Origin of the sequence: Telluribacter roseus, assembly GCF_017355915.2 — a bacterium.
Taxonomy (GTDB): Bacteria; Bacteroidota; Bacteroidia; order Cytophagales; family Spirosomataceae; genus Telluribacter.
This window is the reverse complement of record NZ_JAFEUV020000016.1, coordinates 1-115343: the sequence shown is the minus strand read 5'-3', so window position 1 is coordinate 115343 and position 115343 is coordinate 1. Positions and strand designations below refer to the sequence as shown.

At 50.6% G+C, this 115343-nt stretch carries 99 protein-coding genes (1 of these 99 running past the window's edge); 56 read left to right on the top strand and 43 right to left on the bottom strand.

Translation table 11 applies throughout. The annotated features are described in order from the left end of the window. A protein-coding gene (locus tag JTN23_RS22370; protein WP_247237298.1) for a PAS domain-containing sensor histidine kinase crosses the window boundary here: on the bottom strand, positions 1–1467 show its 5' portion. It extends 822 nt beyond the left edge of the window; only the first 1467 of its 2289 coding nucleotides appear in the window; its start codon is at positions 1465–1467; its stop codon lies off the left edge, out of view. Positions 1468–1738: 271 nt separating this feature from the next. On the opposite strand from JTN23_RS22370, the gene arr reads away from it, so the two are divergent. After that, positions 1739–2152 (top strand): NAD(+)--rifampin ADP-ribosyltransferase, encoded by a 414-nt coding sequence (gene arr, locus JTN23_RS22365; RefSeq protein ID WP_247237297.1) that lies wholly within the window; start codon positions 1739–1741, stop codon positions 2150–2152. Between the two features lie 69 nt (positions 2153–2221). Further along, positions 2222–2998, top strand: coding sequence for a phytanoyl-CoA dioxygenase family protein (locus JTN23_RS22360; protein WP_247237296.1), 777 nt, complete (start codon positions 2222–2224; stop codon positions 2996–2998). Positions 2999–3161: 163 nt separating this feature from the next. Here the strand turns inward: JTN23_RS22360 and JTN23_RS22355 are convergent, their stop codons facing one another. The 4 genes from JTN23_RS22355 to JTN23_RS22340 form a co-directional block, all read right to left on the bottom strand. After that, positions 3162–3545, bottom strand: a complete 384-nt coding sequence (locus JTN23_RS22355; RefSeq protein ID WP_247237295.1) for a hypothetical protein — start codon at positions 3543–3545, stop codon at positions 3162–3164. A 212-nt stretch (positions 3546–3757) separates the two neighbouring features. Further along, entirely contained in the window at positions 3758–4345 is a 588-nt protein-coding gene (locus JTN23_RS22350) for a hypothetical protein (RefSeq protein WP_247237294.1), read from the bottom strand. 87 nt (positions 4346–4432) lie between these two features. After that, on the bottom strand, positions 4433–5002 hold the full coding sequence (locus tag JTN23_RS22345; RefSeq protein WP_247237293.1) for a Crp/Fnr family transcriptional regulator: 570 nt from the start codon (positions 5000–5002) through the stop codon (positions 4433–4435). A 675-nt stretch (positions 5003–5677) separates the two neighbouring features. Then, a complete protein-coding gene (locus JTN23_RS22340) occupies positions 5678–6355 on the bottom strand; it encodes a hypothetical protein (RefSeq protein ID WP_247237292.1) in 678 nt (225 codons plus the stop codon). A gap of 146 nt (positions 6356–6501) precedes the next feature. Between JTN23_RS22340 and JTN23_RS22335 the strand changes: the two genes are divergently transcribed. Next, positions 6502–7485, top strand: coding sequence for a Gfo/Idh/MocA family protein (locus tag JTN23_RS22335; protein WP_247237291.1), 984 nt, complete (start codon positions 6502–6504; stop codon positions 7483–7485). A gap of 101 nt (positions 7486–7586) precedes the next feature. On the opposite strand, the gene JTN23_RS22330 is transcribed toward JTN23_RS22335, so the two are convergent. Next, positions 7587–8735 carry a hypothetical protein gene (locus JTN23_RS22330; protein WP_247237290.1) on the bottom strand — a complete coding sequence of 383 codons (1149 nt, stop codon included), beginning with the start codon at positions 8733–8735 and terminating at the stop codon, positions 7587–7589. A 134-nt stretch (positions 8736–8869) separates the two neighbouring features. Here JTN23_RS22330 and JTN23_RS22325 point away from each other — a divergent pair, with 134 nt between their 5' ends. After that, the gene (locus tag JTN23_RS22325; RefSeq protein ID WP_310586743.1) at positions 8870–9058 is read left to right on the top strand and encodes a M13-type metalloendopeptidase; all 189 of its coding nucleotides are present in this window, start codon (positions 8870–8872) and stop codon (positions 9056–9058) included. 47 nt (positions 9059–9105) lie between these two features. After that, positions 9106–9987 carry a ZIP family metal transporter gene (locus JTN23_RS22320; protein WP_310586742.1) on the top strand — a complete coding sequence of 294 codons (882 nt, stop codon included), beginning with the start codon at positions 9106–9108 and terminating at the stop codon, positions 9985–9987. Positions 9988–10230: 243 nt separating this feature from the next. On the opposite strand, the gene JTN23_RS22315 is transcribed toward JTN23_RS22320, so the two are convergent. Further along, positions 10231–11313 (bottom strand): hypothetical protein, encoded by a 1083-nt coding sequence (locus JTN23_RS22315; RefSeq protein ID WP_247237289.1) that lies wholly within the window; start codon positions 11311–11313, stop codon positions 10231–10233. Positions 11314–11422: 109 nt separating this feature from the next. Further along, a complete protein-coding gene (gene recG, locus JTN23_RS22310; protein ID WP_247237288.1) occupies positions 11423–13525 on the bottom strand; it encodes an ATP-dependent DNA helicase RecG in 2103 nt (700 codons plus the stop codon). 213 nt (positions 13526–13738) lie between these two features. Here recG and JTN23_RS22305 point away from each other — a divergent pair, with 213 nt between their 5' ends. Then, positions 13739–14251, top strand: a complete 513-nt coding sequence (locus tag JTN23_RS22305) for a DUF2911 domain-containing protein (protein WP_247237287.1) — start codon at positions 13739–13741, stop codon at positions 14249–14251. A gap of 77 nt (positions 14252–14328) precedes the next feature. Here JTN23_RS22305 and JTN23_RS22300 read toward each other — a convergent pair whose 3' ends face one another. From JTN23_RS22300 to JTN23_RS22280, 5 genes are all read right to left on the bottom strand, one after another. Then, positions 14329–14805: a hypothetical protein gene (locus tag JTN23_RS22300; RefSeq protein ID WP_247237286.1), complete on the bottom strand. Its 477-nt coding sequence runs from the start codon at positions 14803–14805 to the stop codon at positions 14329–14331. Positions 14806–14833: 28 nt separating this feature from the next. After that, a complete protein-coding gene (locus JTN23_RS22295; protein WP_247237285.1) occupies positions 14834–15214 on the bottom strand; it encodes a diacylglycerol kinase family protein in 381 nt (126 codons plus the stop codon). Positions 15215–15284: 70 nt separating this feature from the next. After that, positions 15285–16190 carry an SMP-30/gluconolactonase/LRE family protein gene (locus JTN23_RS22290; RefSeq protein ID WP_247237284.1) on the bottom strand — a complete coding sequence of 302 codons (906 nt, stop codon included), beginning with the start codon at positions 16188–16190 and terminating at the stop codon, positions 15285–15287. A 159-nt stretch (positions 16191–16349) separates the two neighbouring features. After that, on the bottom strand, positions 16350–17072 hold the full coding sequence (locus JTN23_RS22285) for a thioredoxin family protein (RefSeq protein ID WP_247237283.1): 723 nt from the start codon (positions 17070–17072) through the stop codon (positions 16350–16352). A 13-nt stretch (positions 17073–17085) separates the two neighbouring features. Next, positions 17086–17604 (bottom strand): TlpA disulfide reductase family protein, encoded by a 519-nt coding sequence (locus tag JTN23_RS22280; protein WP_247237282.1) that lies wholly within the window; start codon positions 17602–17604, stop codon positions 17086–17088. A gap of 236 nt (positions 17605–17840) precedes the next feature. Between JTN23_RS22280 and rplU the strand changes: the two genes are divergently transcribed. The 3 genes from rplU (at position 17841) to JTN23_RS22265 (ending at position 19342) form a co-directional block, all read left to right on the top strand. After that, positions 17841–18155, top strand: coding sequence for a 50S ribosomal protein L21 (gene rplU, locus JTN23_RS22275; RefSeq protein WP_247237281.1), 315 nt, complete (start codon positions 17841–17843; stop codon positions 18153–18155). Between the two features lie 99 nt (positions 18156–18254). Then, entirely contained in the window at positions 18255–18536 is a 282-nt protein-coding gene (rpmA, locus tag JTN23_RS22270) for a 50S ribosomal protein L27 (RefSeq protein ID WP_247237280.1), read from the top strand. A gap of 209 nt (positions 18537–18745) precedes the next feature. Beyond that, positions 18746–19342 carry a NifU family protein gene (locus JTN23_RS22265; protein WP_247237279.1) on the top strand — a complete coding sequence of 199 codons (597 nt, stop codon included), beginning with the start codon at positions 18746–18748 and terminating at the stop codon, positions 19340–19342. 93 nt (positions 19343–19435) lie between these two features. On the opposite strand, the gene JTN23_RS22260 is transcribed toward JTN23_RS22265, so the two are convergent. The 3 genes from JTN23_RS22260 to JTN23_RS22250 form a co-directional block, all read right to left on the bottom strand. Next, positions 19436–21838, bottom strand: a complete 2403-nt coding sequence (locus JTN23_RS22260) for a T9SS type B sorting domain-containing protein (RefSeq protein ID WP_247237278.1) — start codon at positions 21836–21838, stop codon at positions 19436–19438. Positions 21839–22336: 498 nt separating this feature from the next. Next, positions 22337–23731 carry a TIGR00341 family protein gene (locus JTN23_RS22255; protein WP_247237277.1) on the bottom strand — a complete coding sequence of 465 codons (1395 nt, stop codon included), beginning with the start codon at positions 23729–23731 and terminating at the stop codon, positions 22337–22339. A 307-nt stretch (positions 23732–24038) separates the two neighbouring features. Beyond that, complete coding sequence (locus tag JTN23_RS22250; protein ID WP_247237276.1) at positions 24039–24764, bottom strand: hypothetical protein; 726 nt, start codon at positions 24762–24764, stop codon at positions 24039–24041. Positions 24765–24834: 70 nt separating this feature from the next. Between JTN23_RS22250 and JTN23_RS22245 the strand changes: the two genes are divergently transcribed. The 6 genes from JTN23_RS22245 to JTN23_RS22220 all read left to right on the top strand — a co-directional run bounded on the left by JTN23_RS22245 (position 24835) and on the right by JTN23_RS22220 (position 30817). Then, positions 24835–25908, top strand: coding sequence for a hypothetical protein (locus JTN23_RS22245; protein WP_247237275.1), 1074 nt, complete (start codon positions 24835–24837; stop codon positions 25906–25908). A gap of 136 nt (positions 25909–26044) precedes the next feature. Next, positions 26045–27604 carry a TolB family protein gene (locus JTN23_RS22240; RefSeq protein WP_247237274.1) on the top strand — a complete coding sequence of 520 codons (1560 nt, stop codon included), beginning with the start codon at positions 26045–26047 and terminating at the stop codon, positions 27602–27604. Positions 27605–27632: 28 nt separating this feature from the next. After that, the gene (locus JTN23_RS22235) at positions 27633–28526 is read left to right on the top strand and encodes a sugar phosphate isomerase/epimerase family protein (protein WP_247237273.1); all 894 of its coding nucleotides are present in this window, start codon (positions 27633–27635) and stop codon (positions 28524–28526) included. A 169-nt stretch (positions 28527–28695) separates the two neighbouring features. Next, a complete protein-coding gene (mazG, locus tag JTN23_RS22230) occupies positions 28696–29511 on the top strand; it encodes a nucleoside triphosphate pyrophosphohydrolase (RefSeq protein ID WP_247237272.1) in 816 nt (271 codons plus the stop codon). 3 nt (positions 29512–29514) lie between these two features. After that, positions 29515–30177, top strand: a complete 663-nt coding sequence (locus tag JTN23_RS22225) for a thiamine diphosphokinase (RefSeq protein ID WP_247237271.1) — start codon at positions 29515–29517, stop codon at positions 30175–30177. Positions 30178–30226: 49 nt separating this feature from the next. Beyond that, entirely contained in the window at positions 30227–30817 is a 591-nt protein-coding gene (locus JTN23_RS22220) for a Uma2 family endonuclease (RefSeq protein WP_247237270.1), read from the top strand. A gap of 105 nt (positions 30818–30922) precedes the next feature. Here the strand turns inward: JTN23_RS22220 and JTN23_RS22215 are convergent, their stop codons facing one another. Genes JTN23_RS22215 through JTN23_RS22205 form a run of 3 tightly spaced genes read right to left on the bottom strand, consistent with a single transcriptional unit; the run spans position 30923 to position 36581 of the window. Further along, complete coding sequence (locus JTN23_RS22215; RefSeq protein ID WP_247237269.1) at positions 30923–32104, bottom strand: hypothetical protein; 1182 nt, start codon at positions 32102–32104, stop codon at positions 30923–30925. A gap of 3 nt (positions 32105–32107) precedes the next feature. Next, a complete protein-coding gene (porU2, locus tag JTN23_RS22210) occupies positions 32108–36040 on the bottom strand; it encodes a putative type IX secretion system sortase PorU2 (RefSeq protein WP_247237268.1) in 3933 nt (1310 codons plus the stop codon). A gap of 31 nt (positions 36041–36071) precedes the next feature. After that, the gene (locus JTN23_RS22205) at positions 36072–36581 is read right to left on the bottom strand and encodes a dihydrofolate reductase (RefSeq protein ID WP_247237267.1); all 510 of its coding nucleotides are present in this window, start codon (positions 36579–36581) and stop codon (positions 36072–36074) included. A 264-nt stretch (positions 36582–36845) separates the two neighbouring features. On the opposite strand from JTN23_RS22205, the gene JTN23_RS22200 reads away from it, so the two are divergent. The 3 genes from JTN23_RS22200 to JTN23_RS22190 all read left to right on the top strand — a co-directional run bounded on the left by JTN23_RS22200 (position 36846) and on the right by JTN23_RS22190 (position 40537). Continuing rightward, positions 36846–37211 (top strand): PadR family transcriptional regulator, encoded by a 366-nt coding sequence (locus JTN23_RS22200; protein ID WP_247237266.1) that lies wholly within the window; start codon positions 36846–36848, stop codon positions 37209–37211. Positions 37212–37247: 36 nt separating this feature from the next. Then, positions 37248–39779, top strand: a complete 2532-nt coding sequence (locus JTN23_RS22195) for a PspC domain-containing protein (protein WP_247237265.1) — start codon at positions 37248–37250, stop codon at positions 39777–39779. A 68-nt stretch (positions 39780–39847) separates the two neighbouring features. After that, on the top strand, positions 39848–40537 hold the full coding sequence (locus JTN23_RS22190; RefSeq protein ID WP_247237264.1) for a head GIN domain-containing protein: 690 nt from the start codon (positions 39848–39850) through the stop codon (positions 40535–40537). A 74-nt stretch (positions 40538–40611) separates the two neighbouring features. Here JTN23_RS22190 and JTN23_RS22185 read toward each other — a convergent pair whose 3' ends face one another. Beyond that, complete coding sequence (locus JTN23_RS22185) at positions 40612–41157, bottom strand: RNA polymerase sigma factor (RefSeq protein ID WP_247237263.1); 546 nt, start codon at positions 41155–41157, stop codon at positions 40612–40614. 258 nt (positions 41158–41415) lie between these two features. After that, a complete protein-coding gene (locus JTN23_RS22180) occupies positions 41416–41628 on the bottom strand; it encodes a hypervirulence associated TUDOR domain-containing protein (RefSeq protein ID WP_247237262.1) in 213 nt (70 codons plus the stop codon). Between the two features lie 280 nt (positions 41629–41908). Here JTN23_RS22180 and JTN23_RS22175 point away from each other — a divergent pair, with 280 nt between their 5' ends. After that, positions 41909–42427: an acyl-CoA thioesterase gene (locus JTN23_RS22175; protein ID WP_247237261.1), complete on the top strand. Its 519-nt coding sequence runs from the start codon at positions 41909–41911 to the stop codon at positions 42425–42427. Between the two features lie 4 nt (positions 42428–42431). Here JTN23_RS22175 and JTN23_RS22170 read toward each other — a convergent pair whose 3' ends face one another. Continuing rightward, a complete protein-coding gene (locus JTN23_RS22170) occupies positions 42432–43043 on the bottom strand; it encodes a TIGR04282 family arsenosugar biosynthesis glycosyltransferase (RefSeq protein WP_247237260.1) in 612 nt (203 codons plus the stop codon). 185 nt (positions 43044–43228) lie between these two features. On the opposite strand from JTN23_RS22170, the gene JTN23_RS22165 reads away from it, so the two are divergent. The 4 genes from JTN23_RS22165 (at position 43229) to JTN23_RS22150 (ending at position 46769) form a co-directional block, all read left to right on the top strand. Beyond that, positions 43229–43597 carry a RidA family protein gene (locus tag JTN23_RS22165; protein WP_207504681.1) on the top strand — a complete coding sequence of 123 codons (369 nt, stop codon included), beginning with the start codon at positions 43229–43231 and terminating at the stop codon, positions 43595–43597. 154 nt (positions 43598–43751) lie between these two features. After that, positions 43752–45287 carry a glutamate--tRNA ligase gene (gene gltX, locus JTN23_RS22160; RefSeq protein WP_247237259.1) on the top strand — a complete coding sequence of 512 codons (1536 nt, stop codon included), beginning with the start codon at positions 43752–43754 and terminating at the stop codon, positions 45285–45287. A 216-nt stretch (positions 45288–45503) separates the two neighbouring features. Further along, positions 45504–45884: a hypothetical protein gene (locus JTN23_RS22155; protein WP_247237258.1), complete on the top strand. Its 381-nt coding sequence runs from the start codon at positions 45504–45506 to the stop codon at positions 45882–45884. A gap of 69 nt (positions 45885–45953) precedes the next feature. Then, entirely contained in the window at positions 45954–46769 is an 816-nt protein-coding gene (locus tag JTN23_RS22150) for a hypothetical protein (RefSeq protein WP_247237257.1), read from the top strand. Between the two features lie 452 nt (positions 46770–47221). Here JTN23_RS22150 and JTN23_RS22145 read toward each other — a convergent pair whose 3' ends face one another. Further along, positions 47222–47614: a hypothetical protein gene (locus tag JTN23_RS22145; RefSeq protein WP_247237256.1), complete on the bottom strand. Its 393-nt coding sequence runs from the start codon at positions 47612–47614 to the stop codon at positions 47222–47224. Positions 47615–48221: 607 nt separating this feature from the next. Here JTN23_RS22145 and JTN23_RS22140 point away from each other — a divergent pair. Further along, the gene (locus JTN23_RS22140; protein ID WP_247237255.1) at positions 48222–48470 is read left to right on the top strand and encodes a hypothetical protein; all 249 of its coding nucleotides are present in this window, start codon (positions 48222–48224) and stop codon (positions 48468–48470) included. Positions 48471–48522: 52 nt separating this feature from the next. Beyond that, positions 48523–49302 carry a TIGR00266 family protein gene (locus JTN23_RS22135; RefSeq protein ID WP_247237254.1) on the top strand — a complete coding sequence of 260 codons (780 nt, stop codon included), beginning with the start codon at positions 48523–48525 and terminating at the stop codon, positions 49300–49302. Between the two features lie 74 nt (positions 49303–49376). Here JTN23_RS22135 and JTN23_RS22130 read toward each other — a convergent pair whose 3' ends face one another. Further along, positions 49377–50894 (bottom strand): RagB/SusD family nutrient uptake outer membrane protein, encoded by a 1518-nt coding sequence (locus JTN23_RS22130; protein ID WP_247237253.1) that lies wholly within the window; start codon positions 50892–50894, stop codon positions 49377–49379. Positions 50895–50942: 48 nt separating this feature from the next. Beyond that, positions 50943–54098, bottom strand: coding sequence for a SusC/RagA family TonB-linked outer membrane protein (locus JTN23_RS22125; protein WP_247237252.1), 3156 nt, complete (start codon positions 54096–54098; stop codon positions 50943–50945). Between the two features lie 487 nt (positions 54099–54585). Here JTN23_RS22125 and JTN23_RS22120 point away from each other — a divergent pair, with 487 nt between their 5' ends. Then, positions 54586–55356, top strand: a complete 771-nt coding sequence (locus JTN23_RS22120) for a DUF547 domain-containing protein (protein WP_247237251.1) — start codon at positions 54586–54588, stop codon at positions 55354–55356. 37 nt (positions 55357–55393) lie between these two features. Here JTN23_RS22120 and JTN23_RS22115 read toward each other — a convergent pair whose 3' ends face one another. Continuing rightward, positions 55394–56266 (bottom strand): AraC family transcriptional regulator, encoded by an 873-nt coding sequence (locus JTN23_RS22115; protein ID WP_247237250.1) that lies wholly within the window; start codon positions 56264–56266, stop codon positions 55394–55396. Positions 56267–56575: 309 nt separating this feature from the next. Between JTN23_RS22115 and JTN23_RS22110 the strand changes: the two genes are divergently transcribed. From JTN23_RS22110 to JTN23_RS22090, 5 genes are all read left to right on the top strand, one after another. Further along, on the top strand, positions 56576–57430 hold the full coding sequence (locus JTN23_RS22110; protein ID WP_247237249.1) for a sugar phosphate isomerase/epimerase family protein: 855 nt from the start codon (positions 56576–56578) through the stop codon (positions 57428–57430). A gap of 155 nt (positions 57431–57585) precedes the next feature. Next, a complete protein-coding gene (locus JTN23_RS22105) occupies positions 57586–58707 on the top strand; it encodes a Gfo/Idh/MocA family protein (protein ID WP_247237248.1) in 1122 nt (373 codons plus the stop codon). A gap of 358 nt (positions 58708–59065) precedes the next feature. Next, entirely contained in the window at positions 59066–62839 is a 3774-nt protein-coding gene (locus tag JTN23_RS22100) for a PVC-type heme-binding CxxCH protein (RefSeq protein ID WP_247237247.1), read from the top strand. 98 nt (positions 62840–62937) lie between these two features. Further along, entirely contained in the window at positions 62938–63918 is a 981-nt protein-coding gene (locus tag JTN23_RS22095; protein WP_247237246.1) for an arabinan endo-1,5-alpha-L-arabinosidase, read from the top strand. 498 nt (positions 63919–64416) lie between these two features. Next, positions 64417–64842: a response regulator gene (locus tag JTN23_RS22090; protein ID WP_247237245.1), complete on the top strand. Its 426-nt coding sequence runs from the start codon at positions 64417–64419 to the stop codon at positions 64840–64842. A 48-nt stretch (positions 64843–64890) separates the two neighbouring features. Here JTN23_RS22090 and JTN23_RS22085 read toward each other — a convergent pair whose 3' ends face one another. From JTN23_RS22085 to JTN23_RS22075, 3 genes are read right to left on the bottom strand one after another with little or no spacing between them, the layout of a single operon-like run. Continuing rightward, positions 64891–65415, bottom strand: coding sequence for an MOSC domain-containing protein (locus tag JTN23_RS22085; RefSeq protein ID WP_247237244.1), 525 nt, complete (start codon positions 65413–65415; stop codon positions 64891–64893). Positions 65416–65437: 22 nt separating this feature from the next. Continuing rightward, complete coding sequence (locus tag JTN23_RS22080; RefSeq protein WP_247237243.1) at positions 65438–66541, bottom strand: DUF3500 domain-containing protein; 1104 nt, start codon at positions 66539–66541, stop codon at positions 65438–65440. A gap of 59 nt (positions 66542–66600) precedes the next feature. After that, entirely contained in the window at positions 66601–67287 is a 687-nt protein-coding gene (locus JTN23_RS22075) for a 3-keto-disaccharide hydrolase (RefSeq protein ID WP_247237242.1), read from the bottom strand. 259 nt (positions 67288–67546) lie between these two features. Between JTN23_RS22075 and JTN23_RS22070 the strand changes: the two genes are divergently transcribed. After that, positions 67547–68050, top strand: a complete 504-nt coding sequence (locus tag JTN23_RS22070; protein ID WP_247237241.1) for a hypothetical protein — start codon at positions 67547–67549, stop codon at positions 68048–68050. Between the two features lie 113 nt (positions 68051–68163). Here the strand turns inward: JTN23_RS22070 and JTN23_RS22065 are convergent, their stop codons facing one another. The 3 genes from JTN23_RS22065 to gdhA all read right to left on the bottom strand — a co-directional run bounded on the left by JTN23_RS22065 (position 68164) and on the right by gdhA (position 70610). Next, the gene (locus JTN23_RS22065; RefSeq protein WP_247237240.1) at positions 68164–68730 is read right to left on the bottom strand and encodes a hypothetical protein; all 567 of its coding nucleotides are present in this window, start codon (positions 68728–68730) and stop codon (positions 68164–68166) included. Between the two features lie 258 nt (positions 68731–68988). After that, on the bottom strand, positions 68989–69189 hold the full coding sequence (locus JTN23_RS22060; protein ID WP_247237239.1) for a hypothetical protein: 201 nt from the start codon (positions 69187–69189) through the stop codon (positions 68989–68991). 80 nt (positions 69190–69269) lie between these two features. Further along, positions 69270–70610 (bottom strand): NADP-specific glutamate dehydrogenase, encoded by a 1341-nt coding sequence (gene gdhA / locus JTN23_RS22055; protein ID WP_247237238.1) that lies wholly within the window; start codon positions 70608–70610, stop codon positions 69270–69272. A 346-nt stretch (positions 70611–70956) separates the two neighbouring features. Here gdhA and JTN23_RS22050 point away from each other — a divergent pair, with 346 nt between their 5' ends. From JTN23_RS22050 to JTN23_RS22030, 5 genes are all read left to right on the top strand, one after another. Then, a complete protein-coding gene (locus tag JTN23_RS22050; RefSeq protein ID WP_247237237.1) occupies positions 70957–71706 on the top strand; it encodes a DNA-formamidopyrimidine glycosylase family protein in 750 nt (249 codons plus the stop codon). A gap of 291 nt (positions 71707–71997) precedes the next feature. After that, entirely contained in the window at positions 71998–72789 is a 792-nt protein-coding gene (locus JTN23_RS22045; protein ID WP_247237236.1) for a polysaccharide biosynthesis/export family protein, read from the top strand. Positions 72790–72807: 18 nt separating this feature from the next. Further along, the gene (locus JTN23_RS22040) at positions 72808–75084 is read left to right on the top strand and encodes a GumC family protein (RefSeq protein ID WP_247237235.1); all 2277 of its coding nucleotides are present in this window, start codon (positions 72808–72810) and stop codon (positions 75082–75084) included. A 49-nt stretch (positions 75085–75133) separates the two neighbouring features. Further along, positions 75134–76600, top strand: coding sequence for a lipopolysaccharide biosynthesis protein (locus tag JTN23_RS22035; protein ID WP_247237234.1), 1467 nt, complete (start codon positions 75134–75136; stop codon positions 76598–76600). Positions 76601–76653: 53 nt separating this feature from the next. Continuing rightward, entirely contained in the window at positions 76654–77532 is an 879-nt protein-coding gene (locus tag JTN23_RS22030; RefSeq protein ID WP_247237233.1) for a glycosyltransferase family 2 protein, read from the top strand. 13 nt (positions 77533–77545) lie between these two features. Here JTN23_RS22030 and JTN23_RS22025 read toward each other — a convergent pair whose 3' ends face one another. Beyond that, the gene (locus JTN23_RS22025) at positions 77546–78940 is read right to left on the bottom strand and encodes an undecaprenyl-phosphate glucose phosphotransferase (protein ID WP_247237232.1); all 1395 of its coding nucleotides are present in this window, start codon (positions 78938–78940) and stop codon (positions 77546–77548) included. Between the two features lie 245 nt (positions 78941–79185). On the opposite strand from JTN23_RS22025, the gene JTN23_RS22020 reads away from it, so the two are divergent. Next, on the top strand, positions 79186–79914 hold the full coding sequence (locus JTN23_RS22020; RefSeq protein ID WP_247237231.1) for a GAF domain-containing protein: 729 nt from the start codon (positions 79186–79188) through the stop codon (positions 79912–79914). A gap of 29 nt (positions 79915–79943) precedes the next feature. On the opposite strand, the gene JTN23_RS22015 is transcribed toward JTN23_RS22020, so the two are convergent. Further along, complete coding sequence (locus tag JTN23_RS22015; RefSeq protein ID WP_247237230.1) at positions 79944–81029, bottom strand: glycosyltransferase family 4 protein; 1086 nt, start codon at positions 81027–81029, stop codon at positions 79944–79946. Positions 81030–81123: 94 nt separating this feature from the next. Then, the gene (locus tag JTN23_RS22010) at positions 81124–81996 is read right to left on the bottom strand and encodes a glycosyltransferase family 2 protein (RefSeq protein ID WP_247237229.1); all 873 of its coding nucleotides are present in this window, start codon (positions 81994–81996) and stop codon (positions 81124–81126) included. 405 nt (positions 81997–82401) lie between these two features. Between JTN23_RS22010 and JTN23_RS22005 the strand changes: the two genes are divergently transcribed. Next, a complete protein-coding gene (locus JTN23_RS22005; protein WP_247237228.1) occupies positions 82402–83412 on the top strand; it encodes a glycoside hydrolase family 16 protein in 1011 nt (336 codons plus the stop codon). Positions 83413–83479: 67 nt separating this feature from the next. Here JTN23_RS22005 and JTN23_RS22000 read toward each other — a convergent pair whose 3' ends face one another. Continuing rightward, on the bottom strand, positions 83480–84628 hold the full coding sequence (locus JTN23_RS22000; protein ID WP_247237227.1) for an EpsG family protein: 1149 nt from the start codon (positions 84626–84628) through the stop codon (positions 83480–83482). A 242-nt stretch (positions 84629–84870) separates the two neighbouring features. Here JTN23_RS22000 and JTN23_RS21995 point away from each other — a divergent pair, with 242 nt between their 5' ends. Next, positions 84871–85554 carry a GAF domain-containing protein gene (locus JTN23_RS21995; protein ID WP_247237226.1) on the top strand — a complete coding sequence of 228 codons (684 nt, stop codon included), beginning with the start codon at positions 84871–84873 and terminating at the stop codon, positions 85552–85554. 103 nt (positions 85555–85657) lie between these two features. Beyond that, positions 85658–86785, top strand: coding sequence for a DUF1972 domain-containing protein (locus tag JTN23_RS21990; protein ID WP_247237225.1), 1128 nt, complete (start codon positions 85658–85660; stop codon positions 86783–86785). Positions 86786–86853: 68 nt separating this feature from the next. Here JTN23_RS21990 and polA read toward each other — a convergent pair whose 3' ends face one another. The 4 genes from polA to JTN23_RS21970 form a co-directional block, all read right to left on the bottom strand. Then, positions 86854–89472 carry a DNA polymerase I gene (gene polA / locus JTN23_RS21985; protein ID WP_247237224.1) on the bottom strand — a complete coding sequence of 873 codons (2619 nt, stop codon included), beginning with the start codon at positions 89470–89472 and terminating at the stop codon, positions 86854–86856. Positions 89473–89751: 279 nt separating this feature from the next. After that, the gene (locus tag JTN23_RS21980; RefSeq protein WP_247237223.1) at positions 89752–90966 is read right to left on the bottom strand and encodes a hypothetical protein; all 1215 of its coding nucleotides are present in this window, start codon (positions 90964–90966) and stop codon (positions 89752–89754) included. Between the two features lie 168 nt (positions 90967–91134). Beyond that, positions 91135–91557, bottom strand: coding sequence for a large-conductance mechanosensitive channel protein MscL (mscL, locus tag JTN23_RS21975; RefSeq protein ID WP_310586741.1), 423 nt, complete (start codon positions 91555–91557; stop codon positions 91135–91137). A 252-nt stretch (positions 91558–91809) separates the two neighbouring features. After that, entirely contained in the window at positions 91810–92853 is a 1044-nt protein-coding gene (locus JTN23_RS21970; protein ID WP_247237222.1) for an LLM class flavin-dependent oxidoreductase, read from the bottom strand. A gap of 612 nt (positions 92854–93465) precedes the next feature. Between JTN23_RS21970 and JTN23_RS21965 the strand changes: the two genes are divergently transcribed. From JTN23_RS21965 to JTN23_RS21945, 5 genes are all read left to right on the top strand, one after another. Next, a complete protein-coding gene (locus JTN23_RS21965) occupies positions 93466–94395 on the top strand; it encodes a pirin family protein (protein WP_247237221.1) in 930 nt (309 codons plus the stop codon). Between the two features lie 198 nt (positions 94396–94593). After that, on the top strand, positions 94594–96132 hold the full coding sequence (locus JTN23_RS21960) for a DUF4394 domain-containing protein (protein ID WP_247237220.1): 1539 nt from the start codon (positions 94594–94596) through the stop codon (positions 96130–96132). Positions 96133–96721: 589 nt separating this feature from the next. Next, the gene (locus tag JTN23_RS21955; RefSeq protein ID WP_247237219.1) at positions 96722–97129 is read left to right on the top strand and encodes a hypothetical protein; all 408 of its coding nucleotides are present in this window, start codon (positions 96722–96724) and stop codon (positions 97127–97129) included. Positions 97130–97222: 93 nt separating this feature from the next. Then, the gene (locus JTN23_RS21950) at positions 97223–98590 is read left to right on the top strand and encodes a S8 family serine peptidase (RefSeq protein ID WP_247237218.1); all 1368 of its coding nucleotides are present in this window, start codon (positions 97223–97225) and stop codon (positions 98588–98590) included. Between the two features lie 145 nt (positions 98591–98735). After that, positions 98736–98975, top strand: a complete 240-nt coding sequence (locus JTN23_RS21945) for a hypothetical protein (protein ID WP_247237217.1) — start codon at positions 98736–98738, stop codon at positions 98973–98975. 193 nt (positions 98976–99168) lie between these two features. Here JTN23_RS21945 and JTN23_RS21940 read toward each other — a convergent pair whose 3' ends face one another. After that, positions 99169–101724 carry a TonB-dependent receptor gene (locus JTN23_RS21940; RefSeq protein ID WP_247237216.1) on the bottom strand — a complete coding sequence of 852 codons (2556 nt, stop codon included), beginning with the start codon at positions 101722–101724 and terminating at the stop codon, positions 99169–99171. Between the two features lie 813 nt (positions 101725–102537). On the opposite strand from JTN23_RS21940, the gene JTN23_RS21935 reads away from it, so the two are divergent. The 10 genes from JTN23_RS21935 (at position 102538) to JTN23_RS21890 (ending at position 112077) form a co-directional block, all read left to right on the top strand. Next, on the top strand, positions 102538–103005 hold the full coding sequence (locus JTN23_RS21935) for a hypothetical protein (protein ID WP_247237215.1): 468 nt from the start codon (positions 102538–102540) through the stop codon (positions 103003–103005). Next, entirely contained in the window at positions 103002–104393 is a 1392-nt protein-coding gene (locus JTN23_RS21930; RefSeq protein ID WP_247237214.1) for a hypothetical protein, read from the top strand. The genes JTN23_RS21935 and JTN23_RS21930 overlap by 4 nt, the downstream gene beginning before the upstream one ends. A gap of 47 nt (positions 104394–104440) precedes the next feature. Then, positions 104441–105022 carry a papain-like cysteine protease family protein gene (locus JTN23_RS21925; RefSeq protein ID WP_247237213.1) on the top strand — a complete coding sequence of 194 codons (582 nt, stop codon included), beginning with the start codon at positions 104441–104443 and terminating at the stop codon, positions 105020–105022. 94 nt (positions 105023–105116) lie between these two features. Next, the gene (locus JTN23_RS21920; protein WP_247237212.1) at positions 105117–105689 is read left to right on the top strand and encodes a hypothetical protein; all 573 of its coding nucleotides are present in this window, start codon (positions 105117–105119) and stop codon (positions 105687–105689) included. A gap of 42 nt (positions 105690–105731) precedes the next feature. Then, positions 105732–106979, top strand: a complete 1248-nt coding sequence (locus JTN23_RS21915; protein ID WP_247237211.1) for a hypothetical protein — start codon at positions 105732–105734, stop codon at positions 106977–106979. Positions 106980–107195: 216 nt separating this feature from the next. Continuing rightward, positions 107196–108383 carry a S8 family peptidase gene (locus JTN23_RS21910; protein WP_247237210.1) on the top strand — a complete coding sequence of 396 codons (1188 nt, stop codon included), beginning with the start codon at positions 107196–107198 and terminating at the stop codon, positions 108381–108383. Positions 108384–108390: 7 nt separating this feature from the next. Next, positions 108391–110457 (top strand): CHAT domain-containing protein, encoded by a 2067-nt coding sequence (locus JTN23_RS21905; RefSeq protein ID WP_247237209.1) that lies wholly within the window; start codon positions 108391–108393, stop codon positions 110455–110457. A 98-nt stretch (positions 110458–110555) separates the two neighbouring features. Then, positions 110556–111002, top strand: a complete 447-nt coding sequence (locus JTN23_RS21900; protein WP_247237208.1) for an AAA family ATPase — start codon at positions 110556–110558, stop codon at positions 111000–111002. A 9-nt stretch (positions 111003–111011) separates the two neighbouring features. After that, complete coding sequence (locus JTN23_RS21895) at positions 111012–111542, top strand: GNAT family N-acetyltransferase (RefSeq protein ID WP_247237207.1); 531 nt, start codon at positions 111012–111014, stop codon at positions 111540–111542. Between the two features lie 100 nt (positions 111543–111642). Beyond that, positions 111643–112077: a DoxX family protein gene (locus JTN23_RS21890; RefSeq protein ID WP_247237206.1), complete on the top strand. Its 435-nt coding sequence runs from the start codon at positions 111643–111645 to the stop codon at positions 112075–112077. Positions 112078–112155: 78 nt separating this feature from the next. Here JTN23_RS21890 and JTN23_RS21885 read toward each other — a convergent pair whose 3' ends face one another. Both JTN23_RS21885 and JTN23_RS21880 read right to left on the bottom strand, forming a co-directional pair. Then, positions 112156–113754, bottom strand: coding sequence for a serine hydrolase domain-containing protein (locus JTN23_RS21885; RefSeq protein WP_247237205.1), 1599 nt, complete (start codon positions 113752–113754; stop codon positions 112156–112158). A 608-nt stretch (positions 113755–114362) separates the two neighbouring features. Continuing rightward, positions 114363–115004, bottom strand: a complete 642-nt coding sequence (locus JTN23_RS21880; RefSeq protein ID WP_247237204.1) for a DUF3471 domain-containing protein — start codon at positions 115002–115004, stop codon at positions 114363–114365. Positions 115005–115343 lie beyond the last annotated feature (339 nt).

Genomic DNA, 115343 nt, shown 5'->3' with positions numbered 1-115343 from the left:
CACGCTTACTTCCAGCCACCGTCCGGTCACCTCCAGAAAATATTGGGTGATGAAAGGCTCCCCGGTTTCCAGTGTGTGTACGCACATCTGAAAGTAGGGCGACTGGAGCATACCCGGCTCTACCTCCGAAGCCTTTTTGCCCAGGTATATATCCCTAGGAATACCGGCGATTTGCACGGCGGCATCATTCGCCAGGATAGTGCGGCCGTCTACTACCTGGCCCTGTTCGTCACGAATCACTTCGGAAACCGATATACCGTTGGAAGAGCTCGTAAGTATTTTGTCCAGCAGTCTTTTTTGCTCTTCTATTTTCTGGGCGGCTATTTTTTGCTCCAGCACGTCCACAAACGTAACCACTACACCGTTTTCCCCTACTTTTACCGAAGAGATGTCAAACCAGGCATCCAGACCTTCCCCCTGGTACCGCAGGTCAAACCGGGCCGGAACACCCGTTTTGATCACATTGCAATGCGTAGTAAAAACGCCCGTAGTTACCGCAGTCGGAAACAATTCCCTCATGGTTTTTCCCACTACTTCTTCTTCCGTCTTACCGATCATCTGCTTGTACATCTCATTGATCTGGGTGTAGCGCAGATCCACGATAGTACCTGCTTCATCTCGTACGGCCTCACACGTAAAAACGGCACTGAGCGAAGCATTCAGAATATTATTGAGGTAGTCGGTTTGTTGCTGAAGGATGTGTTGTGATTGTTTCAGTTCGGTGATGTCACCAAGCATAGCCAGAAAGCCATCGTCCAGCTTTACTGCAGAAATAGAAAGCCACTTCCCGGATCGCTCTACATACTGCTCACGCTGTATCGACGTACCTTGCTCTACCACTTCAACATACTGGTCAAAAGCGGTCACCGAACCTAAAATCTCAAGGATTTCACTAAGCTGCAGGGTAGTGCCTTCTTCTTCAGTAAGTCCCAACAATCTATTCCGCTGCTCATTATACACGCGTACCTTAAAGTCAAGGATGGTGCCCTCGCTACTTCGTACCGCATCAAACACGGCTATTCCCGTGGGAGAACCCTTCACAATGGATTCCATGGTGCGGCGTGTTGCCTTTTCCCGATGCTCAGCCTGCCGTTGGGCGCCGCGGTCACGGGTCACACTAAGTACTCCCTCGTTATGAGGTTGCCGTACGGTTTCGTATACCCGATTAGTGTAAGTTGTAAAAGTGAATTCCTTTATCTCTCCCGTCTGGTATACATCAAGAAAGTGTCTGAAATTTTCAGGAGCATTCAATTCGGAAGGAACACCATCACGAAGGATGCGTAAACCTTTCAGATCGCCCTTTGGATGACCAACACCCTCGATCGCTGCTTTATTGGCGTATCCGATCTCAAAATCCTCCACAGTGGCATCACTGGCAAGTACCGGTTTTACCCAGATCAGAGCATCGGGCACCTGGTATAATATGGATGCTTCAATAGAGGGAGTTTGTAGATCGTTACTGATCATAAGTAAGGGAACAGGAAATAGTTATTGTAGAATCAGACAAATGTAATAACAACTATATAAACCCTTATTGTTATAATTCTCTTTTACTTAAAGTACTTACATAATATTCGGTAGTACTTTATAGCCGTATACCTGTCACGCTGAGATATGCCTCTGGCTGGCCCGATGCCTCCCGACAGAGAAATACCTAACACAACGTATTCAGAGGGGTAAGTATATTAAATACATCCACAAGATTGCTTATAAGACAAACCTAAGTAAGTGCAACGCCATGGAGTCTACGATTGACCATTCACAGAGGTTTTATCATGGTACAAAGGCTGAGCTGAAGCCGGGAGACCTGATCGAACCCGGCTTCAGCTCAAACTACGGGGCGAGGAAGAAGGCGTCCTATGTCTACCTGACTGCCACTCTGGATGCGGCTACCTGGGGGGCCGAACTGGCCCTGGGCGAAGGACCCGGCAGAATCTATATAGTAGAGCCGACGGGCCCGATTGAAGATGATCCCAACCTGACGGATAAGAAGTTCCCCGGTAACCCAACGAAGTCGTACCGCTCCCGGGCTCCGCTTCGGGTGGTAGGTGAGGTTATGGACTGGCAGGGGCACTCTCCCGAACAGCTCAACGCCATGAAGGAGCACCTCGAGCGCCTTAAGCAAATGGGTATCGAGGCCATTGAGGACTGAGTCATTAGGTGGACGCGGCCCTCTTGATGCCACTACTTCACAAGTACTTTACCGTTAGCCAGAGAACCGATGGAACAGTTATCAACAGAGCAGATCGATAGTTTTATTAACGATGGTTTTATCAAGGTAGAGCATGCCTTTCCTGAAGCAGTTGCCGAGGAGTGTCGTTCTGTTTTGTGGAAAGCAACGGGGTGTAATCCCCTTGATCCGGAGAGCTGGACGCAACCCGTAGTCCGCATCCCTGAACTGGGGCTTGAACCATTCCGGAAAGCCGCGAATACGCCCCGGCTGCATGCGGCCTTTGACCAGTTGGCAGGCTCGGGCAACTGGCTACCCAGACAGACCTTAGGTTCGTTTCCTATACGATTTCCCAGTAAGCAATCTGCCGGGGATACGGGCTGGCACGTGGATGCCAGTTTTCCGGGTGATGATACGGGCGACTATCTAAGGTGGCGGGTCAACGTGCACTCCAAAGGACGGGCCTTGCTCATGCTGTTTCTTTTTTCGGATGTGTCTGAGCAGGACGCACCCACGCGCATCAGGGTCGGTTCCCATCTGGATGTAGCCAAAGTGTTAGCCCCCGAAGGAGAAAACGGCCTCTCGTTTATGGAGCTGGCCCAAAAGCTCGATGGCCTGCCCAAGCGTGAGGAGACATTGGCCACCGGCAAAGCGGGTACTGTATATCTGTGTCACCCCATCATAGTCCATGCGGCACAGGACCACCTGGGCGCTAACCCAAAGTTCATGGCTCAGCCACCCCTGCTACCAAAGAAAAGCTTTGACCTCAGCCGGAGTGAAAGTGAATTATGCCCGGTAGAAAAAGCAATCCTGAGGGGACTGATGTAATGCCTGCTTCGCCGCTAGTACGGTATCGCTGCCGGGCCATTGTTAAATAGACCTCTGAATAACCAGTCACCGCTAGAAGTGGAAGCTGCGAAAGCAATAAGCCCGATAGATTATACAGCATAATCTACCGGGCTTATTGCCTGTTGAGGGATATCCTTATGGGTTATTTCTTTTTGCCACCTCCAAATACGACGGTTTGCTCATTGCCGTTTACCTCGGTGGTCCAGTCGAGCAGCAGGCTTTTTGATTTTTCATTCTGAGAGTAGCTAAACGTATTGGTACCCTCGCCAGCCGAATACATGGCTCCGTATTGCTTCACATTATGGATAACAAAGGCATCAAACTGTCTGCTGGAGATTTCAACCGAAGTCGTGCTTAGCTGTTTAAGGGTAATCTCTCCCTCTGAGTAGGTGGAAGTACCGTGATTTTTTTCACTCCTGACACTCACCGGGCCAACGAACGTTCCGCTCAGAGAAGGAGCGGGTGTGTTGTCTTTACAGCTACTAAACGTCACGAGTGCTACTAAAAGCAGAAATAAATTTTTCATGGGCTACTTTGAATAAGTTGATATTAGTTATGGATTGGACATCGACGTAGAGCATCCGGGTGTAGCGCTACTAGAGTCTACTACCTATGATCCTTGTCTGCCCTCAAAGGTTGGATATTTTACCTAAGCTGATATAGCTAAAGTTGATGAATGGTATGAAGTAGTATACCAATTGTTACAAAGTATGGATGAATTGGAACGGCTTAACCAGCTTAGTACAGGTTAAAACCGATCAATATATCGGCGGCTAGCGAGTTTCTTGTTCCTTCGGGTACCTGTACAGCTCCGTGCGAAAGCCGCCCCTGGATATCTATGGTCATATTCTTTCGCTGCCATATTTCATAGCCGGTATTTAGGGCTGTTTTGAAACCCCTGCTATGGTACCTGCCTTCACTGCTATCTTTTACATCATAAAAAACGGGATTGTCCATGCCTACACCCACTCCACCGGTAATCCAGAGCCTGTTGTTGACCCAGTATTGCAGGGATGGTAGTAGACCCTCAAAGCCTCTCAGTCTTTCTCTGGGTGATGCTGCATTGCCACTGTACCTGTACGTGGTGACTACCCCCTGAAGTAGCAGAGCCGTTCGGCTAGTAAGCATGGTGCCGATCTTCCAGTTATGGGCCACACCCGCCTGAGCCTCGTTCGGTGCATTCGAAATGGAAGTATGGATAGAGCCCGCTCCGGTTGACAGGCCGAATAGAAATCCTTTTTTATAGATGGCAGCGTTGTCCTGCCCCAGTGCCTTCTGGAGGAGCGATGTGAAAATAATGCAGGAAATAAGTACGATTAGCCTCATCGTATCAAGTGTTTAGTAAGTTGGTTGATGAGGCAAAGGTCCTGGTATAGAGGCTAAATAAAGTTACCCTGTGGTAATAAATCAGTCCTACTCAATATTTTTTCGGATCCGGCTTAGGCTCTGCGTAGTGATACCCAGGTAGGAGGCTATATGCTTCTGGGGAGTTCTCTGAATGAGCCTGGGCTGCCGGTTCAGTAGTTGCAGGTACCGCTCCGTCGCGTTTTTCATCAGAAGGTCGATCTGCTGGTTTTGTTTTTCAACAAACGAGTTTTCGGCGGCTATCAGAAATAGCAGCTGCCCCATAGGGGTGGCTTTTAACTTGTTGATGTTGCCTTTGGATAGCCTCAGCATCTCACTGTTTTCTAGGGCCATGGTCTCGATGGGGGAGGAGAGTCCGGTGTACAGGGACATGGAGTCAGCAAAGAAATCCTCTTCGTACATCAGATCAAGGCAGACGTAGTTGTTCTCCTTCCAGATAAATACCCCACCACTGCCTTTCAGTATGAAGTATCCATATTTTTCGGTACTTCCCCCGGCCTTAATTACCTCATTTTTGCGGAACCTGACAATCTCACCGTACGAAGCAAATTCTTCCCACGCCGCAAGGGGCGCCTCAAAGTACTTATCAAACGAGCTTTTTAGTCTTTCTGCTAGCATAGGTCTGGATGGAGGGACTTTAATTGACTTTAGCCTTACAACTGTCTGCCGAAGAGCCTAGGAAAGAAAAAATACGTAGGAAAAAGAATACATACTATTGCTCCTGATATTAGAAAAACTGTCAGAGCCCGTGCAGTCATTTGTTTTGTTTCGAGATTCAATATTACTCCTTTCTCTGATTCGATCTGATATACATTTGGCTCCCAATCTTCTGATTGTGATTTCTTTACCCAGACTGTAATCGAATCTGCTTGATTCAGTTTCTTTCTTATGGTAGAGTAGGGTGCATGTCTGTATTCTTCACCAATGTTTTCCCTTAGGGAAAACTTTTTCTTAAACTCATACAAGTAAAAGGTCAGTTCTGCCTCTCGACTTTTAGTTTCTGATCTATTTCGCCCTTTACCTGATGCCGTTAATATGTTGATATCGCATGATTCCAAAGTGCCTTTTAGTGGTATCAATGCATTTCTGGGAGTCAAGGAATCTAAAAGAGAGGGTATTGACAAACATAGTAATGTGACTCCTAAAACGTACATTCGTAGTAGGTAGCTTCTGGTGACGCTATCTTTTATATTGACTATCAATTTAGTGGGTACTGTGTTGCAATATCGTTATAATGAAATAAATATGGATATTCTTGTTTCTGGGGAGTGGTTAGGGGCGGATCACTAACAGCTACTTAGAGTAAACTACCGACCCATCAAAATTCTGTATAACTGTTTTATTGCTACTAACGGTGAAAGAAGCCATTTCGAGAATTTCACGCTGGGACATTTTTCCTCTCTGTTCCTCAGATAGTTTGTAAGACTCTCCTTTGAAGGGGTCGTAGATCACAAAGTCCGGAAGGAGCGCCATTTGTAAGCAATCGAGGACCAGCTTTTCAACTCTGGTTCTGCTGGCATGGGTATAGAGGGGGCGGGTCGTCCATTCCAGTAGTTCATTGTACACCAGTACCACCCGGCCATCCACTAGGGAGTAGTGGCTGGGGTACCGTGTAAGTGAGCTCCTGTCTGATAGAGGATAGCTACTGGTAGTTAGGGTGAAAGTGGCTGTTACATCCCTGGCGTATGTATCTAATTGCTGTATTGGTATCGGTCCGGGAGGAGATAGCCTGATGCGATCAATGGTAACGAAGCCATAGCCCCCTCTGAAAAGAGCTGAGCTATCTGCTCGTTCCTGAATAAACTTCTTTACTACCCTATACAGAAAAGGATTCGTCCGGAGGTCAATAAAAGAAATTTCCAGGCTGTCTATACGGTTTTTGATGCTTCCAGGATGATATGGGTCTTCATCATGTGCCCACGTACTAATGCATAGCAGAGCGAATAGGGAGACGAGGAAGAGGTTTTTCATATATGTACGATCTTTTCCATAAACGTACGAATCTTTGTCCCCACAGGCCAGTGAGCTAGTATCTTTTTGCTATGTCAGCCACACTCACTTGTAAGGGTAGTAGTTGGCATCTATGGTCTCTCCTGTACATCTCAACTACTATATACATGCTTGATACTGTCAAATGGGGGATCATCGGGTGCGGTGATGTTACCGAAGTCAAAAGTGGCCCTGCCTTCTCCAGGGTACCCCATTCGGAACTGGTAGCCGTGATGCGCCGTGACGGCGCCAAAGCCGCTGACTATGCCCAACGACATGGCGTACCCAAGTGGTATGACCAGGCCGATGACCTCCTGAACGACCCGGAGGTGAATGCCATCTACGTGGCTACTCCACCCGATACGCATAAAGAATATACAATCAAGGCCCTCCGGCTGGGTAAGCCCGTGTACGTAGAAAAACCCATGGCCCTTAACACTGCCCAGTGCGAAGAGATGGTCAGGGTAAGCGAGGAAACAGGTACCCCGCTCTTCGTCGCCTACTACCGCCGGGCCTTGCCTTACTTCCTGAAGGTCAAGGAACTGGTCGAGCAGGGGGTGATCGGAGATATAAAAACGGTACACACTATAGTACATAAGTCTCCCTCCGCGGAAGAAACAGCACCCGGCGCACAACCCAAGTGGCGGGTACTGCCCGAGGTGTCGGGCGGTGGACATTTCCACGACCTGGCCTCTCATCAATTCGATTTTCTGGAATTCCTGCTGGGGCCAATCACCCAGGCAACAGGCGTGGCTCGAAACCAGGCCGGGCTCTATCCGGCCGATGATGCTGTGGTGGCTGCCTTTGGGTTTGACTCGGGTGTAGTGGGATCGGGTAGCTGGTGTTTTACGGTTCCCCCCAATCAGCAAAAGGAAGAAACATACCTGCTAGGCAGCAAGGGGAAGATTACCTTTTCATTCTTTGAGATGGGAAAACTCACCATCGAGACGGAGCATACCACCGAAGTACTGACTATTCCGGCTCCGGCCCATATTCAGCAGCCGATGATTGAGTCGGTGGTGGCGGCGCTACGTGGAGAGGGTACCTGTGCGAGCACCGGAGAAACGGGCACCCGATCCAGTAGGATACTGGATCTGATTACACAGGGATAGGTACTTATGGTCTGTGGGGATACAGACTACGGAGAAACCTATGAAAAGGGGGAGTGGTACCACTCCCCCTTTTCATAGGCTTCTTTTCATTATGCCTTTATTTAGTAGGTATAGACTGTTTTACTATAATTCATGATCTGGCCGTTGTTGTTCCTGATTTTAGTAGTCACTTCCGTTACATAGCCATCTGCATCGTATTGGTATTCGTAGGTAAATTGATCGCCACCTTCCCAACCTTCGGCTATTACATTATTTTTAGAACTATGTTCAAAGTACAGGCTTGGCATTTTTATTACCACATAGGGATTGATGTTGAAGTCGTATTTAAAGTTTTTGAGTGTGGTTGTGTAACCAGGAATAATTGTTTTTTCCTCAACCCGGTTACCACCAACATACCTGAGTACTATCCTGGAACCGTTTGGATCAGTTGCGTTTTTTCCCATGAACATCACTATGCCTTCACTCGTATACTGATTGGTGTACATGTAATTATCAAGGAGGTAACGGTACTTTGATTGAATAATACGGCCCTGATCGTCAAATGTATAGGCATTGTGGGACCATACGGTGCCATTCTTTTTACTTGTATTGTTAACCCACAATTCGTTACCGTCATAGAGGAATATATCACTACTGCCCGAACGTAATACCCCATCGTTGGGATCAGGAGCATAAGCATGTACCTCATTGATCCGCCCCTGATCATCGTAAATAAAATGCTGTTTGGTACTTATTTGCGGAGCCTCGTTTACAAATCGGTATTCGCTGACCCATTGCAATTTTTTGGCTTCTTTACGTCCACCCAGCTGGTAGAGGGCGCCTTCGATTACGTCGGTTTTATTCAGGATCTTTTCATCAGTGATGCCCCATTTTTGCAGCTTCAGGCCGTAGCGCGAGGCATTTTTAGACAGGTAAATAACTTGTTTGCCAGCAGGTAGGGTTGTATCTTTCTGGTGAGTTACTCCCCTGGCGTCCCAGGTAGTGATGGTAAAAGTAGCGGGAATACTGTCGTATACTACATCGCCAACGGTTATGACGGCTTTCACGTGGACGGGGAAAAAGCCTTCTTCCGGTTGTGGTACAGACACCGGTGGTTTTGGTTGTAATAAGTCATCATTCTTACAGGCCGTTACTAAAATAACTACTACAAATAACTGCATGGCAACGCTTACTAATTGTCTTTTCATTTTAAGGCTTAACTGTTTGATATGGCTAATTAACAGCCGCAAAGATGAGTAGTGAGGAAGCAATAACAGTCCAGCTTCTGATTGAAGCGTCGTTTTAGTGATCTGAATTGTATTTTTTTTAAAAGTTGAAGAGCTAACGGGGGATATGTAGGGGGGGGAGCGAGTGCCAGCACCGTCAGAACCACGGAATTGGCTTCATGCTCTATCAACGTTTCTTTATCTCCATCGCCCGGATTTGGCGCGTCAAAAGCCGGGGCGAGTACATGCGGATGTATGTCAATACTAACCCGCACTCCTCGGCAAACGGGCCGCTGATGAACTTCACGCCTTTTTACAAAGCCTTCATCGTGCAGCCGGGCGACAAAATATACAATCCAGAAAGCTGAAGAATCACTGTGTGGTAACAACCGTGTGGAACAATTGTGGCTTACTTTTGTCCTTATATAAAAGCAACCTGGTGGTTGCTACCAACCCATTCAATCTTATATTTATATTCATGGACAAAAGCTGGCTGCTTGACTATGACCCGGTGCTGCTGGCACTCGGGGCCACGCTTTTTACGTGGGGCCTGACCGCCCTGGGGGCCTCGTTAGTTTTTTTCTTCAAAACCATCAACCGCCGGTTGCTTAACCTGATGCTGGGGTTTGCGGCCGGGGTGATGATCGCCGCTAGTTTCTGGTCGCTGCTGGCCCCGGCTATCCAAATGGCTAAAGAGCAGGGGAACGGCCCTAGCTGGGTACCGGCGGTAGTGGGTTTTCTGGCGGGGGGAGCGTTTCTGCTGCTGATTGATAAAACACTGCCGCATCTGCACAACCGGCTTTCGGTAGATAAATCGGAGGGCATCAAAACTTCCTGGGAAAGGAGCGTGCTGTTGATTCTGGCCATTACCTTACACAATATTCCCGAAGGGTTGGCCGTAGGCGTGGCCTTTGGTGCGTTGGCTCATTCGTCCGATGTAGGTGCCCTTTCGGGTGCCCTGGTACTAACCCTTGGCATTGGCCTGCAAAACTTCCCGGAAGGGACCGCCGTATCGGTGCCCCTGCGGCGCGAAGGCTTCTCCCGGGGCAAAGCTTTCTTTTACGGGCAACTTTCCGGTCTGGTCGAGCCCATAGCCGGGGTGTTGGGTGCCTATCTGGTCGCGACTATGACGCCCCTGCTGCCCTATGCCCTTTCCTTCGCCGCGGGAGCTATGATTTTCGTAGTAGTAGAAGAACTCATTCCCGAATCCCAGACCGGCGACGAAACCGATCTTTCTACCATCGGCGCCATGCTTGGCTTCGCCGTCATGATGGTGCTGGATGTGGCGTTAGGGTGATTTTGCCTAATTCAGTGGTGACACAGACCTTCATGCACACAATATTTCGTGAAACAACCGGATGTAGAGTTAGGTACTCAAATACCTTTCATAAATTGTTCTTCTTAGTAGTTTTTTAGATTGAAGAACAAATTTATTTATAGGTGCCCTCACTGATCTAAAAATCATATATTAAACAAAAGTGGTACACAATAGTATTTGTTATTTGGGAAGGCACTCATAATAGATTATAGATTTACTGTGTTAACTTAGATAAATTTCTCTATATCTATTTTTTTGCATAATCAATGATTCCTCATAGGTCCATCTTGAATCAAATTTCAGATTTGTTGTGTAGTGTTCATTCATTTCAATTATACTATTATAAACAGATTTAATTGTTTTTAAGCATTCTGAAGGATTTGTAATAATCTGTTTTTCGCTAAATCTGATTACACACCAATTATTTTCTAAAAAAAAGTAATTTCTTTGGTCATCTGGGCATCCTATATAATGGATTGGGGTTTTTTCAAACATAGAATATGGTTCGTCGATTTCTATATCAATATGAAGATTTGTTTTGTTGCAAATCAATGTAAAATCAGGATTATAGACATTTGCTTTTTTCTGTAAGTTTATAGATGGTACCATGTCAGCAAAAATTATTCCTTTCAGTTCTTCATCTAAAATTTTCAAAAATTGTAATTCTGTGAATCCTCTTTTTGTAGAAACAGGGCCTCGGGAAGCAGGAAGATTAGGAATTAATGCTCTTTGATAAATTCTTTCTTTGATTGTTTTTCTATTAGAGTCAATAAGCATATTGTATTCATTCAATTTATCAATATACTCTAATTCAAGTTTTTTATTTTTATCATTAAATATTAATAAATTTTGTTGGTATTTAATTTCCAATTCTTGAAATTCTTTTGAATCTAATTCTTTTTCAATATATTGCTTCCTAGTTTCGAATACGTTAAATTTTTTTTCAAAAATAATACTAAATATTATATAAAAAAGACTCCATCCAATAAATGCAAATATTGTTATTTTAATGCCTTCATCAAAAGAATTTGAAAAAGAATTGCCGATGCAAATTGATCCTATAAAAATAAAAAATAAAAAAGTTATATCTTTAACGGTATAATTTAACTTTATTTCTGAGCTTTCTTTATAGTAATATTTTGATGGAGGTTGAGGTTTTTGTATTTTTAATTTTTGAGGCCTTTTTATACCTAATTCTAGTGCTATAACATCCTCATCTATGTCTGATTGTATTTGATTTCTGATTTTATCGGGAATCAATACAATCGGATAAATATGATACTGATTATCAAATTTAACAACCATATATTAAATATTGCTTATTATGAAATAATGAAATATGCTAAACGTAATTTAGAGAGTATTAGAATTAATTCACTCACCCGCTTGATTGCAAACAGGTTAAGCCCACCCCCTAACTAATCCGACTCCAGTTGGTCTCGGCGTGGCGGAGGTTGTCCAGGTGCGAGCGGATGGGGGCGTGTTGGGGAAGTACTAACTCGGGGTCCTGGTCGAGGATAGCTTCGGCGGAGGCGCGGGCGGCTTTGAGTATTTCACCGTCCTTGGCCAGGTCAGCGATGAGGAAGTCCATGATCCCGCTCTGCTGGGTACCCGACAGGTCGCCGGGGCCACGTAGCTCGAGGTCTACTTCGGCTATCTCAAAGCCGTTGTTGGTGCGGCACATGGTCTCGAGGCGCTTCTTAGTTTCCTTGCTCAGCTTAAAGTCCGTCATCAGGATACAGTACGACTGCTCGGCGCCCCGACCTACGCGGCCCCGTAGCTGGTGCAGCTGCGCCAGCCCAAAGCGCTCAGCATTCTCTATCACCATCACCGAGGCATTGGGTACATTGACCCCTACCTCGATCACCGTAGTAGCGACCATGATCTTGGTCTCCTGCCGGAGAAAGCGGGCCATCTCATACTCCTTGTCCTTGGGCTTCATCTTGCCGTGCAGGATGCTCAGGGGCACGTCCGGGAAGGAACGCGATATGCTTTCGTAGCCATCCATCAGGTCTTTAAGATCCATCTTCTCCGACTCCTCAATGAGCGGGTACACGATGTACACCTGCCGTCCCTTGGCGATCTCTTCTTTCAGAAATCCAAACAAGGTAGCGCGGTGGGCATCGTAGCGGTGGACGGTTTTGATGGGTTTACGACCGGCGGGTAGCTCGTCAATGACCGAGATGTCCAGATCGCCGTAGAGCGTCATGGCCAGCGTACGCGGAATGGGCGTAGCCGTCATCACTAGTACGTGTGGGTACACATGTTCGTTCTTGGCCCACAGCCGGGCGCGCTGCGCTACCCCGAAGCGGTGCTGCTCGTCGATGATGCAAAGCCCCAGGTTCTGGAACTGTACTACATTTTCGAGCAGGGCATGGGTACCTACAATGATCTGCATGGAGCCATCCTGCAACTGCTCATGGATGGCGTCGCGCTCCTTCTTGCGGGTAGAGCCGGTGAGCTTGCCGATGTTAATACCCAGCAGGTCCGCAAACTCCTTGAGGCCCTGGTAGTGCTGGTCGGCCAGGATCTCGGTGGGGGCCATGAGGCAAGCCTGGGCGCCGCTATCAATGGCCATCAGCATGGTAATAAAGGCTACAATGGTTTTGCCAGAACCTACGTCCCCCTGCAGCAGGCGGTTCATCTGCTTCCCGCTTTTTAAGTCTTCGTGTATTTCGCGCAGTACCTTCTTCTGGGCGTTGGTGAGCTCGAAGGGCAGGTGGTGGTCGTAGAAATCGCGCAGGAGCGCCACGTGCGTGAATATCTGCCCCGGAAACTCATTGCGCTGCAGCAGCTTGCTCTTGATGAGCCGGAGCTGGTTGTAGAACAACTCCTCGAACTTGAGCCGACGCTGCGCCTGAATCAGGTGTGCCTGGCTCTGCGGCAGGTGAATGTTCCAGAGGGCGTCGGCCTTGCCAATGAGCCGGAACTGCTGGCGGAGCGACTCAGGGAGCGTTTCGCGGATGTGGGGCGTCGCCAGCTCGAGCAGCGTGCGCATCATCTTGCCGATGGCGCGACTGTCTACAAACCGCTTGCGGAGCTTGTCCGTGAGGGAGTACACCGGCATGAAAAAACCTCCGGCTTCGTTTTCGGGAGAAAGTAATTCTATCTCGGGGTGCGTAATGCTGTACTTGCCACCGAAGAAGGCCGGCTTACCGTATACGACGTACTCGGTATTGCGGCGCAGGATCTTCTCAAACCAGGTGATACCCTGGAACCACACCAGTTCAAGTACACCGGTTCCATCCATAAACTGCCCCACCAGTCGCTTTTTGGCGCCTTCGCCTATGATTTCCCAGTCTTTGAGCCGGCCCTTGATCTGAGCGCCCGGAAGTAGCTCGCTGAGTTCGCTGATGCGGTAAAAGCGCGTGCGGTCCTCGTGACGAAACGGGTAGTGCTGCAGCAGGTCTCCGTAGTTGAAGATGTTCAGTTCCTTGTTGAGGAGTACGGCCCGCTGGGGGCCCACCCCTTTCAGAAACTCGATTTTAGTGTCGAAGAAGTTGTTACGTTCGGTCATTCGCTTTACGGTACTCCTTCTTCAAAATTACATAAATATGCTCAAATAGCCTCTATACACCCGTAGTTTTAGAGCAGGCAGCGCCCGATTTTATCCTATTGATTATGTGTATGTTTTTAATTTATGACTCCTGATATTGCGCAGGTCAAACAAGTTTTTAGATTTGTGGACGTTTTCAACACGAATATCAACCAACATTCCAATCTACGTAGTATGAAAAAGACCATCTTGACCCTGTTCCTCACCCTTGTTGCCTTTACCTGGGCCGCTGCTCAGGAAGCCAAACCCAGCCCACGCATGACTGCTGAGGGCAAAAATGTGAGTGTTGTATACGGACAGCCATCCAAGCGCGGACGTACCCTGTTTGGAGCCGAAGGTAGTGGTAGCCTGGAGCCCTACGGCAAAGTATGGCGGACCGGTGCTAACGAAGCTACCGAAATTACTTTCAAGAAAGATGGAACATTTGGTGGAAAGCCCGTAAAGGCCGGTACCTACACACTGTTCTCTATTCCTGGCGAAAAAGAGTGGACTGTGATTCTGAACAGCGAGCGCAAGCAGTGGGGCGCTTACAACTACGATAAGATCAAGGACAAAGATGTACTGAAGGTAACAGTACCTACCAAGAAGTACAGCAACTCAGCCGAGAAACTGGCCTTTGACGTAAAAGACAATGCACTGGACTTCCAGTGGGACAATACCGGTTTCTCGGTACCTATGAAGTTTTAAGTAAAGCAAGTGTTGCTTATAAGGAGCGCGTCCCGGACTAGGTCCGGGACGCGCTTGTGTTTATAGTCGTTCTGCAATTACCTCTGCTGCTCCAAAAGAATAAGCGCGTCGCGGTTGCGGAGCCAGACGGCCTGACCGAGCTGGCTGTTGGCCTGCATGGACAGGGTAGAGGATACCAGTCCCGTACCCAGCGATATCCAGAAGAACGTCCGGACATTGTTACGGTTGCCTGTAACGAGAGAATAAATAGAACCGGCCGATCCGGCCAGTGAAATCACCGTGGCAATGTTGCGCATCCGGCGCGAACGCAGGTACAGCTGCATGCCTCCCTCCGATATCACAAATTCCCGTTTGAGCTGCTGATGTCCGCCGTACATTACATTGTTTTTGACGTAACGATTAGGGCCCATCAGGTAGATGGTCTCGCGGTCGTACCACTGGCGCATTCTGGCCATATCGGATGTTCCCGACTGGGTAGTCCCGGGCTGGATAGTCTGAGCCCGACCTGTACCACTGAGGCACAGAAGCAATGAGAGTAGTAAACAGTAGCGCATAGAGAGGCTCCGGATTTGCATGAAGTACCTAAAGGAAAAATGCCAGTAGCTTAGGTATAAAAACCAGACCACCCACTATGACCGCCGATAGGGCTACCATCAGCACACCGCCAGCCGCCAGGTCTTTGACGGCCTTGATGGTAGGGTGGTACTCGGGCGAAACCAGATCTGCAAGTTTTTCGAAGGCAGTGTTAAATGCCTCCGCCATCCATACCAGACCAATGTGGGTGATAATGAGTCCCCATTCGGCAATAGATATCTCAAAAAAGAAGCCGAGCAGAATGACTGCTACGGCTGCCAGCAGGTGAATACGGGCGTTATTCTCAAACCTGAACAGACTGACTATACCTTCACCGGCGTATCTGAAACTGCGTAGGGCTTTGGGTATATCAATAGGGCGCTGACTCATGAGGTTATATCTGCATTAGGTATAGCACGCAAAATACAACAACACCGCCACGAACAAAAAGGGAGAGAGGCTATTTCTTCCGGGTGAAGTCCTTCATCATGGCCCATTCGCGTCCGGCTACTTTAGATTTGAAGGTTTCGAGGCACCCGCGATCCTGTAAAGTAATGTAGCAGGTCTTGCCATTACGCCCCCCGAAGCTGATGTTGGATACCTTCTTGCCGATGGTCGGAATGGTACGCAGCAGCTTACCCTGGGGGGATACTACGGCTACTTCGCCCTTACCGTGGCGGGTGATGTACAGGTTGCCTTCCACATCGCAGCGCATACCGTCCATACCACCATCTTCAAATTGGATCAGCAGGCGCTTGTTGGACAGAGTACCGTCCGGAGCCAGATCAAAGGCCCATACATTGCGCTGTACACTTTCGTTGACGTACAAGGTCTTTTCATCCGGGCTCACCTCTATGCCGTTGGTAGTACCCATATTGGGGGCTACCAGGCGTGCTTTACCTTCGGGCGATACGTGCCATACCTGTCCGGTACTTTCTTTCCAGTTGGGGTCGGAGCAGAAAATATGTCCGCTGCGCGTGATGGCCAGGTCGTTGGGCTGGTTCATGCGGGGTTCATGTACAAATACCGTCACCTGACGGGTGTTCAGGTCGGCTTTGAGTACATTATGACCGGTAAAGTCAGCTATATAAAAGATAGTAGCACTACCAAAGCGGATGCCGTTGCCGGTGCTGCCTTTGGGCAGGGTAATGAAGAAACTTGTGCGCCCCCTCGGACTAATCTGAGCGATGGTACCATCCTGCGCAAAGTTGACAGCATAGATATTGCCATCGGCATCTACGGCCGGTCCTTCGCAGTTTTCCGTAAATTCCTCCTCAGCCGTAAAAGTCTTGGTGACGGGCTGGGCCAGTAGGCTCGCACTGAACGATAAAGCCAGTAACAGGATAGCTGATAGGCGCGTAAGCATTAGATAATAAGGAGTGGGTTGAAGACTATAATAGGGCTCCAAGGTAGCGAGTAATGCCGAAAAGGCAATAGTCAGGAGTGACTAATTAGCGAGAGGTACCTATAAAAAAGCCGGAGCCCACGCTCCGGCTGTATTCTGTATCAGGTAGGTCTTATAATCTTACATTTCACGCCACTTTATAGCGCATCCAATGGCCTTAGTAGTGGTGATTACCACCGGCTTATTCGACAGCAGATTGGAAACGGCATCGTCTACGTAGCGCTTGGTAACGCCAGCAGGGTCCTGCGGGTTATCGTCGATGGTACCCAGGTACTGTACCATGAAGCGACCGGCTCCGTTGTTTTTAAGCACGAATACCTGTGGAGTACGGCTGGCCCCGAAGGCCTGGGCTACCACCTGCTTGTCATCGGACAGGAAAGGGTAGGTGTACCCTTTCGTACGGGCCCGGTACTGCATCTGGTCAATGTTGTCGTCAGGGTAAGACGTAGGGTCGCTGGGGTTAATCGCCAGTACCGGGTATCCCTGCGTGTTAAACTTGCGATCCAGTGCTATGATACGATCCTCGTAGGCCTTGGAAAAAGGGCAATGGTTACTCTGGAATACTATAATCACGCCTTTCTGGCTGGTAAAGTCGGAGAGAGAGAGCATCCGGCCATCCACGTTTTTCAGGCGGAAGTTGGCCACTATGTCACCTACCTGATAGCCGTCGGGTTGGGTGCCTTCAGTACCTGAGTCGGTGCGGATACTCCTGGCCTGTGTCTGGGAGGCTGAGGTACCTGCTTTTACCGATTTGGCCAGTACCAATCCACTCAGCGCAGTTCCGGAGAGCAGGAGCATGGTCAGCCAAAAGGGTACTTTTACTTTATTTCTGTTTGTTTCCATCGTGTAGGATGTATTAGTATTCTATAAAATAGCTCAACTCCCGCGCCAACGTTTCGTAATCTAATGCTTTTTCAAAAAACATTCGCCGCGGACGGGCTGAATTTATTATTAACGTAGCCGGTAAGGCTCCTGACCAGGAAGTGTCTACCTGCTCAATCCAGCTATTAGCATCCGGTTCATTCAATAGCCAAACCGTGCTCTTAAGTTTCATTCTATCTACAAAAGGAATAACACGGTCTTCTATATCCTTTGCAAAATCCATGCTAACTAATAAAACTCTGACTTTATGGCGGGCGTAGTCCTGCCGAACCTGTTCAAAGTGAGGTAATTCGGCCACGCAGGGGCGGCACCAGGTAGCCCAGAAATTAATGATATACGTCGTGTCGGTGGAGCTACTCATGAGTGAATCCAGCGCCCCCCATTTGACTTTCAGTACTGGTGTGGACTCCGGACTGGCAGCGGCGAGTGTATCGGCAGCCAGAGGCTCCTTCCCGACCGGCACCTGAGCCAGGACCGATGAAAAGGCTGCCATTAAATATACGAAAAACAACTTCCTCATAATGAGTGCAACACATTGTACAGACAGCTAACTCACTCCTTACCCCTACGTCCCGGTCCTGTCTTTTCTTACCCTACGAAAATACGTAAATAGTAGCGGTTAATTGCGCTGAGAATCAAAATATTTAGCAGGTAGGCATTGCTATTCTGTCAGTAGGTAACTATCTTTGCACCTCATTTTGAAAATATAGGTTTAACTAAGTTAGAATCATGTACGCAATCGTAGAGATCGCAGGGCAGCAATTTAAAGTAGAAAAGGGCCTCGAAATCTTCACGCATAGGCTTGAAGGTGACGTGGACGCTGCACTTGTGTTTGACAAAGTCCTCCTGGTAGATAACGGAGGCGATGTACAGATCGGTGCTCCCGCCATTGGTGGTGGAGTTTCCGTAAGTGGTACAATCGTAGAGCACCTCCGTGGTGAGAAGGTGATCGTATTCAAGAAGAAGCGCCGCAAGGGCTATCGTGTAAGAAACGGACACCGTCAGTACCTGACCCGCGTTCGTATCGACGAGATCAAGCTCTAATACAGGGCAGTGCGGTAGGTCAGTAACGATTGCGTGAAGACCATCTGCCGAGAGTAAAGAATTAAAATTTTACAATAACATTATAACTATTCGAACATCATGGCACACAAGAAAGGTGTAGGTAGCTCGAAAAACGGTCGTGAATCAGAAAGCAAACGTCTTGGCGTAAAACTGTTCGGTGGACAGCTTGCCAAAGCGGGTAATATTATCGTGCGTCAGCGTGGTACTAAGCACAACCCAGGTCGTAACGTGGGTGTGGGTCGTGACCACACACTGTTCGCTCTGGCTGATGGACACGTAGTTTTCCGTAAGACACGCGACAACAAGTCGTACGTTCACATTGAGCCAATCCAGGCCCAGCCGGTTCAGGCCGAAGCTTAATCCGTAGAATCTTGTCAGTAGTAGCCATACTGCCGGCACATATGATACACTGCACAGCCCGCCCCTTCCGGCGGGCTGTTGCTTTTTAGAAGGAAAATGGTTGGTGGTAAACCAAAAAAAATTTTTTGATGTTCTGAGAGGGTTGGAGTGACTACTTTAAGAACAACTCCCGCTCCTGTCGTAACCCAATAGCTACTATCTTAACTACCATGTTAAAGCGACCTGTCTATATTTATACCGAACTCAGCCCCAATCCCAACTCCATGAAGTTTGTACTGAACTTCATGCTGGCACCCGAAGGGCTTTCCTTTGATTACCCCAACGTTGAGGCTGCCCTGGAAGAAGGTAAGGCTTCTCCTCTGGCGGGTGATCTGTTCCAGTTTCCCTACGTACAGCGCGTATTTATCGCCAGCAACTTCATTACGCTTACCAAAGATGAAGAAACCCAGTGGGAAGAGGTACTCAGAGATACCAAGCAGTTCCTGAAGATATACTTTGAAGAAAACCACCCGGTATTTGAGCAGCGTACCATTGATAAGAATACCATTATTGTGGACGCTAACGACTCCGAAACTGTACAGCAGATCAAGGCCGTACTGGATCAGTACATACGCCCGGCGGTAGAGTCAGATGGAGGAGCTATCAGCTTTCACTCATTTGACGAAGAGTCGGGTGCGGTAAAGGTACTGCTGCAGGGTTCATGCAGTGGCTGTCCATCGTCAACTATTACTCTGAAGGCAGGCATCGAGAACCTGCTGACCCGCATGGTACCTAACGTGAAAGAAGTAGTAGCGGAAGGCGTGTAGTCGCTAGTATTTAAGTATTAGCTGTTAGCTTTCTGATAAGATTAATTTAGAAAAAGAGCGAGGCTGTTCCACTGGGGAAGCCTCGCTCTTTTATTACCTGAATATCGTGACACTACCGCTGCGGGTGGGTAGCTGCTCGTTGAGCTTAATGACGTAGTAGTAGGTGGCGGCGGGAAGCTCCTGCCCTTCATAAAGGCCATCCCACTCCTTCAAGTACCCAACCGAGCGGAATACCCGGCTGCCCCAGCGGTTAAATATCTCTACTTCACAACCCGGGTAAGCTCCTATGTCGGCGAGTTGCCAGGTGTCATTAACGCCATCGCCATTGGGGGTGAAGCCGTTGGGTATAGTGACCGTCGGGAGTACCTCTATAGTAATTTCATCTTCATTGTAACATCCATCGGCCGTAGATACCCTGAGGCGGTAGGTAGTCGTTTGAGCAGGAGAGGCGGTAGGTTGTGCAATGGTCGCGTCATCCAGTCCTTCGGGAGGACTCCAGCTATACGTGGCACCCTCGGTAACAGAACTGCGGATCAGGACACTACTCCCTGCCAGAATGGACTTGTTACTGGCTAGCTGAACGCGCGGAGCCTGTACTACTTCGGCTATACGGGTAGCGGAGCGGGTGCAGCCGTTGGCGCTGGTATAGAGGTAGGTAATTGGGTGCGAACCGGCACCAGCCCTTTGGGAGTCAAACACAGCGCCTGCTACGCCCCGACCCGAAAATACCCCACCGACCGGGCTGGCTACTAAGTTCAGGCGCGCATTGGCCAGTCCGCACTGGGCTGGGATAGAATCAAAAAGTACTTCAGGTACCGGATTCATGCGAATAGCCACCGACTGTGATAGACTTGAGCAGCCCGAAGCTTTGTCCGTGATCTCCACCATATAGGTCCCATCGGTACGGGCGTACAGAGTAGACGTAACCGGATTGGGCAGCGGGGCATTGTTACGGAACCAAACGTACTGCAGGCTCGAGCCCTGGCTGGTCTGCAGGCGAAGGCTGTCGCCTTCACAAAATTCCGTGGCGGTATGGATCAGCTGGGCATCAGGGCGGTCTTTATAACTGACCTGCACGGTATCTGAGCCCGTACAGCCCGACGTGCTGCTTTTTACCTGTATTACATAGGTACCCTCTAGCTTTACATCAGGCAGTGTGGTACTGGTAGCGTCAGGGATGGGCTGTCCGTCCTTCTGCCAGCGTACCTGCCAGTCAGGAGCGCCGCCCTGGGCCGTGAGCGTCACGGCTACACCTTCGCAAATACCGGCCGTTGGTCCGGGGGTGATCTCGGGCTGGGGCTGCGAGCGGTATTTTACCTCTATTTTTTCACCCATCGCCCTGGCAAATCCACAGCGGTTGGCGTAGGTTTTGATCACGTTGTAGACTCCTTCCTGCGCAATACGGATAGCCGCCTTATTGCCACTTGGGATATTAACGCCATCACGCTGCCACTGGTAGGCCCATTCGGGAGCAGCATCGGCTTGCAGAAAGATGGTGTCGCCTTGGCAAATACTTACTTCAAGGGCTTCTTTGCCATCATTGATGGAGGTACCGGGCGGGTAGAGAGCGCTGGTCAAGCCAACAGGTGGAGGGTTCTCGTTGGGACAATCAATAACCAGGAGCTGGTAGTCGCGGTGCACTTCGCCAATCTTGCGGCCCTTGCGGTACTCTTCGGCCACTACCCGGTATACAAAGAGTCCCACCTGAGTGGGAGTAAGGCTAATACTCCCAGTGGAGGGATCTACCTTCAGCGACGGATTGCCGGGTATTACGCGGGCGAGGCTGTATCCGGTGGACCATTCGGCCGAAGGGTAAGGTCCGGTAGTAGCGGGAGCCACCGGATCGATGGGATAAGGCGCACGGGTACTGCTGAAAGGTGTTTCGAGCCGGTAGCGGAGTTCGTCACCATCGGCATCGGTGGCGCCCCCCGCAAACTGGTAGGGGGTGTTGAGGCAGAGAATCTCTCCGTTGGCCGAATTAAATGTAGGAGAACTGTTGGGCGTCTGTAGGGCCGGAAACTCCGCATAGAGTACCATAGAGGCCGAGCCAGCGCCTTTAATATTAACTACGGAGCTGCTGAGGCAGCAGCGTTCCCAGGTTATGTAGTAGCCATCGGCATCATTGTACTGTGTGGCCGGTAGGCGCACATCCGCCGTGAAAGTAACCACATTGATCTGTAGGTTTTTAGAGCGGGCGCAGCCCGGATTGGTAAACGCGAGTGGTTCCTTACCGGTGCGCTTCAGCCGGAGGTCCTGCTGCCGGGCGTGGTCCCGCTTACGGAAGAAAGAAACTGTTACTTCTTCCTGGTCGGGATTAGGGTCGCTGCTGTTGGCGTCATAGTAAAGTACTACACTGACGGTGTAAACGCCAGCCTGGCCCTGCCGGGGCGAAAAGATCAGGTTTCCACCTATGATATGGGAGGCATGGGCTACCGAAGTGATCAGCCCCAACATGCAGAAGGCTATAAGGCTAATCCACCTATTCCTTTTCGTCATCGTCTGCTGGTTATTCGTCAGCAGGTGCCCGCAATAATGGTGCCATTTGGGTTTTATCACTGCTTTGAACAACCCACGGAAGCTATATTCGTAGGGTTACTTCGTGAACGGTTACTGATTAACCCGTCAGAGTTACCTCGGAGGATATGACCGAAATTCTGTAAGATTGGTAGGCTTTTAGCGGGAAGAATATAAAAAAGGGTGTACCTTTGGCGAAAGGTAGTATGCTTGCATACATATAAATGCATCAGCTGACGAGAAGCCAAAGCGGGAGCAGATAGCAATTACTGGCGGAGATCAGGTAGTAGCAAAGCTTTTTTTGGTACTGTAATTGCAGCCTGTCAGCAGGAAGAGTCAGCAAGCGACTATAGTTTAAGAGCATAAAGCCGGTAGTAGTAGACTACTCCACCGGATCAACGATAAATAACTTCAACAACTAAGAACCAAAACAATGGAAATAGGTCCTGCCAATTGGCGGGACCTTATTTTTTACCTTACTTACTGCATTACCAGCCTTAATTTCTGGGTTTTGGTCCGCACTTTCAGCCATTCCTCAATGCGCTTTATTTCGGCAGATGACGGCCGGCGGCCAAAGCGGGCGTAGGCGAGGTACGCTGTATCGGGCTTCATCGTTTCGACATTATAAACCGGCGAAGATGACAGCGAAAACTCCGCCAGGGCAGGGTACTGTATCTTCAGCTCTTTCCCAATATCAGCCGTTTGGGAGTTGAGTGTCCGGTGTTGCAGTACTTCCTTTTCCAGTACGGCGATACGCGCATCTTTATCACGGATTATCTCTTCATTTTTACGGTACAGGTCTTCCAGGATACCCGTCCGGAGCTGCTGGTTTAGTTCCTGAATGCTCCTTGCATTGAGCTCATTGTAGTTCTGGCGTACGATCAGGGAGGTTCTGTGGAGCCCGTAGTCGGGCAGGCGCTGGCTCAGGTAGCTGATCTGAGAGCTGTCGAGCGTCTGGCCGATACAGGTCACTACAATCCGGGACGTATCGGGTCTGTAGTTGAGCTGCTGGCTGATGATCTGCGTGGAGGTGTAGTCCATCTCTTTGTTGATGAAGTTCCGGGCCTTCCGCTCAAACAGGCTGCGCTGTACTACATTGTAGGCAATCACGACGCTGGGGAGCATGGTGGCAATGGCTACAACTAATACGATATTCCGTACGCGCAGGCCGGTGCGCTCATCCACGTACTGCTTGGGCGTGTACCTCAGGTACTTGACGATCACAACCGTGGATAAGGTGATAAAAACACAGTTGATAAAGAACAGGTAGAAAGCGCCGAAAAAGTAGTTCCACTGGGCGGTGGCCAGTCCGTAGCCCGCTGTACAGAGCGGTGGCATAAGGGCCGTAGCAATAGCTACACCCGGTATGGCATTTCCTTTCTCGGCCCGTGTACTGGCTATGATACCCGCAAATCCTCCGAATAAGGCAATCATAACGTCCCAGAGCGTGGGCGTGGTTCGGGCCAGGATCTCGGTTTGGGCATCGCTGAGCGGGGTGATCAGGAAGTATATGGTAGAGGTAATCACGCTGATCACCATGGCAATGGTAAGGTTCTTGAGTGCTTTCCGGATCAGTTCTACGTCGAAGATCCCGATTCCCAGCCCCAGCCCCATAATCGGACCCATCAGGGGCGATATCAGCATAGCTCCAATGATGACTGCCGTAGAGTTGACATTAAGGCCAATGGAGGCGATAAAGATGGCACAGATAAGTACCCACAGGTTAGTACCTCTGAATACAACGCCCTTCTTGATGTCCTCGATGGTATGCTCTTCCTCGGCTTTTCCTTCGTCCAGGTTAAAAATATACACCAGGAAGTTTTTGACCTGATGGATGAAGTCGGGCGTATGAGAGTGCGGTGTTGTATTTTTCATTACTCAGTAAGGAGGGTGGTAGGTCAAAGATAAGTGGTATATTCGGTTTAAACAGAAAACCCCATACCATCTTATAAACGCACATTACATCCGGATTTATTGAGTGTCATTGCTATTCTTACCACTGTTTGCGCCCCATTTTCCTAGGTAAATCTCTATTTGTAAGGCTGCCTACTACCATCAGGCTCATGCAAAAGTAGGGCCAGTGACTACTGTGACTGAGCAGCCTGTAAAATGAAGAAAGCCCGACATTGCTGTACGGGCCTTCTGATGCAAGAGGAGGAGTTATAACGAGGAATAGCAATAATTAAAATAAAAAGCTGAGGCCACCGCCCAGGTTCAGGAGTCCCAGCGGTTGGCTGGCGGGCAGTACTTCGGTAGTATGCTGTCTGCCAATGGTAACTTGTTTGGTCAGATTATCATATTCCAGATCGGCAGTCACGTATTGCGCGGAAGCATGAGCAGCCAGCCAGCGGTTAAGTTTATAGTGGGTGGTTAGCCCGGCTCCGGCCGCGATAGCCTCAGTCTTCTGCGATGGGGTAATCATGGACAAAGGCAGGCGGGAGTACTCAGTATACAGTTCGGTATAGGGGCTGGTAGCCATCGAGTAGCCACCCGTTAGCTGGGCGTCCAGCAGAAAGCGTCCAAATGTAAAAGTCAGCATTGGCCCTACCATCAATGTCTGGATTGAACAGTTGGAGGCCTTGGCTTCCCAGGTGTTGATATCTAGTCCGGTAGTGGTTGCTGATGCTACAAGTGCATCCTTGCGGATGGTATTGGTAACATGAGCGTAGGTCGTGACTATGCCCAGGTGCCGTCCGAGCCGGTATCCAACCGAAGCCTGGGCACTTTGGCCCTGTCCCATTATCTTTTCACTATTTTTGCCAAAAGGAGACAGCGTAGGAATACTATACCCGGTCGTCACATTTACATACCCTTTATGCTTAAGCAAAGAGAGAATAAAAGACTGCTGGCCACGCGCTGTACCTGTCACCAGCGCAGTGACTAACATAATCAATACAAATCGTTTCATTAAAAGAGGGTTTACTGGTCAGACTGATCCAACTACCGTGCCAAGTTTGCGCAGTCTGAAAGCAAATAGTATGTTAAAAGAGCTAATTACTAAAATCGCTTCCATGCAGTCGGTGGGGCAGCCGTATTTTCCACCGGGCCTGTTTCCATCCTACCGTTCTAATCCACTGATAGGGTACCACCGGTCGGATACGACAATGTTTTTTCCGGCTATCATTGCTTTTACACTGCAATCTGTACGGGATAAGGTGGAGGATACTACCATCCGGCAGGAGATAGATGCTATCGTGGAGAAGGTAGTGGTTAACTATCCCCTGTTTCAGAATAAGGATGGCCTCAAAACCTACAACTTCTGGCAGACACGTCCCTCAAAGCACTTCCCCAACGGGTATCTGTTCCGGCACTTCGAGCACTTCCGCATCCCCGACGACGTCGACGATACTGCCCTGGCGTACCTGACTACGTCACCTACCCCGGAGGAGCTACGCTGGCTCAAAGAAAAGCTACCCCTCCATGCCAACGGCACCCGGCTCTGGATCCGTAATACCTACCCTGAGTACCGCAGCCTGCGGGCCTACTCTACCTGGTTTGGCAAGAACATGTACATTGAGTTTGATGCCTGTGTACTCAGCAACCTGCTTTACTGTATCTTCCGGTACCAGCTACCTCGCAACCAGCACGACGAAGACAGCCTCACCTACATTCGTTCGGTTATCGAAAAGGATCGGTACCTGACCGAGCCCTTCCGCTGTGCGCACCAGTACCCCCGCACGCCGCTGATCATCTACCACGTGGTACGGCTCCTGGCTGCTTTTGATCCGCCCCAGTTACAGCCTATACGGGAGAAACTGATCCGGGATACTACTGCGCTTTTACAGAAAGCCGAGCACCCGATGGATCGGGTCATACTGGCTACTTCGCTGCTACGGCTGGGCGAGCGCCCGCCGCGTATTCCGATAGAAAACTACACCGCAGCGGACTTTAAAGGCTTCTACTTCTTCATAGCCGGCCTGCTGACCGCCTATGAACACCCGCTGCTGTACCGGCTGGCTATCAACCCGCTCATGCACATGCACTGGATATGTGAAGCCCACAACTGGACGCTCCTGACCGAGTACCAGTGCCTGTGGGAGAGTAGGAAGTAGTCCTTTAATAGGTAGTACTATTTTAGCCCTTATTGACTCAAAAAGCACCGGAGCGAGGACTTTGCCCGAGGCATTAGGGTAGAATAGGGGGTGGTTCTCCATTTTAAGCTCTGGTAATCTAAATTAGAGAGAATTCATGAACATAGTACTGACAAGAATAGTGGGTGCGGTAGTCTTCCTGGTGGCCTCCGTTGGTTTGGGATGGGCTCAGCAGGCCCAACTGGGGCTGTTCGAGGGACAGGCCGATGTAGGCCGTGTCAAACTAAAAGGCTCCGCCAGCTACAACCCCACCGACCAGACTTACACCCTAACCGGTGCCGGTACCAATATGTGGTTTGGAAAGGACGAGTACTTTATGGTATGGAAAAAGATGCGCGGCGACTTTATTCTTCGGGCCGATGCCGAGCTGCTGGGGAAGGGAGTAGATCCGCACCGCAAGGTGGGCTGGATCATCCGTACCAGTCTGGACTCCAGCTCTACCCACATCAATGCTGCCGTTCATGGCGACGGGCTCACGGCCTTGCAATACCGCCGCACGCTCGGGGGCAATACCGAGGAGAAACGCTCGGTGCTAAACGGGGCGGAGGTGATCCAGCTGGCCCGTAAGGGGAGTACTTACACCATGTCTGTAGCCAAGGACGGAGGTACTTTTGTAAGCGAAGAAGTATCTGACCTAGCTCTGGGCGAGGAGGTGTACGTGGGGCTTTTTATCTGCTCCCATAACCCCGATGTACTAGAGAAAGGTACCTTCCGCAATGTCCGTATCGTAGTACCGGCCCGGGACAACTTCGTACCCTACCGCGAGTACATTGGCAGCAACCTCGAGATCATGGACGTGGCTACCCGCCACCGCCGCATCATCTACCAGTCGCCTGAGTCGCTGCAGGCCCCGAACTGGACGCCCGATAATAAGTACCTGCTCTACAACAGCAAAGGGCTGATGTACCGCTACGATCTGGCCAAAGGAACCCCGACGGTACTCAACACGGATTTTGCTACCAACAATAATAACGACCACGTACTGTCGTTTGATGGAAAGATGTTGGGAATCAGTCACCACAGCAAAGACGATGGTAACAAATCTATAGTCTATACCGTGCCCGTGCAGGGAGGAACGCCAAAGAAGATAACGCCCATCGGGCACTCGTACCTGCACGGCTGGTCGCCGGATGGCAAGTGGCTCACCTATACCGCTGACCGCAACGGCGATTTTAATATCTATAAGATACCTTCCAGCGGCGGCAAGCCCGAAGTGCAGCTGACTACCGCCAAAGGCCTGGACGACGGACCCGAGTACAGCCCCGACGGCAAGTACATCTACTTCAACTCCACCCGCAGCGGCCTGATGCAGATCTGGCGCATGAAACCCGATGGTAGTGAGCAGGAGCAGATTACCAACGATGAGTTCAACAACTGGTTTCCGCATCCATCTCCCGACGGCAAGTGGATGGTGATCCTGTCGTTCCTGAAAGATGTGAAGCCGGAAGATCACCCCTTCTACCGCCAGGTGTACCTGCGGCTGATGCCGATGGTGAATGGGAAGCCGGATGTTTCACAGATGAAAGTGATTGCGTATGTTTACGGTGGACAAGGGACGATCAATACTCCCTCATGGTCTCCGGATAGTAAGAAAATAGCCTTTATCAGCAATACCGACCAGATTGATCGCCTGCAGATAGTCGCCACTAAACAGTAGAAACAAGTACCTAATCTATATCAATCCAATGACATCGTTGAAAAAAATCTCTCGCAAGGAGTTCCTCAAAGCTGGTTCGCTGGCCGTAGCGTCTACTCTGCTTACCCGCTTTGACTCTTTCGCAAAACCCTCCAAACCCGTTGGTCTGCAGCTGTACACCCTTCGCAATGAAATAGGTAAGGATCTGGAAGATACCATCAGTAAGGCGGCTCAAATTGGCTACAAAGAAGTAGAACTATTCGGATACGGCAACGGTAAGTTCTTCGGCAAGACACCCAAGGAGTTTGCGGCCCTGCTCAAAGACAATGGACTAAGCGCCCCCAGCGGCCACTATATGACCGGTAAGACTATGCCTAACATGGTAGGTAGCCTGTCGAACGGCTGGGAGCAGGCCGTGGAGGATGCCGCTACCATTGGTCAGAAGTACATGGTATGTGCTTTCCTTTTCCCCGACGAGCGGAAGACACTGGATCAGTACAAGCAGCACATTGACTTGTTCAACAAAGCCGCCGAAACCTGTAAAAAGAGTGGTATCCAGTTTGCCTACCACAACCACGACTTTGAATTCCAAAACGTAGAAGGCCAGGTACCTTACGATCTGATCCTGAAAGGAACTGATCCTAAGCTGGTAAAAATGGAGCTGGATCTGTACTGGGCTACTTTTGCCGGTAAAGATCCCGTAGAGCTGTTCAAGAAAGATCCGGGCCGTTACCCGCTGTGGCACATCAAAGACATGGAGAAGAGCGCCGAACGCGCCTTTGCCGAAGTAGGTACCGGTTCTATCGACTTCCAGCGCCTGTTCAATGCGCAGAAAACCGCCGGTCTTAAGCATTTCTTCGTAGAGCAGGACGTAGCCAAGAAGAATCCCCCGCTCAAAGCCATCGAGATCAGCTACAACAACCTGACGAAGCTGAAGGTGTAGGTTAGTAGCTATTAGCCCTTAGGCGTTAGCTTTAGTTGTAAGGCCGCTGTAGCAACATTGTTACAGCGGTTTTGCTTTTATAGTGGATACAGACTTTTAGCTCTTCCCCTTGATTGGCCGGTGACCAACGCGATGAGGTGAATACCTCTTTTTTTTCGACCTTTGTACTATGGAAAATAGATTCAATGAACTCCCCGAGCGACGTCAGGAACAACTGATGGCTTTTGACCGCTTACTCACGATCATGGACGAGCTCCGCGAGCAGTGTCCCTGGGATCGTAAGCAGACCCTGGAAAGCCTGCGTCACCTGACCATAGAAGAGACTTACGAGCTGTCGGATGCCATCCTGGAAAATGACCTGCCCGAGGTGAAAAAGGAACTGGGCGACCTGCTCCTGCACATGGTATTCTACGCCAAGATCGGTTCCGAAACGGGCGCCTTTGATATAGCTGATGTACTGCACGGCATCAGCGAAAAACTGATTTCCCGTCATCCGCACATTTATGGGGACGCTGTGGCCAATACCGCAGAAAAGGTAAAGCAAAACTGGGAGCAACTCAAACTCAAAGAGGGCAATCGCTCGGTGCTGTCGGGGGTACCGCAGTCGCTACCGGCGCTGGTGAAGGCCATGCGTATCCAGGAAAAGGCCCGGGGCGCCGGCTTTGACTGGGACGAGCGGCAACAGGTATGGCAGAAGGTGGAGGAAGAGATGCAGGAGTTTAAGGCTCACTTCAATGCCGATACCGGCGAAGCCATTGATACCAGGGAAGCCGAGGCGGAGTTTGGTGACCTCTTGTTCTCGCTGGTCAACTACGCCCGCTTTGTGGATATTAACCCCGAAACCGCCCTTGAGCGCACCAATAAGAAGTTTATTAAGCGTTTTCAGTTCATGGAGGAGCACTCCAAAGCCGACGGTAAGGAACTAGGCAAGATGACCCTGGCCGAAATGGACGAGTACTGGAACCGGGCCAAGAAAGAACTCTGACGCATGTCCTCTCACCATATTGTACGTGAAAAGCAGGAGCCGGCCCTGATCATTGCCAACGGCGAAGCCTGTAGTGAAGAGTTGCTGGGGCAACTGCTGGAATGGAGCCCGTTTGTACTGGTACTGGATCATGCGATCTACCGGGTACTGGACCTGGGCATCAAGGTAGATGCCTGGCTGGGCGACTTTGACCAGCGTCACGACTTCGAAGCCGTGCGCGAACGGCAGCACCCACTCGAGATAGTCCATACACCCGACCAGGACAAGACCGATCTGGAAAAAGCCATTGAGTACCTGATCGGGCGTGGCTTTCCGGCGGCTAATGTGGTATGGGCGACCGGCCGCCGCGCCGACCACGCCATCACCAACATGACCAACCTGGTGCGCTACCGGGAGCAGATCCGCCTGGTGATGTTCGACAATTATTCTAAGATATTCCCCCTGGTGGGTACTTTCGAAAAGTGGTACACCGCCGGTACTCCCATTTCCCTCATTCCCGTAGGAAAGGTAGAGGGTATCACTACCTCCGGCCTTAAGTACAACCTCCAGGACGACTACCTCACGCTCGGCTACCGCTCCGGCAACAGCAATGAGGCCGAAGCCGACGGCTTTGTACGCATCAGCGCCCGGCAGGGCGACTTGCTCATTATGGAGTGCTGGGATTAAGACTTTTATCTATTTGCTCTATTTTGTAGTTTTATAAAAAACGAAAAGCATGGGAGAAGCAATTACCACTACCCACCTGAGCGCTGAGGCCTACTTTGACTGGGAGGCCCACAACGAAATCCGGCATGAGTTCTACCGGGGTGAGGTATTTGCCATGGCCGGTGGTACCCTCAATCATAACCGGTTAGTTGATAATGCCAAGGACATTCTCAAAGGCTTTTTTAGGCCCAAGGGGTGTAGTGTGTTTTCGGAGAATGTGAAGCTGGAGGTATTACGAAACGAGTACTACCCCTACCCGGATGTGATTGTAACCTGCCATGGCATGGACCAGCGCGAACGCTACGTAGTGCGGTACCCAAGCGTGCTGGTGGAGGTGATTTCTAAAAACAGTGACTACAACGATCGTGTATTTGAGTGGGAGCGCTACCAGCAGTTGCCTACCCTGCAGTACTACCTGCTGGTGTCTCAGTACGAAACCAAGGTAGAGATATACGGCCGCACCGACGAGCCCAACGTCTGGACGTATCAGGTATATGACCGGCCGGAGCAGGTCGTGGAGTTGAGCAGGCTGGAGTACTCGTTTCCACTGTCAGCACTGTACGAGAATATAGAGTTCATGACTCCGGAAAGTAATGATTGATCATATGCCCAGCACATTCATGCCGTTGCAGGTGAGAAACACCTGCAACTTTCCCTCAGGTACCCATTCGCCGGTGATAACACCGGCAAAAAAAGTAACAATGGATCAAAGTCCCAAAGCTTTTGATAGCTTCCCCACCACATCCGCCTGAGGTAACAGGTGGAGCCATGAAGCCAGCAGCAGCGCCAAGGCTAGCCACTTAGCTTTACCTACACTCAAATAAGGAGCCACGCTGACCATACATCCCCATATCAATAGGAAGGTAAAAGGTGAAAGCAGCCGGTAACCTGGTGGATCAAAGGGGCTAATCAGTCGGAGGACAAAGAGAAAAAGCAGGTAGGCTCCGGCCGTCAGCCAGTAGTAGTGTACTGGTGAGGAAGCATCCCGTGGTATAGGAGATTTTTGCTTCGCTACCTCTTTCACCATCAACCACACCAGTAACACCTGGATCACCGCCCCCAACCAGAACAGCGCGTCACTCGACTCAAAAGTAGCATCGCGCAGCAGGAACAGTTCGTTGAACAGCCCTTTGCCAAAGAGCAGTAGTACCTGGCCAGTCGGTTCACTACCTGAGATCCGGTCGCCTCCGTACCAGTCGCCTGACTGCTGGTAGTTGAGCCACAGGTACCCGCTAAAGCCCAGCGCCCATAGCAAGGATAGTGCTGCAGCTTGCAAACCCCGCTGGCGCTGATGGGTAAGGTACCAGTAGAGGGCCATACCTGCCGATAGGGGCACAATGAACAAGCCGGCGTAACGGACCAGCATCAATGCCAGACCGAGTGCCAGTACTATTATAATGCTTCGATCATCAGAGAAGAAGTAGTACACCCAGAAAAAAAGAAGCGTCAGGAACAGGGGCTCCGACCAGGTGTGCGCCCATAGCTTTACGAATGGGCCCAGCAACAGGAGGGCTCCCATCAGTAGCGCTTTATTCACCCCCCATTTTCGCTGCACAATGAGGAGCAGTCCGGCCGAGGCGAGTACATTCACTAGTTTAGACGCCCACAGCACTGGTAGCTGAGTCAGGAAAGCGACGATGGCAATGCATAGCGGGTAGCCTAGTGGAAAGATGCCATTCCAGACTAACCGGCCCCCTTCTTCGTATACGTGTCCCTGTCCGTCGAGCAGGTACTGGGCCGAGGCCAGGTAGTAGCCCGAGTCGATGGTAGTGAAATGGTTGGGGTTAAAAAGGGCCAGCAGCAGGACGAGCCCTACCTGTCCCACCCACAGCAGGGGCAGGAGGTAGCGGTTGGCTGGTAGTACTTTCTGCGCAAATAGCCCTACCATACGCTACTGTTTGATTAGCTTTCCTTTCCGGACTTCATCCCAGCCAGCTCCGGCTACTTCCATGCGGTATAGGTACAGCCCCGGCGGGAGGGCTTGTACGTCCCAGAGCAACTCATTCAGCCCCAGGTGCGGCTCCTGTTCCAGCGTGGCTACCTGTCGTCCACCTGCATCTGTGATATGGATGCGCCAGTGCTCAGGGGCCTGCGGCCCTTCCAGTTCGATCTGAAACTTCACCCACAGGAGAGCCGGCACGGGTGATACCGTAGTGCTGACAACACGGGTGGTGTCACTCACCCGGAACTCCACCCGGTAGGGAGCGGCCATGTTGCCGGTCAGGTCCAGGGCCTCTACGTGTAGGATGTAGTTTCCGGCCGGGAGTGGGGTGTCGGGCCTTAGCCACAGGGTAAAGTGCTGGGTGGGCGTAGCGGACCATTCAGCCTGGCGGAGCCACAGGCGCTGAAAGGTACAAGTATGGCAATCCCCCTGAAGCCACAACTGAATGTTGGTGGTATCGCGTCGGAGTAGCGTCTTGTTTTCATCCATAATATGGACGGTAAACACCGGCCGGGGCGATACAGCTTCCCCATGGGTAGGGCGACGCCCATCCACCAGCACATCCAGTACCGGAGGTGTCCGATCGGGAACCACGGTAAACTGGATCTCGGTGGAGTTGTTGGTCAGTACATGCTCTGGCTGGCGCAGTACATTAAACCGGACCTGCACCCGGTTAATCCCGGCTTTACCTAAGGTATTGAGTACCGGCTTAATGGAAACTGTAGTCCGGGCTGGTACGGGAGCGATGCGGTACTGTTGCTCCTCAGTACCAGTAGGGCTCTGCTGCCGGACCACCACGATCACTGAATCCCGGAAAGCCACTTCCGTTACATTCTGGAAAAATAGTTCAGGCTGCACCGTAGCCCCTTCGGGTGCCTGGGCGGGTGGGGTATTTTTGATGAAGGCGACTCCTTCCGGTAGAGCTGGCGAGGCTTGCGCCTGTGGATTATAGGTAAAGGCACGGGGGAGGGACGGCTGCTCGCCGGCTATGTACACCCGCCAATAGATGGCTTGGGCACCTCTACCAGCTACTGTGATGGGCAATGTAGCCTGCACCTCCCGGCTCAGTACGGTATCTCTCTGTAAGGAGGTAGAAGTAAAATCAGGAGATATGTCCCATTCAAACACTACGTGGTGCCCGGCGGGCTGGTAGGGTACCTGAGCGACCAGATGGATAGTAGGTGCCGCCAGCGTAGCATTAGCCGCCGGAATCAGCGGGGTAGCTCGTCCTTCGGCTATGTAGATATCAGCGGTCAGGTGGTTATTAGATTTGTCTTCTTCATTGATCTGGTTTTGCGGGTCCAGTACCAGTTCCCACTGCTCATCACCTCCCTGAGCATTTTGTAATCTGGGCACATACAGCGTAAGCGTATCGTACATGGCTACGGCCGGGCGAATAAAATGGTATTCACCGATAGGAGCGTTGTTCCTGATCCGTCTGATCAGCAGGGTATAGGGGGCATCATTATAACGTCCGTAGTTAGATACCACCGCCTGCACCCGCAGCGAATCGCTGATGGCGTTGGGAGTACTGCCATTGGGGCTACTGACCTCCAGAGTACCGCTCCGCCAAGCGTAGTCGGGGAGCCGGGCAGGGAACAGCCGGATGGCCGGGTCGCCTTGTAAGGTCATTTGCTGTACGGTAGCCCGTGCATACTCCGACTGGTCGTTCTGCATCAGCCGCCGGATCGCCTCCTGCTGAATGGTACCAAATGGCTGGCTCACGTACGCTGGGTCAGTCAGTACTTCATAGAAAGTACTAGTGTAAATCATCAGGTTGAAAGGGCGGCCATTGTGCGTATGCGCTACGAAAAGTACCGCCCCCCGTTCGGGCGCATTGACCCAGCGGGTACTGGTCGTGGTAGGGCCGAAGTAGAAGTTGCCCAGGGCGCAGCCATTCATAAGTATCGCCGGGTAGCGGTCTTTGTTGCGGTAACCCAGAGCGTCGTTGGTGGGGTCACCCAGTTCAATATCCGTCACATCCAGACTCGAATGACCAAACATGGTCATAAGGGCTACTCCTTCGTTAATGTACTTTTGGAGGTCCAGTTTCTCCACGGGCTCGTCCGTCTGCTTGGAGAGGGTTTGTACCACAGGGCCGAGGTAGCTGCTATCTACGGTATGCTTGAAGAAGTCTACATAGCCGCGGAAGAGGGATAGTTCGGGTACTGTACGCCCGCCACTCAGGTGCAGGACCTTTTTCCGCCAGGGAGCCAGGGCCGGCTGAGCCTCGTGCTGCTTTACCTTTTGCAGGTAGTCCCACACGGTACGTCCGGTCGAGGCCTGCAGTCGGCCTACCGGTACCAGTGGCACATCAGCGGGAGCGCCGCCCAGGCCCATGCTGAGGGCTATATCAGATCCAGGCCATCCGGCGGTAGGTACCATGTCCACGGAGCGGGCATTGGCCATGTGCCGGGCTGTCTGCGGGTCGCGGGCCTGCCCGATCAGAAACACGTGCTGCAGCTTTCCCTTATCGTGCAGCCAGCTGATGAGGCGGCGGATGCCGTGGGGACCAGGCTCCCCGTAGTTGAACTGGTCAAAGACCTCCTGCGCATTGAGTACCAGCGGATGGTATCCGCCACCGGCCGCCGAAGCCCGGTAGTCAGCGTAGGCCTGTACCGCGTCTGGTGCACCTTGTACGGGCTGGCGCAGCAGCGGATGCGAGATGATCAGGTAGTTAGTTTGGGTCGGATCGATAGCCTTATAATTGACCCGCTGTATGCCCACAGGTGCAAAGGGGTGATGGACCGAAAGTACCGTACTACTACCAGCCAGGGGTACCTGTATATCCGTAGCCGTGGCAGCGGAGGTAAGCAGGCGTGGCCGAGCAGGATCGGAAACATCAACAAAAAAGGGCGAGCCTGATGCATTTAAGTTGAGTGTAGCGTTAGCCTGCTGGGCGGGAAAGTACATCAGTTGCTGAGTGGCAGATAGCTGAGCTACCCGCGGGTACAGGACAGACAGGTAGCCAACCGATAGCTCCTCCCGCTCTTCCCTGGGTACTACCGATAGTACCAAGCCCGTAGAAGGTACTTCGCTGACGGGTAAAGTAGCCTCAAATACCACCGATGCATATTCCTTCCACGCTAGTTCTCCCAGCTTTCGTACCGGATTCTGAGCGGTACCCAGCCATACTTCGGCCCGGTGGTTATGGGCGCTGTGGCTGGTAAGGAGTACTTCTACCTGTACCTGTTGAGAGGAGGCCCGGTTGATATCGGTAATGGGTAGAGTAAAAGATTTCCAGGTGCCGGTCTTGAAAAGGGTACTGGTCCAGCCTTCGCCGTAGTCGTAGGGGGTGAGGGCGGTACCATCGTCGTAGCCGCTGCCTTCGGGGTACAGGCGGCCAGCGGGGTAGCTTTCTTTAATAATGTGCAGTTCCTTAGCCAGGTACTCGTTAAGGGTAGTACCTGGAGTGGTAGTTTGGGGAGCGCGGGCTATGCGACGGCCGGCCATACCATCGGTACGCCAGGTCAGGAAGTAGGCTGCGGTATCGGAATAGAGGCTGTAGTGGGTATGAGGCTGGGCGGCGGGGGTAACGTACAGCAGCGAATCCAGTGCCCCGTCGTTCTTCTCCCCGTAGAACTCTATAAGATCATTCGCATCCAGGCGCCCGTCGGCTTCGCCAGTTACCTGTATGGCTACTTCTTCTCCGCGCCGGAATAGCTGCAGCGAGCGGGCGGGAATGGAAGCTACCGGCACACCGGCCCGCTCAAGCTCGGCGGGGGAGAGGCGGTACCAGCCGGTCTGGACTATGGGTATACGCAGGTAGGTCTGCTGCGGCTGGATCCACTCGTTGCCGTAGCGGAGCTGCGCCCGCAGGCCTGCGGTACTCAGTAGTAGTATGGTAATGAAAAGACAGGTGCGTAAAGGGTGTGGCATCATAGGTCAGGGATACGGTAGGACGGATCAGGACCTAATTAGCCCGGGTACCAGGCTGTCGCCGGATGTACTGGTTCATCGAAAAGGCGTACGCATGACGCTCGTCGGCTTCGTGTCGCTGGGAGTGGATCAATTGCCAGTCGTCCCAGTTGATCTCCGGAAAGAAAGCATCCCCCTCTACCTCGGCATGAATAATAGAAAGATACAGCTTATCTACCCGTGGCAGCAGCTCTTCAAACACATTGCTCCCGCCCAGTACAAATACTTCTTCCTCCTCTGCCAGCAGCTCAAAGGCTTCTTCGAGACTATGCGCCTGTTCAAAGGTTTCGGGTAGGGACAGATCAGGCTTGGTACTCAGGATCACGTTGCGGTAGGATGAATGAAGTCCATCAGGCGATGTGAAACTCTTTCGTCCCATCAGGAATGGTTTTCCATGCGTCACCTTTTTAAAATTTTCCCATTCGTCCGGCAGGTTCCAGGGCAGGTGATTATCAGAGCCAATGACCCTGTTTTCACTCATGGCTACTATGATGGATAGATGCATATAGGTTGCAGTAGATTCAGTTTAATACTATATATGACTCCAAAAGGGCCCTGTCTGTTAGAAGCAAAATGGCTGTACCTTCTAATTTGCCATTCATCCTTTAATTTCTTCCGTTCATCCCGGGGTTGAAAATATTTTAACCTAGTACTTTGCATAACAAAGTACCTTTGCATACATTTGTATTGTCAGGAAGTCAAAAGGCCATTGGCAGACTGATCATCTATTAGCCATGAAAATATCAAAAGTTAAAATTTTGAAAACGGTATGAATATCGAAAATGCCCAGGTGCAGATGCGCAAAGGAATCCTGGAATTCTGCATCTTGCACATCATATCGCGCGGAGAGGTGTACGCATCCGATATGCTGGACGAGCTGACCTCGGCCCGCATTATGGTGGTGGAAGGTACCCTGTATCCGTTGCTGACCCGGCTCAAGAACGCCGGCCTGCTTGACTACAAATGGGTGGAGTCTTCCTCAGGACCGCCACGTAAGTACTACGTATTGACTGATAGTGGAAAGCAATTTCTGGATGCCATGCAGGAAACGTGGCTTGAACTATCTGACTCGGTGCACACGGTGATCAAGCGCACCGCTGAGGTACAAGAAAACTCTTCCTCTACTCCTTCCTGACTATTGATTCCCTAATGATATATTATCATTTCAATCATGAAAAAGACTATCAGCATAAATATTAGTGGTATCATCTTCTACATCGAAGAGGATGGGTACGACAAACTTAGAAACTACCTGAACTCGATCCAGAAGTACTTCTCGTCCTTTGCCGACAGCAAAGAAATCCTGTCGGACATCGAAGGACGTATCGCGGAGCGCTTCCTGAACAAGCAAAAGGCAGAAAACAAGCAGGTGATCTCGCTGGCCGATGTGGATGAGCTGATCGCAGCCATGGGTACCGTAGCTGACTTTGAGGCCATCGAGCAGGCCGAAGACCTGCTGTCGGAGCCCCTGCACAGCGCTACTGCCGGCGACGACTATGGCTATCAGCAAACGCATACTTCCTACCAGGCTCCCAAAACAGAACCTTATACGACTACTGCTACGCCGCCCCGGAAGCTGTACCGCGACCTGAAGCGCAAGCTGATCGGTGGAGTAGCCGCCGGACTGGCCCACCACTTCTCGGTGGATCCGCTGTGGGTACGCCTAGCGTTTCTGGTGGCGGTGATCGGTCTGCCGATTGGAGCCGGAGCCTTCAATATGGAAGAGTTTTTTGGCCCCCTGGCTGGTATCACCGTGATTGTGTACATAGCGATGTGGGTGGCGTTTCCGGGCTCAACGACACTGGAAGAAGACGCGCAGATCAAGAAGTTCTACCGCGATCCGGACCGTAAGGTAGTAGGTGGGGTAGCAGCCGGGGTGGCTTCTTACTTTGGAGTAGACCTGGGCGTGGTACGCTTCCTGTGGGTACTGGCTATCTTCCTGTTCGGAACCGGCTTCCTGCTGTATATCATCCTCTGGGTTATATCACCAGCGGCCAATACGCTCACCGAAAAGATGGAAATGCAGGGGGAGCCTATTACCCTGTCTAATATTGAGACCAATATTAAGCGGGGACTGAACCTCAACGAAACCACCGGACAGGAAAGTACCCTTACCCGACTGCTGCTTTTCCCCTTTCGCGCCATCGCGATCCTGATCAACGGGCTGGGAAAGATACTAAAAGGCCTGGGACCTGTACTACGAATTCTGATTGGGGCACTACTGGTTATTGTGTCAGTAGGTGCACTGATCGGACTCATCATCGCAGCCACGGTAGGAGTGGGTATGCGTGATATGCTGCCATTCGGTGATATTCCCCCCATGATGATACTTCGCGAGGTACCGGGTACTATGGTACTGTCCGTAATCCTGCTGACCACAATACCTTTCATCGTAGTACTACTGCTGGGCTTAACCCTGATCGCCAACCGCCGCGTAGCCAGTGCTACGGTATGGCTGACCCTGGCGGGACTGTGGGTAGTAGGTATTATAGGTACGGCCGTGACGGGAGGTGTATACCAGGCCAACTTCTCACGCCGGGGCGAATACAGCCAGACGGAGTACTTCCGGATGCCTGCCAATGTACTGACCCTGGATGAGCGCGAAAATGACGAAGATGATGACTTCAACTGGGATGTAAACGTGGTACTGACCGGCTACGAAGGGGGGGATAGCCTGCGCCTGGAAAAGGAGATGCGTGCCCGTGGGCGTACTACTGAAGAAGCCCGTAAGCATGCTTCCAGTCTGGTGTATAATGTAACGCTGAGCGATTCGGTGCTGCTGTTTGACGAAGAGCCGGTACTGGCCGAGAACAGCCGCTTCCGGGGGCAGGAAATGACAGCTACGCTTTTTATCCCGTTTGATCGTCCCTTTGCCATGACGCAGTCCTTCTATTACAGTAAACTATCCGGACGGAGTTTTCAGGGCAACCGGTACAACATCGAGTGGCGCGACGACAGCGAAAATCAGTGGCGCACCCTGCGCTGGGTGATGCGTCGAGACTCCGGACTGGTATGCCTCAATATGCCCGCCGATTGGCTGATTGAGAGCAACGAAGGGAACGATGGCTATACCTATGACAGCGACGATGATGACAACAGTGTCAGCCTGGGTGAGCGCGGCAAGTACATCAAGCAGTTTGAAGCCCGCGACTTTACGGGGGTAGCCCTGGGCGGAGCCTACGCCGTGGATATCCGTCAGGGACAGGAGTTCAGCGTCAGAGTGGATGGTGAGGAAGAGGATGTTGACAACTTGAAAGTAACGGTACGTGACGGTGTCCTGCACGTAGAACGCCCTTCCAACTTTAAGTTCTTCAACGGTAACTCGCAGCGTGTTGGTATAGTCATTACCATGCCGGCTCTCAAAACATTAGACCTGTCAGGCGCCAACAAGACCCGGGTGTCGGGCTTTACGGGCGGCAACGCTAACCTGAGTGTGGATGTAGCGGGAGCTTCTGCGACGGAGCTGAATGTGGATGTTAATCAGATTGACGTAGAAGTGTCGGGTGCTTCAAAGGTAATATTGAAAGGAAGTGCCCGCCAGCTAAACGCCGACTTGTCGGGAGCCTGTAAGCTGACTGCTACCGAGATGCAGATTGCTTCTGCTGACGTAGAGGCTTCCGGAGCCAGCAAAGCAGAGCTGGGCCGAATAGAAAAGCTCCGGAAGAATGCGAGCGGAGCCAGCAAGATTGAAGCGTACGAGTAAAATATTTTGTACACATGCAACCTTAGCGGAGCTTCCGCCATCTATTAAGCAAACAAAACTAATTAGTCATGAAAAAAGCATTATTAATCTGTGTAGTATGGGTAGCATCGGTGGCCCTCGCACTGGCCGACGACACCCGTACCTTCAACCTTTCCAACTTTTCAAAGCTTGAAATAGGGAGCGCCTACCGGATCCAGGTGAAGCAGGGAAGTACCTACAGCGTAACCGCCTCCGGCCAGAAGCAGGACCTGGATGATCTAGAGGCCCGGGTATCAAACGGTACGCTCAGCATTCGCTATAAGCAGGAAAAATGGAAAAACCGCCGGGAAACGGTACAGATCAATATCACTATGCCCGAGTTGGATGCAGTGGACTTCTCAGGAGCCTGCGTGGCCAACGTGACAGGGTTCAGCAGCAACAAGAATATGAATATTGAGGTGTCAGGTGCCTCCAAGGTAACGATGGACGTATCCGCTCCCAAAGTACATCTCAATCTGTCCGGAGCTTCGGTACTAACTCTTAACGGCAAGGCCGATGTACTGAATGGGGAACTGTCGGGGGCGTCGGTATACAAAGGGACCAGCTTTCCGGTAAGGGAGGCTAACCTCGGAGCCTCGGGAGCCAGCAAGGCATCGGTAGTCGCTAACACTTCGCTCACGGCCGACGCCAGCGGGGCCAGCAGTATCAGCTACAGCGGCAGCGCCAGAGAAGTACGCTCCAATACGTCGGGCGCCAGCTCAATCCGCCGGTCCAACTAAGCTTCGCTATATCCCTCAACAAGAAGAGCCGGGCCCTGGGCCCGGCTCTTCTTGTTGGTACTCATCCATTACGGCTAGTACTGCACGCCAAACACAACCCTCAGCTCCTGCAGGGCGGTCCGGATGCGTGACTTAATAGTACCCAGCGGCAGGCTAAGCTTTTCCGACACTTCTTCGTGCGTATATCCCTGAAAATACACCAGATCTACCAGTAACTTTCGCTCGGGGCGCAGGCGCTCTACCAGATCCTGCAGGTCAAAGGTGTAGGTTATGGGCTGGTACATAGCCATCTGAACCAGAGTAGAGTCTAAGCCATCGTAGAGATTTCCCCTCTTGCTATCGACACGAAGTGCATCAATGGCCGTGTTGCGGGCTATGTTGAGCATCCAGGTAAACAGACTACCTTTTTCACTATTATAGGATTTGATGCTCTTCCAGATCTTCAGGAATGTTTCCTGCATGGCATCTTCTGCCCTGGTTTCATCCCGTATGATCTTACAGATTATACTATACAAACATCCTGAGTAGTGGTCGTACAGGTATTCAAATGCGTGCCGCTCATTTCGCTGCAGTGAGGCTATAAGTTCACTTTCTGAATAGGAAAATAGTTTTGTAGCCATTGACGCTGAATTGCTAGTAGGTGTGTATATGTAAATCTTATGGTGTTACTTCGGTCTATTGATCTGCACTGCTCCTGTCATCTACTGCAGCGGCAGCTAAGTGATTGTGTCACATCTTTTTGCCAACCTAATGTGTAAGCCAGATGTTATGAATTAGTTTAAAAAACTTAAAAATTTAATATTCAACACGTTCCGATTTCCCTGCTGTTTATGGCCTGGGAATGATAGGATGAGTAGGCTGTTAGTCAGGTGGATATACTACTCCGCCCGCTCTACTTCACTTTGTAGCTTAAGTACCTGCGTTCCATCCTCCTGTTCGATGAGCAAAGCCGGGTCGTCAGCAGAGCCATTCCGCTTGACGTGTGTACCCTTGATCGTTCTTTCTACATCTGATTTGTGAACCTCCATTACCTTGCCTTCGGCGTGTCCATTGCCCCACTTCCAGCGGACCTTAGTACCTTTCCGTATCATATTTGTTAAAGATTTGTAGGTTATTGCTATATTTTATTGGTTACATTTGGCGGAATTTTATGATCTGTAGCAGTCAGCTATCTGTATAGAAGCAGCAGGTAGATAGGTATTAATGTCTATAAAATGTTGCCAGACAGCGAGATAGTGCTGCGGGAGGTAAAGCAGCCGGAGTGTGAGTAGAAGTATCGTCAGTATGAGTAGTATTCCAGATGGGGTTGAGAAATGTGTAAAGAAACTTCCACAAAATAAAATGTCGCTTCTTTAATTAATAATTACTAGTATGCTCAAACCCAAATTTGCCCGTGAGTCAGAGGTAACGATGACCGAGATGGTACTTCCCAACGATACCAATACCCTCAACAACCTCATGGGCGGCCGGCTGCTGCACTGGATGGATATCTGTGCGGCTATCTCGGCGCAGAAGCATTCCAACCGCATTGTAGTAACGGCTTCGGTCGACAACGTATCCTTCTCCGAACCCATCAAGCTGGGCGACATTGTCACCATGAAAGCCAAAGTCACTCGGGCTTTCAACTCATCCATGGAAGTATACATTGAAGTATGGGCGGAAGATATACCCGCCGGGCGCAGGGTCAGCACCAACCGCGCCTTCTATACCTTCGTAGCTGTGGACCAGAACGGACGGCCCATTGAAGTACCTGAGCTTAAACCCGAAACTACCGAGGAAAACGACCTGTACGCCAGCGCCCTGCGTCGGCGTCAGCTACGCCTGGTACTGGCGGGACGTATGAATCCGCAGGAGGCTACCGAGCTCAAAGCTCTTTTTGAGATGGAATAAAAGTCTAAGGGCGGTTGAGGAGGCGTTCTTTGGCCTGTAGGTAGTCGTCCCATTCGTCTATGTCGGAGAGCGTGTCCAGGAGCTGATACCGGATGCCGTGCTGCTGGAGCCTGGATATGGTCTGCTCGAGTAGTTCCGGCTGGCTCCACGGCATTTCTTCAAACAAGGTTTCGTGGAGCCGGGTCATGCCCAGCAGGTAGTAGCCGCCGTCGGTGGAGGGCCCCAGTACTACTTCGGTAGTGAGGAGCGTATCAAAGGCCTGCTGCAGGTGCGCAACTTGTAGATCCAGGCAGTCGCTGCCAATAATGACAACCCGCCCGGCTCCGGCCGCGAACTGTTCCCGGAAGGCCTCCTGCATCCGCAGGCCCAGATCTCCCTCTGTCTGCAGGGCCTTGTCATAACCGTTCCAGAGGTCGTCCTCATTCACAAAATCACCATAGTATACCGTGCGGCGCAGGTCGGATGCGGAGAGTGCATCCGTGATGTCGCGGGTGTAGTCCAGCAGCTCGCGGTATACTTCTACGGCCCGGGTGTGGCCTACGGTTTTGGCCAGCCGGGTTTTGACTTTTCCTTCAATCGGGTTTTTTACAAAAATAATCAGGGCGTTGAGCGGCATATTTTGGTAATTTTGCGGACTGATAGCCGGTAGGGATCAGGTATGAGCGATTAGCTTCTAGGCCCAGTCCCTACTGGTATATAGTATAAAATAGTAAGGAATAAGGTAAAGCCTTATCGAACAGGCACTTCATCCAGATAGTTACTAAAACTAATTGCTACTAACCTAACAGCTAAAACCTACTTATGGCAAAAGAGATCATATTTTCGGAAAAAGCCCCGGCCCCAATCGGCCCCTACAGCCAGGCCGTTAAAGCCAATGGTGTCCTGTACGTGTCCGGTCAGATCGCCCTCGAACTGGCTACCGGCGGTGATGTACAGGCCGAAGCCCGCAAGGTAATGGAAAACATCGGACATATCCTGCAGGCGGCCGGACTCGACTACTCCAACATTGTCAAGTCCAGTATTTTTCTGAAAAATATGGATGATTTTGCGGCCATTAATGAGGTATACGGCAGCTTCTTTACCAGTGAGCCACCCGCCCGCGAAACCGTACAGGTAGCCCGCCTGCCCAAGGATGTTAACGTAGAGATCTCGGTCATTGCCGTAGAGTAACCCTCTTCGGGAGCGGATTCAGCCAGCTGTGTCTGCTACCGTCCATTCATAATTTACTTTTCAAATTACATATAGCAGGAGGTAAACTATTGGCTTCAGGAAAAGTACCCCTCTGAGCTAATAACTAACTCCTAATAGCTAACAGCTATAACCAATGAGTCAACCAAACGTTAGAGTACGATTTGCTCCCAGCCCCACCGGCCCCCTGCACATAGGCGGTGTCCGGACGGCCCTTTATAACTACCTGTACGCCCGCCAGCAGGGCGGTCAGATGCTGCTCCGGATTGAAGATACCGACCAGAACCGCTACGTGCCCGGTGCGGAAGAGTACATACTGGAAGCCCTGGCATGGATCGGCATCCAGATCGACGAAGGTCCGCAGCAGGGTGGCCCCCACGCGCCTTACCGCCAGTCGGAGCGCAAGGAGATGTACCGTGAGTACGCCGAGCGGCTGGTACGGGAGGGAAAAGCGTACTATGCCTTTGATACCGCCGAAGAACTGGACGCCATGCGTAAGCGCCTGGAAGCAGCCAATGTACCCGCGGCGCAGTACAACGCCATTACGCGTCTGCAGATGAAAAACTCGCTGACGCTCTCGGCCGAAGAAACCCAGCAACGCCTCGAAAGCGGTGAGGCCTACGTAATCCGTATCAAGGTACAGCCTAAGGAGGATATCCGCTTCAACGACCTCATCCGGGGCTGGGTAGTAGTGCACTCGTCACAAATCGACGATAAGGTACTCCTCAAGTCAGACGGAATGCCTACCTACCACCTGGCTAACATCGTAGACGACCACCTGATGGGTATTACGCACGTGATCCGGGGTGAAGAGTGGCTGCCCTCGGCGCCGCTGCACGTACTGCTGTACCGGTACCTGGGCTGGGCCGATACCATGCCGCAGTTTGCGCACCTGCCCCTGCTGCTCAAGCCCGACGGCAACGGCAAGCTTTCCAAGCGCGATGCTGACCTGGGTGGCTTCCCGATCTTCCCGCTGGAGTGGACCGACCCCAAAACCGGCGACAAAGCACTGGGCTTCCGCGAGGAAGGCTACCTGCCCGAGGCTACTACCAACTTCCTGGCCTTCCTGGGCTGGAACCCCGGTACTGAGCAGGAGCAATTTACGATGGACGAACTGATCCAGGCGTTCAGCTTTGACCGGGTACATAAGGCGGGTGCCCGTTTTGATATCCAGAAGGGCATGTGGTACAATCAGCAGTACCTCAAGAGGCAGGACGACGCTGCCTTGGCCCGAGAGATCCAACCCCTATTCGCCAGCAAAGGAATCAGCATTACCGACGAGCAGGCAACCAAGATCGTACACCTGCTCAAAGAGCGCGTCCACTTTGCGAAGGAGATTGTGGACGAGTCGGCTTTTCTGTTCAGCTCGCCCGAGAGCTACGACGAAGCCGTCGTATCGAAGCGCTGGAACGAAGAGGCAGTGCGCGCCATCGGTGGCTTCCGCGATGCACTAAGTACTTATGAAGGAGACTTCACCGCCGACCCTATCAAGGAAGTGTTGCACCATACGCTGGAAAGCCTCGGCATCAAAGCGGGTAAAGTGATGCAGGCCCTGCGCCTGGCACTCACCGGAGTAGGAGCCGGCCCCGACCTGATGATTACCATGGAGATCCTGGGCAAAGAAGAAGTCATTAACCGTCTTCAGAACGCCATTGACCGTCTGCCTGCATAAAGAGAAGCCAGTACAAATTATAGGATATGCAAACATGAGTCATCCCGGAGTTTTGGGGATGGCAAAAAAGGAAAACCTTCCGAACTTAGTGTTGCGAAGCACTAACCGGAAGGTTTTCTTATGTCCAAGGACTCAGTAAAAGTCGGTATCCGTACTGACGAAGTCAAGCAAGAGGCTAGTTATTTTTACCAACAACTCTGGCAATTCGTTCAACCTTTGGCTCAGCAACTAGACGAGCTAGTAGATCGTCGTCTGGTAAGTACATTTGTAGCATTACTAGGCTGCATTCTACGCCACCGCCACAACAGCCTGGGCCTGCTGCTGAGCGAGCTAGGCGGTAAGCTTTTAGGAGAGGTTCATGCTCCGGCTGGCACCAAGCGCATAAGCAACTTGCTTCGCAGCAAGAAGTGGTCACACCAGCTAATCGAGCAGTACTTACTTCAACAGGCCTGTCAGCAGGCTCAGCAACTACAACAGGCAGGGCAGACGGTGCTTCTGCTGTGGGATGAGAGCGTGGTAGAGAAGCCCGAGAGCCTGCGTAGCGAAGGCTTGTGCGCTGTACGTAGTAGCAAAGCCAGGCGCTTGAAGCGGATTTAACCTGGCTTTTATAATCCACCTGGTGGTCGGCCGGTGCATGTACCGGGCTTTGAGTGGTTAGGACTGCTTTTGGCGGGGCTGAAAACCTATCCTACGGTAGCTTTCTTCCGCTGGTACACCCGAAGGGGAGACTATGCACAAGATCGCCTGAGCCTGCAGACCGATCTGCTCTATGAAGCCGTGGCCGCCTTTGGTAAACAGGTATGGCATATTTTCGACAGAGGATATGCAGGCAGCCGCTGGCTGGGAAAACTCTTTGATCATCAGGCTACGTTTGTCATCCGCTGGCCTAAGCGTTACCAGCTTATTGATAGCAAAGGCAAACGCAGTGCCTGGAGGATAGCTACGGGTAAACCTGCCCAGGTGCGCCGCCAGGTCTGGGATGCTCATCTGCAACAGTGGCGAATAGCAGCGGCACTGGCTTTGCCAGTCACGCATCCTGATTTTGCTGAGCAACCGCTATGGCTGGTTGTATCACGATTGGGTAAGGGCAGAGAGCCCTGGTATCTGCTCACCAACCAGCCTTGTGAGCACAAAGAGCAGCTCTGGTCGGTGGTGCTGGCTTATGCCCGCCGTTGCTGTTCCCCGCCGGGACAGATTGAAGCTGGTTTTAGATTCAATAAAACAGAACTAGCCATTCAGTCACCTCGTCTGTGGTTTTGGTCTAATCGGCTAAAACTAATGATGATGGTAGTGCTAGTGTATGCCTTCCTGCTTAAAATGATGAGTAGCCTCTTTGATCAGGTTCGAAAAAAGCTACTCCGCAGGTGGTGCCACCGAACAGGAAAGCGGTGCCAACTCGCGCTGACACCGCTTTACCGACTAAGAGCGGCACTCGCTGCTCTATTTTCCTACTATCAAGTCATCTCCCAAAGTTCGGGATGACTCATGTTGTTTATTAAGAGCAAGGCTATACATCTTTTAGTGCCCATCTTTTTGCTACTCGCCTGGAGAACCGGTAACTCCCATACCACAGAAATAAGGCTGTACCTGTCATAGCAAGATGATATAGTAGTATAACCCACTAAATTAGCTGATCCAACTCCCGACTGTACAGCAGGTCGACGATTTTTTTAGTGAGAGGGAAAAGTAGTATAGAAAAGAATAGATAGACAACGATCAGGATAGGGAATGGGACAAGCGAAGTAATGGTGAGTGTTATGGCTGTTTCCCTCGTCTGTTTAGAAAAGAGTAAGGGAACGCCAATGAATAGTGCCATCATGCACAGCAGAGCGTAAACAATAGATATAAGAAATGTATTAAAAAGCATAATAAGAGGTTAAGGAGGTATTGCTATATATTACTAAGCCGCTGATCGATAAAGACTTATTGGCTATTTATTCAGGACTAATGATAAAATCACGAGCTAATCCCTTATCGTCCAGTTTAATGACAAGCAATGTGGCACCTAAGAGGCCGTCTCCTACCATATATTCTATTACTGTATCAGGTTGAGAATGTGTACGATAAAAATCATTAATAGCATTTTCTCTTGCCTCACGAAGCTCATTAGTATGTCCAGCTGACTTCCGAATTGAATCAGGAACAGTTATACCTTCCGGAAGAAATTGTCTTACTCCCTCATTATAGGGTCTACCTAACAAAGACACTATTCGCTCTCTACTTATTCCTGGCTGCAAGTGATCCTCTACAAACTCATACATCAGTTTGGCTCTTGGACTGTAGTCGTACTTTTCATCAGAAGAGCAAGCCGTGAGGAACAGAGCCATGGGTAGTAGGAGGTTGAGTAAATAGTTTTTCATACAAGCGAGGATCCATTTCTGTAAACTAAAGCCAAAATGGAGCCAATGCCAAGGGAGCAGAGACCATCTGGCGATAGGTGGGAGAGACTACTGCTGATAGTCAGTAGGGTTTGTCGCTGGCGGTTAGTTATAATTTTATCCAACGGTACTACGATTTGGGAAGGAGCTGGTAGCTTTTTTAGCTGATTGGCCAGTCGGATTCGGGTAGATATAGCTATTCACCGCACAATTTGCGTCGAATACAGGTCTTATTTTCCGCATGAATGTAGCAGCAGACGAAAAACAGTAAGCACGAGGTAAAACATTAATGAGCCGCTCACTCATTCATTCACTCATTCACTCACTCACTCACTCAATCACCATTCACTAATTAAACCACCTCAACCATCCGGGCATTCAAAATAACCAGGCACCATTCCGTAGGACCGTTTACTGAAATCACGTTGCCATTGGGCCTGGGGGGATGTACTTTCGTGAAGGGTGGCAGGTTTTTTTTGTAGGTAAATACCAGCACAGGTACTTACATTTGGGTGAAGTACTTCATTCAGCTTGAAACCACTTAACAGCAACGATTATGGCTAAGAAAAAGCAAAACGATCCGGATAAAAACGAGAACGAAAAGCCAAGGGTACACAAAGACCTGGAAGGATTTGATATCCAGATCAACACCTTTGGGGAGATCAACACCAGCTATGACATGGATAAGATCAATGAGTTTCTGAACAAGAACGTAGACGACAAGAAACTCCGTGACCGTGACGACATACCCGGCCGTAAAACCCGGAAATCGAAGCGGAAAGTTGACGAGGATGAAGAAGAGTAGGATTTAAATACAAGTAGCTTCCTGACTAATAAACCATTAATCTAATAGACGAATGACCTCACATGAGATTGACTACAAAATAATCGGTGAAGATATCCAGATCGTAGAGATAGAGCTGGACCCTAACGAGACGGTGATTGCTGAGGCCGGTGCCATGTTATTCATGGAAGACGGCATCCAGTTTGAGACGAAGATGGGCGACGGCTCACAGGCCAACCAGAGCATCCTGGGCAAAGTGTTCCAGGCTGGTAGCCGCCTGCTGACGGGGGAGTCGCTGTTCATGACTCACTTTACCAACCGGGGGTACGGTAAGCGCAAGGTGGCCTTTGCGGCGCCCTATCCCGGTACGGTAATGCCTATTGACCTGAGCAAGATCTACGGCAACGAGCTGATCGTGCAGAAGGATGGCTTCCTGTGCGCGGCCATGGGTACCAGCATGAAGATCCACTTCAACCAGCGTATCGGATCGGGCCTGTTTGGCGGCGAAGGATTTATCCTGCAGAAGCTGCGTGGTGACGGTATGGCTTTTGTTCATGCGGGTGGAGTAGTGATAGAGCGCCAACTCAACAACGAAACCCTGCGGGTAGATACCGGCTGCGTGGTAGCGTTTGAACCTACAGTGAATTTCGATATTCAGCGCTCAGGTGGCCTCAAATCCATGGTGTTTGGTGGTGAAGGTATGTTCCTGGCCACGCTACGCGGAACCGGCCGCTGCTGGATCCAGTCGATGCCTATCTCCAAGCTGATTGATCGCCTGGCCGTGGGTGGAGCCAACTCCCGTAAAGAAAGCGGATCGGTACTGGGTGGCCTGGGTAACCTGTTTGAAGAGTAATCACGTACAGTACTTACTATACACAGAAGGGGAGCCGGTACCGGCTCCCCTTCTGTGTACTTACTGGCTCCGCATCAGAACCCGGTGTTCTGGATCAGGTTGCGGTTGTTATCAATCTCCCGCTGCGGAATCGGAAGCAGCAGGTTCTTCTCCGTGAAGGCTTTGTTATACACGGTAGTGTGCCCTACGAAGTCGTCCCAGTTTTTGGTGATGTCGTTGCGTACCTTCCGGGTCCGGATCATATCAAACCATATTTTGCCTTCATACGCCAGCTCGTAGTACCTCTCAGCCCACACTGCTCTTTCAAAGGCTTCCATGCTGGTAGCAGTGACCGGAGGTAGTTCGGCCCGGCTGCGTACCTGATTGAGAGCTGCCGTGGCTTCGGGCGTAGGACCTCCCTGCGCCCGGTTAGCGGCTTCGGCGTACATCAGCAGTACATCGGCATAGCGGTAAATGGTGTAGTTGAGGGTAGACTTGGCGTCGTTGTCAATGGCCTGCTTGTCGAAGTACTTATAGATGTAGTACCCGCCCAGGTCGAGCCGTTCGCGGCGCGGGTCACCAATGGGGTAGTCGGAGGGATGCCCTTTGTAGAAGGTATAGTAAAACTGCTTCTCCCGCGTCCGCTTATCCCCCTGCTCGTAGCTCTCCACAAACTCCTTCCGCGGGATTAATCCACCGTACTCATCCGAGTAGGCCGCAATACCTCGTAAGGTAGGCAGCGTAACGGGGGTGAGGCCATTGTGGCGGATGTCCTTTTCGTGCTGTACCTGGAATATAAACTCGCCCTGGTTACGGTTGGCCGGATTGATCATATCGGTATACTCCTTGAACAGGGTAAATACGCCGCTGTCAATGACCTCCTTAGACCGCTTAGCCGACTCAGCATAGTATTGGTTGCCGCCCTGTACGGGGTAGCCGGCGTAGGTCAGGTACACATCAGCCAGGAGGGACTTGATGAGGCCCATCGAAACCCGTCCGCTGGTCTGACGCCAGGGTAGGGTAGACTTCTCCGCCTCCAGCAGGTCAGGGATGATGATATCATCGTAGATCTCCTTCACGGAGCTACGCGCCGTTTGTACCTCGGACAGCTGTGTAACAAGCTCCGTCAGCTTGGGTACATCGCCAAACATGCGCACCAGCTGGAAGTAGTACAGGGCCCGTAGCGTCCGGGCTTCGGCGACCATGTTGTTGCGGGTGGTGGCATCCAGCGTCGTAATTTCACCTACCTTCTGAATGGCCAGGTTAGCCCGGGCTATGCCCGAGTACATCCCGGACCACCAGTTGTCGATGTAAAAGGCGCGGGAGTCATACTCCATGTTGTAGAACTTGAAGGCCTCGGTCTGGGAGTTGCCGTCGGCCTTGCCGGTCATAAATTCCAACAGGGAAGCATTGTTGCCGCCCCAACCGCCTCCACCGTTGTTGAAGGTATTCAGGTTAGCGTAGGCTCCGTCCACAAAGGCCCGGGCTATCTCCGGGCTGGATACAGTCGATGAGGTAGTCAGAGCCCCCGTGGGAGTTTCTCTCAGAAAATCCTCACAGGAAGTTAAGGTCAGCATCAGGGCCAGGCCTGTATATAATAGGTTCTTTTTCATGATATTCAGTAGTTTGAAAAGTTCTTACTTCGTCGTCGGCAGCCCTACCTAAAAGACAAGGTTAAGGCCGGCATTGAACGTACGTGGCCGTGGGTACTGGAAGAACTCCATGTTCTGGGTGAGCTGGTTGCCAAAGCCGGTGAGGGCCTCAGGGTCATAGCCCGAGTACTTCGATATCAGGAAGAAGTTCTGCGCACTCACGTACACCCGCAGACGCTGGAAGTTGAGCTTACCAATGGTATTGGGCAGGGTGTAGCCCAGTACGATGTTCTGACCGCGGATGAAAGAGCCATCCTCAACCCACCAGTCATCCATGTGGGTGTCGTAGCCGGCATTGTAGTGACGGATCTGGGCGATGTACGTATTCTGATTTTCGGGTGTCCAGGCGTTAAGTACCGAGCGCGAACTGCTGGCTATGGCCTGGCGGTCTTCTATCGAGTGTTTGGTAGCATTGACCGTATTGACACCCATCACGAAGCGAATGTCCATGGAGAAGTCAAACTTGCCAAACTGGATGGTGTTGCCCAGGTTCAGGTTCCATTTGGGGTAGGCACGTCCGATGATGGTTTCGTCAGCGGCATCGATGCGGCCATCGTTGTTGAGGTCCTCCCACTTCAGGTCACCGGGGAGGCGGTTGTACCGGGCAGCTTCGTCCGCTTCGTCGGTGCCCCAGGTACCCAGGCGGCGATAGCCCCAGAACGAGCCAATGGGCTGGCCCACGCGCAGAATGTTGGTCTGCCCCAGGAACCAGGGGCCCGGGAAGATGTCGTCGTTATTGACGCCGAGCTTCAGGATACGGTTGCGGTTGGTCGAGAAAGCTACGTTGGTACTCCAGGTGAACCGGTTAGTAGAGATGTTGCGGGTCATCAGTCCCAGCTCAAAGCCCTTGTTCTCCACGGATCCGATGTTCTGGGTTACTGAGCTCAAACCGGTAGACCAGGGAATGGGCGCGTTGAGGAGCAGGTCTTTGGTCACCTTGTGGTAGTAGTCCAGGGTGATGTCTATGCGGTTATTCAGCAAACCGATGTCCGCACCAATGTCCAGCTGGTTGGTGTACTCCCAGCGCAGGTCCGGGTTACCGAACGAGCTCCGCCAGATACCCGTCTGCCGACGGCCATCCAGCAGTACATCGCCCGTACCCAGGAACTGCTGCGAAGCGTACTGGCCGATCTCCTGGTTACCTGTCTTGCCGTAGCTGGCGCGTAGTTTCAGGTTGCTGATCAGGGAGCTGTTCTGCAGGAATTCCTCCTGGCTCACGTTCCAGGCAATGGCTGCCGAGGGGAAGAAGGCGTACTTGTTGTTTACCCCGAATTTGGACGAACCATCGTAACGGCCCGTAAAGGTCACCAGGTACCTGTCGCGGAAGTTGTAGTTAAGGCGGGCAAAGTACGAGTTGAGGGCCCATTTGCCATCACCGGACGAAGGCTTGCGCAGGGTAGTACCTACCCCCAGATTGTGCCAGCCCCAGAAGTCATCAATGAAGTTTTCGGCGGCGGCGAAGACGTTTTCCCAGTAGCGCTCCTGCCACGACAGCCCCGCCAAAGCTGTAATAGTATGCTCACCAGCAAGCGTTTTATTCCAGTTGAAGTAGTTTTCAAACTGCCAGTATTGCTCGGTATTGGAGAAGATGTCAGCTACCCCCCGCTGATCAGCCGATAGCGCGTTGAGGTCACGACCTGAATAGAAGTTGTTCTTCTCGTCCTTTAATTCAAAGCTGAAATTGGAGCGTAGCGTCAGGTTAGGAGCAAACGACAGCACAGAGTACACCTGCCCCAGCGTCATGTTTTTGGAGTTACGCCGTTCGCGCTCTTCGGTCAGGCGTACAGGATTTTCACCTCCCTCCATACCGGGCCAGTCCTTGTTACGTCCCCATCTGCCATCAGGGTATTTAGTAGGCAGGATTGGCAGGGCTTCCACCACCATCCGGGGTACGTTCAGGCCGCCCGAGGCATCATCTACTTCCTGCTGGATAGAGCGGTTAAGGAACAGGCTACCTCCCAGCTTCAGCCATTTGTTTATGTCGTTGTCCAGTGTCAGCTTGGCTGAGTAGCGTTTGAAACCCGAGTTGCGCATCAGACCGCCCTGATCCGTAAAGCCCAGTGACAGGCTATAGACTGTTCTTTCGCTTCCACCCCGAACCCCCAGTTCGTGGTTTTGGGCGGTAGTAGGGCGGTATATTTCGCGCTCCCAGTCCGTATTATATCGGGGACGGCCGTTGGCGTCAAACAGGTCCGGGAAGTTGGCCGGATTGTTACGTACATACTTACCATCGGCAAAGCCCTGCGGGTCAAACTTCTCGGCGTTGTCGAAGGCGGTGTTGTATACCTGCATAAACTCCTCGGCGCTCAAAGTACCCAAGTAACGGGCCGGTGTAATATAGGAGCCCCAGGCGTCGTACGATACCTGCGTCTGCCCGGCCTTTCCGCGCTTGGTCGTGATGATGATCACCCCGTTAGCCCCACGGGCACCGTAAATAGCCGTAGCCGAAGCATCCTTAAGTACCTCTATGGATTCTATGTCATTTGGGTTCAGGAGGTTGGCGTTGGTGACGCCTATGATGCCATCCACGACGTAGAGCGGGTCCAGGCTGGAGTTGATAGAGCCCACGCCCCGGATACGTACGCGGGGCTGGTAGCCCGGAGCCGACGAGTTGACGGCCACATCCACCCCCGGTAGTCGTCCCTGTAGGGCCTGCGCTACGTTGGTAGCCTGCCGGTCCAGCAGTCTTTCGCCTTTGATAGCACTTACCGATCCGGTCAGGTCGCTTTTGCGTACGGTACCGTAACCTACTACTACCATCTCTTCCAGACTACGTACGTCCTGTTTTAGTTCTATGCTGAAGTCGGTCCGGTTGCCCACGGGTATTTCCATAGTTTCGTAGCCTACGAAGCTAAGTACCAGTACTGAATTGGGACCGGCTACATCCAGCGTAAAGCGCCCGTCCGAATCGGTGGTAGTACCACGGCTGGTACCCTGCTCTACTACGCTTACACCTGGTAGCGGTGCGCTATTGCCGGCGTCAACGACCCGCCCCCTGATCTGCACAGCCTCCGGGGCCACCGTATGTGTAGATGTCCCTGACTTGCCGCCATTACTGGCGTATGCCCCTGTAGTAGTACCTAGTGTTGCCACAAGTACAGGCACGCAGACCAGGCGTACGAACCTGGCTGGTTCGAAGGATAATTGTTGTAAATACCTTTTCATACTTGTTTGTTGATTGGTTGAAATGAAATACTTACAGTACGGTGAGAGGAGGAAGCAGCGGCCGGAGGCCTCACGTAGGTGTTAGAAGCGTGGTGCTTCTGAAAGGTTGAAAGGTGTGCATAAGCAGTCTGATTTTACGGTTCTACAAATGACAAGTCAACTTGTTACGCCGTCCATACAGGACTAATACTCGATGCAGATAGAGGAAAATAGGGCAGATCTAAGATATAATAGTTACATATAAAGATACGTAAGTGTCCGGTTTCTACTAAAAAAATCGTCAGAATTTAGTGTCCGGTAAATAATGAAGAGATGGAAGCCCTGGTCTTTGTAGGTACAGGTGACTTGTGGATGCAGGTAAAATTATTTGAGAGAGGACGTAGGAATACATCTTTTCGGTGTCTAATATCGTATGTTATTTCAGAACCAGTTTATAAAGAGGGCTGATTCTGGATTTATTCATTTAGTTACTGTACCAATCAAGATCATGAGTCACTTAGTCAAATACATATTTGTTGCTATCATAGGATTGAGCCTTGCCTGTGGCACCTCGGCCCCTGCGTCGGATGCCGCTCCGACGGACGTCAGCCACGCTGCCCTGGACCGGCTTCTGAAGAAGTACGTCAATAGCCAGGGGATGGTGGATTACAATGGATTTAAGCAGGATAGGGCGGAGCTGAAAAAGTACCTTGATCAGCTAAGTAAGAATGCTCCGAACGAAAAAACGTGGAGCAAGGAGGACCAGCTGGCCTACTGGATTAACGCCTATAATGCCTATACTATAGATCTGGTACTGCAGCATTATCCGTTGAAGAGTATCAAGGACCTCGGCTCTACCATCAAGATTCCTTTCGTCAGTACGGCCTGGGACATCAAGTTTATTGAAATAGGAGGCCAGAAAATGGACCTCAACAACATCGAGCACGGTATCATCCGGAAGAAGTTCAACGACCCGCGTATCCACTTTGCGCTGGTGTGCGCGGCGGTATCGTGCCCGCCCCTGCGTAATGAAGCCTACACCGCCAAAGACCTGGATAAGCAACTGGACGACCAGGGAAAGCGCTTCCTGAACGACCCGAAGAAGAACATCGTAACTCAGAATAAGGCCAGCCTGTCGAAGATATTTGACTGGTACGGGGGTGACTTCAAGGGGGGTATGTCTCTCCGCGAATGGGTCAACAAGTACGCCAATACCGATCTGAAAGAAAACGGATCTATCTCCTACATGGACTACAACTGGAATCTTAACAAACAGTAGTTTACGCTTTATCGACATCTATCAGCCCCACTGAGGCCTATACCGGTATGGTATAGGCCTTTTTGTATTCGCGCGGTGTCTGGCCGGTGATGCGCTTGAAGTGCCGGTTAAAGTTGGACAGCGTATCGAAGCCGCTCTCGTAGGCGATCTGTGAGATACTCCATTTATCCTCCAGCAGCAGCTTACAGGACTGACCGATCCGGATCTCGCTTACAAAATCGGTAAAGGTTTTGTTGGCGCGGGTCTTGAAGTAGCGGCAGAAGGCTGCCTCGCTCATGCCCGCCAGCGAGGCTACTTCGGTGAGCCGGATCTCCTGCCGGAAGTTCTGCATCACGTAATCATGTACCTTCTGCATTCGCTCGGTTTCGGATACCTTGTGGGTATTGACGTAGCCATAGCTGGTAATGGGAGCGCCCTCCACGCTATGGGCCAGCTCATCCAGCAGGGCCAGGAGCCGCAGTATTCGCTGCAGACCATCCAGATGGAGCAATTCCTGTAGCTCGGTCCGGATACGCTGCCGTGCGGTACCTACGTACTGTATTCCCCGCTTCGACTCCTCCAGGAGCTGCCCGATGGGGTGCATCTCGGGGCGGTCAAAAAACTCTTTCCCCAGAAAATCTTCTTGGAAATATAGTACAATGCCGTGGGTAGTCAGATTGGCCCCTTCTTCAAAGTACCAGGCATCGCTGCGCCAGAGGTGAGGTACATTAGGACCCAGAAAAACGGTATCACCCGGCTCAAAAGGCGTAATAGAGTCACCGATAAAGCGGGTACCCGTGCCTTCCATCACCGTAAAAAGCTGGTAGTGCGGATGGAAGTGCCAGTTGGGATCAAAATGAGGCTCCCGGAGCTCCTGCACGGTAAAAGAGCGTACCTGGCTTTCTATGGTTTTGCGTAGAGCTGACTTCATCTGGCTAAATTTTATCTAAAAAAAGAGCGATTTCTGTACTTAAAGTCAAAAAAGAGTCAGAACTAATCAATACCAGAAAAGTTTCTGGTATTTTTTTAGCGTAAAATTGTACTCTGCTTTTGGTAGCTGTTAGATACAGGTAGATAAACGTTGGCTTATACTATCCTACGCATTAAAAAGTGCCTTACAGTACCATAACTGGCTCAGTATAGATAACCCACTAGAAGACGAAGAAAGAGGAGCAAAGCACTTAATGACTATTCAGATAAAACGTATCACCTAAACCCTGATACCTAATAACTACTACGAATGAAATACAGCATGAACCTCCTCCTGTGGGGAACCCAGGTGGATGAAAGTCTTTTTCCTACCCTTGACCTTATTAAAGAAATTGGCTTTGAAGGAGTAGAGGTACCCATCTTTAACCCCAATCCGGATGCCTGGCACAGCTGGCGCAAAAAGCTGGACGATCTGGGCCTGCACCGCGAAGCCGACACCTTCTGCGGCGCTGACACCAACCTGATTAGCCTCGATGCCGCCGTGCGTGACCATGCCCTTGAGTACCTGAAGCGCTGCGTGGATTGTGCCGTTGTACTGGGCGCCAGTAAGCTGATGGGGCCTTACCATTCAGCTTTGGGGCTATTTACGGGGACTTCGGCTACTTCTGATGAGTGGAAGTACGGGGTTGAGGGTATCCAGAAACTGGCTGACTATGCCCAGAACCAGGGTATTGTACTAGGCATGGAGTACCTCAACCGCTTCGAGATGTACCTGACGAGCTGCGGCGACGAGCTGACTCGCTTCGTGGATGAGGTCAATCACCCCAACTGCCGGATCATGTTCGATACCTTCCACGCCAATATCGAAGAGAAAAACATTGGTGACACCATCCGGAAGATGGGCGACCGCATTGCCTTCATTCAGCTATCCGAAAACGACCGCTCTACGCCGGGCAAAGGCAATGTAGACTGGGATGGGGTATTCAAAGCCATTGGGGATATCAACTACGACGGCTGGCTCAGCATTGAAGCCTTCAGTCAAAAACTCCCGGCTGCTAATATCTGGCGCAAAATGTTCGACTCGGAAGAGCAGCTCATGCGCGACGGTTTGGCGTTCATTAAGCAGAAGGTCGGTGAACATTTATCAGTGACCAGTGTCCAGTGACCAATGAGCCACCGAGGCATCGGCCACCGTGGTAGCGGTGAAAGAATGAATGAGCGAATAAGTGAGGAGCTAATTTATCCTTCGGAATTTATCACTCTTATCACAATTAAATCTAGAATTATTAAAACCTAACAGCTAATACCTATTAACTACTAATGAAAAAGATCAACATAGCCATTGTAGGACTTGGCTTTGGGGCAGAGTTTATCCCCATTTATCAGCGTCACCCCAATGCCAACATGTACGCCATCTGTCAGCGGACCCAATCAAAATTGGATGCCGTAGGTGACGAATTTGGCGTGGAAGTACGTTATACCGACTACGATGAGCTACTGAAAGACCCTAACGTTGACGCGGTACATATCAACTCACCCATACCCAACCACGCCGAGCAAACCCTGAAGGCCCTACGGGCCGGTAAGCACGTGGCCTGTACGGTACCCATGGCTACCTCCGTAGAGGACTGTATGGAGATCGTGAAGGTATGTAAGGAAACGGGCCTGAAGTACATGATGATGGAAACCGTGGTATATGCCCGCGAATTCCTGTTTGTGAAAGAACTATATGAAAAAGGCGAACTGGGTAAGGTACAGTTCCTGAAAGCCAGCCACCAGCAGGATATGGACGGCTGGCCTGACTACTGGCCCGGACTGCCTCCCATGCACTACGCTACCCACTGCGTAGGCCCCGTAGCCGGTCTGCTGAAGCTGGAAGCGGAGTATGTATCCTGCTTCGGCTCGGGTACCATCCGCGAAGAGCTGGCCCAGATCCACAACTCCCCCTTCGCGGTGGAGTCAGCGCACATCAAGTTCAAGGACAGCGACCTGTCGGCTTACGTGTACCGTTCGCTGTTCGATACCGCCCGCCAGTACCGCGAGAGCTTTGAGGTATACGGTAGCCAGAAGTCGTTTGAGTGGCCGCTGATCGAAGGCGAAGATCCGGTAATCCATACGGCCAAGAAGCCCGAGCACGAGATACCCGAGCGCGTGAAGACACCTGACTACGCCCACCTGCTGCCCGAAGAGATTCGTCAGTTTACCGGGCACGGAGTATATAACCTCGACGACAACGCCCACCTGTCGTTTGTACAGGGAGCCGGACACGGTGGTTCGCACCCGCACCTGGCGCACGAGTTCCTGTCGGCCCTCGTTGAGGACCGCGAGCCATTCCCGAATGCCTGGCAGTCGGCCAACTGGACCAGCGTAGGTATCTTGGCGCACGAGTCGGCCCTACAGGGTGGTAAGTTGATACAGGTACCTGATTTTAAGAACGCTTAATGCTTTTTTAGTACCCGGAGTGACTACTCCGGGTGCTCAATAGTATATATCTCTGATATTCAGCCTGCTTCGCATAGGAGAATGTTGCCCAGAGGTACTTTGTCTAAGTAGAGTGCTTTACACTCTAACTACCTGCTCTGCCTTTGGGTGGAGCTTTGGCTCTTAATCCGGCGAAGATTAGTACTAATCAGAGCTGGAAGGGCAATAAATAATGGGGCATAAGGGTTTTATCCAGAGCCTGAAGTACTTATGCACACCGCTATAATTCATTATCAGCTTCCTCAACCAAACAGGGAAGTACCCTGCTGGCGAATAGCCGGTAGTCTTAACTTAGCAACAGAAAAAACCTGGTTTATAAATGAAGAAGATCGCTCTATCTTTTGGATTGATGCTGGCCTCCCTGCTCGTAGGGTGTGCGGTGCAGCAATCCGCAAAAACTGGCAGTACTGCCCAGGAGAAAGCAGTGAAGGCGCGGCGTCTGGAAGTCTTATTCCTGGGAGATAACGGTCACCACCGTCCCATTGATAGAGTTCCGGCCATCATGGCGGCACTGGGTGCCAAAGGCATCAACTTTACCTACACGGATCGCCTGGAGGACCTCAATCCTCAAAACCTCAACAAGTACGACGCTTTGATGCTGTACGCCAACTGGGACTCGATCGCTAATCCACAGGCGCAGGCGCTGCTGGACTTTGTAGCCTCGGGCAAGGGATTTCTGCCTATCCACTGCGGTTCGTACTCTTTCCGTAACAACCCTGAAGTAGTAAAGCTGATCGGTGGACAGTTCTGGCGTCATACCTGGGATACCATCCAGCCCGTATGGACCAATCCTGATCATCCGGCTATGGCGGGTGTAAAGCCTTTCAAAACCGTAGACGAAACCTACCTGCACACGCATCTGCAGCCGGACAACATCGTCCTGACGGAGCGCATCATCGGTGCTGATCAGGCCAAAGACAAGCCCGGACAGACCAAGGAGCCCTATACCTGGGTACGTACGCACGGCAAAGGTCGTGTGTTCTATACCGCTTACGGTCACGATGAGCGCACCTGGGCACAGCCTGAGTTTCATAATCTGATCGAAAAAGGTATCCTGTGGGCGGTGAACGACGAAGCCCGTCAGGCTCACGCGGCCCTGAAGCCACAGCCGTTCGCCTACCGGGAGGCCAAGCTGCCCAACTACGAGCAGCGCCCTGGCCCTCAGTTGCAGCAGCTGCCCCTCTCACCCGAGGAGTCGGTGAAGCACATTCAGGTACCGGTTGATTTTACATTAGAAGTATTCGCGCATGAGCCGGACGTGGTGCACCCTATCGCTATGTCATGGGATGAGCGTGGCCGTCTGTACGTACTTATTACTAAAGATTACCCCAACGAGCGTAAGGATACCGGCGGTAGCGACTACATCCTGATCTGTGAAGATACCAACAAGGATGGCAAGGCCGACAAATTCACCCGCTTCGCCGAAGGACTGAGCGTACCGACGGGTATGGTATTCGCTAATGACGGATTGATTGTATCACAGGCCCCGCACATGCTGTTCCTGAAAGATACCAACGGCGACGATAAGGCCGACGAGAAGAAGATCCTATTCAGCGGCTTCGGTACCTTCGATACCCACGCGGGTCCCTCTAACCTGCACTACGGCTTTGATAACTGGATCTACGGATCAGTAGGGTACTCGGGCTTCAAGGGCAAGTTTGGCGACAAAGACTCACTCAACTTCGGACAGGCCCTGTTCCGTTTCCGTCCTGATGGTTCGGATATGGAACTGGTGACCCGTACTTCCAACAATACCTGGGGGCTGGCCTTCAACGAAGCCGGTGACCTGTTTGGCTCTACAGCCAACAACTCGCACGGCTGGTATATGGCTATTCCGCACCGCTACTTCGGCGAGAGCCGCGTGGACAACGGTAGCCGCAGCACCGATACGCACAAGGATATGAAGCCCATCACTCCTAAGGTACGCCAGGTGGATGTATTTGGTGGATTCACGGCGGCGGCGGGTCACAACTTCTATACCGCCCGCGCATTCCCTAAGAAATACTGGAACACCGTAGCCTTCGTATCAGAGCCAACGGGACACATCCTGCACCAGAACGTAATGGTGAAGAAAGGTACTGACTACGAAGATGCCGATGGCTTTAACCTGCTGGCCGGAGCCGACGAGTGGGTATCGCCGGTATTTGCGGAGGTAGGACCCGATGGAGCCGTATGGGCGGCCGACTGGTACAGCTTCATTATCCAGCACAACCCAACGCCTAAGGGCTTTGATAATGGGAAGGGTAACGCCTACGACACCGACCTGCGTGATTATACCCACGGACGTCTGTATCGCATCGCGTACAAAGGGGCCCCTGCCTATACCCCAATCATGCTGAGCAAGAACCGCCCTGAGGAACTGGTAGCTACGCTGAAGAATACGAATATGTTCTGGCGTCGCCACGCCCAGCGCCTGCTGGTAGAGCGCGGCAACACCGACGTAGTACCTCAGCTGGTAGCGCTGGTAAAAGATAACTCGGTAGACGAAATAGGTCTGAATCCGGCCGCTATCCACGCGCTGTGGACCCTGCAAGGCTTAGGCGCGTTGAGTGGTCAGGATGGTCCTGCTCTACAGGCGGCTACGGCGGCCCTGAAGCATCCAAGCGCGGCTGTACGTAAGGCAGCTGTACAGGTATTGCCTCGTAATGCCGCTACGGCTCAGGCCCTGATGCAGGCCAATGCCCTTAACGATAAGGAGCCCCTGGTGGTACTGAATACGCTGCTGGCCTTTACCGAAACGCCGCTGACTCCTGCCATCGAGAAGGCCGTACTGGCCCGTATGGAGCAGTCGACCGAGGCCGATGATCGCTGGATGCCCGATGTATTTGCGGTAGCCATGAATGCCCACGGAGGTAAGCTGCGTCAGCAGTACCTGGCTGGCCGCAAAGCCAAGGCTTCTCAGGCAGGTAGCCAGAAAGCATCAGCCTCGGCCAAGACGGGTATGGATCACAGCACCATGGATCACTCTGCTCACCAGAGCAGTAAGCCGGCTACCAGCCTCGTACAAGGCACTGCCGAGCTGGCTATTACCAATATCACCATTGAGCCGGGTAACCCGTATGTACGTGAGTACGCTCGTGTAGTCGTAGAGATTACTAACCAGGGTAGTGTAGCCGTAGCGAAAGACGTAGTACCTGTGGTGAACGTAGAGATACGCGGTGGCGGACTCAACCTCAACTACATCAGCAAAAACCTTGATAAGGGTATCGCTCCGGGTGAGACCATCCGTCTCTCAGAGGGGAACAACGGTCCCTGGCGTGCCACCTTCGGCTTCACCGCCGAGCAGGCTGGTAAGGTACAGGTAACGGCTGTGATTGACCTGGATAACGTAGTGCCCGAAAAGGACGAAAACCGTAACAACCGCCTCAGCAAGAGCTTTGATGTACGTCGTCTCGACAAGCTATCGGACTTTGCCCTTGAGCGCGCTGCCCGCAGCTATGCTTCCTACGCCTCGGCCGACTCGGTACTGGCTCTGCTCAATACAGCCCAGGCTCTTGATGGCGGTGGTCGTCTGGCCGTAGTAAAAGGAGTAGTGGGTGGCTGGAACGTGAAGCGTAAGGAAAATACCAATGACGCCGGACGTGCCCTGCTGGCCAGTCTGAAGAAGGGGGTACCTGACGACCTTAGTCAGCGTATGACAGGACTGATGGAATCATTTGGTGTGAAAGACGCCGTAGCCTCCGACCCGAATACACAGGTAGTACATATCAAAGCGGTACGCGAGGAAATGAAGTTTGACAAGACGGAGTTCACAGTAATTGCCGGCAAGCCCGTGGAAGTGGTATTTGAAAACCCCGATGCCATGCAGCACAACTTTGTACTGGGTAAACCCAAGACGCTGGAAGTGATCGGAGCGGCCGCTGACAAGATGATTACGGCTAAGGATGGTGCCGAAAAGAACTACGTGCCTAGTATCCCGCAGGTAATCGCGGCTACGCCACTGGTGAACCCCGACCAGACCTACCGTCTGAAGTTCGTGGCTCCTTCTGAGCCGGGTAGCTACCCATTTGTGTGTACCTTCCCTGGTCACTGGCGCCTCATGAAAGGGGTCATGACTGTTACCAAGGAGCAGGCCATGAATACTTCGAAGTAGTATAAGGATTCAATCGTTTGAACAGCTCCCGCTTTCGCTCATTTTGGGTAGAGGCGGGAGCTTTTTTATTAAATCATACAGATACCTTACGAGTGCTCATGAGAAAACTGTACACCCTAACTCTGCTGATCCTTCTAGCCACAGGTACTCTGAAGGCGCAGTCTACTTCCATACCCGTTCACGATCCGGTGATGATCAGGCAGGATGGGGTATACTACCTGTTCTGTACGGGGCGTGGTATTACCGTCTGGTCTTCGCCCGATATGAAACAGTGGAAGCAAGAGAAACCCGTATTTGATGAAGCACCGGACTGGGCGGTGAAGGCAGTACCGGGCTTTCAGCGCAACCACATCTGGGCCCCGGATATATCTTACCACAATGGTATCTACTACCTGTACTACTCCATCTCGTCTTTTGGCAAGAATGGGTCCTGCATTGGCCTCGCTACCAACAAGACCCTGCACCCCGGTAGTCCCGACTACCGCTGGGTCGATCACGGTAAGGTAGTGGAGTCGGTACCTGGCCGGGACAACTGGAACGCCATTGACCCCAACCTGATCCGGGATGAGGAGGGAACGCCCTGGCTGGCCTTCGGCTCGTTCTGGGACGGGCTCAAGCTGGTGAAGCTCACCAACGATGCCCGGGCTATTGCCACGGATCCGCAGCGCTGGTACACGATTGCCAGTCGCAGAGCCAAGAGTGCTACCGACTCCCTGGCTGGAAACACCGCCATTGAAGCTCCGTTTATATTCAAAAAGGGCAACTACTACTACCTCTTCGCATCGATCGATTTCTGTTGTAAGGGCGAAAACAGTACCTACAAAATGATTGTGGGGCGCTCCGAAAAACTTACCGGACCCTATCTTGACAAAGCCGGGGTTGAAATGACCAAAAGCGGAGGTACTCCGCTCCTGCAGGGCAATAAAGACTGGCATGGCGTAGGCCACAATGCTGTAGCCAGCTTTGACGGTACAGATTACCTGATCTTCCACGGGTACGACGCCCATGACAAGGGCAAGTCGAAGTTACGGATTGAGAAGCTGAGCTGGGATCAGGACCAGTGGCCGGTGGTAAAGTAGCTACGTCAGGCGCTATCAGGGGCCTTACACGAAGTGCAGCTGTGGGCAGCTAAAAATATTGGGAGTAATAGGTACATTCGTTTGGTGATTGAGTACGTTTATTCTGCTATGTGGGCTTACTCATTTGATCGATGCTGTTATTTTCTGAGTATCTTTTTATCAGAATAACACTTTGATTCGTTTTATAACGGGCGTAGTATCCATCTGGATACTTTTTGCCATCAGATAGGCTGCCAATAAAACAGGCCTCTGAACCTCTAAGAAGTACAAATCCTGGTGTGTGACAACGGCATCAGGATACATAAATGGTACTTCGAAAAAGCATTTCAGGTACTCGAGAGGTTACACGCTTGCAATGAATACCTCGGTATGGGCGTTGGAATAGCAACGTGTAAAAAAGATTATTGAAACCCATAGTGGCAAAAATTGGTTAATTAGTGAACCAGGGAAGGGAAGTGTTTTTTCATTTCACAGTCCCTAAAGACCTTAAAATATTACATGACTACGAATAACAAACTGAGGTGTGTCCTTTTAGTGGATGATGATCCCGATGATAACTTCCTGCACCAGATCGTTATCAAGGAAAGCGGGATGAGCCCCAAGGTAGTAGTCGCTGAAAATGGCGAGGTGGCCTGGCATTACCTGACCGATACAAAAAAGGCAGAGTTCCAGAAGCCGGACGTGATCTTTCTGGATATCAATATGCCACGTATGAATGGATTTGAGTTTTTGTCTTTGTACAAAACACTCGCTGCTGACCTGCGTGCCGGTACCAAGGTGGTTATTCTGTCTACTTCCTCGCATCCCCACGACTACGAGAAGGCTTTATCCATATTTCCCGAGATACACTACCGTACCAAGCCGCTGACCGAAGAGATGCTCCAGACTATTATGAATGGAGAGAATAAGTTCTCGAAAGTATAGGCACATCAATAGCATTTACTGAATTACTACTATATAAAAAGGAGCCCGCTAGCGGGCTCCTTTTTCGCTCCTATTCGCTACTACCTCTACCGGATCTCCCACCTGTATAGCACCTTCGTGCAGTACGCGGGCCGTAATACCGCCGTGCTGCCGCATCGCATTATAGCCTCCGGGGCCCAGTATCTCTTCCATGCGGCTACAGGGGTGGCACTCGCCGGTATATTCCAGTACTGCCTCACCAATCTGGAAGGTTTTATCCTTCAGGGCCAGCAGATTGATACCCTTCACTACCAGGTTGCGGCGTACCAGGGCCGGGTCCAGATGGTCTTTGCCCAGGTAGGAAGCTACCGCCTGCAGGTGTTCGGCCTGAATAAGCGTCACCTGCCGCTTGCTGTCGGGGCGGCCCTGGTACCGGTCGCCGTCCAGGCCGGTGCCGATGCGGGCGTACGTATGCTCTATGGGGTTGACGGGCTGGCGGGAGGCCGGACGTACCCCCATCCAGACCACACGCCCCGGCTGAGCGTACTGCTGCATCAGCTGGTACAGGTGGGAGGAATCGGACAGTTTGGCCATAGGTACTTGGTACTGGTAGAGATTATTTTTTGTGGGCTTTTTCGTAGTGAAGGCGCAGCAGGTCATCACCAAAGTCGTTGGTCAGGTCGCGCACTACGGTGTGGATGTGGTTGGCGTTGTCCTGGGTGTTGTCAAACTCGATCAGCATCGTAGGACCGTGGATGCGGTAGTAGTGGCCCTGGTCTTTTCCTTTGATGGGCTCGGTATTACCGATCCAGGCAAAATAGATATTTTCCATACCTGCCTTCTGTAGCTGTTCCATTTGCTGATTCTTAAGCGTAACGTGGTAGCGGTTGAGGTAGATGCCGATAAGCTGTCGGAACAGGTCCTGCTGAGCCGGGGTCATGTCCTTCATCGGTATACCTTCATAGCTGGTGAGCTTATCAGCCTTACGGTTATTGGCCGTGAATATCTCCCAGGGCGACTTGGTCCCCAGTATCACTTTCTGACGCTGAGCTTCGGTGAGGGCGTTCAGTAGCTGGAAAGCCACGTCCTCCTCATCTTTGAGTACCCGGCGGCCCTTTTGGGGCATATCTGCCAGTACATGACCCGGATTGGTACCTATAAAACTGGGCGTGTAGCTGAGCTGGCCGGTCACGGAAGAGAAGTGCAGTGAAATGTGGTGGCCCTCAATGCGCCAGCTCCAGGGATCTTTGTCGCCGGGCGTACCAAATACCAGAAAGGAGTAGTTCTCCGGATCACGACGGGTATCATTGGGCGGGCGGTTCTCAACTACCCGCAGTACATTTTCGAGGTCTATGATTTCATCGATCTTGCGGTAACCTTCGTCACTCATCATCACCCTGACCATACCCATGGCGGCAGCGCGCTGCTTGTCGTTCATATGCTTCAGCGCCAGTCCCTTTCGCTCGCGGGGTACAAAGTGCCAGTCAAACCGCAGCGGGTCATCAAATCCCAACTGCGTTTGCCTGAGCTGATCAGCATCCAGAGTACTCAGAAAAGCCTTGACGGCTTTGGTCATCTGCTGGTTGAGCGTTTCCTTCTTTCCCGGAACATCCATCCCTGGAATATCCATTCCGGAAGCCGCCTCCACCAGGCAGGTAGGTACTATAAGCAGCAGAAGCAGGCAGCGGTAAAAAATAGCGGCTAGAGAAAGACGTTGCATAGGTCGGGTGTTTGGTAAAAACGGTTTGGCTTAACCAAAGGCTAGCCGCTGTTGAAAAATTAAAGAGTGCGTATCCGGATAGTACGGTACCAGGCCTCGTCGCCGTGGTCCTGCAGAGCGATGTGTCCCCTGGCGTGGGGCTGAGCGTAGGGCCAGCTGGCGAATTTGCTTTTAGCTACGGTAGCTTTCCAGCTGTCGGAGCCGTATTCGTATTCTACTACTTTCTCTCCGTTGAGCCAGTGTTCTACGTGGTTATCTTTTACTACGATGCGTCCTTTGTTCCACTGGCCGGCTGGTTTGGCTACCTGCCTGGTGGGGGCGTACATATCATAATTGGCTCCGGTCTTCTGCTTGTCATTGAGCTTTACCATCTTGCCTCCGTCATTGAAGGGCGGGTACCCTTCATCATCAATCACCTGGTACTCCGGCCCGGAGTAGTAGGTCGGGTTCTTTGGGTCCTCTATTACTTTGTACATAACGCCGCTGTTCCCCTTGGGCGCTACCCTGAACTCAAACTCCAGCTCAAAGTTCTCGAACTGATCGTTGGATACCAGGTCACCGCTACCGCCGTGGGTCATCAGGGCGCCGCCCATCACCATCCAGCCCTTCACACCACCATTATGCTGATAGCTGTGCCAGCCTTTGAGCGACTTGCCGTCGTATAAGTTCTGCCATTTGCCGGGCTTTTGTGCCCAGACTGCCCCGGTCATAATACAGGCTATTGTCAGTAGGTATATTTGCTTCATCAGGTTGAGGGATAGGGGTATTTTACATGCAACCATTCCCCTTTCTAAAGAACGTATCTACCGGCATATACTGTGCAGGCAGGGCCGTAATCAGTGGTAGGGGCTGCCTCTGGCCAGCCAGAACGGGTATCTGTTGGGTAATGTCTTAGAACATCCCTCATCTGAGTACTTAATTCCTCATTAGCGGCCTGGCCCGCCTGACTATACCTTGTGGTTTGATTTTTTCGGATAAGTGGGAGTTGAACAAGATAGGAAGAGCATGAAAAAGATAACCTCACGAACTGGAATAGGCATGTTTCTTACTCTGGGATGGCTTTTTGTAAGCTGTAACTCTGGAGTAGATAAAGAAAGGGAGAAACTGGCACAAGCTCAGGAAGAGGCGATGGATGCCACCGATGAGTCGTATGAAAAAATACGCAATGCGCAGGGACAGGAAGACCTGGCCGAGGTCAGAGATAATCTGAAAGAGGCAAAGAACCAGCTGGCGGAGAAGCAGCGGGCATACGTAGAGAAGATGCGTGACCGCCAGGAGAAAATTCAGAATCGGCTTTCGATGATGGACTCGAAAATTGCCTCGAGCAGCGGTACTACCAAAGAAAAATGGGTAGAGCGCCGGACCAAACTTATGCGGGAGCGCGACCAGCTTCAGGCTAACCTGCTGGATATGCAACAGCCCATGACCAGCGAGCAGATGGTAACCGTGGAGAAACAAATCAATGACTTATTAGCGGCTATCGATACAGAGCTGGCTTCTAATGAGTAATGAGTTATAGCACATTATTTACACCAGGAATTTCATATATCCACACCTAAGTAGTTAGAAGTAGCAGGGGGAGCCATATGGCTCCCCCTGTGTATTGTTGTAGTACCTGGTGATTAGGTAAGCCGGCGGGTAATCAGCGTCCGGACCAGCTCGTAGAAGGGGTAGGGCTGCATCGTGCGCCAGTTGTCAAGGTGCAGGGTACCTCCGAAGTTGAGATAGTAGTCCAGGCGGTAGCGCTTCCACTCGTACTCCACATGGTCACGGAAGCCCACGGCCGCGATCCAGCCATCCTCCACATCCTCAAACCACTCCGCATAGTACTCGTCATCAGACCCGTGGAAGTTCATTACGTTTTCACCAATCAGGATATACTGATTGATACCTGCGGCTACCAGTTCGTCTACTACGTTCCGCTTGAAGTACATGATGTCGTTGTGGAGGGTGTCGTTCCATTCGCCAAACAGCTCAATGACCGCAAACCGGCGGTTATAATCCGCAAAAAGTATCTTTACATACAGGGTTTCGGAGCCGATGGTATCCCACAGCGGATGGATGTAGTACCCATAGATGTCGTTCTCGTAGTAGTTGAGGTTATACTCCCTGCCGTAGAAGGGCGACCTCCGGTCCTGGTTGGCTATATAATGTTTTTCCCAGTTATAAAAGGGCTCTATTTCTTGCATATCAACACTAAATTCTAATCGGTTATAGATACAATCGCACAACAAAAAACATTCCCGCAGATACGGCCCTGCTTCCACTTCTGAAGTACTTATGGAAGGTGGTAGGTCCGGGAGGCAGCCTTTCCGGCAGTGGCCTTACTTTTCAACAGAGAAAAAGGGAGCGCGTACCAAATTTGCTTGTAGCTGAACGAAAAATCTGTGTGTATTTATATACCTGATTCAGGAGCGGTAGTAGCGCTACTACCTAAGTAGGTACGTCTACTTCCCGGATCCAAGGTACATGGGGGGCTGCATCTGGCTCACCTGAGGTGGCTCCAGATCCTGACAGGTCGCCGGAATATCCGTAGTGTCGTAGTTATTGGCTGTGTAGGGAAGTACTCTGGTACAGAAAGAGGTGAAGCCCCGGTGGATTATGGAGCGGAGAATGTAGAGAAGAGAGCCATCATTGGCGGAGTACAAAGCGTACGCAGGTTCTGCTTTGACTACATCAGCCGGAAATTGCTCCGGCTGATGTAGCAAAATGTATCTTCAATAATTTATTAAACTACCCCCTGGGCCAGCATAGCATCCGCTACTTTTACGAACCCACCCAGGTTAGCTCCTTTTTCGTAGTTGACATAGCCATCCTCTTCGGTGCCGTACTCAACACAAATCTGATGGATTTCCTTCATGATATCCCGGAGCCTGTTGTTTACTTCATCCCGGCTCCACGAGTAGCGCAGTGAATTCTGTGACATCTCAAGGCCCGATACCGCCACTCCGCCGGCATTGGAGGCTTTGCCCGGAGCATACAGGATCTTGGCTTCCTTGAATACCTGAATGGCTTCTGGGGTACTGGGCATATTCGCTCCTTCTGCCACACAGATACATCCATTCTTTACGAGGGTGCGGGCATCCTCTTCGTTTACCTCGTTCTGGGTGGCATTGGGGAAGGCAATATCACAAGGAATACCCCAGGGACGCTCACCTTCGAAGTACTCACATCCGTACTTGTCAGCGTACTCTTTGATCCGGCCGCGCTTTTCGTTTTTCAGGTCCATCACAAAGGCCAGCTTCTCAGCATCAATCCCCTGTGGGTCGTAGATAAATCCATCGGAGTCGGATAGAGTAACTACTTTGGCGCCGGCCTGCAAACACATCTCGGCGGTGTACTGAGCTACGTTGCCGGATCCTGATATTACTACGGTCTTACCAGTCAGGCGTTCGCCGCGGGTTTCGAGCATATCTTCTGCAAAGTACACTACCCCGTAGCCCGTAGCCTCGGGCCGGATGAGGCTACCACCCCAGGTGGCTCCTTTGCCGGTAAGTACTCCCGTAAATTCTCCCTTGATGCGCTTGTACTGACCAAACAGGTACCCTACTTCTCGTCCGCCAACGCCAATATCACCGGCCGGAACGTCAATATCGGCGCCTACGTGGCGGTACAATTCGGTCATAAAGCTCTGGCAAAACTTCATGATCTCACCATCAGACTTCCCCTTGGGGTCGAAGTCGGAGCCTCCCTTGCCGCCGCCCATGGGCAGGCCGGTGAGGCTGTTTTTGAATACCTGCTCAAAGGCCAGGAATTTGAGGATGCTCAGGTTGACCGATGGGTGAAAACGCAGCCCGCCCTTGTAAGGCCCGATGGCACTGTTCATCTGAACCCGGTACCCCCGGTTGACCTGTACCTCGTTCTGGTCATCCAGCCAGGGTACCCTGAACATCAGTACCCGCTCGGGTTCTGTTATCCGCTCCAGTATCTTAGCTTTCTTATACTTAGGATTTTGTTCTATAAACGGAATGATCGCTTCGGCCACCTCCTGAACGGCCTGCATAAACTCCGGTTCGTGCTGGTTCCTGGACTCTACCTTTGCCAGGAACTCCTTCACAAGTGTATCCATGTTTAGTCTTATATTTGAAAGATAATAGTTTTAACTAGTGGAAAAGTCGGGCCTGAAATTACTACTATTTCCTGTTGTACCTAGCGCCCACGCGATTAATTAGAAATAACTATTCCTCTCTGTCTTTCAATTGTCTTGTTCATTCACCAGCAATTATTTACCCGTGTACAGCCGGCCAGCTGTATAGTCTTTTATAACTATTGTGTTTAACAGCTGATTTTACTACCTAGCTATACTTCCCTGCTTACTGTCCATATCCGTAAATAAATCGGCAAAGTACCCCCTGTGGAAAGAGGGCAGAGAAGACGGAATAACCAACGACCCAACCAGTAATTGTTATCAGATCATGCCCGAGGGACCACAGATGGTATTTCTGAAAGAGCAGGCGGAGCCATTTATCGGGCAGGTGGTGGTACAGGCCGAAGGACGTGCCGGGGACATCCCCTTTGATGAGCTTAAAGGACAGACCTTAACCAGTATCAGTACTTTCGGAAAGGAGATCTTCTTTGGCTTCACTGATTTGACCATCCGTATTCACCTGAGGTTTTTCGGGAAGTACGCCATCAACGGAACTGCGAACCGGGAGCTCGAGTTGGGGCTGGAACTGGATGAAGGGACGATTAACTTCTATGCCTGCGAGTGCCGCCTGCTACGGGAGCCTTTGGAGGAACTGTACGACTGGAGCACCGATATTATGAATCCAGCCTTTGATCCGGATCAGGCCCTCCGTAAGCTGTACAACAAGCCCGACCGGCTCATTTGTGACGCCCTGCTGGACCAGTCCATTCTGGCGGGGGTAGGGAATGGCATCAAAAACGAAGCCTTGTTTCGACAGCGGGTACATCCGGAAAGTAGGGTGGGGGAGATACCTGAGCCGGTGCTGCGAAGCCTTGTTGAGGAATGTGTACAGCTAAGCTTCGACTACCTGGACTGGAAACGTGAGGGAACCACTGCAGACCAGTGGCAGGCCTACATGCGCAAGCAGTGCCCCCGGGACCATATTCCTATCCGTAAGGAGAAGGTCGGAAAGGATGGACGCCCCTGCTACTTCTGTGACAAATGCCAGCGTCTATACCTGCCCGATGCCATCTGGTGATCAGCACTACCGGTATCTTTACTTTGTAATATTAACCGTTCGGGAGGTAGTCTGATAGTACCTTGTCTGCTTGCAGGATAGTACATACCCTGGTTTTCTCAGCGCTTTTGGCTTATCAAACAAAAAGTCAGCGGGGTGACATAAGGAGAAATGCCTGCCCGCCAGATTATAAAACAATAGTTTTGTGTAGCTTTCGATACTAGTTAAAAACATTTATATTATAATAGGTGGTTGTAAGCTATGTACTTGCTTCTGGCACTGCGTAGTACAGGTTAATACCAAAGGTTTTATATGAAGAAATTATGTACCAGTAGCTTTCTTATTTTTTTACTACTACTAGTAGCCTGTAGACCTACCAGAAATCTGGTGTATTTTGACAATCTGGCTACTCAGTATGATTATAAGGTTCCGATTCAGAACGTGCCGGATATCCAGATAAAACCCGGAGACCTTCTCAATATTACGGTGAGTAGTGTCAATCCCGAATCTAATGTGCTGTTTAACAATGGCATTATAGTGCCGCCGGGTACTCCCTACAATACGACCACCGCCACGCCCCGACTCAACGAAGGGTACCTGGTAGACAGGGAGGGGTTTATCAATTTTCCGGTACTGGGGAAAGTGGAGCTGGCAGGACTTACACGTGAGCAGGCTATTGACAAACTGACGGAACAGATAAGACTGGTCATAAAATCGCCCATTGTAAACCTGCGCTACCTGAATTTCAGGGTGACGGTTATTGGAGAAGTCAAAAATCCCTCTACCTTCACCGTAGAATCAGAAAAGCTGAATGTACTGGAAGCACTGGGACTGGCGGGGGATCTGACCGAGTATGCCCGGCGGGATAATATACTTATCATCAGAGAGAACCACGGCGAGCGGCTGGCTACACGTTTGGATCTGAATTCGAAGGATATTCTGGAGTCGCCTTTTTTCTATCTGCAGCAGAACGACGTTGTGTATGTCGAGCCGTACAGTCGAATCAAGATTGCCCAGTCGGAACCTGCCAACCGGTACATACCCATCTGGGCGGCGGCGATCTCAGCTTTTGCATTCTCCCTGATTACATTCTTCAATAAGTAATAATAGTCAGCTATATGTATGGCCGATAGAGAGGCAACTACTACCCAAGTCCAACCATCGGGACGTATTGACATAAAAAAGAGCCTGTACCGGTACCTGCGACACTGGTACTACTTCCTTATTGGATTAGTGCTGGCGTTGGGTGTAGGCATCTTTCTGATGGTGTTTATTACCCCCAAGTACCTTATATACAGTACTATCCTGGTGAGGGATATTGACAAGGGGCCTGACTTCCAGGCGGGTAATCCGGCTTTTCAGGATCTGGGCATATTCAATCAGGCCACCAGTATCGATAACGAGATCGAGGCGTTCCGGTCGTTGAGTCTGATGGAGCGAACCCTCAAAGAACTGGCCCTGTATACCAGCTACTATGTGCAGGGGATTGTCAAGAAGGAGGAGATCTACGGAAGCGATGTGCCGATCAGGGTGGTAGTAAGGAGCCTCAAAAAGTCAGCGTATGATGAAGATATAACCATAACCATCCGGGATACCAGCCGTTTTGAACTGCTGGACTGGCATGGGCAGGGTACCTATCGGTTTGGTCAGCCCATCGTGAAGCCTTACGGTGCCTTCTCCATCGTCCGGAATCCCAAATCCACCGGAGGATTTAGGGAAGTTACTGTCCGGTTCAATAACATCCGAAAGCTGGCCGTCGACTACAACGAAGATCTTAAGATAACCCAGACCAGTAAGAATGCTGACGTTCTGAACCTGAGCTTTCTGAACCCCCTGCCCGAAAAAGGCAAAGACATCATGAGCACGCTGATCCAGGTATATAATCAGGATGAGCGGGAAGATCAGAACCGACTGGCCCTATCGACGGTGCAGTTCATAGACGATCGCCTGCGCGAACTGACGGCTGAGCTGACCGAGAACGAGCTGCAGGAGGCGCGCTTCAAGATCCAGAACCGGGTAACGGATGTGCGCTCGGAGGCCTCGGCTTACCTTGAAGAATCCAGGACCTATAACCAGCAACTGTCCACGCTGAATACGCAGATCCAGGTGGTGGAGTCGCTGGAGAGGTACCTGTCGCGGCCGGGTGAGCTGTACGAGCTGGTACCCAGCAACCTCAACATTGAAGACCGCGCCCTGATGGAGCTGATCGGGCGGTTTAATGACCTGCAGCTGGATCGGGAGCGAATGCTGCGTACGCAGGAGCCGACCAGTCCGCTGGTGCAGAACATCAATACGCAGCTGGCGACGCTGAGGCAGAGCATCGCCGAAAACCTCAAGATAATCAGACGGGGGCTGGAGGTAACCCGCAACAATATTGCCTCCCGCGCCAGGGGCTTTCAGTCGCGGATCAGTGAGATACCCAACATAGAGCGGGAGCTGAATGACATCAACCGCCAGCAGGGGGTACGGCGGGACCTGTACGTGTACCTGCTACAGAAGCGGGAGGAGTCGGCCCTGTACCTGGCCTCTACCGGGTCGAAGATCCGGGTGCTGGACCCGCCGGGCGCTACCTTAAAGCCCGAAACGCCCAAGAAGCCTATCGTGCTGGCACTGGCTCTGTTTGCGGGGCTGGTGATACCCTTCGGGCTGGTGATGGCCAAGGGCCTGCTGAGTGACCGGGTAAAGCACCGGGAGACGGTGGAACGACTGACTACTACACCCATACTGGGCGAAATCACCCACCACCGCGGCCGAAAACCACTGATACTATACAAAAAGCCCCGGGCTATGGTAGCCGAGGAGTTCAGGTTTATCCGGAGCAAACTCACCGCTATGGCCAATAACGAAGGAAAGCAGGTAATACTGATCACGTCGGGGATGAACCGCGACGGCAAAACCTTCGTGGGTGTCAACCTGGGTACGAGCCTGAGTATGGCCGGGTACCGGGTGGTCATGCTGGACTTTAACCTGCGGCAAAGCGACGACTTGCTTTCTTACCTGGGGATTCAGTCCGACACGGGCATCACTGAATTTATCAATACCAAAACACTCACTGCCGAGAACCTGATCAAGGCTTCTCCGGTCTCGCCCGGCTTTTACTTCCATATGATCGGGTCGGGAAGTGCGGCTGAGCAACCCACTGAGCTCATGATGAACCCCCGGATAGGGCAGCTCATAACCCAGCTAAAAGAAAACTTTGACTATATACTCATTGATACACCGGCTATCGGACAGGTAGCCGACGCGTATTCGCTGGCACGATATGTGGATGTGTGTCTGTATGTTGTACGCTATAACCACACCAAAAGAGAGTACATAGCTACAGTCGATGAAATCAATAAAGAAGGAAGATTCAATTCGACCATGATCGTGTTGAATGATGCCCGCAGAGAGAATTAATCACTAGTAAAGTATTTCATGTTGCTTCCTTCCAATCCCACAGTGCTGCATGCTAGGTAAAAAGTTAAGCCAGAACTTCGCCATCAATATTGTTTCGATGGTGCTGGGTATCCTTAGTTCTATATTTATAGCCCGCATAGGAGGGCCGGCCATTCTGGGTAACATTAGCCTGGCCATGTCGTTTCAGGTACTGATCAAATCCATCTTTACCCATACGGTCAACAGCGCCCACCTCAAGATGTACAGCGACGACAAGGAGGTAGGCTTAAAGAACTTCCTGTCTGTCAATGTATTCTATAACATCATCACGACGCTGCTGGTACTGCTGTTTGTGCTGTGGAACCGGCAGAGCGGGCAGGGTACCTTTACGGAGTTACAGATCAACCTGATCATTATCTTCATCCTGCAGGACTACCTCCTGACTCCCCTCTACATCTACGTGACGGACCAGTCGTCGAAGCTCAATATCCTGCGGGCCAACATGATTGATTTCTCGTCCCAGATCCTGATCAACATTGCCAAGATCGTGGCCGTGGTACTGGGCGAGTCCGAGATTGGCATAGCCTGGTACATCATGGCGGCCTGCGGAGTAAGTGCTGTATACCCGCTGGTGCAGCTCATCAAGTCCAGGTTTGGTGCCTTTTCTCCCACTATTTTTAAGAAGTACATCACGTACTCACTGAGCATCTCTACCTCTACCATTGCTTATGGTTTTCTGCTGAGCTTTGATAAGGTACTGCTGGGCTTGTATGCCGTACCGGCCGAGGCCATTGGGTACTACAACGTCGGCAACCGCCTGGGTATACTACTCATGAGCATCGGCGTAAGTGTGGGAGGGATTTTCCTGTCGGTATTCTCGCAGAATATCCACGACAAGAACCACGACAAAACACTGGAACAGCTCTCCAACTACGAGCGGTACATTTCGATGCTGTTTTTCCCGGCGATACTTTTTTCCATCCTCTTCGGACGCGAGATCATTACGCTGGTATTTGGTGAAATATACACCCGGGCTTACCCGATCCTGATCCTGTCCCTGCTGTTTGCCCTGACCAAGACCCTCACCATCCCTTACCAGAACTACCTCTTTGCCAACAACCAGTTCAGGACGTTCAACCGGGGCTCCATCATCTTTGCGGCTTCTATTGTAGGGGGTACTCTCCTGCTCGTGTATCTGGACCTGTTCAATGACCTCACCATATCGGTGGCGCTGGGGCTGTTACTGGCCTGTCTGGTGGAGCGGTTTGTTTTTGTCAGGGGAGCGGCTGAGGTAGACTCTCGGGTCCGGTTTATGTTTCATCCGCGCATACTCCTGGTGTTTGGAGCACTGGCCGTTGGCTGGCTTGTTGCCGAACCCTTCATTGATACCGATCAGATCTTTCTGTCCTATGGTATCAGGGCGGCAGTCCTGCTGGTGGCCCTGCCGCTGGGCTTCCTGACGGGTATTTATACCCGGGCGGATGTACAGCTGGTAACGGGCTTTGTTCAGGAGAAGCTTGGAAAAAGGGGGGAGTAACTATCTATCTAGTACCCGACAGCAATTGCACACATTAGCCATACATACACACAATGCAGTACAGTATCATTATTTGCACCTACAACCGAGCTACATTTTTAAAGGAAACCATTGATTCTATCCTGCTGCACCTTACGGATCAGACAAAGTACGAGTTACTAATTGTTGATAACAACTCTACTGACACTACTGCTGAGGTAGTAAAGCAGTACCTGCATGTGCCCATCATTCGCTACGTCTTTGAGCAGAACCAGGGCCTATCGTACGCCCGTAACCGGGGCATCAAAGAGGCGCGCTATCCTATCATTGTATTCGTGGATGACGACATTGATATTGACCCTAACTACCTGTCGGTGCTGGATAAGCTGTACAGCGATCCGTCCGTGCAGATAGTAGGAGGCAAGGTACTTCCGTACAAATCCAGGGTACCCGAATGGCTGCCCAAAAAGTACTACTACCTGGCCAGCGTGTACGACATGGGCGATACGCCGGCTTTTGTTCCCAAACTGATGGGAGCCAACCATACCTTTCGCAAAGAGGTAGCTGATAAAGTAGGAGACTACAACGTAAACATCGGTCCGCTGGGGGATTTCAAACTCGGTGGCGATGAGAATGATTTCCTGTTGCGGGCACAGAACAAAGGGTACCGACTGCTCTATCACCCCGACCTGATCGTACACCACAAGATCCAGAACCGCTTTAACCGGGAGTTTATCCTGAAGTACTCCTACAACATAGGAGCTACGGAAGCCAACATTGACTATACCAACCGTAAGCACCTGCTGGCCCTGAAATGTATGAAGTACGTGGTGGATCGCTTAGCGGCAGGTATTGGCCTTGCCCCCAACGGAAGTACCGAAATCGTGAAGGAAATCCGGAAGCAGCACAAACAGGGGTACCTGGACTTTGTCCGCAACACAGTCGGTAAATAAGGGAGCTGTACTATCAATAAGCGTTCTTTTCGCCTTTGATAACATTGTAAGCCGTCAGGAATATGATTTCCAGATCCAGCACTATGCTCCAGTGCTCGAGGTACCACAGGTCATACTCCACTCTCTTCTTGATGTGGGTAGGCTCGGTGATCTCGCCCCGGTAGCCGTTGATCTGGGCCCAGCCGGTGATGCCCGGCTTCAGGTAGTGACGGATCATGTACTGATCCTCCATGGCCTGGAAGTCGTCGTTGTGCTTGAGCATGTGGGGGCGGGGGCCTACTATACTCATATCGCCCCGCAGTACGTTATAAAACTGCGGAAACTCGTCGAGGCTCGTCTTCCGGATGATACGGCCGATGCGGGTCACCCGCTTGTCATTTTTGGTAGCTTGTACGGCCTCCATCTCTTTATTGATGGTCATACTCCTGAACTTGTAGCACCAGAAGGGCTTGTTGTCCTTACCGCTGCGAAGCTGGGAAAAGAAGACCGGCCCCGGCGACTCGAGGTAGATCAGAATACTCAGGATAGGTATCAGCCAGGATAGTATGAATACTAGTACGAAAAGGCTGAACAGGATATCGAAGGCACGCTTGATAAACTGGTTGACGGCCGACTGCAGGGGCTCGTTGCGGAGCGTCAGGATTGGCAGATCACCGTTGATACTATCTACCTGCACCGGCCGGTCGATGATACCCCGGAGATCAGGTACTATCCTGAACCGGATCAGGGCCTTATCCGCCTGATCCATGATACGGTACACCCGGGCGTTGTCCTCAGGCATAATGGTGGTATAGATCTCCGTGATCTTTAACTCCTCCGTAAGCCTCATGACGTCATGGAGCCCCTTGTAAACAGGGTACTGAGTAGTAGCCGTAGCTACCTCTCTATCATCGACAAAGCCGACTATCTTGATATTGAACTCCTCTCTTTCAATGTAGCTGGCCAGCTTTTTGGCTACCGCGTTGTACCCCAGTATCAGTATTCTCCTCCTGGAGTGTATCTCTTTCTTGACCCACTCGCGGATACCCAGGTAGACAAGACGGTTAATTACCAGACCGATGACGAAGAGCGTGGAGCTGAGATAAACCATGCTGGAAGAAAGCGGTACTCGGCGGGGTAGGTATAGGTAGAAGAGGATCAGCAACAGCAGAACGAAAGCTGTCTTTACGGTCTTTCGTAAGAATACCTTAAAATATACAATGGAATCGGTAATGTACATGCCCCCCAACAGGCTCAGTGTAAGCCAGAACCAATTGATGATACCCCAGTACTGCAGGTACCGGTAGAAAAGGGCTGATTCTGCACTTTCCTGGAATATGCTTTGCGCTATGATGTAGCCGGCATTCAGTGCGATCAGATCTACCAGGATAAAGAATATTTGCAGGAAGCGCTTGTATGAGGTATTCATAAAGGTTTCTAATGGAATATTGGGGGCAGGTAGATACTATATAAGTAGGGTTGGAATATATTTTTTACCTGTGGATATTATTGGCTAAACATATATGGTTGGCAGGGGTTTCGGGTTTTATAGCAGTTCATCAAGGTGTATATCAGCCATGACTTTTGCAAGAATCAAGGGGCAAAAGTTGTTTAATGATCCTGAAATAACCTGATGTTTAGCATTTTGTTGAACAATTATGCAACAAATATATAATGAAACCAGCACCCATTCCCGAAAATGAGCAGGAGCGTCTCAGGGCTTTGCAGCAGTATGAGATACTCGATACCCTGCCCGAAGAAGTATATGACGACATCACCCGGATCGCCTCAGAGATCTGCGGTACACCTTACTCAATGCTCACGCTGGTTGACAAAGACCGCCAGTGGTTTAAGTCCAAGCAGGGGCTTGACGTATCCGAAACGCCACGCATTCATTTCTGTGCCTATGCAATTATCGATCCAAATGAAATGTTGGTGGTGCCGGATGCCCGGAATGACGAGCGTTTTCATGATAATCCGCTGGTGACGGGCGAACCGCATCTGGTTTTTTACGCCGGGGTACCTCTCACGGATAAGGAAGGCCACGCCCTCGGGACCCTCTGCGTACTGGACGATCGGCCGCGCGAGCTATCGGAGCAAAAGCTGATGACCTTAAAAGCGCTGGCCAAGCTGGTATGTGTGCATTTTGAATTACGGAAGACAAAGCTTGAGCTAAAAGAAGCGCTGTCGCAGAACCAGTACACGGGTAGTGGCTTTACGTCCGAAACCGGAGTGGGCCAGCAGCTCAGGACGGTAATAGACCCTATGGTGGCCGATGTAGAAGCCCTGGTAGCGAGCAACCCCCGCCCGGACCAGCAGTCCCGGCTGGAAAATATTCAGAAGGCCGCCCAGTCGCTCAAATCGATCGCTCAGAATAGTTCTTCACCGCCTCCTTCGGAGTAGTTGTTACCAATCCCGCGGCCGGCGGGCCGCTAGTGCAGTACCGCCCTGTATGCTTCGAGGGTTTGCCGGGCGGCATGTTGCCAGGTATAGTTTGTGAGTATATACTCTTTGAGCTGGGGGTGGATGGGCTCCCGCCAGGCCCGGAGTACCGCCTCCCGTATCGACTCCACACTGTCGGGCTCGCAGTAGTAGGCCATGTCGCCAAAGTACTCCTCGGTATCGCCCTTGCGGGTAATCACCAGATTGCAGTCCAGTACTCCGGCTTCCAGTGAGCTAAGGCCGGTGGTCTCAAACCAGCTCGGCAGTACGTGTACCCGGGCGGCTTTGTACAGCGTAGCCAGGTTGTGGTGGTTGATGTGGTCTATAAACTGCACGTTACCGGCGGCAGCCGCCAGCTCTTTGCACTGCTGGTAGTAGGCCAGGTGGTTAGGAGATGGCTTGCCTATAATGGTTAGCTTCAGGTCCGTCCCCTGCAGCGCTTTGATCAGGTTGAGCTGATTTTTGCGGCCTTCTATCCGGCCTACGCACAGTACGTGATCTTTATAGGTAGGGTCGGGCTGGATGCTGTTGTTAAATAGGGCCGGATCAATGGCATTGACTACCTTCTGGTAGCGCTGGCTAATGCCATAGATATTGACAAAGCGCTGGTACTCACTGTGGGAGTTGGGCAGGAGCATGGCCGCCTGCTTGGCCAGGTAATGGATAGACTGGCGCTGCCCGTGGCGGATATAGTACGACGACTTGATCTTCTCGCCATTCTTGACGCTGCGGGCCAGGGTTTTGATGTATTCGATCTGGTCCCGGTCAAAGAGGCTGTTCATCACTTTCAGCAAGCCGCTCCGGTTGTTCTTCTCGTACTCGTAGTAGTCCACAAAGATCGTAGAAATAACAAAGGGTACCCGGGTGTCCTGCACGTGCGGGAGGATGTCGTCGGGACGGATGATGTTGAAGAAGTGCAGGATATCGTAGCTGTCGTAGGCCAGGCTATCGTTGCTGAGTTTGATGTCTACGGTTACTCCCAGCTCCCTGAGGTACTTGGCTGTCATCTCGATCTGGGTGGTATCGCCACCCGGCGAACTGAACAGCGTACTTCTGGCAATCATTAATATTCTCATACTGCTATTTACGAACGTTACTGGACTTGAGATTGGCTCAACGAATCAAGATTCGTTACATAGTACTTGTACCTGTAAGTACCTGGCTGGTAGCTCAGGTGGAGCCCTGCAGGTACCCCAGCGAGTACTGTTGGTTGATCTTGAAGTAGGTACGTTGTTTGGGATCAGAGGCGTAGGAGCCATACACCAGGTACAGGAAGATCATCACGAAGGCCTTGATGATCTTAATCGCAAACTTAATTTTGCTCTGCTGCAGGTCTATAATCCGCTCGGAGCGTCCCAGTTGTTTTGAATAGCTGTATACGTACTCCTCGTTGAGCTTGTTATTGATCTTGTGGTACACGATCAGGCCCGGATCGTACCAGATGTCATAGCCCAGGCTACTGGCTCGGTTGAGGTAATCTACTTCTTCTCCACCCGCCAGTGAGTTGCCCTTACGTCCCAGTTCGGGATTGTACCAGCCTATCTTCAGAGCCGCCTCCCGCCGCATGGCATAGTTGGCCCCCATGAGTTTGAGAGTCGTCTTTTGCTGGTCACCCAAGTCAAATAGGCTCACCAGATAGTAGTACTTAGATGGAAGCCAGTGGGGAACATCCACCCGGAACGGCAGTACCTTACCGCCCGCGATATGGATAGCAGGGTCGCTGAATAGCTCATTACAACGGTCCAGGTAGCCGGGGTGGATACCTATGTCATCATCCAGGAATACCAGTACTTCATGTGTAGCCTCGCGGATGCCCCGGTTGCGGGCGTGCGAGAGGCCCTGGTTCAGCTCCTTATAGTACCTCAATACGGGCAGATGCCCAAACTGCTCTGCTACCTCCTGCGTATGGTCGCTTGAATTATTATCTATGATCAGTAACTCATAGGGGTAGCGGGCCCCGAAGCTCTCCCAGATGGATTCGATCGTCTCTTTCAGAAAGGTAGCTCGGTTGTAGGTACAGATAATGAGGCTAAACGTAGGCATGTTGGCAGGTTAGGCATGTAAGTAAATACAATTTCAGGGAAACTGAATTGTTTGAAGTGTCTTTTTTTATAGCTCCTGACTACATAGTTATACTAGTTCTAAAAAAGGCTCTGAGAGCTGCCTTGGTGCGATTTTTGCTTGTATTCAGGCAGGAGGACCAGTAGTAGGCGGCCTTTGCTGCCGGTACTACTCCCATCCGAAAAGCGGACTGTATTCCGGCCTGAAAGCCCTGCGCCAGCCTGCCAGCACACACACTACCCCTTTCTTTATTTCTTCTTAGGGGAACACGCTACTCAATACCCTATGTAACCGTATGGCAACATAAGTTGCCGTTCACTAAATAGTGTCACTGCTTTCGATATAATTTTATTAAGATTACTTATGATATATTAAATGTGCAATTTTATGAAAAAACTACTATTCAATACAAAGGTTTCAAAAGTGTGGCTGGCAGCTCTACTACTTACCTCCGGCTGTCATACACTCACTGAGCCAGCAATGGATACGGCCGACTCGGCCGTTGAGTCCCTCCGGTTATCAAAGCGTATCATGGGTAAGGCCATGCGTACAGCTTCGGTCCCCAGTATCCCGGATTATGATCTGGATGAGAACTCACTGCTCACTACGGGCTGGCGCAAGGCTTTTGAGGATGATTTTGATGTGACACCAGCCAGTGCCAACTCCAAGTGGAACGTGTGGGTAGGGGGCGCCTTCAACAACGAGCTGCAGATGTACACGGCCAATCCCCAAAACCTGAGCATCACGACCGATCCCGATAAGGCCGGAAACAACCTGCTGGTGATCAAAGCAGTCAAAGAGAAAGTGACCGGCCCCAAGTACCGTCAGGATGTGGATGCCACCCCGACTAACTTTGACTTTACCTCCGCCCGTATTGAATCCAAGTCGCTGTTTACACCTACTCGTACCGAGGGGCAGGTGCGGATGTCAGCCCGTATCAGGCTGGCATCCGGCTACGGCATGTGGCCGGCCTTCTGGTCGTACGGGGACAAGTGGCCTACCAACGGTGAAATAGACATCCTGGAAGCTCGTGGCCACAAACCGTACGACTACCAGACCAACTATTTCTTTGGCCGGAAGGCAGACCAGAACCTGGTGATGGATCAGGAAACCTACCTGACTACTTCAACCAGCCTGACCGACAACTGGCACGTATACGAAGTCATCTGGACCAAAGATGCGCTTACCTTCATGCTGGACGGAGAGGTGGTGGATGTAAAATCCGGCGGGTATGTACCTAACCTGTTTGGTAAGCTTGAGAAGATCACGCTCAACCTGGCCGTGGGGGGTAACTTCTTCTGGGAAGAGGGAGCCATACCTACCGCCGACCAGATCAACATCGGTGAAACGGATGGCGTGATGCAGGTAGATTGGGTGAAGGTATTTGTGAAGAAATAATCTGCTACCGGAGCGGGGAAGGAGCACTTAACAGCTCTTTTTCCGCTCCTATACTTATACTAGGTACTTACTCAAACAGGATGAAGTTGAAGGGGGAGGTCTGGGCGGCGGAGTTGTAGATGGCCCGGTAAAAAAAGGCCAGCATCATCACCGCGATAGCACCTCCCAGGATGGCTTTGGGTATTCGGTCGGTGGCGCTGCCAAACAGGTAATAGCACAGAAAACTCAGGATAAGTACCCGGAAGTTGAGCAGATAGTCGTTGGTGCGCGCCAGGATGAAGTTGTCGTACACGATCCGATCCAGAAAAGCGCCTAGAAAGTAGATGTTGTAGTACTTATAGAAGTCAACCCTTTTAAAATTGCTTTTGAGCTCGTCGCTGTACCAGACAATAGCCATGTCCAGAATGAAGAACAGGATTCGCGCCGTTCCGGCACCTACGGCTCCTTCTTCGGTGATCTCGTACATGTAGTCCAGGTTTTCGACGTAGTAGCTATAGCCCAGCAGCGACACGATGGGCGTGACGATCTGGAGCGCCAGGGCAAGTATCTGCGAAGCAAAAGCCGTCACAAACAGGAGCAGGGCTATCTGTACGTACTTGTTCTTGAACCAGTCAAAGCCCAGGAAGGGGTACAGTGCTACGGCAATAAGGATACTCTTGTGAAAACTAAAGCCCAGAAAGCAGTACAGAAGGGCCGGCAGGTACTTTTTCTGCATAGCCAGATTCAGGGCGTAGAAAAAGATAAAGTAGGCCAGTGTCTGCCGCATGATGTTCATACTGCTGAACATGAGCAGGTACGTAAAAAAGAAAAAGATGTACCAGGGAATCAGAAAAGAAAACTTTTCCAGAGATTTAAAGAAAAACAGGATCTGTAAAAACGCCAGGATGATAAACAGAAAGGCATAGTGGGCCCGGAGGTAGTAGAGGAGGTAGTTGAGCCACTCGTATCCAAACTCAATCTCCCGCGGATAGACACCCGTTTTCTGGAGTTCCAGGTACCATTCAAGATAGGCCTCGTAGTCAATACCGACGTAGTACCGGCAGCCAATGATAAACGAGTAGAGGATCACCAGCAGGATCAGGTTGGCTCCCCAGTACTGGTACGGCTCAGAAGTGATCAGCACACTTTGTTTTCCGTCCGCGGTCTGAACCGAAGGGAGTGCCAACAGGATCATGCCTACCATCAAAAGCGTATAGAAAATGTAGGTGCCGGCCATCCTGGTGATTAAATTTTCTCAAAATATATCTTCCAAACAACTAATTTAAACTATGGGTTAACGAATATATTTGAGGAATCCTCACCAGGTGGTTGTATGACCCTATCCCAGGAGCCGAGCTCTGTTCGATCAAGATGTTGTTACCCAATAGTTTCAAGTCACCCCAGTCCGTATTTTTTTAACCTAATTTTAATATCATAAGAGGTAAACTCCCTTTTCTTTACATCCAATACTCAACCACTATGCAGTCCGCCCCTAAACCAGATAATGAATCAGCCCGGTTAAATTCTCTACGAAGATATCAGCTACTGGATACAGTATCCGAAGGAGTATACGATGATATCACCCAGATAGCGTCTGAAATATGCGGGACTCCTATTTCATTACTAAGCCTGATTGACGAGAGTCGCCAGTGGAATAAGTCAACCCGTGGTACCAAGCTTAAAGAGTTCGAGCGAGAACTATCCTTCTGTGCCCACGCCATATTGCAGCCCGAAGAGCTGTTTATCGTGTCTAATACCCACGAAGATGAGCGTTTTCATGATAACCCGTTTACCACGGGAGAAATGAAGATACAGTTTTATGCCGGGATGCCCCTGGTAGATAGTGATGGGCTGCCGCTGGGAGTACTGTGTGTATTGGACAGCCGCCCCCGGGAGCTGTCCGAAGAGAAGCTGAAGTCGCTGAAGTCGCTGGCCAAGCTGGTAGAGGCTCACTTTGAACTCCGACTGGCCAACATCCGCCTGCAGGAGAGCAACGACCGGCTCATGCTGGCAGTACCTCTGGTGGATACTGTACTGAATGAAATAGACATGCTCAGTAATAGTAATCCCAGCCCGGAGCAGGAGAGCCAGCTGGAAATACTGAAAGATACCACCATGGCCCTGAAGTCTTTGTTTATGGATGAGGAGGTCGAGGTAGAATAGATTTTGCCACCGGCACAGAAGAACAGGTGAGAACCTGGCCGGATAGTTGTAGAAAACACATTAGAATACACATACTTATAAAAGAGAATACCCTGATAAGCGTATGATACGACTTGCGATAATTGGAACAAGGGGAATACCCAATAATTACGGTGGATTTGAGCAGGCAGCGGAGTACCTGGCTCTGGGCCTGATCAAGAAAGGATACGAAGTAACAGTCTATAACTCGCATACGCATCCCTTCCAGGGGAATGAGTGGAATGGTGTGAAGATCATACATGCCCAGGATCCGGAAGGAAAAATAGGCACCGTGGGGCAGTTCTTTTATGACTTCAACTGTATCATGGATATCCGCAAGCGCAATTATGATATCATTCTGCAGCTAGGGTACACCAGTAGCTCGGTATGGGGAAACCTGGTACCCGATAAGTACATCCTGACTACCAACATGGACGGGCTGGAATGGCGGCGGACCAAGTTTTCTAAGCCGGTGCAGCAGTTTCTGAAGCAAGCCGAGAAGCTGGCCGTCAAGCATAGCAACTACCTCATCGCTGACTCCATCGGCATCCAGGATTACCTGCAGGACAAGTACAATGTCGGTTCGGTATTTATTCCGTACGGCGCTCACCTGTTTGACGACCCGGACCACACTGACCTGCAGCCCTATGATCTGACGCCTTACCAGTACAACATGCTGATAGCCCGCCTGGAGCCGGAGAACAGCATCGATGTGATCCTGAAAGGCGTGGCGGAGTCGGGCGTGGACAAGCCTTTTCTGGTAGTGGGTAAGCACGAAACCAAGTACGGTATCTACCTTAAGGAAAAGTACGCCGACTTCCCGAACATCCGGTTTGTGGGCGGTATCTACAGCCTTCGTACACTCAACAACCTGCGGTACTTCTCCAACCTGTACTTCCACGGACATACCGTCGGCGGTACCAATCCGTCTCTGCTGGAAGCCATGGCCTCCAACAGCCTCATCTGCGCCAACGACAATCCGTTTAACCGGTATGTACTGGGAGACGATGCGCTCTACTTCACCACGCACACCGAGGTAGCCCAGCACATGCAGGCAGTGGATAAGGCCGAAGAAAAGTACCAGCACTACATTGAAGAGAATAGGAGGAAGATTGATGAGATCTACCGGTGGGACCGAATCATTGACCAGTACGCCGCCCACTTTGAAGATATATACAACCGGAAGTACCAGTTAAAGAAAGATCTGGCATAACATAAATGAGCGGGGCCAGTACATGTTATGTACTGGCCCCGCTGCATTAGGTACCTGAAAATTGCCCGCTACTTTTTGGCAGGTGCATACGCTACCTGGTCCAGCCAGTTTTTGCCTACTGTCACATTCACCTCCAGAGGTACTCTGAATTCGGCGCTGGTTTCCATGATCCTTTTTACTTCCGGAATAAACCCATCCAGTTCGTCATCGGCGGCGTCAAATACCAGTTCGTCATGTACCTGTAGTACCAGTCGGGACTTGAGCTTATGCTCACAGATATAGCGATCGACATTGACCATGGCTTCCTTGATGATATCCGCTGCCAAGCCCTGCAGGGGCGCGTTGACGGCCATGCGCTCGGCTACTTTGCGGGTAGTACCGTTGCGGGAGTCGATGCCCTCAATATACCGGATGCGGCCGTAGCGCGTGCGGGTATAGCCCCTTTCGCGGGTTTCGGCCAGGGACTTCTCGAGGTACTCCTGAATAGAGGTGAACTCCTGAAAGTACGCGTCAATCAGCTCCTTGGCCTCCTTCTGGGATATCTTCAGCCGACTGGATAGTCCCCAGGGCGTGATACCGTAGGCTATACCGAAGTTGACTGCCTTGGCTTTGCTCCGCATATCCTTCGTTATTTCGTGTTCATCCACCTTGAACACCCGGCAGGCCGTGGTGGCATGGATATCTTTACCAGACCGGAAGGCCTCCACCATCACCTCATCTCCACTTATGGAAGCCAGCAATCTTAGCTCGATCTGGCTATAATCAATACTCACGATGCTGTTGTCAGGCCGCGAAGGAACAATGGCCTTGCGTACCTCGCGACCCGCTTCGCTTCGGATGGGCAGGTTCTGCAGGTTAGGGTCGGTACAGCTGAGCCTGCCGGTGCCGGCTACTACCTGCTGGAACGTAGGATGGATCCTGTTGGTCTGGGGATCTACATACTTGGGTAGTGCATACACATAGGTAGTGATGATCTTGCTGAGCTTCCGGTAGTCCAGCAAGTGGGCGATGAAGGGGTACTTGGGAGCGAGGTCTACCAGGAAAGGCTCGGCGGTAGAGATCTGTCCGGTCTTGGTTTTTTTGAGCTCGGACGGATCAGCGATCTGCTGCAGGATCTCGGCGGTCTGGGAAGTGGAGCCGATGTTGAATTTCCTTCCGGCCATTTCGTAGAGCTCCTTTTCCAGATTTTTTAGTTGTTCAGATAGCGCTTTGTCAATATCCTGTAAGGCCTGCTCATCCAAAGCCAGTCCCTGCAGCTCCATCCGCACTATGACCGACTGCAGGGGGGCTTCGATGGTATGGAGCAAAGAGCTTAGCTCCATCTCCTCAATCCGACTCATGATCTTTTTGTAGGCTTCCGGTACGGAAGGCAGGTAGTTGAGCTGCGCGTAGGGCTTGCCAACGGTATGCTGGGCTACGCTGTATTTGTCCCGGATGTAGGCCCATTCGATCTTGGCGTCCGGTTCGAGCAGATACGCTGCGAGGGAGAGGTCTATCCAGGGGTTTCGTAGTAGGATACCCAACTGATGGATTTTTTTCAGCAGAGGCTTCAGCTCCCAGCCTGTTACCGTAGTACCGGTCTCATCAAGGTGTGAGACTAGCTGATGCCAGTCCTGCTCCTGGAGCTGCACCGCCAGAACCTCATTTTTACCATTAGCTACCAAAAATAAGCAGTTGGGATATAGTTCCAGATAGCCTACGGCTACCTGTTTGGCCTGATCCAGTTTTTGAATGGCATCTCTTAGGTCTACGGGTACTACCGGTATAGTAGCTGACTGGGATTGGTCAGAGCTGCCATCCGCCGAGCTGATGAAGCCCTGCCTGGCCAGCCGCTCCCTGATCCGGGTAAACTGCAGCTCGTCGAGCAGGGGCAGTAGCTTGCTCTCGTCCGGCTCCTGCACATCTACCGCCTCCCAGTCTATATCTACCTCCACCTCTCCGGACAGATACGCCAGGTGCTTGTTTTCCATCAACTGCTCCCTGGCCTCCTTTATGGCCTCTTTGACCTTGGCCTGCTTGATGGTGTCCGCCTCCTCGATCAGCTCCTCCACCGAACCGTACTCCGCCAGCAGCGAAGCCGCGGTCTTATCGCCAATGCCCTTGACGCCTATGATATTATCGACGCTATCGCCCCGTAGCGCCAGAAAGTCGGCTATCTGGGCGGGTTCTACACCGTACTTATCCTTTACCCCGGCGGCATCCAGCGTTTCCATGGTGGCTCCTTTGTACGCGGGTCGGAACAGGAAGATCTGGTCCGTGACGAGCTGGGCAAAGTCTTTATCCGGGCTTACTATATACACGGTGTAGCCTTTGCGGGCTCCCTCCCTGGCCATGGCCGCAATGATATCATCGGCTTCATAGCCCTCTTTCTTCACAACCGGTATATGCAGGGCCTCCAGCAGCTGCAAGGCGTACGGAAAGGCCTCGTAGATCTCCGACGGCATCTTCTCGCGGTTGGCTTTGTAGGTAGTGGATACGGCTACCCGTCCTTTGGCTTTGGAGTCCAGAGCGGCTACTATGGCATCGGGCTTTTCTTCCGTGAGTACCTGAAAAATATAGTTAAAGAATACCAGCGGGGTGCGGGTATCGATACCCGTAGTGGTACCGAACCGCTTACCCATGGTGGCAAAGTGCGCCCGGTAGAGCAGGGGCATCACGTCGAGCAGAAAAAGCTTTTTATCATTCATGAGTGCTCATGTTAAATACTACTTTCAGGTACTGGATGTGGCCACGATGTAGGTACTTAAAGCACATCCTGACCGCCTACACTAATTCGCTAAAAACTGTGCCTGAGCAGATAAGGCAGTTGCTTGTGGAAAAATAGGAAGGAGTACTTAGGAGGAAATAAATAAGCTAGGAGTAGCAGAACTCACTGATGCTGGCTGGTAAACTAACCTAATAAACAAGCAGTCCGGCGGCCACGTTACTACGGGCCGCCAGACTGCTCATGAAGCGTGTGGTACCTCTTAGTGGCTTTCGTTTGTCTCGAAGCCCAGAAGAGCAAGCCGTACGGGTTTGGCCGATACTTTATGCTTTACTACTTCACTGAAGTTAGTCAGGTTGATCTGATGTACTTCACCCAAAGCCGGCACTGCGATGTAGGCAAACTTAGAGGTAGCCTCCAGTACAGGCTTGTACGTATCGCCGGATGCTACGGCACTGATCACCGAGCCTTCTTTTTTCAGGGTTCCGGTAGCCAGGTCGTATATTCTGAGCTTACCATCCAGGGTCAGCAGCAGCAAATTTTTGCCGGCATAATCCACCTTACACTGGAAAGCATCTTCACCTTCGTAAATAGGAGTAATGCGATTGGCAGTAATATCAATGAGGTAGGCACCTTTGGTAGCGCCGTATCCGATAAACTTGTTGGCTCCTTTGGCATAGTAAACAGTACCCAGGCGAACTGCACCGAATCCATCCGGATTGGGAATGGTGCGTTGTTGGCCGTTTTGATTCACAACCAGTACTCCTCCTACTGTGGCCTCTGGCGATGTAAAGCTGCCGAATACGGCATTGGTACCATCCGTGGCATTACCGTGTATACGGGCTACTTCTACGGTAGAGGCGTGCACCGTTTTTCCGGCTTTGTCAATGATCCTGACCCGGTTGAGGCCTTCGGTAATGGCATAGGTACCATTGTCGAACTGAGCCATGGCTCCGTGGTGTGGCTGCAAGCCCGCATTGATCACACTGAACGTAGCGCCTGCGGTATGAAAGTTGGCCTCGTTGCCAACGCTGAGGGTACCATCGCCGTCATTGAAGATAACCGATTCGGTGCCTTTGCTCTTAAAGTGAGACGGTCGGGCGCCGGTGGAGGTAATAGCCGCCCATTTGGGAGTGCCTTTTACATCCACGTGGTCGCCGTGGTATTCAAGGCCCGTGTCAAAGAATTCCACCAGGTTGTTGGTCCCATACATGACCGCCGAGAAGCGTCCGGAGGCGGTAGGGTAAAGGGTAGCCAGCGGGTACTTCGCGTTAATTGTACTGGTCGTGGCCGTAGAAGGATTGAGCTGGGTAAGCTGGCTGGATACCTCATCGGCAACCAGTACACGCACATACTTAAACTCCTTTCCGTCATCCAGATTATTGGGTTCAGGCTCAGGATCCTGGTTACAGGAAGAAATAGCTACCGCTGCTATAAGGCTTAAGGCTAGTTTAGTAAATGTGGATCTGTTGGTCATAAATAGGATGTTTAGTTAATATTGCAACGACGTTGCAAATATAACTAGCGACCACTCTTATGCAACTATGTTGCAAATAAATTAGTCGTATAGGCACAAAAAAGAGGCTGGTCCAGTGGACCAGCCTCATTGACTTTCAATATGTATATACTAGTGTCGTCCAGTCGGTTAAAGGGGCTTACGGTCCCGCAGCAAGTCCCGTATTTCGGTAAGGAGGAGTTCTTCTTTGGTCGGGGTAGGAGTGGCCGGAGCGGCTTCCTCCTTGCGCTTCATGCTGTTAATGGCTTTCACCATGGAGAAGATGGCCAAAGCTATAATAAGGAAATTGATAATGGTCTGGATAAAGTTGCCGTAGTTGATAGAGGCGCCTTCCCGTACTACCGCGCCGTTTTCTATCACGGGTTGGGTGAGTTGTAGTTTTAATTCGGTGAAATCCACGCCGCCCGTGATCACACCAATGGGAGGCATAATGATATCCGCTACCAGGGAGGAAACAATGGCACCAAAGGCGGCACCAATCACAACGGCTACTGCTAAATCAATGACGTTGCCTTTAACAGCAAACTGCTTGAACTCCGATAACATGCTCATGTGCTAAGAAAAGTTTTAGTGGTGAATAGTGTATAAACTGCGACCTAAAATTTCCTGTTAATTTTATTATAAAGCAATAGGTGCTTAGTAAAACTTTGTAACATACTAGGAGGCTAATAGTGACAAGCAGGGAGGGGTACTAAAAAAGATAGGAGGCAGATACTCAGCTGGTAACTTCAGGAGGCTCCGGTGGAGTCTACCTTATCAGCCAGGCACCTGCTCCTATCAGTAGGGGGTACTTTAAGTTGATGATTACTTTACCGTAGCACCTACGGCCTTCTTCACAGCCGGTGCCACTACGGTACCTAGTAGCTCGATGGCGCGCATTACTTTGTCGTGAGGTAGGGTGCCTACGCTAATATGCAGCAGGAAACGGGTGTTGCCGAATAACTCATACTCCCAAAGGATCTTGTCAATCACCTGCTGCGGACTGCCTACCAGTAGCGAGCCATCCGGTTCGCGCATCATTTCGTAGTGCTCCCGATCCATCGGCGACCATCCGCGCTCGCGTCCGATCTTACTCATCACGTAGGCGTAGGGCTTGTAAAACTCATCCGCCGCCTTCTGCGAATCATCGGCGATGTAGCCGTGCGAGTTGATGGCCAGTTGCAGCTTAGCCGGATCATGCCCCGCTCTATTGTAGTAGTCTTTATAGAGTTTGGTAAAAGGAACAAATCGCTCCGGTCCTCCGCCGATAATAGCCAGCGCCATGGGTAAGCCATAGTTAGCGGCCCGCACGACTGACTCAGGGGTACCGCCTACCGCCACCCAGATGGGCAACTCCGGCTGGTGAGGGCGGGGGTACACGCCCCGGTTGTCGATGGAGGGACGGTGCTTGCCCTTCCAGCTGACCTTTTCGCTTTTATTTAATTGAATCAGTAGCTCCAGCTTTTCGGCAAAGAGGGTGTTGTAGTCCTTCATATCGTTGCCAAACAGCGGGAACGACTCAATGAACGAACCACGACCGGCCATCACCTCGGCCCGCCCACCCGAAAGCAGATCCACGTGGGCAAAATCCTGAAACACCCGCACCGGATCATCCGAACTCAGTACCGTTACGGCGCTCGATAGCTTGATGCTTTTGGTCTTGACGGCGGCGGCGGCCAGTACTACCGCTGGGGACGACACCACGAAGTCAGGGCGGTGGTGCTCACCGATAGCGAACACATCCAGCCCCAGCTGGTCCGACAGTTCGATCTCCTCCATCAGGTTCATCATCCGCTGGTGGGGGCTCAGTAGCTTGCCAGTAGCCGGGTCCGGGGTATTTTCAACAAAAGTGGTAATTCCTATTTCCATAATTGATGTAGGTACATGGTTTTTATGTGTGTAACATTAGGAGGGGTTCAATAGGTTGCAGTGCATGCTATTTTGATGAAGTGTTGACTAAAATGTGTTTTTTAGGGCAAATTCAAACTTTTTATGGAGATGCTGTCTTTTGCCCTCCTCCGCCGGGCGGGCGGCGCCCTCCCCACGCCTCTGTACCCTGCGGGCCTGCGCAAAGCCAGCCGCACATAAGCCCACAGGCTAAGGTCGGCTTAGGGGAGAGCTGGAAAATTTGGTAGAGTGCCTAATAGTAAAATAGGTATAAATTGCTGATTTTAATTACTCTTTTTTTGTAATGATAAAATAGGATATGATGCTACGACACATGACCTATGCATTCTCTAACAGCCCTCTCATAAGCCTCCTTATTTTATTGCCCGACAGGTGCTAATAAAATTAAGAGGCGTTGAGAGGGCGGGGCCCGCCCGGCCGTGAGGGCAAACGACAGCATTACCCAGTGATGTTGAACTAGCGCAAAGCAAACAGCGGAGGAGGGCGAAGAAATCAATATGCAAAAAAGTATAATTAGCCTACTAATAAGTACTTTTAGAGCTATATAAATACCCCTAACCACATACCCCAAAAATGCTAGACATTGTGATTGAAGCCCGAAAAGCCTCTATTGGCCCGGGTATGGATGTGCGAAGAATACTACCTTTCCGGCTCCGCCGGATGGTTGGCCCCTTTATCTTTATGGACCACGCCGGTCCGGTGGAGATCCAGCCACAAACCGCACCGGAGATGGATGTACTGCCGCACCCCCACATCGGGCTCTCAACTGTCAGTTACCTGTTTGGCGGGCAGGTCACCCACCGCGATAGCCTGGGCGTGGAGCAGGTGATCCGTCCGGGTGAGGTCAACTGGATGACGGCTGGGAGGAGTATTGCCCATTCCGAACGCTTTGAAGACCCGGCGGCCCTGGCGGGCGGACAACTGGAAATGATACAGACGTGGGTGGCCCTGCCCGAGAAGGATGAGGAAGCGGCTCCTTCCTTCGACAATTATAAGCCCGAGCAGCTGCCCATCTTCACCGATACCGGTGTGTGGATGCGGCTGATCGCGGGAGAGGCCTTTGGCCTGAAAAACGGAGTCCAGACGCACTCGCCTCTGTTCTATCTGCATGTGGTGCTGGACCGGGGTGCCCGTTTCGGACTACCTACTGGACATACTGAGAGGGGCTTCTATATCGCCAAAGGAAGTGTGGAGGTATCGGGTAGGAGCTACGCGGCGGGGCAGATGCTGGTCTTTACTAAGGGCGTAGATCCGGTGATCATATCCCAGGAGCCTACTACCCTGATGCTGCTGGGCGGGGAGCCGCTGGGCGAGCGGTTTATCTGGTGGAACTTCGTGTCTTCTCGCAAGGAGCGCATCGAACAGGCCAAGGCCGACTGGAAGGAAGGCCGGATCATCTTGCCCCCTAACGACGATCAGGAGTTTGTACCGCTGCCCGAAGACCATTCCCGTCCGGCAGGTAGTCCCCCGGCAGGAAATCCGCCGCCGCAGGCACTTTCGTAAATTATTGGAAGGTTGTGGCTCAGTCACCGCCATCTGTTGAGGAGGGAGAGGACGGTTACAGGTTCAGTCTTTATTAGTAATTGCCCCGGCTATACTTTCTTCCGGGGCTTACCAAAAAAAGTTTAATTACAAAGATCTAATAGAGCCTTCAAGACGTAAATCGGGGGAACAATCATTCCAGCACTCAATTTTACGTACATGAAGATTCAAAATCTATGTTCTTTCCGCGGGCTTCTTACTAGTTGCCTGGTCGTCGCGTTACTCGTCCTTCAGGCCTGTGAAGATCACCGACTGCCACCAGCCTCGCCCGACCTGCCTGACCAGATTTTTTACGCCCTTACTGACGACAATCGTTTGTACGAACTGAATGTAAGAAGCACCCAAACGCCCCTGCGCACCCTGACCATAACCGGCCTGCAAAGTGGTGAGCTGCTACTGGGCATTGATTTTCGTCCCGCTACCGGTCAGCTGTACGGTATTGGAAACAGCAGCAGGTTGTACCACATCAACCTGCAGTCAGGGGCTGCCACGGCCCTGGGAGCCGGACCTTTCACCCCCGCACTCAGCGGCACTACCGTCGGATTTGATTTTAACCCTACCGTAGACCGCATCCGCCTGGTATCAAACACGACCCAGAATCTCCGCCTGCATCCCGAAACGGGCGCGGTGGTAACTCCCGACGGGAATCTGAACGGCTACCCCAATCCGATGATAGGCGCAGTAGCCTATACTAATAGCTTTGCCGGTACTACCTCAACGCAACTGTTTGACATTGATCCTACTACCGATAAGCTGTACCTGCAGGATCCCCCTAATGCCGGTGGCCTTAAGGAGGTAGGTCCGCTGGGGCTAGACATCACGGCCGTGGGTGGCTTTGACATCGCTCCCACTGGTACCTTCGGTATTGCTTCGGTGCAGGTCCAAGGTAGTTGGGAGCTCAACTCCGTTGACCTTAGTACGGGTAGATTACAAAAAATCGGCAACCTGCCGTCGGGTACTATCATTGGTCTGGCCATTCCCGCTAATCCCGTAGCCTACGCCGTCGATACCTCCAACAACCTGCTCATCTTTAACCCAACTTCCCGTCCCCTTAGCCCCATTACCAAACCCATCACCGGATTACCGGCGGGAGTGAGTATAGAGGGCATCGACTTCCGGCCCGTGAACGGCCAGCTGCACGCGCTGGGTAGCAACAGCGTACTGTATACCATCAACCTCGCCAACGGCGAAGCCACCGTGCGTTCTACGCTGAGTGTCAGTCTGAACGGTACCAGCTTTGGGGTGGACTTTAACCCCGTACCTGACCGCCTGCGGGTAGTGAGCAATACGGGTCAAAACCTTCGTATCAATGTTATGGACGGAGCTACGCTTGTTGATGGCCCGCTCAATATCCTGGCCCCGGCTATGGGGGTACCTTTTGTTAACGGGGCGGCGTATACCAATAGCTTCGCCGGAGCCACCACCACTACGCTCTTTGATATCGACAGCCAGTCCAATAAACTGTATCGTCAGAATCCGCCCAACGACGGTGGTCTGCAGGAGATCGGTAACTTGGGGGTAGACGTGGAAGCGGCCAACGGCTTCGATATAGGAGGTACTTCAGGAAATGCCTACGCACTCCTGACCGTTGGGGGTACCACAGGGCTCTATTCCATAAACCTCACCAACGGTATGGCCACCAAACTCGCTGACTTCCCCGCCCAGACTAAGGGTTTTGCCCTGGGCTTCGGCTTATAGTCACTATCCGTCATGATACTCACCCATCAGCGGTACCGAACACGTTCGGTGCCGCTGTTTTTTTGCTAAGTCAGTTATATCTGCGGTGGATGGAGTATCTGATTTAAGCCATTTTGCCTGTACGAGTTTATGCAAGTGGGGCTACGTACAGAGGAGCGGTTTGTGGTGGATATTACTGCCTGACAACACCAGAAGGAGCTTTAAGTACATTGAAGCGGCTAAAGCCGACTGGAAGGAAGGCGGGCAGTCCTCTTCCGCAGGCGCTTTCCTGATGGAATAAAAAGCATAATACAGATAGATAAAACAGATGCGCCTCCCTTGTTTCAGGGGAGGCGCATTCGCTTTAGGTAGGTTGATATCATTAGGGTATGTAAAGTTATGCTACCGATATATTTTCATAAGCCGTCTGCTTCAAGATTATCCCCATAAGTACTCCTTAGACCCTTGGCAAGGTACGCGCATGGCCCTGGCTTGTGACTTCAAATAAAAAAAGCTTCATGTGTTGGGCATTTTTTGTTTCCGTCCTTCGCGCTTCTAGCGACTAAGGCAGTGGTTACATTAATCACTTCACATTTAACTTTTTACTTCTATGAAAAATTATCAGGAAACACTGGACCTGGAGCCAATGGCCGCCACCTCATTACAGGGGGAAGTTATTCAGACAGTTGACGAGGCAGAGATTAAATCGCTTTTTCCGGGCGGGTCAGATCTTTCGGCTCAGAATCTACATGGAACCGGATTCACCTACCGTCACGACTGGGGAAATCATAACGGGCAGAAGACGTATACGCTCAATATAGGGTCTGTCAATGCGAATTCCCGGGTATTTGTATCAGCTACTGAATTTGGGGGTGGCGCTAACGAAGGCTTTATTGGAAATGCCCGTTATACCGTGCATAATGTTGCCGTACGAAACGGGGCTATTGTGGTAAGGCTTAATGTAGAGTGGAATGCTCCCATCCGGGTGCGAATGGACTACCTGATAGTCAATCCTTAGTGACCGGACTCCGGTGGCGCCTCCAGAGTGCCAAACCATTACGTCTCAGTGACTTCAGTCCCATCAAGTTTAACTCCAAAAAACGTTACTATCATGGCAAAGAAAACCAATGGCTCCTCAGGAGGCTCGTCCTCTAATGGAGTTTCCTCTTCGGTAGAAGAACTCCTGCTCGCCGCTATGGAACGCGGCGATGACAGCCTTGAGACAGGTCGTTATCTGGTAACCTTCAAAGAAGGAGCCAGCGAAGAAGGCCTGCGCTCCCTGGGTACTACGCAGGGTATGCGCGTAGCCGATGCCCGTGACTTTGAGAACCAGGCCGCCACGCTGGAAAATGTAGGAGATGCCGACGCACTGGTGTTTCCAGAAATCAACGTAGCGCTGATCGGTGGAGAGGCTGCACAGGAGCGAAGTATGAATGCTCAGTTCGAGATTGCCAGTGACAGCCCGATTGAGTCCGTTGATCCTGAGTACTTTCAGTTTGCTGCCCAGTACGCTCAGTTGGCCGAACCCACCACTACCGGCTCCGCCGAGTTTTTGCGGGGATTTCTGCAGGCTACGGAAATTATCGCCAAGGAGATGCGTATCAACGGGTATGGCAATGGTCACTCGCAGGTAGAGCTCGAAGAAGAGATACAGGTACTTGGTGCTACCTGGGGGCTGAATGCCTGTAAGGTACCTCCTAGTGTCCGGAGTGGGGTAGGCATCAAGGTAGCTGTACTGGACACCGGGTTTGATCTGGGACATCCCGACTTTGCAGGGCGTCCTATTGTGAGCCGGTCCTTTGTCGGTCAGCCGGTACAGGATCTGAATGGACACGGTACCCATTGTACCGGTACTGCCTGCGGTCCCAAAGCTCCGTCGGGTACCACGCCCCGCTATGGTATTGGCTTTCGCTCCTCGATCTTCATTGGTAAAGTACTGACCAACTCAGGATCAGGTACCATGGCCGGAGTACTGGCGGGCATGAACTGGGCTATTGCCAATCGGTGTGCTGTGATCTCGATGTCATTAGGAGCCCCCATAGGTGTGCAGCCAGCCTACACCGCAGCAGGTCAGGCCGCCCTGAACAATAACTGTCTGATCATTGCGGCAGCAGGTAATCACGCTGGGCCGACGGGTGCACCTGCCAACTCTCCTACTGTTATGGCAGTAGCCTCGCTTGATTCCACCCTGAGACCAGCACCTACCTCTGCGTTCGGAAAGATTGATATATCAGGTCCGGGTGTAAATGTATTCTCATCCTGGCCTCGTCCTACCCGGTACAGAACCATCAGTGGTACCAGTATGGCTACCCCGCATGTGGCAGGTTGCGCGGCCTTATGGGCTGAGACCTCCCCTAATATGCGGGGTATTACGTTATGGCGCAAGTTAGAGCAAACGGCCAGACGATTCCCACCGTTTTTCCCGCCGTACCCACCTAAACATCCTCGGGTAGGAGCCGGACTTGTGCAAGCTCCCTGAGCCCATGCGAAACAGAACTGTTGCCAGTAGGTACCTTGTTGCCTACTGGCAACTTTATCTTATGTTTACAAGAGGATTCTTCATTGTCCTGTTATTACAGGCGCTGCATGCTGATCAACAATCAGCGATAACTACTAACACTGCTATGGCTGAAAGCAAAAAATGGATTGTGACCACCACTGGTGAAAGAGACCTGAATGAAGTCCGGCAGGAAGTCACCAGGAAGGGCTTTAAAGTGGAGCAGGTACTGGATCAGATCGGCTGCCTGACCGGCTCGGCCAGTGAGGAGGTGGCTCACCAGCTACGATCTATGCCCGGCATTGCTGATGTCTCACCGGATGCGGACATCCAACTACCCCCGTCCGATGATCCTGTAACCTGGTAGCCAGCTTCGGTAGCCCTATCCGATACCGCCGCCGAAGGTACCCTCAGGAAGGGGAAAAACACGTTTAAAGAAAGAGTATAAATGCAATTGCCTCTCCTGAAGCAGGAGAGGCGCATTGCTACCTATGACTTACTGATAGACAACTTCTTTCTCCCGCTGAGGAGACCAAGAAGGTGTAAAAGGAATGTCTTCCTTACAGGCGAATATTAAATTTCGCAAACCAGAACGCCCCGTTGCTACCCATCTGTACCGGGTCCCAGGCTCCACCCGTCTCGGTTACCAATGGGCTGGATGGGGTAGGGTATACATTAAAAACGTTAGAGCCACCTATCGTCAGCCCCAGGTGCGGACTCAGCCGGTAGCCGAGCGATATATCCGTTACTACTTTGGGAGCATAGATATCCAGACTATTCTCGTCGTAGTCCCAGTTCGCCAGTTGTACCTCACCGAAACGGATGGCGCGCACGATAAAGCTCCATTTGTTGATGCCGTAATCCAGCGTCAGGTTGATCTTGGACGGTGGCGCCGACGCCCGCAGAAAGTACTGCTCCCTGAGGTCAAAGTAGATATCCTTTTTACCGGCCAGCTTTTCGGTGGTCTGGATATCCGTTTCCGGGTCGAAGTCCAGCCAGTTGAAGTTGGCGGCCAGCGTGGTGCTGAGGCGTCCCCGTCCGATGGAAGCCAGGTGGGCCAGGATGATGTCCATACCCAGCGTCCGGGTAGAGATGGCGTTGGTAAAGAACTGCGCTTTCTCTACCCCCAGCCGCTGCAGGTCCGCTCCGATTGCCTCATCATCACTGCTAAACTGCCCCGTAAGTACCACCCGGTCCCTGATGCGTACGTAGTACCCATCCACCGTCAGACTCAGATTACTGCCCAGCCGACTGGTAAAGCCCAGACTGGCGTTGGTGGAGGTCTCCTGCTTCAGCGGAGGAATGCCCAGTGCCTGCGTCACGGGGCTGTTGTTACGGGCCAGTAGCGCCTGTACGGCCTGTCCGTTGACGAAGTTGGTAAAGGTGGAGTTGAAGTAGATCTGTGCCAGCGACGGAGCCCGGAAGCCCGTACTCAGGGTACCCCGCAGGGTAAAGGCCGGACTCACCTTGAGGCGGCTCGACAGCTTTCCATTCAGGGTACTTCCAAAATCACTGTAATTCTCGAAACGCAGAGCCGCTCCTACCATGAAGGCCCTGGTGAAATCAGCCTCCGCGTCGAAGTACACACCTACGTTGGAGCGGCTCGCCTGTACCTCATCACCGGGCTGGAAACCAGGGAAGCCCTGCGAACCGGCGGGCTTGGTGATGTCGTAGGCCCGGTAGGAGCCTTCTTCGCCGGCAAAGATCTGGTACCACTCCCGGCGGTACTCGGCCCCGAAGGCCAGGTTTAGTCCTTGTAGTTTATCCTTAAAGAAGCGGGTAAAGTTGAGGCTCGTAACGTTCTGCTGCAGCTGGAAGCCACCCGCGTCGAAAGCGGTGGGCGACTGCTCGCCTAGAGAGACATTGAGTGTATTGTTCACTCCGAAGAGAAACCGGTTGGAGCCAAACACATTGCCAAAGTCACCCGCCCAGCCTTTCAGTTCAAACCGGATACCGGCCGCCAGTGAACCGTCAATAATATCACTGGAAATGATCGGATCAAATCCATTGGGGTAAATGGCCGGTATATTGCGGTCACTATCCGCGAAGCGCGTCCAGGCGTAAGCATCGCCCTTGCGTAGATTTAGTCCGCCAAACGTATATAGACGTACGTTGCCGCTTACGGGTATTTCCGAATTGGCGTAGAACGACGTGTTCTGGATCTTAGGATCACCGTACTGGCGGCGCTGCAGCTCGTCTTCGGGAGAAGTATTGGCCCGGTTGGTATGGTCGCGGAAGTTGTAGTCGGCCGTCAGGTTCAGGAAGCCATCCTTCCCGATCCGCCAGCCGTAGTTGCCGTTGACGTTAATGTTGCCCCCGTCAAACTTCCTGTCATCGTAGCGGTAGCTGGCCGAGTAGGTCCCGAAGTTGAGGTTTCCCGTAAACTCGTTCACATTGGATTTCAAGACAATATTGATCACCCCCGCAATAGCGTCCGAACCGTACTGGGCCGAAGCCCCGTCGCGCAGTACCTCGATCCGCTCAATGGCCGCCGCCGGAATGGCGTTGAGGTCGGTACCCGTATTGCCCCGGCCGCGGGTACCGAATATGTTCACCAGCGACGACTGGTGCCGCCGCTTGCCGTTGACCAGTACCAGCGTCTGATCCGGCCCCAGTCCCCGCAGCGTCGCCGGGTCTACGTGGTCGGCTCCGTCGGAGCCCGTCTGCCGGTTGGAGTTGAACGAAGGTACTGTAAACTGCAGCAGCTGGTTAATATCCAGTTGCCCCGTCTTAGTCGTCACCTCCCGGATATCTATGACATCAATGGGAGCCGGGGAGTCCGTCACCGATCGGTTCAGGTTGCGCGACCCCACCACATTCACCTGCTGCAGGGTGGTCGTCTCCTCCATCGTAATGGTCAGGCTCGTCCGGCCATTGACTGGCACTTCCATCAATTGAAAACCCACAAACGACACCACCAGCACCGTATTGTCCGTTTGGGTAGTGATTGTAAAGGCCCCGCTGGCATCCGTATTGGTCCCATTGGTAGTGCCTTTCTCCACCACCGAGGCTCCCGCCAGGGCTTCTCCATTGGCATCCCGGACTGTACCTGTGACTCTTTGCGCATAAGCCAAGTGAGTGAGGCAAAGCATAATAATAAGTAATAGATTCTTCATAGTACTACTTCATCGTTTAGGTTGGTTAGCGGGGTGTAATGTAGTGAATCAATGCACCAGTGGCTAGTACCCAGCTTGACATACGAGCGCTAGACATTGGTCTTACTAAACACTTTGTTTGAGGGGGATTGTTTTTGTAGGATTGTTTGAAAATCGAAATGGTTTAAGAGCATAGTAGTTTAGAGAAGGGGAGAAGTGCTGGAGTAAATGTGCAAGAGCTTCTTATATACATCCTTTTGGCCGTGTCATTGATTTAAATAGATCGCTGCAGCTAGGAGGGAATAAGCTTTTAGGTAAGAGAAGAGTAATTGCAGAGCTATTCCTGCAAAAATGTAGATGAGTTGTTAATACTGCTATACTAGATTTTTAAATAATCCGTCGATAGTCCTACTAATTGTTGCTGAGGCAAGTAGAAACCAAGGAAATCGTTTTTAAACCAAAATAAGGGGCATTGTAACCGTTAGATAAATTTTTTGCCAAAAACCTTGCCAGTTTTTTTGAAATTATTATCCATTTTATACATTTAGAAAGAATTTGAAATAGGAATAATTCGGTTGATAGGGTCATTAAATAAATAGAGAAATTTTAGGCTATCCTACTTATTTGCTAGATACGTTTATCGTAAGTAGCTATCAATTGTATAAAACAGAAAGCAATCTATTGATATTTCCTTTATCAATAGATTTTCAAGTCCAGCTGTCATTGCTAGGCAAGTTGGCTATTGTAATGGAAAAGGTTGGTGATGATAACACCAACAACGTCAAAAGTAGCTAGAGGTAGTTGTTCAAATCTAACTAAAAATCAAAATTTGTTATGGCCAAACAAACACCTAAAACTTCTAAAAGTAAGGAAGTAACAGCTCTCAGTATTCCTGAAATTCCAATTAAAATAACAGTTGAAATAATTGTCAGGCAGGAGAGTATTGTACAGCCAAGACTGAACCGGTTTCATTCGCTAGACGCGGCAGGAGGTGCAGGTTGCCCCGATAACAAGTTCTCCTACTCTTTCGATACACAGAATGCATCAGTTTTGTCACTAATCGTTGAAGAATTTGAAAAAGATAATCCCGATGGATCTGGTGAATTTACTACGTGTATAAATGATCCGAGTCCAGAGCCGAAAGTTCGGATAATAGGGCTGGCAAAAGAAGACAATGCAGGCGGGCGAGTCGCTCTATCATTGAAGTTTCTTGGGAAAGATATTTTTTCTTCACCGAAAGAATTTACTCATGGAGGTAATGGGTTTTTGAAACTAAATGTACTAGAAAAGCTACCTATATGACAAAAAGAAGTATTTTACTGTTATTCCTTTGTATTTCAACCTTGAAAGGAAAAACACAGTTCTTAACTCAAAGTGCCGAAGGAAAAGGGGCGGTTATACTGCCTTTGAACGGCGTCGCTGTCGGTTTTGATATAGGGAAAAGTGAAATAACAGTAGGTGCTAACAATTACAGTAAAGCACTTAGTAGTAGTAATAGTACACCTTTTAAAAATTGGTTTATAGGTGGAAATCTGTCAGTTAAAAATAGCTCAGGTATAGGAAACCTGTTCCAAAGTGGTGATATAGTTCCAGCAGGTAACTTTTATGGGTTTTTGGGCTTTAATATTAATAACAATAAATCACTTTTAGATGCTTGGAAGAGTTCTGGTGTTGTTGCTGCAAACAAACGAGAGCAAGAGAAACTACGTATATTATTCGAAAGTTATCGATCAGACATTGCCGACTACATTAAGGAATCTTTGCCATTCATCGAAGATGAAACCTTTAGAACGTCAAAGGGGCAGGATCTAATAAAGAAAGTATCAGAAAGTCCAGATGCATTTGCACTAAGACGTATTATTGTGGCAATACTAGCTGATAAAGACAAAAGACTTGAAGCTTTCAATATTGCTTTCAAAGCCTTACTAGAACCAAGGCAAAGAATTTATTATGAAAGTTACTCAAGGGATGATGAAACAAAGGCGATTAATTTAGCTTTCAGCGATTTTATCGATAACCATACTGTTCTAAGATTAACACCTTTTGTTTTTGGGGGTATCGACGCACGAAATTTTTCGCTGTATACTGGACTCAATACTACTTCACTTGGTAAATCCTTTACAGATACTCTATACAGAGGTGGGGTGTTTGGTGTCGGTATGAATGCACAAATTGGTAATGTTTGGTTAGGAGTTACTTATGCTTACGTAGATGGCGACAATTTCTCTAGTAACCTCATCAGTAAAGAATACACTTTAAGAACAACAGACGCATCTGGCAATCAGGAGCTTATCTCAGAAAAGAAAATTACTGGCTATTCAGGTAAATACGCCAAAGTCGCGAGTAATCAGTTGAATATTGATTTATTAAAAGAGTTTGCGTTAGGTGACACATCAAGATTGATTACTAACCTATACTACCGCGGCTCTATGGCTAGTCGCGATACAGCCTACCTTAAAAATATATCCAATTTAGGCTTAGGACTGTATTTCCTCGGTAGCAAAAGTAAATTTCTTGGGGGGCTTTATGTAGAGTTACCAGATATCAACAACAATATTGAAATGGCTAAGCCGGAAGCCGAACGCAGCATACGGCCTCCACTGAAAAAGCTGACCTTCGGAGTGGTTACTAGATTTAGTATCAACTCGATTATTGGATTTGTTAACCGCCCTCGTAAACCCGACTCATAAGCCTTAAGGATTTGATTTCAAAGTAGTGAACTTCTAAATTGTAAAATATGCCTGAAACATTGAAACATGCGATTACAAAGTACAACGCGCTTTCTCTAATTTTAGCGGAAGGCAGTCTAGATACATTAGGAGGAGTTCCTCCTGTACTGCTTTCATTTGATATGCAGCCTCAAATTCAAACGCAGTGGTGCTGGGCCGCTACCTCGGTCAGCGTCTCACAATTTTATGATCAAGATAGTAGTTGGACTCAATGTGAGGTGGCAGAATTAATTATGGGCTCCAGTTGCTGTCAAAACCCGTCTCCTTGCAACAAGCCTTGGTATCTTGATGAAGCACTTACTGTAACCAATAATTTTGTTTCCCAATCAGCACCTTTTACTTTTCAACAGGTGGAAGGAGAATTAAAAAATGACCGGGTAGTCTGTGCTCGAGTCGGATGGTGGGGCGGAGGCGGTCATTTTATGGTTATTTATGGTTGTAGAACCTTGAATGGCGTTAATTACTACAGCATTGATGATCCGATTTATGGCAAATCTGAAATTACAGAAACCGCTTTTCTAGATGCCTATCAGGGATCTGGCAGATGGACACACAGCTATACAACAAAACCAAATATAATTGTGATTTAGTCTCTATAAATGTTTTCGCGCACAGGTTTCTACTGCTTTAGCTAATCGATTATTAATTCGAGTTTACAAATTAATTCAATACTAATAGCAATCAATGTTCAAGTTCAAAAGTATAAAACCAGAGGATCTCTTAAAGGTCTACGCGATTAAAAATCAAGATCAGCAGGGCGCTATTGGAGCTTTTAGCGAAACAGGAGGAGCAAGAACCGATTTGGTGATGCCTCATGAAACTTATATGGTTGGCTTGTCTTCTTTAAAATCTTCCGAAGATCCAATGCCAAAGTCTTCTGGAGTGCGTGTGATTGATGCATCTGACACTAACTTTGAAAGGATTTATGATTTACATGTTGCTGGAGGTTCAGGATTGGAACCCCAAATGCTAAAAGATCACGATTATATTAAAGATTATGAATCTGCCCTAGATGAAATATTTGCTAGCGGAATGGAGGAGGAGGACTACGAAGTAAGAGCTTTGAGGGTACCAGCCATACATGTAGATGCCATTTGGTTACATAAGGAAACAGGTGCAAATGCCGACCTTTATATTCCGGTGCGAACCATGGGGTTTTTTGAAAAAAATATGATATATGATAAGAAGACCTTCTTTGATATATTAAAGGAAGCAGCAAAAGACTATGATCTATCTGATGACAGATTAGGTGGATAAAATGTAAATAAGCTAGTTATATTCCAGATACCTTCATGTAATATGGCCGATACAAATCAAAATGCATCACAAACTGAGCAGCAAAAGCAATTAACCGCAGAGGCCAACCTTCGTAAACTGATTGCAGAGGCTCGCGAAGCTGAAGCTAAGGCTGACAAGCAATTTACTGACGCTCAGAAGGCAGCACGTGATGCAGAAAGGGAAGCTTGGAAAGGTCCTGATGTAAAAGCTCTGGAAGGAAAATTAACGGCAAATGGAAACTTTATTGAAACGAGAATACTTGCCTACAAGTGCTTGACTGATTTAATAAATTTGTTGGTTGAAGAGATGAATAATAATTCAAGCTTTAAAGGAGAAGAGATAACCTTTGTCATTTATAATGCAGCAGATCTTCCGGCGATTGAATTATATTTAGCTACAATGGATCAACTGTCTGAACTGCAAAGTATAATAAAAGATAATATTAAAGCAGCCACCACTGTGCTTGAGAAGTCATCACAGCAAAATGCAGCAGGAGGTTCTGTTACTCCCTTGTCAGTAGGTTTTGCAGCAGCAGGCATTTTGCGCACAGCTGCTGATATTTTTTCACTTTTAAAGACAAATACTACGTTTATCAATTATGACATTGGTACTGATGAAGAATTAATTGTGAGTTGTTTTGCTGATGCAGTGAAGAAAACAAAACATAATTGGAAGATTTTTTATCCAGCATTCTATCCTGTACATGCAATTAATCAAGGTTCAGAGAATTCGGCATTCACGAAGTTGTTTATGGAAGTTAAAATTCACAGTAACAATGCGAATGATTTGCAGAAACGGATTAAAGACGAACTTGAACAGATTGAACAGAAGTTGCAATCAGAAATAGACTTACCCGACAGAAGACCGTTGGAGGTACGAATGCAGGAGTTAAATATGGCATTGTCGTCTCTACAAAGTTCATTAGAAGCATTTTTACAATTAGAATTGATGTTATTGGCAATCGATCAAAATACAAGAGTATCAACTCGGGCATTGGTAATGCGGGCAGAAAGGTTAGTTACAATATTAAAAGAATCTACTACTTATATATTAAAACTTACAGCTTGTTTGAGTGGAAGTAGCCAAGTTAAAGAAAATTTGTTTCGATCAACAAAGGTGCTGCATTCAGGTGGTACTCAATTAAGTTGTCTCATTTTTGATCAGAAGGGCAACATTCATTTTTCTGATAATCGTTGCGCATACAGTCCTTATATGGAATCTTCGGAAATGAGCAATACTTCTTCTGCTTCAGACAAAAAATTAGTTTAAACATTATATTCAGAGATTAGCCACCACGTAACAGACATTTTGTGTATAAAAAATCCCTTATATCATTCATATTTAGTTCCGAAAGTCCATAATAGGAATGCAGGTTTGTCAGTTCGAGCGGAGTTGGCAGAAATTTTCAAGTTGATTATTGCGTCATAAAATGTTTCCAAAAGCCTATCTAAATCTTTATTAACCTAGTATCAAATACACAAATTCATGAAAGAAGAGCATGTTATACTTCGTGTAAAGAAGGCTGCCAATCGAGATATATTTCTTGGAGGAGCTGCAAAGGCAAGCACTTTAGAGGCTGCTGCCGCTAGCATGACTGTTGAGGTTGATAATCTTGATAGGAACAACTTACCACAACTAGCACGAGACACTGATGTAGTTGCAGTAGCTCCAGTTATTCCGATGAAGTTGGTGAAACCGCTGGACATTCAGAATGTGTTGCAACCTGCTGCACATACTATAACATGGGGAGTTAAAGCCGTTGGAGCAGATACATCGCCTTTTACTGGTAATGGTATCGTAGTAGCTGTACTTGATACAGGCATTGATGCTACACACCCTGCCTTTGTAGGTGTTAATGTGATACAAAAAGATTTTACAGGAGAGGGAAATGGTGACACCAATGGACACGGTACTCACTGTGCTGGTACTATCTTTGGAAGAGATGTTAATGGTTTACGTATAGGTGTTGCTCCAGGTATAAAAAAAGCGCTTATAGGTAAGGTATTAGGAGATAATAGTGGTTCAAGCGCAAGTATAATCAATGCCATTCATTGGGCCACTCAAAATGGAGCTAATGTCATTTCTATGTCGCTTGGAATAGATTTTCCAGGATTTGTTGAAAGCCTGACAAGGAGCGGCATGCCTATTGATCTAGCAACCTCCAAAGCTTTGGAAGGTTACAGAGCTAACGTTCAACTCTTTGAAAAGATGGCTCAGCTTGTTCAAGCCGGTAGCTCTTTCTTTCAGACTACCCTCCTTATTGGTGCGGCTGGTAATGAAAGTCGGAAAGATCAACATCCTGATTTCGAGATTGCTGTCAGTCCCCCGGCTGTTTCTAACGGTTTTATTTCAGTGGCGGCTCTTATGGAGAACGCTTTAGGATTTAGTGTTGCACCGTTTTCTAATACTGGGGCTATGATTTCTGGACCAGGAGTAGGTATCATTTCAGCTAAGCCTGGTGGTGGATTGCAACAGATGAGTGGAACTAGTATGGCTACTCCCCATGTAGCCGGAGTTGCTGCCTTATGGGCTGAAAAGCTTCTAAGCTCTGGATCTTTAAATTTAAATATTCTTACTGCAAGGTTACTTGCATCTGGAGCCACACATGGTTTGATGGCAGGTTTCGATCCATTCGATGTAGGTACAGGAATGGTCACAGCACCTCAAGGTTAGAGTAACTATGCGTACGATCACGCTTGAGCTGCTGCGTCACGGTCCAGCACATAATCAATTGTTGTCTCCTTTGACGCCATATATGGCATTATGTGAAAACCATTCGTCTGTTACTCTTCATATTCCCTTTGAGCACTATCAGTTTTTACACAGGCTCAGTGGCCTAAGATATGGTGTTGATGAAACAGCCCGAGGATTCCAGCTTACCGACACAGCTCGTATAGTCGGTGAAATATTAGGAATGATTCCTGGATTAACAGCAGAGTCCAACAAATCAGATTCTACGGATGAAAGGCTTACTCACCTTCGATTAATACTGTCAGCATCGGAGCTTGCATTATTGCCATTTGAGTTGGCACAGGCACCAAACGGACTTCCCGGGTCAGGGCAGCACTTGCTCCTGCAGCCGCAGATGCCTATTTGCCTAACTCGTGAAATAAGACGTACAGGTGATGACCCATTTGCTTGGCCTCTTGCTCCTCGTATACTTTTCGTGGCAGCATCACCTCCTGTGGTAGGTATTATACCATACGAAATGCACTTACAAGCTCTAAGAAAGTTAATCGCTCCATGGGTCAAGTATCACAATAAATCAGATTTGAATGTTGATAATTCACGTATTGAGGAGCACTTAGTTGTACTGAAGGATGCGTCTATTGAAGCTATAGAACAGGCTTGTGCATCAAACGCACAAAAACCATTTACACATATACATATCTTAGCGCATGGAGTCGAACGAAATGAGGTTTATGATACCAGATTTTATTTAGCACTTCATGGAGTACAAGATCCCAACGAAGTTGATTATATAAGTGGCCCTCGTTTAGCTGCGGCTCTACGTGCAGCTTTACGTCCAGAGAGTAATCCACTAGCAAGACCTGCAGTTGTGAGCTTGGCCAGTTGTGACAGTGCGAATGGAGGTTCTGTTGTTGGGGCAGGTGCAAGTATAGCTCATGCTTTGCACGAAGCAGGTATACCACTTGTAGTTGCAAGCCAGTTTCCGCTTTCATTTGCTGGATCTGTGCGATTAGTTGAATGCTTGTATGAAGGTCTACTTTGGGGGACTGATCCTCGTTTGCTACTCTATGATCTACGCCGACGGTTATATGCTCAATTTCCTAATACACACGATTGGGCAAGTCTAACTGCTTACGTGTCATTGCCTGCTGAGTTCAATCAGCAGTTGCCTGAAATTCAGATTGAGCAAGCAATGCGAAGTATAAATGCCGCTATGAATCATGCGGATGAAGCAACACGTCATTTATCAAAAAAAATCAAAGACAAAAGATCTATTGAGAGTCAGGAAAGTCCTCCTGAATCAATTCAAAGTCTGCTTCAGGAGGCGCGAGATCGTATCAATGATGCAAAAAAACGACTTGAACGGCTTTTGCTGCGTTGGCCAAAACATAGAGCCCGTATTTGTGGCTTGCTTGCTAGCACAGAGAAAAGGCAGGCTGAAATATTATTCTCCGCTAGCCGTAACCCAAATGTAAACTCAAATGCATTACGTGACAGAAAAGAATCTTTTGAGTTATTAAGAAAGTCACGAAACCATTATTGGGACGCTTTTTTAGCAGATCGTTCTAAAAGTTGGGCAGCTGTACAATACTTATCTTTAACAATTGTAATGAGCTTAAGTAGTGAGTTTCCTGAAAGTCAATTTGTTGAGCAGACAGGGGCTAATTTTCCAGAGTTTAAAGATTTCGATCAGCCTGATAAAAAGGTAGGTGCATTATGGACTATGACACAACTACTTTCATCTTACGACCTTCACAGCGAAGACCGTCAATCTACAATTTGGGCACATGGAAATTTGATTGAACTCTATCTTCTCTCTAAAGTTATTCCTAGTTTATTTCAAGTATCTGAAAATGCTGCTCAATTATCTCAAGATCATACCGATGCCTTAATCAATATCTCTGGGAGAAAATCTTTTGCTGTTTATTCTACCCGGAGACAAATCTTAAGATATGTTGAGTGGTACTCAGAGTTCTGTGATATTCAACCAGTAGCTCAGCTGGCTGAACAAGTATTCGACCGTTTTCCTGAAGAAGCAGAGGAAGCTTGGAAGTAGAGTGCTATTTTGTATGTTGTTTCAGATTGCTATTAAAACCATCTCACTCCTGCCCATGTTGGCATAGTAGGAATTAGGAAACAACAACTACCCACTAAATGCAAGCCATCATCTTCTGCGGCCTTCAGGCTACGGGTAAGACTACCTTTTACCGGAATCACTTCCTGAAGACGCATATACGAATCTCGTTGGATATGTTGAATACGAGGAATAAGGAGAGCCAGTTTATAGAGCTCTGCCTGCGTACGCAGCAGAAGTTTGTGGTGGATAATACCAATCTGACGAAGGTGGAGCGGGCTAAGTACATCGAAGCGGCTAAGGCGAGGAAGTTCAGGGTGGTGGGGTACTACTTTGAGTCGAAGGTGGAGGATGCCATACGGCGAAATAGTACACGAACCGGTAAGGAGAACATACCTGAAATAGGGATCAGAGGTGCCTACAAGCGGCTGGAAAGGCCGGGCTACGAGGAAGGCTTTGACGAACTGTACTATGTTCGGATCGGAGAGGAAGGCTTTGTGGTGAGAGAATGGCAGCCATCTTCTTAACTTTATTGTATGAATAATTCCTACACCTATCAGGATCAGTTAGAGTCGGAGCGGCTGTATACGCGGTTTTTAGTACCGGAAGACGCCATGGCTTGGGCTGAATTCTTTGAGGACACGGAAGCGGTGGCGTATCTTCCGGATTTTTGTCTGGATACGGCAGAAGAAAAAGCCCAATACTGGATCAACCGGCAGTTGGGGCGCTACCGGGAAAACAGGTATGGCCTGCAGGCGCTTGTTCACAAGCAGACGGGTGAATTGATCGGCCAGTGCGGGCTCCTGCTACAGGAAGTGGACGGTCAGACGGAACTGGAAGTAGGGTACCATATTCTGCCCAGATACTGGGGGCAAGGGTATGCGCCCGAGGCCGCCCGGCTCTTTATCGACTACGCCTTTGAGCAAGGGTTGGCTCCCTCCATCATTTCCATCATCGACATCCGGAACATCAAGTCACAGCGAGTGGCTGAGAAGAACGGTCTGATCAGGGAGAAGCAGACGCGGTGGGCGGATCGGGATGTGTACGTGTATAGACTGATGAAGTAGGTCTGTAGATTGTCGTAAATGCCCCCCTTAATGTCCTGAACGCACCGCCTCGAAGTTGGATAGGGAAGCTTACTTTGTAGTAACCAAAACACCAGAAACTATGGCTACTACTAAAGCACTCAAAATTACCTACTGGGCTTCCACCGGATTTATCTTTCTTTTTGAAGGCGTCATGCCGGCTCTTACCACCCATACGGAGGTAGCGGTGGAGGGTATCCGGCACCTGGGCTACCCGGACTACTTTCGGGTGATGCTGTCGGTTTTTAAAGTGGCGGGAGCGCTGGCATTGATACTGCCTTTGGTACCGGCGCGGATCAAAGAGTGGGCGTATGCCGGATTTGTATTTACCATGCTCTCCGCCAGCGTGAGCCACTGGGTCGTGGATGGAATAGGGGAGTACAGTCTGTTCCCGCTCTTTGTGCTGGCGATCCTGACCATTTCCTACCTCACGTACCACAAGCTGCAATCTCAGCGTAAGGATAGTGCTCAATCCCACGTCTACCACCGTTCTGCTGTTTCGGGAGTAGCTCAGTAGCCCCCAGAAGGCATGAGGAAGATTTGGGTAGTACGTGCGTAGTACTCCCTCGAGCACTACGCACGGAGTCTATTTCTCCTACACAAGCTGTCCTCTAAGCTCCGGACGGGAATCTTTCGCCGAGGGATTCATGGCGACGATGCTGTTCCTGAACTGGAGGCTTACCTTGTCGCCATCGAAGCGGCAGGTTACCCGATCGTGGTGGGGGGATTCAATATACCGCCATAGCATCTCAAAGGTACTATCGTCTTTCCAGGTACCGCTGGCGGCCAGGGAGGCGCTGGTAATGTTACGTACCTTGGTTACTACCAAGTTGGGAGGTGTGCCGGGCAGGGAGGTAACGCCCTCTTTCCACTTCCCAAGGCCAACGGTGATGGGGTAGGTGCCACTGGCGTCCTTGAAGGTAAGGGTACCGCTGTTTTTCCCAAAATTGAAGGAAACAGTTTGGATATTCAATGTATTATCCTCTACCTTAAAGATTTTGCCCGATACCTTAGCGGCCATAGGTGATGTTTTCTGGGCCGGGAGGGGCGGCAGGCTCAGCGCGGCCAATTTGGTCTTTAGGGCCGTTGCTGATTGGGCATTAGCCGGTAAGGATTTACCCTGCATAGCGGGGAGCAGGTGCTCGTAGATGAGGTCGAGCTGGCCCTGCATATTGCTGGTCTGGCTGGTAATGGCTATGACAGCATCCTGATCGGGCATGACGATGGTGTATTGGCCAAAGGCCCCGTCGCCCCGGTAGGCGTTGTGGCGGCACCGCCAGAACTGGTAGCAGTAGCCCTGCAGCCAGTCGCTCTTCTCCTTGGCACCGGGATTGTCGGCGGGTACTGGTTGCTGGATTTTGAACGTAGTTGCTTCTTCGACCCAGGCGGCGGGAATTAGTTGCTTGCCATTCCACTGGCCTTTCTGCAGGTACAGTTGTCCAAACTTCGCCAGGTCCTCCGTCCGGACGCGCAGGCCCCAGCCTCCGGTATCAATGCCCTTCGGGTCGCGCTCCCAATCCATTCCCTCAATGCCCAGCGGGTCAAACAGCCGTGGTTTCAGGTAGTCCAGGACGCGCTGTCCCGTTACTTTCTGCACAATGGCCGAGAGCATGTAGGTAGCGCCGCTGTTGTATAGGAATCGGGTACCAGGCTGGTAGGTGATAGGCAGCGACAGGAACTTCTGAACCCAGTCGTCTTCCGTACGTATCTCGGGTGTAGAATCCTTCTCGTGCCCTACCGACATGGTGAGCAGGTCTTTCACCCGTAGAGCCGCCAGGTTGTCGCTTACTTGCTGAGGTACCTTATCGGGGAAGAAAGAAACCACTTTATCCTCTACCGTCAGCTTACCCTCGTGCACCGCCAGTCCAATGGCCGTGGAGGTAAAGCTCTTGCTCATGGAGTACATGGTATGCTTCAGGTCGGGGCGGTAGGGGTTCCACCAGCCTTCAGCAACTACCTGTCCATGCCGCAGGATCATGATACTATGAAACTCGTGTTTGCTGTTAGCCACCGCGTCCAGGAAGTTGATGATCCCAGCAGAGTTGACGCCCTGCGCCTCGGGGGAGGTACTGCGCGTCAGCTTTTGAGTATTGACGGGGTAAGCGGTGAGGGAGTCGGGGAAGCCCCATAGCAGGCTTACTCCGGCCGCACCGGCTCCCAATTGTTTAATGAATTCTCGGCGATTGGATGACATAGGGGGGGGTGGGTTGGCTCTGATATCAATATTCTGTAGTAAGGATCAGAGCAATGCTAACTACTTTGCTTTTGAGCCTAATATTATGATAGTAATGTCTTTCGCCCTCCTCCGTCGGGATCATTAGCTCAATTCAACTTCTCCGGGTAATGCTGTCGTTTGCCCTCACGGCCGGGCGGGCCCCGCCCTCTCAACGCCTCTGTATTTTATTTCGCAGGGCTATCGCCTTCTGCTTATAAAATAAGGAGGCTTATGAGAGGGCTGTTAGAAATTGCATAGTTCATGTTAAGTAGCGATAGGATTAATATTATTTATTAAACTATTCTATCGTTACAAGTTGGCACTTTGCGAAGTTTCTCAGCTCTCCCCTAAGCCGACCTTGCGCTGTGGGCCTTTGTGCGTTAGCCCTGCGCTGGCCCGCAGAGCACAGAGGCGTGGGGAGAGCGCCGCCCGCCCGGCGGAGGAGGGCAAAAGACTGCAATACCCCGAAAAGCAATAAAGAGCCGGAGGCGCCGGTGGAGGAAGACAATATCAGTATTAGTGTATACAAAAACGCCCCGCAGAAGTAGTGCACTGCTGCGGGGCTTGTGAGAATCTATAGAGGTACTTTACTGAGCTATGGGAGTGCCGGAGAAGGTTCTGCCTTGGGTATCGACAACGATCTTAGATACTTTACCCTGAGCGTTGCGCTCGAACTTTACCATTGCCTGTCCTTCGGCATCGAATGTATCGGCCTTACCGGCTACGGGTGTAAATACGCCCTGAACCGTGTCCGCGTGGAAATGAATCTGGCCGTCCTTAAGCGTCAGGGTTAGGAGGTCAAAGTCCAGCCCTTCCATTTTATATTTGCCAACATAATCAGTAAGAGCGGCAGCGCTGGCCATTTCTTTCCGGGCTTCAAAGGTACCATCGGGGATCTGTAGTCGCAGGCGCTCTACTTTACCCTCGGTATTACGGACAAAAGTCACGGTGGCTTCGCCGTTATTGGCGCTGTAGGTATCGGCCTTGCCACTTACTTCGGCAAAGTCGCCTTCATATTCACCGGCTACGTAGTGCAGTTTACCGTTTTGAGTAGTAACGACGATCTTGTCGAAGGGAAGATCGCTTATTCTGTAGGTACCTACATAGTCCTGCAGGTCCGCTACCGACTGGGTAGCTGTAATGGGAGAAGTTGGAAAGTGGCTTGCCATAACCAGTGTCGGAGCAGAGCAGGATACCAGTATGGAAAGGAGTAAAGTACTTGTTTTCATGGAAATAGATATGTTAGATGATGATGTAAAAATAGAAAAAGAGAGAGTACTGCAAAGAGAGTTAACGAATTTATAATATAGGAGGTAAAATTTGTATGTAAGCGGCAGGGAGAGGAGGCTGAGCGTAAAGCCGAAAATAGTGCTGCCTGATAAAATATCTTCTCTGTAAAGGAGTTATTCTATAATAGTAAAGCCCGCCGGAGGGGCGGGCTTTACTGTATCAGAAAGTGTATAGCTAGAAGCTAACTGTACTGGTTACTAAGGTTATAGAATATTTGGTATAAAATTTATAGTTTATGTTGGTTATGAAACTCCATAAAAATGCTAGCCTTACTCTAA

Coding starts and splice junctions, on each gene's coding strand:
- JTN23_RS22065 (WP_247237240.1), bottom strand. CDS start 68,730: ATGCAAGAAATAGAGCCCTTTTATAACTGGGAAAAACATTATATAGCC.
- JTN23_RS22355 (WP_247237295.1), bottom strand. CDS start 3,545: ATGAAAAATTTATTTCTGCTTTTAGTAGCACTCGTGACGTTTAGTAGC.
- JTN23_RS22000 (WP_247237227.1), bottom strand. CDS start 84,628: ATGGCCGGCACCTACATTTTCTATACGCTTTTGATGGTAGGCATGATC.
- JTN23_RS22225 (WP_247237271.1), top strand. CDS start 29,515: ATGTCCTCTCACCATATTGTACGTGAAAAGCAGGAGCCGGCCCTGATC.
- JTN23_RS22205 (WP_247237267.1), bottom strand. CDS start 36,581: ATGCATCTATCCATCATAGTAGCCATGAGTGAAAACAGGGTCATTGGC.
- JTN23_RS22075 (WP_247237242.1), bottom strand. CDS start 67,287: ATGAAGCAAATATACCTACTGACAATAGCCTGTATTATGACCGGGGCA.
- JTN23_RS22130 (WP_247237253.1), bottom strand. CDS start 50,894: ATGAAAAAGAACCTATTATATACAGGCCTGGCCCTGATGCTGACCTTA.
- JTN23_RS22140 (WP_247237255.1), top strand. CDS start 48,222: ATGGCTAAGAAAAAGCAAAACGATCCGGATAAAAACGAGAACGAAAAG.
- JTN23_RS21980 (WP_247237223.1), bottom strand. CDS start 90,966: ATGACCAACAGATCCACATTTACTAAACTAGCCTTAAGCCTTATAGCA.
- JTN23_RS22110 (WP_247237249.1), top strand. CDS start 56,576: ATGAAATACAGCATGAACCTCCTCCTGTGGGGAACCCAGGTGGATGAA.
- JTN23_RS22095 (WP_247237246.1), top strand. CDS start 62,938: ATGAGAAAACTGTACACCCTAACTCTGCTGATCCTTCTAGCCACAGGT.
- JTN23_RS21950 (WP_247237218.1), top strand. CDS start 97,223: ATGGCAAAGAAAACCAATGGCTCCTCAGGAGGCTCGTCCTCTAATGGA.
- JTN23_RS22165 (WP_207504681.1), top strand. CDS start 43,229: ATGGCAAAAGAGATCATATTTTCGGAAAAAGCCCCGGCCCCAATCGGC.
- JTN23_RS22280 (WP_247237282.1), bottom strand. CDS start 17,604: ATGGCAGCCTTTTCATCGGTCCTGGCTCAGGTGCCGGTCGGGAAGGAG.
- JTN23_RS22265 (WP_247237279.1), top strand. CDS start 18,746: ATGTTAAAGCGACCTGTCTATATTTATACCGAACTCAGCCCCAATCCC.
- JTN23_RS22045 (WP_247237236.1), top strand. CDS start 71,998: ATGAAGAAATTATGTACCAGTAGCTTTCTTATTTTTTTACTACTACTA.
- JTN23_RS22025 (WP_247237232.1), bottom strand. CDS start 78,940: ATGAATACCTCATACAAGCGCTTCCTGCAAATATTCTTTATCCTGGTA.
- JTN23_RS22125 (WP_247237252.1), bottom strand. CDS start 54,098: ATGAAAAGGTATTTACAACAATTATCCTTCGAACCAGCCAGGTTCGTA.
- rpmA (WP_247237280.1), top strand. CDS start 18,255: ATGGCACACAAGAAAGGTGTAGGTAGCTCGAAAAACGGTCGTGAATCA.
- JTN23_RS22300 (WP_247237286.1), bottom strand. CDS start 14,805: ATGCGCTACTGTTTACTACTCTCATTGCTTCTGTGCCTCAGTGGTACA.
- JTN23_RS22235 (WP_247237273.1), top strand. CDS start 27,633: ATGACATCGTTGAAAAAAATCTCTCGCAAGGAGTTCCTCAAAGCTGGT.
- JTN23_RS21940 (WP_247237216.1), bottom strand. CDS start 101,724: ATGAAGAATCTATTACTTATTATTATGCTTTGCCTCACTCACTTGGCT.
- JTN23_RS21965 (WP_247237221.1), top strand. CDS start 93,466: ATGCTAGACATTGTGATTGAAGCCCGAAAAGCCTCTATTGGCCCGGGT.
- JTN23_RS21885 (WP_247237205.1), bottom strand. CDS start 113,754: ATGTCATCCAATCGCCGAGAATTCATTAAACAATTGGGAGCCGGTGCG.
- JTN23_RS22145 (WP_247237256.1), bottom strand. CDS start 47,614: ATGGCTCTGTTCCTCACGGCTTGCTCTTCTGATGAAAAGTACGACTAC.
- JTN23_RS22350 (WP_247237294.1), bottom strand. CDS start 4,345: ATGAGGCTAATCGTACTTATTTCCTGCATTATTTTCACATCGCTCCTC.
- JTN23_RS21915 (WP_247237211.1), top strand. CDS start 105,732: ATGGCCGATACAAATCAAAATGCATCACAAACTGAGCAGCAAAAGCAA.
- JTN23_RS21955 (WP_247237219.1), top strand. CDS start 96,722: ATGAAAAATTATCAGGAAACACTGGACCTGGAGCCAATGGCCGCCACC.
- JTN23_RS22105 (WP_247237248.1), top strand. CDS start 57,586: ATGAAAAAGATCAACATAGCCATTGTAGGACTTGGCTTTGGGGCAGAG.
- JTN23_RS22190 (WP_247237264.1), top strand. CDS start 39,848: ATGAAAAAAGCATTATTAATCTGTGTAGTATGGGTAGCATCGGTGGCC.
- mscL (WP_310586741.1), bottom strand. CDS start 91,557: ATGAGCATGTTATCGGAGTTCAAGCAGTTTGCTGTTAAAGGCAACGTC.
- JTN23_RS22185 (WP_247237263.1), bottom strand. CDS start 41,157: ATGGCTACAAAACTATTTTCCTATTCAGAAAGTGAACTTATAGCCTCA.
- JTN23_RS22115 (WP_247237250.1), bottom strand. CDS start 56,266: ATGAAGTCAGCTCTACGCAAAACCATAGAAAGCCAGGTACGCTCTTTT.
- JTN23_RS22345 (WP_247237293.1), bottom strand. CDS start 5,002: ATGCTAGCAGAAAGACTAAAAAGCTCGTTTGATAAGTACTTTGAGGCG.
- JTN23_RS22015 (WP_247237230.1), bottom strand. CDS start 81,029: ATGAGAATATTAATGATTGCCAGAAGTACGCTGTTCAGTTCGCCGGGT.
- JTN23_RS22050 (WP_247237237.1), top strand. CDS start 70,957: ATGCCCGAGGGACCACAGATGGTATTTCTGAAAGAGCAGGCGGAGCCA.
- JTN23_RS22175 (WP_247237261.1), top strand. CDS start 41,909: ATGCTCAAACCCAAATTTGCCCGTGAGTCAGAGGTAACGATGACCGAG.
- JTN23_RS21995 (WP_247237226.1), top strand. CDS start 84,871: ATGCAGTCCGCCCCTAAACCAGATAATGAATCAGCCCGGTTAAATTCT.
- JTN23_RS22325 (WP_310586743.1), top strand. CDS start 8,870: ATGCTCTATCAACGTTTCTTTATCTCCATCGCCCGGATTTGGCGCGTC.
- JTN23_RS21925 (WP_247237213.1), top strand. CDS start 104,441: ATGCCTGAAACATTGAAACATGCGATTACAAAGTACAACGCGCTTTCT.
- JTN23_RS22335 (WP_247237291.1), top strand. CDS start 6,502: ATGCTTGATACTGTCAAATGGGGGATCATCGGGTGCGGTGATGTTACC.
- JTN23_RS21970 (WP_247237222.1), bottom strand. CDS start 92,853: ATGGAAATAGGAATTACCACTTTTGTTGAAAATACCCCGGACCCGGCT.
- JTN23_RS22195 (WP_247237265.1), top strand. CDS start 37,248: ATGAAAAAGACTATCAGCATAAATATTAGTGGTATCATCTTCTACATC.
- JTN23_RS21930 (WP_247237214.1), top strand. CDS start 103,002: ATGACAAAAAGAAGTATTTTACTGTTATTCCTTTGTATTTCAACCTTG.
- JTN23_RS21920 (WP_247237212.1), top strand. CDS start 105,117: ATGTTCAAGTTCAAAAGTATAAAACCAGAGGATCTCTTAAAGGTCTAC.
- JTN23_RS22240 (WP_247237274.1), top strand. CDS start 26,045: ATGAACATAGTACTGACAAGAATAGTGGGTGCGGTAGTCTTCCTGGTG.
- JTN23_RS22215 (WP_247237269.1), bottom strand. CDS start 32,104: ATGGTAGGGCTATTTGCGCAGAAAGTACTACCAGCCAACCGCTACCTC.
- JTN23_RS22010 (WP_247237229.1), bottom strand. CDS start 81,996: ATGCCTACGTTTAGCCTCATTATCTGTACCTACAACCGAGCTACCTTT.
- JTN23_RS21960 (WP_247237220.1), top strand. CDS start 94,594: ATGAAGATTCAAAATCTATGTTCTTTCCGCGGGCTTCTTACTAGTTGC.
- JTN23_RS22180 (WP_247237262.1), bottom strand. CDS start 41,628: ATGATACGGAAAGGTACTAAGGTCCGCTGGAAGTGGGGCAATGGACAC.
- JTN23_RS21905 (WP_247237209.1), top strand. CDS start 108,391: ATGCGTACGATCACGCTTGAGCTGCTGCGTCACGGTCCAGCACATAAT.
- JTN23_RS22200 (WP_247237266.1), top strand. CDS start 36,846: ATGAATATCGAAAATGCCCAGGTGCAGATGCGCAAAGGAATCCTGGAA.
- JTN23_RS22285 (WP_247237283.1), bottom strand. CDS start 17,072: ATGGAAACAAACAGAAATAAAGTAAAAGTACCCTTTTGGCTGACCATG.
- rplU (WP_247237281.1), top strand. CDS start 17,841: ATGTACGCAATCGTAGAGATCGCAGGGCAGCAATTTAAAGTAGAAAAG.
- JTN23_RS22100 (WP_247237247.1), top strand. CDS start 59,066: ATGAAGAAGATCGCTCTATCTTTTGGATTGATGCTGGCCTCCCTGCTC.
- mazG (WP_247237272.1), top strand. CDS start 28,696: ATGGAAAATAGATTCAATGAACTCCCCGAGCGACGTCAGGAACAACTG.
- JTN23_RS22250 (WP_247237276.1), bottom strand. CDS start 24,764: ATGAAACGATTTGTATTGATTATGTTAGTCACTGCGCTGGTGACAGGT.
- JTN23_RS22255 (WP_247237277.1), bottom strand. CDS start 23,731: ATGAAAAATACAACACCGCACTCTCATACGCCCGACTTCATCCATCAG.
- polA (WP_247237224.1), bottom strand. CDS start 89,472: ATGAATGATAAAAAGCTTTTTCTGCTCGACGTGATGCCCCTGCTCTAC.
- JTN23_RS22360 (WP_247237296.1), top strand. CDS start 2,222: ATGGAACAGTTATCAACAGAGCAGATCGATAGTTTTATTAACGATGGT.
- JTN23_RS22220 (WP_247237270.1), top strand. CDS start 30,227: ATGGGAGAAGCAATTACCACTACCCACCTGAGCGCTGAGGCCTACTTT.
- JTN23_RS21910 (WP_247237210.1), top strand. CDS start 107,196: ATGAAAGAAGAGCATGTTATACTTCGTGTAAAGAAGGCTGCCAATCGA.
- JTN23_RS22290 (WP_247237284.1), bottom strand. CDS start 16,190: ATGCTTACGCGCCTATCAGCTATCCTGTTACTGGCTTTATCGTTCAGT.
- gltX (WP_247237259.1), top strand. CDS start 43,752: ATGAGTCAACCAAACGTTAGAGTACGATTTGCTCCCAGCCCCACCGGC.
- JTN23_RS21880 (WP_247237204.1), bottom strand. CDS start 115,004: ATGAAAACAAGTACTTTACTCCTTTCCATACTGGTATCCTGCTCTGCT.
- JTN23_RS22135 (WP_247237254.1), top strand. CDS start 48,523: ATGACCTCACATGAGATTGACTACAAAATAATCGGTGAAGATATCCAG.
- JTN23_RS21935 (WP_247237215.1), top strand. CDS start 102,538: ATGGCCAAACAAACACCTAAAACTTCTAAAAGTAAGGAAGTAACAGCT.
- arr (WP_247237297.1), top strand. CDS start 1,739: ATGGAGTCTACGATTGACCATTCACAGAGGTTTTATCATGGTACAAAG.
- JTN23_RS22305 (WP_247237287.1), top strand. CDS start 13,739: ATGAAAAAGACCATCTTGACCCTGTTCCTCACCCTTGTTGCCTTTACC.
- JTN23_RS21890 (WP_247237206.1), top strand. CDS start 111,643: ATGGCTACTACTAAAGCACTCAAAATTACCTACTGGGCTTCCACCGGA.
- JTN23_RS22035 (WP_247237234.1), top strand. CDS start 75,134: ATGCTAGGTAAAAAGTTAAGCCAGAACTTCGCCATCAATATTGTTTCG.
- JTN23_RS21895 (WP_247237207.1), top strand. CDS start 111,012: ATGAATAATTCCTACACCTATCAGGATCAGTTAGAGTCGGAGCGGCTG.
- JTN23_RS22245 (WP_247237275.1), top strand. CDS start 24,835: ATGTTAAAAGAGCTAATTACTAAAATCGCTTCCATGCAGTCGGTGGGG.
- JTN23_RS22170 (WP_247237260.1), bottom strand. CDS start 43,043: ATGCCGCTCAACGCCCTGATTATTTTTGTAAAAAACCCGATTGAAGGA.
- JTN23_RS22070 (WP_247237241.1), top strand. CDS start 67,547: ATGAAAAAGATAACCTCACGAACTGGAATAGGCATGTTTCTTACTCTG.
- porU2 (WP_247237268.1), bottom strand. CDS start 36,040: ATGATGCCACACCCTTTACGCACCTGTCTTTTCATTACCATACTACTA.
- JTN23_RS22005 (WP_247237228.1), top strand. CDS start 82,402: ATGAAAAAACTACTATTCAATACAAAGGTTTCAAAAGTGTGGCTGGCA.
- JTN23_RS22120 (WP_247237251.1), top strand. CDS start 54,586: ATGAGTCACTTAGTCAAATACATATTTGTTGCTATCATAGGATTGAGC.
- JTN23_RS22090 (WP_247237245.1), top strand. CDS start 64,417: ATGACTACGAATAACAAACTGAGGTGTGTCCTTTTAGTGGATGATGAT.
- JTN23_RS22295 (WP_247237285.1), bottom strand. CDS start 15,214: ATGAGTCAGCGCCCTATTGATATACCCAAAGCCCTACGCAGTTTCAGA.
- JTN23_RS22085 (WP_247237244.1), bottom strand. CDS start 65,415: ATGGCCAAACTGTCCGATTCCTCCCACCTGTACCAGCTGATGCAGCAG.
- JTN23_RS21945 (WP_247237217.1), top strand. CDS start 98,736: ATGGCTGAAAGCAAAAAATGGATTGTGACCACCACTGGTGAAAGAGAC.
- JTN23_RS22020 (WP_247237231.1), top strand. CDS start 79,186: ATGAAACCAGCACCCATTCCCGAAAATGAGCAGGAGCGTCTCAGGGCT.
- JTN23_RS22340 (WP_247237292.1), bottom strand. CDS start 6,355: ATGAAAAACCTCTTCCTCGTCTCCCTATTCGCTCTGCTATGCATTAGT.
- JTN23_RS21900 (WP_247237208.1), top strand. CDS start 110,556: ATGCAAGCCATCATCTTCTGCGGCCTTCAGGCTACGGGTAAGACTACC.
- JTN23_RS22080 (WP_247237243.1), bottom strand. CDS start 66,541: ATGCAACGTCTTTCTCTAGCCGCTATTTTTTACCGCTGCCTGCTTCTG.
- JTN23_RS22260 (WP_247237278.1), bottom strand. CDS start 21,838: ATGACGAAAAGGAATAGGTGGATTAGCCTTATAGCCTTCTGCATGTTG.
- JTN23_RS22030 (WP_247237233.1), top strand. CDS start 76,654: ATGCAGTACAGTATCATTATTTGCACCTACAACCGAGCTACATTTTTA.
- JTN23_RS22315 (WP_247237289.1), bottom strand. CDS start 11,313: ATGGTTGTTAAATTTGATAATCAGTATCATATTTATCCGATTGTATTG.
- JTN23_RS22040 (WP_247237235.1), top strand. CDS start 72,808: ATGGCCGATAGAGAGGCAACTACTACCCAAGTCCAACCATCGGGACGT.
- JTN23_RS21990 (WP_247237225.1), top strand. CDS start 85,658: ATGATACGACTTGCGATAATTGGAACAAGGGGAATACCCAATAATTAC.
- gdhA (WP_247237238.1), bottom strand. CDS start 70,610: ATGGATACACTTGTGAAGGAGTTCCTGGCAAAGGTAGAGTCCAGGAAC.
- recG (WP_247237288.1), bottom strand. CDS start 13,525: ATGACCGAACGTAACAACTTCTTCGACACTAAAATCGAGTTTCTGAAA.